Origin of the sequence: Alteromonas sp. NFXS44 (assembly GCF_040148705.1) — a bacterium.
In the GTDB taxonomy this organism is placed as follows: Bacteria; Pseudomonadota; Gammaproteobacteria; order Enterobacterales; family Alteromonadaceae; genus Alteromonas.
Genome location: NZ_JAGDEA010000012.1, coordinates 461,374 through 576,716 on the forward strand (window position 1 = coordinate 461,374; position 115,343 = coordinate 576,716).

At 49.4% G+C, this 115,343-nt stretch carries 96 protein-coding genes, 1 tRNA gene and 2 pseudogenes (2 of these 99 only partly in view); 30 read left to right on the forward strand and 69 right to left on the reverse strand.

Going from position 1 to position 115,343, the window contains the following annotated elements; all coding sequences use genetic code 11:
- The 4 genes in view from J3369_RS19170 to J3369_RS19185 are tightly spaced (at most 49 nt apart) and all read right to left on the reverse strand, a layout consistent with a single transcriptional unit that may run on beyond the window.
- Window positions 1-638: the 5' portion of a hydroxypyruvate isomerase family protein gene (locus tag J3369_RS19170; RefSeq protein WP_119502818.1), read on the reverse strand. The gene continues 250 nt to the left of window position 1, outside the view; only the first 638 of its 888 coding nucleotides appear in the window; the start codon lies at window positions 636-638; its stop codon lies beyond the left edge, outside the window.
- Window positions 631-1,848 (reverse strand): nucleoside permease, encoded by a 1,218-nt coding sequence (locus J3369_RS19175; RefSeq protein ID WP_349589960.1) that lies wholly within the window; start codon window positions 1,846-1,848, stop codon window positions 631-633. Before J3369_RS19175 ends, J3369_RS19170 begins: the two co-directional genes overlap by 8 nt.
- Before the next feature lie 49 nt (window positions 1,849-1,897).
- Window positions 1,898-2,953, reverse strand: a complete 1,056-nt coding sequence (locus J3369_RS19180) for a sugar phosphate isomerase/epimerase family protein (protein WP_349589963.1) — start codon at window positions 2,951-2,953, stop codon at window positions 1,898-1,900.
- A 31-nt stretch (window positions 2,954-2,984) separates the two neighbouring features.
- Window positions 2,985-4,142 carry a Gfo/Idh/MocA family protein gene (locus tag J3369_RS19185; protein ID WP_349589965.1) on the reverse strand — a complete coding sequence of 386 codons (1,158 nt, stop codon included), beginning with the start codon at window positions 4,140-4,142 and terminating at the stop codon, window positions 2,985-2,987.
- A gap of 296 nt (window positions 4,143-4,438) precedes the next feature.
- Between J3369_RS19185 and J3369_RS19190 the strand changes: the two genes are divergently transcribed.
- The 3 genes from J3369_RS19190 (at window position 4,439) to J3369_RS19200 (ending at window position 6,842) form a co-directional block, all read left to right on the forward strand.
- Window positions 4,439-5,443 (forward strand): LacI family DNA-binding transcriptional regulator, encoded by a 1,005-nt coding sequence (locus tag J3369_RS19190; RefSeq protein WP_349589967.1) that lies wholly within the window; start codon window positions 4,439-4,441, stop codon window positions 5,441-5,443.
- A 73-nt stretch (window positions 5,444-5,516) separates the two neighbouring features.
- Window positions 5,517-6,410, forward strand: a complete 894-nt coding sequence (locus tag J3369_RS19195; RefSeq protein ID WP_303572102.1) for a sugar phosphate isomerase/epimerase family protein — start codon at window positions 5,517-5,519, stop codon at window positions 6,408-6,410.
- A gap of 108 nt (window positions 6,411-6,518) precedes the next feature.
- Window positions 6,519-6,842 (forward strand): DUF3392 family protein, encoded by a 324-nt coding sequence (locus J3369_RS19200; RefSeq protein ID WP_119502824.1) that lies wholly within the window; start codon window positions 6,519-6,521, stop codon window positions 6,840-6,842.
- Here the strand turns inward: J3369_RS19200 and acnA are convergent.
- On the reverse strand, window positions 6,839-9,607 hold the full coding sequence (acnA, locus tag J3369_RS19205) for an aconitate hydratase AcnA (RefSeq protein ID WP_502877492.1): 2,769 nt from the start codon (window positions 9,605-9,607) through the stop codon (window positions 6,839-6,841). The genes J3369_RS19200 and acnA overlap by 4 nt on opposite strands.
- A gap of 171 nt (window positions 9,608-9,778) precedes the next feature.
- On the opposite strand from acnA, the gene J3369_RS19210 reads away from it, so the two are divergent.
- The gene (locus J3369_RS19210) at window positions 9,779-10,252 is read left to right on the forward strand and encodes a cupin domain-containing protein (protein WP_349589973.1); all 474 of its coding nucleotides are present in this window, start codon (window positions 9,779-9,781) and stop codon (window positions 10,250-10,252) included.
- 35 nt (window positions 10,253-10,287) lie between these two features.
- Here the strand turns inward: J3369_RS19210 and J3369_RS19215 are convergent, their stop codons facing one another.
- From J3369_RS19215 to J3369_RS19225, 3 genes are all read right to left on the reverse strand, one after another.
- Window positions 10,288-11,505 carry an MFS transporter gene (locus tag J3369_RS19215; protein ID WP_349589975.1) on the reverse strand — a complete coding sequence of 406 codons (1,218 nt, stop codon included), beginning with the start codon at window positions 11,503-11,505 and terminating at the stop codon, window positions 10,288-10,290.
- A gap of 131 nt (window positions 11,506-11,636) precedes the next feature.
- Window positions 11,637-13,055, reverse strand: coding sequence for a sugar porter family MFS transporter (locus tag J3369_RS19220; protein ID WP_349589978.1), 1,419 nt, complete (start codon window positions 13,053-13,055; stop codon window positions 11,637-11,639).
- 55 nt (window positions 13,056-13,110) lie between these two features.
- Window positions 13,111-14,331 (reverse strand): XylR family transcriptional regulator, encoded by a 1,221-nt coding sequence (locus J3369_RS19225; RefSeq protein ID WP_349589981.1) that lies wholly within the window; start codon window positions 14,329-14,331, stop codon window positions 13,111-13,113.
- 169 nt (window positions 14,332-14,500) lie between these two features.
- Here J3369_RS19225 and xylB point away from each other — a divergent pair, with 169 nt between their 5' ends.
- The 3 genes from xylB to J3369_RS19240 all read left to right on the forward strand — a co-directional run bounded on the left by xylB (window position 14,501) and on the right by J3369_RS19240 (window position 18,606).
- On the forward strand, window positions 14,501-15,991 hold the full coding sequence (xylB, locus tag J3369_RS19230) for a xylulokinase (protein WP_349589983.1): 1,491 nt from the start codon (window positions 14,501-14,503) through the stop codon (window positions 15,989-15,991).
- A 71-nt stretch (window positions 15,992-16,062) separates the two neighbouring features.
- Window positions 16,063-17,382, forward strand: a complete 1,320-nt coding sequence (gene xylA / locus J3369_RS19235; protein ID WP_349589985.1) for a xylose isomerase — start codon at window positions 16,063-16,065, stop codon at window positions 17,380-17,382.
- A 63-nt stretch (window positions 17,383-17,445) separates the two neighbouring features.
- Window positions 17,446-18,606, forward strand: a complete 1,161-nt coding sequence (locus J3369_RS19240) for a pyridoxal phosphate-dependent aminotransferase (RefSeq protein WP_349591083.1) — start codon at window positions 17,446-17,448, stop codon at window positions 18,604-18,606.
- Between the two features lie 87 nt (window positions 18,607-18,693).
- On the opposite strand, the gene J3369_RS19245 is transcribed toward J3369_RS19240, so the two are convergent.
- The 11 genes from J3369_RS19245 to J3369_RS19295 all read right to left on the reverse strand — a co-directional run bounded on the left by J3369_RS19245 (window position 18,694) and on the right by J3369_RS19295 (window position 34,427).
- Window positions 18,694-20,808, reverse strand: a complete 2,115-nt coding sequence (locus tag J3369_RS19245; protein WP_349589987.1) for a TonB-dependent siderophore receptor — start codon at window positions 20,806-20,808, stop codon at window positions 18,694-18,696.
- A gap of 143 nt (window positions 20,809-20,951) precedes the next feature.
- Entirely contained in the window at window positions 20,952-21,560 is a 609-nt protein-coding gene (gene cheD / locus J3369_RS19250) for a chemoreceptor glutamine deamidase CheD (protein ID WP_349589989.1), read from the reverse strand.
- 11 nt (window positions 21,561-21,571) lie between these two features.
- The gene (locus J3369_RS19255; RefSeq protein ID WP_349589992.1) at window positions 21,572-22,402 is read right to left on the reverse strand and encodes a CheR family methyltransferase; all 831 of its coding nucleotides are present in this window, start codon (window positions 22,400-22,402) and stop codon (window positions 21,572-21,574) included.
- Window positions 22,403-24,694 (reverse strand): methyl-accepting chemotaxis protein, encoded by a 2,292-nt coding sequence (locus tag J3369_RS19260; RefSeq protein WP_349589995.1) that lies wholly within the window; start codon window positions 24,692-24,694, stop codon window positions 22,403-22,405.
- Window positions 24,695-24,697: 3 nt separating this feature from the next.
- Window positions 24,698-25,201, reverse strand: coding sequence for a chemotaxis protein CheW (locus J3369_RS19265; RefSeq protein WP_349589997.1), 504 nt, complete (start codon window positions 25,199-25,201; stop codon window positions 24,698-24,700).
- On the reverse strand, window positions 25,198-27,027 hold the full coding sequence (locus J3369_RS19270; RefSeq protein WP_349589999.1) for a chemotaxis protein CheA: 1,830 nt from the start codon (window positions 27,025-27,027) through the stop codon (window positions 25,198-25,200). The genes J3369_RS19265 and J3369_RS19270 overlap by 4 nt, the downstream gene beginning before the upstream one ends.
- A 24-nt stretch (window positions 27,028-27,051) precedes the next feature.
- Window positions 27,052-27,417: a response regulator gene (locus J3369_RS19275; protein WP_119502839.1), complete on the reverse strand. Its 366-nt coding sequence runs from the start codon at window positions 27,415-27,417 to the stop codon at window positions 27,052-27,054.
- A gap of 411 nt (window positions 27,418-27,828) precedes the next feature.
- A complete protein-coding gene (locus J3369_RS19280) occupies window positions 27,829-29,184 on the reverse strand; it encodes a hypothetical protein (RefSeq protein ID WP_349590001.1) in 1,356 nt (451 codons plus the stop codon).
- 123 nt (window positions 29,185-29,307) lie between these two features.
- The gene (locus J3369_RS19285; RefSeq protein ID WP_349590003.1) at window positions 29,308-29,604 is read right to left on the reverse strand and encodes a hypothetical protein; all 297 of its coding nucleotides are present in this window, start codon (window positions 29,602-29,604) and stop codon (window positions 29,308-29,310) included.
- 92 nt (window positions 29,605-29,696) lie between these two features.
- A complete protein-coding gene (locus J3369_RS19290; protein WP_349590005.1) occupies window positions 29,697-31,052 on the reverse strand; it encodes a hypothetical protein in 1,356 nt (451 codons plus the stop codon).
- A gap of 84 nt (window positions 31,053-31,136) precedes the next feature.
- Window positions 31,137-34,427 (reverse strand): S41 family peptidase, encoded by a 3,291-nt coding sequence (locus tag J3369_RS19295; RefSeq protein ID WP_349591085.1) that lies wholly within the window; start codon window positions 34,425-34,427, stop codon window positions 31,137-31,139.
- Window positions 34,428-34,540: 113 nt separating this feature from the next.
- Between J3369_RS19295 and J3369_RS19300 the strand changes: the two genes are divergently transcribed.
- Entirely contained in the window at window positions 34,541-35,284 is a 744-nt protein-coding gene (locus tag J3369_RS19300) for a sulfite exporter TauE/SafE family protein (RefSeq protein ID WP_349590008.1), read from the forward strand.
- A 4-nt stretch (window positions 35,285-35,288) separates the two neighbouring features.
- On the opposite strand, the gene J3369_RS19305 is transcribed toward J3369_RS19300, so the two are convergent.
- Window positions 35,289-35,531, reverse strand: coding sequence for a DUF2798 domain-containing protein (locus tag J3369_RS19305; protein WP_349590010.1), 243 nt, complete (start codon window positions 35,529-35,531; stop codon window positions 35,289-35,291).
- Between J3369_RS19305 and J3369_RS19310 the strand changes: the two genes are divergently transcribed.
- The 4 genes from J3369_RS19310 (at window position 35,523) to J3369_RS19325 (ending at window position 38,593) form a co-directional block, all read left to right on the forward strand.
- Complete coding sequence (locus J3369_RS19310; protein ID WP_349590012.1) at window positions 35,523-35,783, forward strand: hypothetical protein; 261 nt, start codon at window positions 35,523-35,525, stop codon at window positions 35,781-35,783. The two genes, J3369_RS19305 and J3369_RS19310, sit on opposite strands and share 9 nt — an antisense overlap.
- Window positions 35,784-36,123: 340 nt before the next feature.
- Window positions 36,124-36,549, forward strand: coding sequence for a hypothetical protein (locus J3369_RS19315; protein WP_349590015.1), 426 nt, complete (start codon window positions 36,124-36,126; stop codon window positions 36,547-36,549).
- A gap of 1,232 nt (window positions 36,550-37,781) precedes the next feature.
- Complete coding sequence (locus J3369_RS19320) at window positions 37,782-38,045, forward strand: hypothetical protein (RefSeq protein ID WP_349590018.1); 264 nt, start codon at window positions 37,782-37,784, stop codon at window positions 38,043-38,045.
- A gap of 158 nt (window positions 38,046-38,203) precedes the next feature.
- On the forward strand, window positions 38,204-38,593 hold the full coding sequence (locus J3369_RS19325) for a DUF2787 family protein (RefSeq protein ID WP_502877493.1): 390 nt from the start codon (window positions 38,204-38,206) through the stop codon (window positions 38,591-38,593).
- Here the strand turns inward: J3369_RS19325 and J3369_RS19330 are convergent.
- Window positions 38,527-38,913: a RidA family protein gene (locus J3369_RS19330; RefSeq protein WP_349590021.1), complete on the reverse strand. Its 387-nt coding sequence runs from the start codon at window positions 38,911-38,913 to the stop codon at window positions 38,527-38,529. The genes J3369_RS19325 and J3369_RS19330 overlap by 67 nt on opposite strands.
- 59 nt (window positions 38,914-38,972) lie before the next feature.
- Window positions 38,973-40,403 carry an MFS transporter gene (locus tag J3369_RS19335; protein WP_349590024.1) on the reverse strand — a complete coding sequence of 477 codons (1,431 nt, stop codon included), beginning with the start codon at window positions 40,401-40,403 and terminating at the stop codon, window positions 38,973-38,975.
- Between the two features lie 95 nt (window positions 40,404-40,498).
- Here J3369_RS19335 and J3369_RS19340 point away from each other — a divergent pair, with 95 nt between their 5' ends.
- Window positions 40,499-40,939, forward strand: coding sequence for a helix-turn-helix domain-containing protein (locus J3369_RS19340; RefSeq protein WP_349590027.1), 441 nt, complete (start codon window positions 40,499-40,501; stop codon window positions 40,937-40,939).
- A gap of 29 nt (window positions 40,940-40,968) precedes the next feature.
- On the opposite strand, the gene J3369_RS19345 is transcribed toward J3369_RS19340, so the two are convergent.
- From J3369_RS19345 to J3369_RS19355, 3 genes and pseudogenes are all read right to left on the reverse strand, one after another.
- Window positions 40,969-41,481, reverse strand: a complete 513-nt coding sequence (locus tag J3369_RS19345) for a hypothetical protein (protein ID WP_349590029.1) — start codon at window positions 41,479-41,481, stop codon at window positions 40,969-40,971.
- A gap of 183 nt (window positions 41,482-41,664) precedes the next feature.
- Window positions 41,665-42,615 (reverse strand): annotated as a pseudogene (locus J3369_RS19350) (IS30 family transposase).
- Window positions 42,616-42,623: 8 nt separating this feature from the next.
- Window positions 42,624-43,702: pseudogene (locus J3369_RS19355) on the reverse strand (IS3 family transposase); the annotation flags it as partial.
- Between the two features lie 39 nt (window positions 43,703-43,741).
- Between J3369_RS19355 and J3369_RS19360 the strand changes: the two are divergent.
- On the forward strand, window positions 43,742-44,152 hold the full coding sequence (locus tag J3369_RS19360) for a tyrosine-type recombinase/integrase (protein WP_349590031.1): 411 nt from the start codon (window positions 43,742-43,744) through the stop codon (window positions 44,150-44,152).
- 90 nt (window positions 44,153-44,242) lie between these two features.
- Here J3369_RS19360 and J3369_RS19365 read toward each other — a convergent pair.
- The 3 genes from J3369_RS19365 to mutY all read right to left on the reverse strand — a co-directional run bounded on the left by J3369_RS19365 (window position 44,243) and on the right by mutY (window position 46,016).
- Window positions 44,243-44,318 (reverse strand) — tRNA-Phe (locus J3369_RS19365).
- A 337-nt stretch (window positions 44,319-44,655) separates the two neighbouring features.
- Complete coding sequence (locus J3369_RS19370; RefSeq protein ID WP_119502842.1) at window positions 44,656-44,928, reverse strand: oxidative damage protection protein; 273 nt, start codon at window positions 44,926-44,928, stop codon at window positions 44,656-44,658.
- Window positions 44,929-44,975: 47 nt separating this feature from the next.
- Entirely contained in the window at window positions 44,976-46,016 is a 1,041-nt protein-coding gene (gene mutY / locus J3369_RS19375) for an A/G-specific adenine glycosylase (RefSeq protein WP_349590035.1), read from the reverse strand.
- An 80-nt stretch (window positions 46,017-46,096) separates the two neighbouring features.
- Here mutY and J3369_RS19380 point away from each other — a divergent pair, with 80 nt between their 5' ends.
- The 6 genes from J3369_RS19380 to arcA all read left to right on the forward strand — a co-directional run bounded on the left by J3369_RS19380 (window position 46,097) and on the right by arcA (window position 52,865).
- A complete protein-coding gene (locus tag J3369_RS19380; RefSeq protein WP_349590038.1) occupies window positions 46,097-46,792 on the forward strand; it encodes an alpha/beta fold hydrolase in 696 nt (231 codons plus the stop codon).
- 124 nt (window positions 46,793-46,916) lie between these two features.
- A complete protein-coding gene (trmB, locus tag J3369_RS19385; RefSeq protein WP_349590040.1) occupies window positions 46,917-47,636 on the forward strand; it encodes a tRNA (guanosine(46)-N7)-methyltransferase TrmB in 720 nt (239 codons plus the stop codon).
- A gap of 21 nt (window positions 47,637-47,657) precedes the next feature.
- The gene (locus J3369_RS19390; RefSeq protein WP_349590043.1) at window positions 47,658-48,746 is read left to right on the forward strand and encodes a methyltransferase; all 1,089 of its coding nucleotides are present in this window, start codon (window positions 47,658-47,660) and stop codon (window positions 48,744-48,746) included.
- Window positions 48,747-48,853: 107 nt separating this feature from the next.
- Window positions 48,854-50,278: a glycogen synthase GlgA gene (gene glgA / locus J3369_RS19395; protein ID WP_349590046.1), complete on the forward strand. Its 1,425-nt coding sequence runs from the start codon at window positions 48,854-48,856 to the stop codon at window positions 50,276-50,278.
- An 88-nt stretch (window positions 50,279-50,366) separates the two neighbouring features.
- The gene (locus J3369_RS19400; RefSeq protein ID WP_119502848.1) at window positions 50,367-52,028 is read left to right on the forward strand and encodes a sensor histidine kinase; all 1,662 of its coding nucleotides are present in this window, start codon (window positions 50,367-50,369) and stop codon (window positions 52,026-52,028) included.
- A 129-nt stretch (window positions 52,029-52,157) separates the two neighbouring features.
- On the forward strand, window positions 52,158-52,865 hold the full coding sequence (gene arcA, locus J3369_RS19405) for a two-component system response regulator ArcA (protein WP_119502849.1): 708 nt from the start codon (window positions 52,158-52,160) through the stop codon (window positions 52,863-52,865).
- Window positions 52,866-52,974: 109 nt separating this feature from the next.
- On the opposite strand, the gene pmbA is transcribed toward arcA, so the two are convergent.
- Window positions 52,975-54,306 (reverse strand): metalloprotease PmbA, encoded by a 1,332-nt coding sequence (gene pmbA / locus J3369_RS19410; protein ID WP_349590050.1) that lies wholly within the window; start codon window positions 54,304-54,306, stop codon window positions 52,975-52,977.
- Window positions 54,307-54,377: 71 nt separating this feature from the next.
- Between pmbA and yjgA the strand changes: the two genes are divergently transcribed.
- Window positions 54,378-54,929, forward strand: a complete 552-nt coding sequence (gene yjgA, locus J3369_RS19415) for a ribosome biogenesis factor YjgA (protein WP_119502851.1) — start codon at window positions 54,378-54,380, stop codon at window positions 54,927-54,929.
- A gap of 47 nt (window positions 54,930-54,976) precedes the next feature.
- On the opposite strand, the gene J3369_RS19420 is transcribed toward yjgA, so the two are convergent.
- The 27 genes from J3369_RS19420 to J3369_RS19550 all read right to left on the reverse strand — a co-directional run bounded on the left by J3369_RS19420 (window position 54,977) and on the right by J3369_RS19550 (window position 82,487).
- Window positions 54,977-55,588, reverse strand: coding sequence for a peptidoglycan-binding domain-containing protein (locus tag J3369_RS19420; protein ID WP_349590054.1), 612 nt, complete (start codon window positions 55,586-55,588; stop codon window positions 54,977-54,979).
- Between the two features lie 75 nt (window positions 55,589-55,663).
- The gene (locus J3369_RS19425) at window positions 55,664-56,980 is read right to left on the reverse strand and encodes a choice-of-anchor L domain-containing protein (protein WP_349590056.1); all 1,317 of its coding nucleotides are present in this window, start codon (window positions 56,978-56,980) and stop codon (window positions 55,664-55,666) included.
- Between the two features lie 332 nt (window positions 56,981-57,312).
- A complete protein-coding gene (gene tldD / locus J3369_RS19430; protein WP_349590059.1) occupies window positions 57,313-58,755 on the reverse strand; it encodes a metalloprotease TldD in 1,443 nt (480 codons plus the stop codon).
- On the reverse strand, window positions 58,748-59,572 hold the full coding sequence (locus tag J3369_RS19435; RefSeq protein ID WP_349590061.1) for a carbon-nitrogen hydrolase family protein: 825 nt from the start codon (window positions 59,570-59,572) through the stop codon (window positions 58,748-58,750). The genes tldD and J3369_RS19435 overlap by 8 nt, the downstream gene beginning before the upstream one ends.
- Window positions 59,565-63,431, reverse strand: a complete 3,867-nt coding sequence (locus J3369_RS19440) for a YhdP family protein (protein WP_349590064.1) — start codon at window positions 63,429-63,431, stop codon at window positions 59,565-59,567. Before J3369_RS19440 ends, J3369_RS19435 begins: the two co-directional genes overlap by 8 nt.
- A 15-nt stretch (window positions 63,432-63,446) precedes the next feature.
- Complete coding sequence (gene rng / locus J3369_RS19445; RefSeq protein ID WP_303572134.1) at window positions 63,447-64,913, reverse strand: ribonuclease G; 1,467 nt, start codon at window positions 64,911-64,913, stop codon at window positions 63,447-63,449.
- Window positions 64,910-65,494, reverse strand: a complete 585-nt coding sequence (locus tag J3369_RS19450) for a Maf family protein (protein ID WP_303572135.1) — start codon at window positions 65,492-65,494, stop codon at window positions 64,910-64,912. The genes rng and J3369_RS19450 overlap by 4 nt, the downstream gene beginning before the upstream one ends.
- A gap of 8 nt (window positions 65,495-65,502) precedes the next feature.
- Window positions 65,503-65,982, reverse strand: a complete 480-nt coding sequence (gene mreD, locus J3369_RS19455) for a rod shape-determining protein MreD (RefSeq protein WP_442858433.1) — start codon at window positions 65,980-65,982, stop codon at window positions 65,503-65,505.
- The gene (gene mreC, locus J3369_RS19460) at window positions 65,975-66,865 is read right to left on the reverse strand and encodes a rod shape-determining protein MreC (protein ID WP_349590067.1); all 891 of its coding nucleotides are present in this window, start codon (window positions 66,863-66,865) and stop codon (window positions 65,975-65,977) included. The genes mreD and mreC overlap by 8 nt, the downstream gene beginning before the upstream one ends.
- Window positions 66,866-66,916: 51 nt before the next feature.
- A complete protein-coding gene (locus J3369_RS19465; RefSeq protein WP_119502859.1) occupies window positions 66,917-67,960 on the reverse strand; it encodes a rod shape-determining protein in 1,044 nt (347 codons plus the stop codon).
- Between the two features lie 345 nt (window positions 67,961-68,305).
- Window positions 68,306-68,764 carry a hypothetical protein gene (locus J3369_RS19470; RefSeq protein ID WP_349590070.1) on the reverse strand — a complete coding sequence of 153 codons (459 nt, stop codon included), beginning with the start codon at window positions 68,762-68,764 and terminating at the stop codon, window positions 68,306-68,308.
- Entirely contained in the window at window positions 68,748-69,602 is an 855-nt protein-coding gene (locus tag J3369_RS19475; RefSeq protein ID WP_349590073.1) for a PulJ/GspJ family protein, read from the reverse strand. The genes J3369_RS19470 and J3369_RS19475 overlap by 17 nt, the downstream gene beginning before the upstream one ends.
- Entirely contained in the window at window positions 69,602-70,183 is a 582-nt protein-coding gene (locus J3369_RS19480; protein ID WP_303572139.1) for a type IV pilus modification PilV family protein, read from the reverse strand. Before J3369_RS19480 ends, J3369_RS19475 begins: the two co-directional genes overlap by 1 nt.
- On the reverse strand, window positions 70,173-70,745 hold the full coding sequence (locus tag J3369_RS19485; protein WP_303572140.1) for a pilus assembly FimT family protein: 573 nt from the start codon (window positions 70,743-70,745) through the stop codon (window positions 70,173-70,175). The genes J3369_RS19480 and J3369_RS19485 overlap by 11 nt, the downstream gene beginning before the upstream one ends.
- Before the next feature lie 12 nt (window positions 70,746-70,757).
- A complete protein-coding gene (locus tag J3369_RS19490) occupies window positions 70,758-71,252 on the reverse strand; it encodes a type II secretion system protein (RefSeq protein WP_303572141.1) in 495 nt (164 codons plus the stop codon).
- A 55-nt stretch (window positions 71,253-71,307) separates the two neighbouring features.
- Window positions 71,308-71,943 (reverse strand): pilus assembly FimT family protein, encoded by a 636-nt coding sequence (locus J3369_RS19495; protein WP_119503517.1) that lies wholly within the window; start codon window positions 71,941-71,943, stop codon window positions 71,308-71,310.
- A 43-nt stretch (window positions 71,944-71,986) separates the two neighbouring features.
- On the reverse strand, window positions 71,987-72,502 hold the full coding sequence (locus J3369_RS19500; protein ID WP_349590077.1) for a hypothetical protein: 516 nt from the start codon (window positions 72,500-72,502) through the stop codon (window positions 71,987-71,989).
- Window positions 72,499-73,734, reverse strand: coding sequence for a type II secretion system F family protein (locus J3369_RS19505; protein WP_349590080.1), 1,236 nt, complete (start codon window positions 73,732-73,734; stop codon window positions 72,499-72,501). The genes J3369_RS19500 and J3369_RS19505 overlap by 4 nt, the downstream gene beginning before the upstream one ends.
- A complete protein-coding gene (locus J3369_RS19510) occupies window positions 73,721-75,469 on the reverse strand; it encodes a GspE/PulE family protein (protein WP_303572581.1) in 1,749 nt (582 codons plus the stop codon). The genes J3369_RS19505 and J3369_RS19510 overlap by 14 nt, the downstream gene beginning before the upstream one ends.
- On the reverse strand, window positions 75,469-76,668 hold the full coding sequence (locus tag J3369_RS19515) for a tetratricopeptide repeat protein (protein WP_349590083.1): 1,200 nt from the start codon (window positions 76,666-76,668) through the stop codon (window positions 75,469-75,471). Before J3369_RS19515 ends, J3369_RS19510 begins: the two co-directional genes overlap by 1 nt.
- A complete protein-coding gene (locus J3369_RS19520) occupies window positions 76,665-77,582 on the reverse strand; it encodes an ExeA family protein (protein ID WP_303572145.1) in 918 nt (305 codons plus the stop codon). Before J3369_RS19520 ends, J3369_RS19515 begins: the two co-directional genes overlap by 4 nt.
- Before the next feature lie 3 nt (window positions 77,583-77,585).
- Window positions 77,586-79,256 carry a pilus (MSHA type) biogenesis protein MshL gene (gene mshL, locus J3369_RS19525; RefSeq protein WP_303572146.1) on the reverse strand — a complete coding sequence of 557 codons (1,671 nt, stop codon included), beginning with the start codon at window positions 79,254-79,256 and terminating at the stop codon, window positions 77,586-77,588.
- 10 nt (window positions 79,257-79,266) lie between these two features.
- The gene (locus J3369_RS19530) at window positions 79,267-79,629 is read right to left on the reverse strand and encodes a hypothetical protein (RefSeq protein ID WP_303572147.1); all 363 of its coding nucleotides are present in this window, start codon (window positions 79,627-79,629) and stop codon (window positions 79,267-79,269) included.
- Complete coding sequence (locus J3369_RS19535) at window positions 79,622-80,266, reverse strand: hypothetical protein (protein ID WP_303572148.1); 645 nt, start codon at window positions 80,264-80,266, stop codon at window positions 79,622-79,624. The genes J3369_RS19530 and J3369_RS19535 overlap by 8 nt, the downstream gene beginning before the upstream one ends.
- Window positions 80,263-80,916: a PilN family protein gene (locus J3369_RS19540; protein ID WP_349590087.1), complete on the reverse strand. Its 654-nt coding sequence runs from the start codon at window positions 80,914-80,916 to the stop codon at window positions 80,263-80,265. The genes J3369_RS19535 and J3369_RS19540 overlap by 4 nt, the downstream gene beginning before the upstream one ends.
- Window positions 80,906-81,862, reverse strand: coding sequence for an MSHA biogenesis protein MshI (locus tag J3369_RS19545; protein ID WP_303572150.1), 957 nt, complete (start codon window positions 81,860-81,862; stop codon window positions 80,906-80,908). Before J3369_RS19545 ends, J3369_RS19540 begins: the two co-directional genes overlap by 11 nt.
- 58 nt (window positions 81,863-81,920) lie before the next feature.
- Window positions 81,921-82,487 (reverse strand): histidine phosphatase family protein, encoded by a 567-nt coding sequence (locus J3369_RS19550; RefSeq protein ID WP_349590090.1) that lies wholly within the window; start codon window positions 82,485-82,487, stop codon window positions 81,921-81,923.
- 59 nt (window positions 82,488-82,546) lie between these two features.
- On the opposite strand from J3369_RS19550, the gene J3369_RS19555 reads away from it, so the two are divergent.
- Window positions 82,547-83,077 carry a DapH/DapD/GlmU-related protein gene (locus tag J3369_RS19555; protein ID WP_349590093.1) on the forward strand — a complete coding sequence of 177 codons (531 nt, stop codon included), beginning with the start codon at window positions 82,547-82,549 and terminating at the stop codon, window positions 83,075-83,077.
- 38 nt (window positions 83,078-83,115) lie between these two features.
- On the opposite strand, the gene J3369_RS19560 is transcribed toward J3369_RS19555, so the two are convergent.
- From J3369_RS19560 to ssb, 5 genes are all read right to left on the reverse strand, one after another.
- Complete coding sequence (locus J3369_RS19560) at window positions 83,116-85,236, reverse strand: TonB-dependent receptor (RefSeq protein ID WP_349590096.1); 2,121 nt, start codon at window positions 85,234-85,236, stop codon at window positions 83,116-83,118.
- Between the two features lie 110 nt (window positions 85,237-85,346).
- On the reverse strand, window positions 85,347-86,417 hold the full coding sequence (locus tag J3369_RS19565; RefSeq protein WP_349590099.1) for a PepSY-associated TM helix domain-containing protein: 1,071 nt from the start codon (window positions 86,415-86,417) through the stop codon (window positions 85,347-85,349).
- A 117-nt stretch (window positions 86,418-86,534) separates the two neighbouring features.
- Window positions 86,535-87,419, reverse strand: coding sequence for a LysR family transcriptional regulator (locus J3369_RS19570; RefSeq protein WP_349590101.1), 885 nt, complete (start codon window positions 87,417-87,419; stop codon window positions 86,535-86,537).
- A gap of 27 nt (window positions 87,420-87,446) precedes the next feature.
- Window positions 87,447-87,947, reverse strand: coding sequence for an SRPBCC family protein (locus J3369_RS19575; protein WP_349590103.1), 501 nt, complete (start codon window positions 87,945-87,947; stop codon window positions 87,447-87,449).
- 204 nt (window positions 87,948-88,151) lie between these two features.
- On the reverse strand, window positions 88,152-88,733 hold the full coding sequence (gene ssb / locus J3369_RS19580; RefSeq protein ID WP_303572157.1) for a single-stranded DNA-binding protein: 582 nt from the start codon (window positions 88,731-88,733) through the stop codon (window positions 88,152-88,154).
- 634 nt (window positions 88,734-89,367) lie between these two features.
- On the opposite strand from ssb, the gene J3369_RS19585 reads away from it, so the two are divergent.
- From J3369_RS19585 to J3369_RS19600, 4 genes are all read left to right on the forward strand, one after another.
- Window positions 89,368-92,007, forward strand: coding sequence for a TonB-dependent receptor (locus tag J3369_RS19585; RefSeq protein WP_349590107.1), 2,640 nt, complete (start codon window positions 89,368-89,370; stop codon window positions 92,005-92,007).
- 101 nt (window positions 92,008-92,108) lie between these two features.
- On the forward strand, window positions 92,109-94,484 hold the full coding sequence (locus tag J3369_RS19590; RefSeq protein WP_349590110.1) for a glycoside hydrolase family 2 protein: 2,376 nt from the start codon (window positions 92,109-92,111) through the stop codon (window positions 94,482-94,484).
- 19 nt (window positions 94,485-94,503) lie between these two features.
- Entirely contained in the window at window positions 94,504-95,523 is a 1,020-nt protein-coding gene (gene galE / locus J3369_RS19595) for a UDP-glucose 4-epimerase GalE (protein ID WP_349590113.1), read from the forward strand.
- An 11-nt stretch (window positions 95,524-95,534) separates the two neighbouring features.
- Window positions 95,535-98,168: a hypothetical protein gene (locus J3369_RS19600; RefSeq protein WP_349590116.1), complete on the forward strand. Its 2,634-nt coding sequence runs from the start codon at window positions 95,535-95,537 to the stop codon at window positions 98,166-98,168.
- Between the two features lie 26 nt (window positions 98,169-98,194).
- Here J3369_RS19600 and J3369_RS19605 read toward each other — a convergent pair whose 3' ends face one another.
- The 6 genes from J3369_RS19605 to J3369_RS19630 form a co-directional block, all read right to left on the reverse strand.
- Entirely contained in the window at window positions 98,195-100,312 is a 2,118-nt protein-coding gene (locus tag J3369_RS19605) for a right-handed parallel beta-helix repeat-containing protein (RefSeq protein ID WP_349590119.1), read from the reverse strand.
- Window positions 100,313-100,481: 169 nt separating this feature from the next.
- Window positions 100,482-103,253 (reverse strand): TonB-dependent receptor, encoded by a 2,772-nt coding sequence (locus J3369_RS19610; RefSeq protein ID WP_349590122.1) that lies wholly within the window; start codon window positions 103,251-103,253, stop codon window positions 100,482-100,484.
- 544 nt (window positions 103,254-103,797) lie between these two features.
- Window positions 103,798-105,360 carry a sodium/sugar symporter gene (locus J3369_RS19615; protein ID WP_349590125.1) on the reverse strand — a complete coding sequence of 521 codons (1,563 nt, stop codon included), beginning with the start codon at window positions 105,358-105,360 and terminating at the stop codon, window positions 103,798-103,800.
- Between the two features lie 48 nt (window positions 105,361-105,408).
- Window positions 105,409-106,551 carry a galactokinase gene (gene galK, locus J3369_RS19620; protein ID WP_303572165.1) on the reverse strand — a complete coding sequence of 381 codons (1,143 nt, stop codon included), beginning with the start codon at window positions 106,549-106,551 and terminating at the stop codon, window positions 105,409-105,411.
- Window positions 106,544-107,596 carry a UDP-glucose--hexose-1-phosphate uridylyltransferase gene (locus J3369_RS19625; protein WP_349590127.1) on the reverse strand — a complete coding sequence of 351 codons (1,053 nt, stop codon included), beginning with the start codon at window positions 107,594-107,596 and terminating at the stop codon, window positions 106,544-106,546. The genes galK and J3369_RS19625 overlap by 8 nt, the downstream gene beginning before the upstream one ends.
- Before the next feature lie 111 nt (window positions 107,597-107,707).
- Window positions 107,708-108,763 carry an aldose epimerase family protein gene (locus tag J3369_RS19630; RefSeq protein WP_349590130.1) on the reverse strand — a complete coding sequence of 352 codons (1,056 nt, stop codon included), beginning with the start codon at window positions 108,761-108,763 and terminating at the stop codon, window positions 107,708-107,710.
- Between the two features lie 311 nt (window positions 108,764-109,074).
- On the opposite strand from J3369_RS19630, the gene J3369_RS19635 reads away from it, so the two are divergent.
- The 4 genes from J3369_RS19635 to J3369_RS19650 all read left to right on the forward strand — a co-directional run bounded on the left by J3369_RS19635 (window position 109,075) and on the right by J3369_RS19650 (window position 114,267).
- Complete coding sequence (locus J3369_RS19635) at window positions 109,075-110,085, forward strand: LacI family DNA-binding transcriptional regulator (protein ID WP_349590132.1); 1,011 nt, start codon at window positions 109,075-109,077, stop codon at window positions 110,083-110,085.
- 260 nt (window positions 110,086-110,345) lie between these two features.
- On the forward strand, window positions 110,346-110,828 hold the full coding sequence (locus tag J3369_RS19640) for an RDD family protein (RefSeq protein WP_349590134.1): 483 nt from the start codon (window positions 110,346-110,348) through the stop codon (window positions 110,826-110,828).
- A gap of 85 nt (window positions 110,829-110,913) precedes the next feature.
- On the forward strand, window positions 110,914-112,773 hold the full coding sequence (locus J3369_RS19645) for an SLC13 family permease (RefSeq protein ID WP_349590137.1): 1,860 nt from the start codon (window positions 110,914-110,916) through the stop codon (window positions 112,771-112,773).
- A gap of 99 nt (window positions 112,774-112,872) precedes the next feature.
- A complete protein-coding gene (locus tag J3369_RS19650; protein WP_349590139.1) occupies window positions 112,873-114,267 on the forward strand; it encodes a M28 family peptidase in 1,395 nt (464 codons plus the stop codon).
- 56 nt (window positions 114,268-114,323) lie between these two features.
- Here the strand turns inward: J3369_RS19650 and J3369_RS19655 are convergent, their stop codons facing one another.
- Both J3369_RS19655 and J3369_RS19660 read right to left on the reverse strand, forming a co-directional pair.
- Window positions 114,324-115,193 carry an alpha/beta hydrolase gene (locus J3369_RS19655; RefSeq protein WP_349590141.1) on the reverse strand — a complete coding sequence of 290 codons (870 nt, stop codon included), beginning with the start codon at window positions 115,191-115,193 and terminating at the stop codon, window positions 114,324-114,326.
- A 128-nt stretch (window positions 115,194-115,321) separates the two neighbouring features.
- Window positions 115,322-115,343 carry the final stretch of an MFS transporter gene (locus tag J3369_RS19660; RefSeq protein WP_349590144.1) on the reverse strand. It continues 1,322 nt past the right edge of the window, so 22 of the gene's 1,344 nt are visible here — the last part of the coding sequence; its start codon lies beyond the right edge, outside the window; the stop codon is at window positions 115,322-115,324.

Below are 115,343 nucleotides of genomic sequence, written 5' to 3' on the forward strand. Positions count from 1 at the left end.
TGCATATGGTAGATGTCGTACAGCAATTTAAAATGCGCTGATCCCAGCCGGCGACACAGCTCGATACCCCAGGCTGAATTGTCGGCCATGTAATCAGGATGATTGACCTTGCTGTTAAACAGTTCCATTTGCAGCACTACCCCGTGCTTTTCAGCATGAGGCAGAATTTGTGATAGCCCTTTAACGGCATTTTTCAGTCCGGTTTCGTTGTCCATACCCCGTTTGTTACCACTAAAACAAATGAGGTTGGTGTAACCGGCTGCCGCCACTTTCTCTATATGCGGAATGTAACGTTCGATGAGAGCCTCATGAAAACGGTCGTCACACCAGCCGTCTTCAAGATTCAGTTCAGCACCATTACACATAGAGCAATGCACACCATGTTTCTTAAGAATATGCCACTCATCAGGACCCACTAAGTCGATCGCTGAAAAGCCCATATCTTTAATGGCAAGGCAAAGCTCCTCTAAAGAAAGATCCGGAAATGTCCAACGCGCCACTGCATGTTTGATATTTCCTTTGAGGGCGGCATGCTGGCTTGTGCCAGCATGCGCATGAAGAGATAAAGCACTGGTCGCTGTCAGCCCAACCCCTGACAGCGCCAGCCCTTTAAGCACCGCTCTACGCGAATTACGCATCGGTGGAAACCTTCTCGTCTTTGAACAGGATGAAGAAAAGTACCAGTACGACAGCCGCGAACCCTGCAGGGAACAACCAGATGCTGCTCCAGTCCGCTCCGGCTTCTGATGTGTAGGTGTCGGTGATCTTACCTGCAACCCAGAAACCAATCAGCATACCCACACCATAGGTGGCTAATGTGATAAGGCCCTGCGCCGCACTTTTGATTTTTTCACCGGCTTTAGCATCGGTATAAATCTGTCCGGATACGAAGAAGAAATCGTAACAAATACCGTGCAGTGCAATACCGATTAATAATAAGAACATACCGTCTTCAGCATCACCGTAGGCGAACATCACATAACGCAGTACCCACGCCAGCATACCCAGCAATAACGTTGCCTTGATGCCGAAACGGTTCAGGAATACAGGCAGTGCCAGAATGAACAATGCTTCTGAAACCTGACCCAGCGCCATTTTACCCGTCGGATTTTCCACGCCGATGCCGGCCAGGAACGGATTCGCATTCTGATAATAGAACGCAAGCGGAATACAAATCAGTACCGAAGACAGGAAGAACACAAGGAAGCTGCGGCTTTTTAGCAGTGTCAGTGCATCAAGACCCAGCATTTCACCCAGACTTGCCGATGCTGTACCTTTCGCTTTAGGTGGTGTAGCAGGCAGTGTAAAGCTGAAGATACCCAGAATTAATGAGCCAATGGCAGAAAGTGCAAAGGTGTTACGCAGTGCGCCTTCAGTAATGCCGCTGGCGGAATCCCATGAGAACACATAGCTGATCACCAGACCGGCTAAAATCCAACCTATGGTTCCCCAAACACGTACTTTACCGAATTGTTTTGACGGATCAGTCATCTGGCCGAATGATACCGAGTTAACCAGCGCCAGTGTTGGCATGTAGGCAATCATATAGCCCAGTACATAAGGGTAGAATGAAGCAAAATCTGTGGAGGTGTACATCATGTACATCAGCGCTGCGCCAATCAGGTGAAGCACACCCAGAATACGTTCTGCATTGAAGAAACGGTCAGCGATTAAGCCAACGATGAAAGGCGCAATAATCGCCCCCCAGGACTGGGTAGAAAACGCCATACCGATTTCACTACCGGAAGCGCCCAGTGTTTGCCCCATGAAGGTACCTAAGGTCACAAACCAGCCACCCCAGATAAAAAACTGGAGAAACATCATAATGCTCAGGCGGGTCATTATCATTGTTATATCCTCTTACTACTTCGGGGCCTTTTGGCCCCGGGCATTATTATTATTTGTCCAGACCCAGGATCCGGCGGTTTCTTTCTGTGCTGCTGCCAGCACCGGCAAAGTCATCGAACGCAACTTTAGTTGGCTCAATAATATGAGATGCGATAAATGGCGCACCTTCAGCTGCACCCTGCGCAGAATCTTTCAAACAGCATTCCCACTCAAGCACTGCCCAGCCTTCAAAACCGTACTGGGTAAGCTTAGTAAAGATGCTCTTAAAATCTACCTGGCCGTCGCCCAGTGAACGGAAGCGTCCCGGACGGTCTACCCAACCCTGGTAACCACCGTATACGCCGCTTCTGCCATTTGGCAGGAACTCAGCATCTTTTACATGGAACATTTTGATGCGGTCGTGGTAACGGTCGATAAAGTCCAGGTAATCCAGTTGTTGCAGCACGAAGTGGCTGGGATCGAACAGAATGTTTGCGCGGGGGTGATCGCCAACTTCCTGCAGGAAACGCTCAAATGTTGCACCGTCGTGTAAGTCTTCACCCGGGTGGATTTCGTAGCACAAATCAACACCAGCTTCTTCGAATGCATCCAGAATAGGTCTCCAGCGGTTACCCAGTTCTTTGAAGCCTTCGTCAACAAGACCGGCAGGACGTTGCGGCCACGGATAAACAAGATGCCACATCAATGCACCGGAGAAAGTCACGTGCGCTTTCAAGCCAAGACGCTTACTGGCTTTTGCCGCCAGCATCAGCTGATTAATTGCCCACTCAGTACGCTCTTTCGGCTTACCGTGTAAATGCTCAGGCGCGAAGTTATCGAATAACTCATCGTAAGCAGGGTGAACAGCCACCAGCTGTCCCTGCAAATGTGTAGACAGCTCGGTAATTTCAACACCGGCTTCAGCACACATGGCTTTTACTTTGTCGCAGTATTCCTGACTTTCTGCGGCAATTTCTAAATCAAATAATTTGGGGTCAGTAGGCACCTGAATGCCCTTGTAGCCCAGTGAAGCGGCCCACTTTGCCATCCCTTCCAGGGTATCGAACGGCGCTTTGTCACCTGCAAATTGTGCTAAAAAAATCGCAGGGCCTTTAATTGCTGCCATGGTAATCTCCTAAATTCTGTAAACGGGTCTGTTACTCGGTATCCGGGATCGGATGCCACTTCACGTCGCTGGCGCCGGAGGCAACCATTGCTTCAATAAATGCCATTCCGCGTAAACCGGACTTCAGACCGGGCACGCCTTCAGCTTTACCTGTCTGACCTTCGCGTACAGCGATGGCAAAGTAACGGTAGAGGTTAGCAAAAGCTTCAAGATAGCCTTCAGGATGACCTGACGGAGTACGGCAGCGATCGGACGCTTCAGGGTACAAACCCGGCTGGCCGGAACCGGCACGGTATACGCAGTAAGGTGCATCCAGTGTGCGGAAAATAACGGAGTTAGGCTCCATCTGATGCCATTCCAGTCCGCCTTTATCACCGTACACTTTAATTTTCAGCGCGTTCTCTTCACCGGCACACACCTGGCTGGCGATGAGCACGCCCTTAGCGCCTTCGGCAGTGCGGAAGAATGCTGCACCGTCATCGTCTAAACGGCGGTTCGGTACAATAATGTTCATGTCTGCACACAGTTCAGTTACCGTGTGGCCGCTGATAAATTCCGCCAGACCAAAGGCATGGGTACCGATATCGCCCATACAGCCTGCACCGCCGGACAATGCCGGATCTGTGCGCCATGCAGCCTGTTTGTTATCAGGATCGTCTTCGCCGCTTAACCAGCCCTGCGGGTACTCAACGAGAATTTTACGGATGTTGCCCAGTTTGCCATCTTCAACCATGGCTTTAGCCTGCCACACCATGGGATATCCCAGGTAGGTATGTGCCAGACCATACAGGCGGTCTGAACTGTTAACGACTTTCGCCAGCTCTTTGGTTTCTGCCAGATTCAGACCGGCAGGTTTTTCGCAGAATACATGATAGCCAGCTTCCAGCGCTGCAATGGTAACCGGTACGTGGAGATGGTTTGGCGTGACTACCACAACCACTTCCATTCGCTCGTCAGCAGGTAATTTATTTTCTGCTTCCAGCATTTCCTGCCACGACGCATAAACGCGGTCGCTGCTTAAACCCAAACTGTCTCCGGTACGCTGATTATTACCAGAATCGCGGCTGAATGCCCCGCAAACCAAATCGTACTGACCGTCCAGGCCTGCTGCGTGACGATGGACGGCGCCGATAAAAGCACCTTCACCACCACCGACCATACCCATGCGAACCCGCTGCAACTTCGCCATGTATTTCCCCCAATTATGCGCATCGTTGTTACAAATATGTAATTACTGTAAAAATGTAACGGATTACATAAATTGATGTCAACGAATTTTCTACCATCGTCGTAGTTTTAACGTTCAAATGTAATGAATACACGGAATTTTTGTATATTTTTTGTTTATATTTCACATTTAAAACTGGATTTATAGTTTCATTTGGGTAATCCTGTCGCCATAAAATGTAATGCGTTACATATGCACAGAAGCGAATACCTCGCTTCGCACTGCTAAGAATAAAGAAGTGGTTTGAGAAAAAGGTAATGCCAAATATCCGAGATGTCGCTGATTTAGCCGGAGTTTCCGTGGCAACTGTGTCGCGGGCCCTGCAGCAGCCTGAACGTGTTTCGCCTAAGACACGGGCTAAGGTCATGTCAGCAGTGAGTGAAGTAGGATATAAGCCAAATCTGATGGCGGTAAAATTCCGCTCCGGTAAAACCCACAGCCTGGTGGTACTGGTTCCTACGGTGGCAAACGTATTTTTTGCCCGCGTGATCAGTGGCATGCAGGAAGCTGCAGCCGAATCCGGCTATTCTCTGTTACTGGGCAATACGCTTGGCAATGCAGACATCGAGGCGAATTACGCCAGGATGGTACAAACATCGCAAGCTGACGGACTCATCCAGCTTCGCGCACACAACCCGTTTTCAGAAGATACCGGCAAAAACGACAGTATGCTGCCCATGGTGAATGCCTGTGAGGTGCTCAGTTCGAATATTTGCCCGACCGTGACGCTGGATAACCGCGCCGCGGCCAGAGCCATGACGGAGCATCTGCTCTCTCTTGGTCACAAACGTATTGCGCTTTTTAAGGGGCCTGCAGACAGTCCCCTCACACAGGAGCGGCTTGCCGGTTACCGTGATGCGTTACAGGCCGCCGATATTCCTTACGATCAATCTTTGCTTTTCGCCGGCGATTTTACGTTGCAGGCGGGATATGAAGCTGCCGGCCGGATGCTGGCACTGGATAACCGTCCCACTGCGGTATTTTGTGAGAACGATGAAACCGCTCTGGGTGCACTTCAGGGCTTTAAAAACGCAGGTTTGCGGGTACCTCAGGATATCTCGGTTGCCGGCTTTGATAATATCGACTTTGCCGCCTATTGCGATCCCCCTCTGACCACCATTGCACAGCCGGCAGAAGCCTTCGGCCGCACTGCTGTAAACTTGTTAGTGGACGTACTGGAAGGCAAACTGACAACGGCACCAAAGGTAATTATGCCGTTCGAACTCATTTTACGGGGCAGCACCGGACAGGCTCCGGATTAAACAGAACGATGACTTTTACTTGCTGCGTATGCTGTAACTTCGTGAGCAAGTGCAAATGACGAAGGAGAATAACATGTCAGGCAGAAACAATAAGGCAAGTCATATTGCCAGCAAGATCGGCCAGTCCTCACTGGACCGTCGTCAATTCGTAAAACTGGGCGCAGCCGGAGCAGGCCTGCTGATGGCACCGGGATTTGCATTTGGTCAGGCTAAAGCGGAAACCCGCGTAGGATTACAGCTGTATACACTGCGCGATATGATGGCCGTCAGTGTGCCCGCCGTGCTGAAACTGGTTTCAGCGGTAGGCTATAAAGAACTGGAATTCGCCGGTTATTTTGGTCACAGCCCGAAAGAAATCCGCAAAATTGTTGATGGTGAAGGCCTTTCAGCACCTTCTGCGCATATTCCTCTGGATATGTTCCGCAAGGAAGGCATTAATAAAGTTATCGAAACCGCCCTCGAAGTAGGCCACAAGTATGTGGTTATCCCTTATCTGACTGAAGAACAGCGCGGTACCACCATCGATGTGTATAAAAAGCTGGCAGAAGAATGCAATAAGTGGGGCGATGCCTGTAACCGTCAGGGACTGAAACTGGCCTACCACAATCATGACTTCGAATTCCACGTTACTGACGGTGTCGAGCCATACGATGTGTTACTGAACGAAGTGGACGCTGACAAAATGGCGATGGAAATGGATTTGTTCTGGATGTTCAAAGCCAATAAAGATCCGCTGGCCTACTTTGCCAAACATCCCGGCCGCTTCAAGCTGTGGCACGTCAAAGACATGGACAAGCAGGGCCAGTTCGCTGACGTAGGTACCGGTACAATTAACTTTGCCAAAATCTTTGCTGCGTCGAAGCAGGCGGGCGTAGAGCACCGTTTCGTTGAACGCGACCAGACACCGGATAAACTGCAAACTATTCAGCAAGGCTACAAAGCCGTATCCACCTTGCTGGCCGGTTAATACCTGAGTGGTCAGGTACATACGCTGACCCTTAATTCAGACGTAGGTTTTCTTTGCCACAAAACGTAAAATGCCCGCTATCAAAGCGGGCATTTTTGCAGTGAATTTATGACAGAACTATTTGGCCAGTTAAGCCAGTGGCTATCTCCCTATTACACCCAACTGAGTATCATGCTGATGGCCACCATTCTGGTGGTGTACGGCGATATCATCAATAAACATATCAAACGGATGCTGGCGCCATATCATTTTCTTATCCGCACCACACTGTTCGTGTTGCTGTGTGCTTTCGGATACGGGCTGCTCACTATTCACGGTGCGCCGTTCCTGCTCTACCTGATAAAATACCTGCCCTGGTATTTACAGGGCGCGGGCTTTATCAGTGCATTCATCATTCTGGGCGTACTTGCCGAAAGACGGCGCTATATTTAAGCGCCTTTCTTCAGATACTCGCGGATAACATAGTGCAGGATGCCGCCGTTTTCGAAGTAGGTAAACTCATTGGCGGTATCAATCCGTACGTCCATCATAAATTGACGGGCCTCACCATCGTCCGGAGTAACAGTTACCTGCACTTCCTTCTGGCCACGTTCAACCGGCGCAATGCTGTAGGTTTCGTCACCACGCAACGACAGTGATGACGCGCTGTCGCCCTGTTTAAACTGCAACGGCAGAATGCCCATACCGATGAGGTTAGAACGGTGAATACGCTCATAACTCTCTACCATTACGGCTTTGACACCTAATAATGACGGCCCTTTGGCTGCCCAGTCCCGGCTTGAGCCTGTACCATACTCTTTGCCTCCGATAACCACAGCCGGCACACCGTCTTCACGGTAGCGCATGGCCGCATGGAAGATAGACATGGCATCACCGCTGGGATAATGGGTGGTTGCGCTGCCGGTGGTGCCGGGTGCTAACTGATTTTTCAGTCTCACATTGGCAAACGTACCCCGCATCATCACCTCGTGGTTACCACGGCGTGATCCCAGAGAGTTAAAGTCTTCCGGCTTAATACCCTGCTCCTGCAGATATTGTCCCGCGGGGCTGTCCGGGGCAATGGCGCCGGCAGGAGAAATATGGTCGGTGGTAATGGAGTCGCCCACCTTCACCAGACAACGCGCACCTTCAATGGCACTCAGTGCCGCAGGTTTACTGCCCATGTCAGCAAAGAAAGGCGGATGTTTGATGTAAGAGGAGTCCGGCCAGTCATACACAGAGCTTGAAGACACATTCAGTTCGTTCCAGATGTCATTGCCTTTAAATACATCCGCGTATTTCTGCTTAAACAAATCGCCCGATACATAGTCGTTAATTTTCGCCTGAATTTCCTGTTCTGATGGCCACAGATCTTTCAGATACACCGGTTTTCCGTTCTTATCTGTACCGATTGGCTCACGGGTAATATCCACTTTCATATTACCAGCCAGCGCGTATGCCACCACCAGCGGTGGAGAAGCCAGGTAGTTAGCCGCTACATCCGGATGGATACGACCTTCAAAGTTTCGGTTACCGGACAATACCGAGGTGACGGTGAGTTTCGCATCGTTAATTGCACGGGAAATTTCTTCGGGCAGCGGACCTGAGTTTCCGATACAGGTTGTACAGCCGTATCCCACAAGGTTAAAGCCAAGTTGCTCAAGCGGCTCCATCAGTCCTGCATCTTCCAGATACTGTGTGACCACTTGTGAACCCGGCGCCAGTGAAGTTTTCACCCACGGCTTACGGGTCAGACCCAGTTCCACCGCTTTCTTCGCCAGCAAACCGGCACCGATAAGCACTGACGGGTTAGACGTATTCGTACAGCTGGTAATGGCGGCAATAACTATTGCACCGTCTTCCAGATTAAATTTCTCACCATTGAAGTCGACGAAAGAATCCTGTTCTTCGTCCACCTCTGCCATGTCGCCGCCTTCGGCAACAAATTTAGCTTCTTCACCTTCGACTTTTATATCAATCTGAGACTGATACCAGTCAGTGAAGGCACTCGCGGCAGTATCAAGAGCAATACGGTCCTGCGGACGTTTGGGTCCTGCAATAGAAGGCACCACATCAGCCAGGTCCAATTCCAGCGTTTCGTGATAAATGGCATCTTTGGTGTGATCGTCGTGCCACAGACCGGCTGATTTTGCGTAGGCTTCTACCAGTTCAATCTGTTCGTCAGGACGACCGGTCAGCTTCAGGTAATCCAGTGCCACGCTGTCTACCGGGAAGATACCGCAGGTGGCACCGTATTCAGGCGCCATGTTCGCAATGGTCGCGCGGTCTGCAGTGGTAAGGTATTTGATGCCCGGGCCGTAGAATTCAACGAACTTGCCCACCACACCATGCTCACGCAATTGTTCAGTGATCGTCAGAACCATGTCAGTAGCAGTTACGCCGGGATTTAACTTACCGGTCAAACGGAAGCCCACCACATCCGGGCGCAGCATGGTAACGGGTTGTCCCAGCATGGCCGCTTCGGCTTCAATACCACCTACGCCCCAGCCAAGCACGCCAAGACCGTTAATCATCGTGGTATGAGAATCTGTGCCTACCAGCGTATCCGGATACACCAGTGTGTCGTCTCCTTCCTGTTTGGTAAATGCACAACGTGCGAGATATTCCAGGTTCACCTGGTGCACGATACCCCGGCCCGGCGGCACCACTTTGAAGTTGTCGAAAGAAGACTGCCCCCATTTCAGAAACTGATAGCGCTCACGGTTTCGCTGAACTTCCACACCGGTATTTTTCTCGAAGGCATCCTCTGAGGCAAAATAATCCACCATAACAGAGTGGTCGATAACCAGCTCAACAGGGTTCAGAGGGTTAATGGTTTGTGCATCTCCCCCTAAATTATTTACCGCATCACGCATGGCGGCGAGGTCAACAATGGCGGGCACGCCGGTAAAGTCCTGCAGAATTACCCTGGCCGGCACAAAGGAAATTTCATGCTGACTGTCATCTTTAATATCCCACTTTGCCACTTTCTCAATATCTTCGCTGCTTACGAATTCCTTGTCTTCGTGGCGGATTAAGTTTTCCAGCAGGATCTTTATGCAGAAAGGCAGACGGTCGAGGTCGAATTGCTGCCCAATGGAATCGAAACTGATTGCTTTGAATGCATTATCGCCAACATTAACGGTCGTAAACTTCTGATATTTCACGTTTTCACCTTTCAAATTGAATGAGTGCGCGGTTCTGTATGGCCTGAACAGACAAAAAGCGCCGGGGAATTTCTCATTCATACGGTGATGTTGTGAAAAAAAGTTCACCCGTTCGCCACATCGGATTTGTTTAGAATTAGTTAATAAAGATGATGTTTTCGATTAACGGGCGCGGTATGCTATTTGTACAGGGTAAACACACAAAAGAAGAATTATAAAAACATGGGCAAAACGCGACATCACGAATTAATCGACCAACTGCAACTGGAACCCCACCCGGAAGGCGGATTTTACAGGCAGATATTCAAGTCTGATAAACAGGTTAATTCACCTGCACACGGTCTGGGCCGCCCCGCCATGACGCATATCTACTTTCTGTTGCTTGAAGGTCAGGTAAGCCGCTTCCACCGCGTTTTACACGATGAAGTCTGGAACCATTACGAGGGAGCAGCATTACGTCTGTACCATATCCATCAACAACAGTTGAGGGAACAGCGGATTGGTGGCAGGGAACATGGCTATGCAGCTGTCATTCCGGCCGGCAACTTTCAGGCCGCTGAAACCACCGGCGAATACACTCTGGTGGGCTGCAGCGTAGCGCCGGGCTTTGACTTCGCCGACTTCAGTTTCATTGAAGAACCGTCATTGAAACAATGGATTGAGATAGCCCACCCGGATATGTCACGTTTTATCTGAATCAACAGACAGGCGTGACATCACGCCCGTCTTCACTATGCCTGTGCCGTTCGCAATCTTAAAACCGGGCGCTCATCAATGAAAATGTGGATCAGCGCAGTGATACCGGCAATTACGCAGGCACTCCACCAGACTACATCGTAAGAACCGGTGGTATCGTACAGATAACCACCCAGCCAGACTCCGCTGAATGAACCCAACTGATGGCTTAAAAACACAATGCCGTACAGCAGCCCCATGTGCGGCAGACCGAATAACTGCACCACCAGCCCGGATGTGGGCGGCACCGTGGCCAGCCACAACAAACCAGTCACAATAGAGAATATGTAGACCGATGTTGATGACATAGGAAAATACATAAAGCCGGCAATGGCAACAGCCCGCAATGCGTAAATGAGGGTGAGCAGATTTTTCTTGGAATATTTACCCGCCCATGAGCCGGACAACAGGCATCCAAAGATGTTAAACAACCCGATAAGTGCCAGGCTCATGACCGCGATGTCAGCGGTAAAGCCCCTGTCAGCAAGAAATGCAGGCATATGCACGGTAATGAATGCCAGTTGGAAACCGCACACATAAAACCCCACCACAATCAGCCAGTAATGGGGGTAGGTACAAGCCTCTTTCAGCGCCTCTTTCACAGTCTGACGCACCTGTGTATTGCCCTGCGCCGCCTGCTGCCCGCCGCTGCCGGTTAATGAACCGGCCATCAGGCTCATCATCAGCGCACTTCCCGCCATCAGTAACAACGCATTGCTCCAGCCATAAGCGGCAATAAAATGCTGTGCAACGGGTACTACCAGCAACTGTCCGGCGGAGCCGGCTGCACTGCCAAGACCTAAGGCAAATGAGCGTTTTTCCGGAGACACCATTCTTGCCATCGCAGGCAATACCACACCCAGACCGGAGGCGGCGATGCCCATCCCCATCAGCAAGCCGGCTCCCGCGTTCAGGCTGCCGGCGCTGTCACTGAAGGCAGTAACCGCTAAACCACCGGCATACAGGAAGGCGCCCAGAATAACGGTTTTTACGGTACCGAAACGGTCTGCCATCGCCCCGGCAACAGGCTGAAAGAGTCCCCACCATAAATTTTGCATCGCCAGCGCAAAAGCAAACACCTCACGGCCGTAACCAAACTCTGAAGAAACAGGCTCCATGAAGAAGCCCATGGAAGAGCGCAATCCGAAGTTGAGCGATAACAATATGCAGGCAAAAGCGATGGAAAAACTGAGGAGTCTGACCGGCTGTGACATGAGGCATCCTTGAGATGCAGCCCTTTACACTCCGGTATCTGCTTGCGGTAAAAGGCTGAAACGTAAAAAGGCATACTACCGCTTTTCGTATGCCATTAATACTCAGTGGATGTAAGGTTTTTACCGCCGCCTCAGCCTTTCATATCTTCCAGTTCACGACCACGGGTTTCATACACGTACTTACTGACAAAAATCACTGACAGCACTGCACACAATGCATAGAAGCCGTACGCGCCTGCCAGACCAATACCGGCCAACATCATCGGGAAAGTCCATGTGATGGCGAAGTTTGTCAGCCACTGGATCAATCCGCTCACCGCCAGACCGGAGCCACGGATTTGATTGGGGAACATTTCCCCCAGCATCACCCACATGACCGGTCCCCACGAGAAGTTGAAGCAAAACACATACAGATTGGCAGCAATCAGTGCTACTGGTCCCCAGGCACCCATTATCAGTTTTCCGTCCATCCCCTGCTCTGCGTTGCCAAACGCGACAACCAGCGCGATAAGCGTGACAGACATACCGGCAGACCCCCACTTCAACAGCGGTTTACGGCCCACTTTATCGATGATTGCCAGGGTAACAAGGCAGGCAGCAATACTGATAGCTCCGCTTATCACGTTGATCAGAAGGGCATCACTTTCTGAGAAGCCGACGGCCTGCCATAACACCGCGCCGTAATAGAACACCACGTTAATACCCACCAGTTGCTGCAAGGTGGCAAGGCCCAGACCAATCCACACGATGGGTCTGACCTTTCCGGTATCCGGTTTTTTCAGGTCGCTCAGGCGCGGCTGATGATCATTTGCCAGTGTGGATTCAATTTCAGTCAGCTTGCCCGCTCCTGCATCACCGTAAAGCTTACCCAGAACTTGCAGCGCTTTGACTTTATCTCCTTTAACGACAAGGAAACGGGGACTTTCAGGTATAAATAGCAGCATCACTAAGAACAACGACGCCGGGATCAGCTCCATCCAGAACATCCAGCGCCAGGCTGCATAATCCATCCACAGAGCCTGCGTAGAACCCGAGGCGAAATCGGCAAGAATGTAGTTACTGAGAAAAGCGGCAAATAACCCGCTGATAATAGCGATTTGCTGGATCGACGTGAGCATGCCACGGTATCTGGCAGGCGAGACTTCGGCAATATAAGCCGGAGCCATAACAGAGGCAGCGCCTACCGCAAGCCCACCCAGGATACGATAAAAAACAAACTCACCACCGCTGGTAGAAACGCCGGAGCCCCAGGCACTGATGATAAAGAACACTGCTGCCACCAGCAGCAATGCTCTTCTGCCGTACTTATCTGCCAGCCGCCCGGCAAAAAAAGCACCGACGGCACACCCTAAAAGCATACTGGAAACATTAAATCCGGTCCCCACACTTTCTGACTGAAAGGCGGCCTGTAAACCGTCAACAGTCCCGTTGATAACGCCACTGTCGAACCCGAATAAGAAACCACCTATAGTGGCAACAACACTGATGAAGAGTATAAAACTCCTGTTTTCAGAGGGCTTGTCTGTACTTGCTGATAACACGGTGTCCATAGGGTACTGATTCTCCGGTATTAATAATTCTGCGTTATTTAAGTTCTACTGCTCTCTAGATGGCGGCAAATTTTGATAAGCCTTCCACGGGCAATTCATCCAGACTTTGGGGCCGGTGAGCCTGACGGTACTCCACCGGAGTCTGATCAAAGTGCTTGCGGAAAATGGCGTACATATACTGAATAGAGGGGTATCCGCAAACACCGGCAATTTCCACGGCGGCTTCGTCGGTTTCCTTCAGCATTTTGCAGGCCCTGCTCAGTTTTTCGTTATGAATTTCGGTGTGAATACTGTGTCCCCGCTCCTCTTTAAAGCGGCCCTCCAGGTTTGAGCGGGATATACCTACGTAGTCCAGCACCTGGTCAACCTTAATACCGCGACAGGCGTTATGCCGTATGAAATGCATGGCCTGCATTACCAGTGGATCTTTAATCGCTTTGTAATCGGTAGACTGCCGCTCAGCTACGCGCTCGGGTGGTACCAGTACCGGCGCTTTACTGACAGGCATGCCCTGCAACTGACGGTGCAGCATTCTGGCGGCCTGAAATCCCATATCAAAACAGCCCTGCTTCACTGATGTCAGGCTGACACGGCTTAAATAACGGGCCAGTTCATCATCATCGATACCGATGACCGAGAAACGTTCAGGGATGAGTAATCCGAGATGATCACAGGCTTGCAGAAGGTGACGGGCGCGGGCATCGGTGACTGCCACAATACCTGCCGGGGCGGGTAGACTTTTCAGCCAGTCAGTGAGCCGTTTTAAAGAATATTGCCAGGTTTCCGGGCGCACAGCATGTCCGCGGTAAACATAACACTCGTACCCTTCCCGCCGTGTCAGTTCCAGCATAGCCCGCTCACGTTCCTGCGCCCAGCGGTGTTGCGGGTTAAGTGGCGCACCGTAGAAAGCAAAGCGCTCTATCCCCTTTTGCTTTAAATGTTCAAAAGCGGCTTCAACCAGCGCGAAATTGTCTGTGGCGACGTAGGGCACTTGGGGATAATCAGCCTGATTTTGATAAGAGCCGCCCACTGCCACCACCGGTACTCTGGCCTTTGTCAGCGCCTTCTCGATGGCCGGATTATCAAAATCCGCAATAATCCCGTTGCCGCTCCACTCGTCCAGATGCTCCAGACGGGTCATAAAGTCTTCTTCAAGATACAAATCCCAGTCGGCCCCGGAAGTTTGTAAATAGCGGCCAATCCCTTCAATGATCTGGCGGTCGTACACCTTACTGGCATTAAACAGCAGCGTGATACTGTGCGATTTTTCAAACATAGCTGGCCCTGACTAATTAAATTCCGTAAAGCGGTTTATGAATATTGTTTTTACCCATCCTAAACCAGTGCACTGCAATTAACAAAAAGATTACAAAATTTCATAATTGCTCTGATCGCTTTTGATAATCAACATAGAGAAATAGCGGATTATCAGAAGTGGAAACAACATGTACTTAGGCATTGATTTAGGCACCTCAGGGGTAAAAGTGGTGTTAACAGATGAACAGGGCGCGGTGGTAAGAACCACTCATGCGTCTCTGAATGTGTCGATGCCAAGGGCTTTATGGTCAGAGCAGGATCCGGCAGACTGGTGGGAAGCGACCTGTCAGTGTCTGGATGCGCTGAAAGCATCGCAGGACTTAAGTACCGTGAAGGCTATCGGACTGAGCGGACAAATGCACGGCGCAACCTTGCTGGATGAAAACGGTGACGTATTGCGCCCTGCCATTTTGTGGAACGACGGCCGCTGCGACGATGAATGTCATGAAATTGAAGCGGCTGTGAGCGACGCACGTCAGCGCAGCGGCAATATTGTGATGGCAGGCTTTACCGCGCCTAAAATCCTGTGGGTCAAGCACCATGAACCTGACGTCTACGGACGCATTCACAAAGTACTGCTGCCCAAAGATTACCTGCGTTACAAACTTACCGGTGAGTTTGCCAGTGAAATGTCAGATGCAGCCGGCACTATCTGGCTGAATACGGAATCCCGTAAATGGGACAGCATATTGCTGGCTGCCACAGGGCTGAATGAATCTCATATGCCGGCACTTTTCGAAGGGAATGCGGTCACCGGAGAGCTGACGGCCAGTCTTGCCGAACGCTGGGGCATGAAATCCGTCCCTGTTGCCGGCGGCGGTGGCGATAACGCTGCCGGCGCTATTGGCTGCGGTATTGTTGATCCGGGTCAGGCCATGCTGTCACTGGGCACATCCGGGGTTTACTTTGCCGTCACCGATACCTTTCGCATTAACACAGAGCAGGCTGTACACAGCTTCTGTCATGCTCTGCCTTCCCGCTGGCATATGATGTCGGTAATGCTGAGTGCTGCGAGCTGTTTACAATGGTACGCAGGTCAAAGTGGTTACGAGGATGTAGGGGCGATGCTTGATGATGTTGAGCAGTCAGTCTCTTATTCTGATGAAGCTACGCCGTTGTTTTTGCCTTACCTGACCGGTGAGCGGACACCGCATAATAATCCTTATGCGAAAGCAGCCTTTTTCGGGGTCACAGCCAGCACTACCCGCGCACACATGGCCAGAGCTGTTATTGAAGGTGTTTCCATGGCGCTGGCAGACGGCATGGACGCAGTGCATCAAAGTGGCGTCAGTGTATCGTCAATCAGTCTGATAGGCGGCGGAGCGAAAAGTCCTTTCTGGCGACAATTGCTCAGCGATATCAGCGGTCAGAACTTAACTTACCGCAAAGGCGGAGATGTTGGCCCTGCGCTCGGAGCGGCAAGGCTTGCGCAACTGGCGGTGAATCCCGACAAATCCTTATCTGATATTTGTTTCCAGCCCGAAGCAGAAGCGGAATATAAACCAGACCCCAAAGTTAACGAAGCCTATTTAGCAAAACGTCAGCAGTTCCGTGAGCTTTACTACGCCATAGAACCTTTCTGGTCGTCACCGAAAAAACAGAAAACTTTCACGAATTAACATAATTGTTGAACTGCGCAGGGTCTTTCACACTGTCTTCACCATAACCCTGCCTGAACAGGAAAAAGAATATGAGCAACTATTTCGACGCAATTCCAAAGATCAAATATGAAGGCGCGGACTCAACCAATCCGCTGGCATTTAAACACTACAACCCGGAAGAAGTGATCATGGGTAAAACCATGGAAGCGCACCTGCGCTTTGCTGCCTGCTACTGGCACAACTTCTGCTGGGACGGAGCTGATGTATTCGGTGCCGGCACGTTTAATCGTCCCTGGCTGACTCAGGGTGATGCCATGACGCAAGCCAAAGCGAAAGCGGATGCCGCATTTTCGTTTCTGGAAAAACTCGGCGCGCCCTACTACTGCTTTCACGATGTTGATGTGGCACCGGAAGGTCAGTCTCTGAAGGAATACGTGCACAACTTTTCCACCATGACTGAAGTGCTGGCGCACAAGCAGGAAGAAACCGGCATGAAACTGCTGTGGGGCACTGCAAATGTATTCAGCCACCCGCGATACATGTCCGGCGCAGCGACCAATCCGGATCCGGCCGTGTTTGCACGCGCAGCCACTCAGGTGTTTCATGCCATGAACGCAACAAAGCAACTTGGCGGTGAAAACTACGTGCTGTGGGGCGGCCGTGAAGGTTACGAAACCCTGCTGAACACCGATTTAAAACGTGAACGTCAGCAACTGGGGCGCTTCATGAACATGGTGGTTGAGCACAAGCACAAAATCGGCTTCGACGGCCTGCTGCTGATTGAACCTAAGCCACAGGAGCCGACGAAGCATCAGTACGATTACGACACAGCAACTGTACACGGCTTCCTGTCTGAATTTGGTTTAGAGAAAGAGTTTGCCGTCAACATTGAAGCCAACCACGCCACATTGTCCGGCCACTCTTTCCATCACGAAATTGCCACTGCATTTGCACTGGGGATCTTCGGCTCTATTGATGCCAACCGCGGTGACCCGCAATTAGGCTGGGATACTGACCAGTTCCCTAATTCAGTAGAAGAAATGACACTGATTTGTTACGAAATACTGAAAAATGGAGGCTACACGTCTGGTGGCTTTAACTTTGACACCAAATTACGCCGTCAGAGCACCGAGCCGGAGGACTTATTCCTGGGCCACATCGGCGGCATGGATACCTGTGCGCTGGGCCTGAAGAAAGCCGCTGCACTGCTGGAGTCAGAAGCACTGGGTAACGCCGTTGAGAAACGCTATGCTGGCTGGTCAGAAGATTTCGGTCAACAGGTATTAAACGGTAAAATGTCGCTGGAAGACGTAGCTAAGTTCGCCAGCGATAATGCACTGGATCCTAAGCCGGTATCCGGCAAACAGGAAGGCCTGGAAAACATCGTAAACCAGGTGATCTACAAGTAAGCTGGCTGGCGCTGACCGGTTTGCGGTATCATGGCTCCTCGTTTTTACGGGGAGCCTGTTTTGTTGAAGTTTTCAGATCGTGCCAACGCCATTACACCCTTCTATGCCATGGCTTTTTCAGAGAAAGCCAGTGCCCTTGAAGCAAAAGGGCATCATGTCGTCAGACTCAATATTGGCGAACCGGATTTCGGTGCTCCTGGTCCGGTTGTGCAGGCCATGCAGGATGTCATGGAAAAGGCAGAACTGCCCTACACGTCAGCCTTAGGTTTACCGGCCCTGCGGGAAGCCATCGCCGGTTTCTATCGTCAGCGACACGGTGTTGCTGTCAATCCGAACAATGTTGTGGTGACTGCCGGGGCATCAGCCGCGCTGCTTCTGGTATGTGCTGCGCTAGTTAACCACGGCGATAAAGTGATGCTGGCGGACCCTGCCTACCCGTGCAACCGTCAGTTTATCAGAAGCTTTGGCGGGCAGTTGCAAAGCATTCCCGCCGGCGCTGAACAGCGCTTTCAGCTGACACCACACAACGTGCAGGCAAACTGGCAGAGCGATACCAGAGGTGTGATGCTGGCATCACCGTCTAATCCCACGGGCACATCGGTGCCTGAAAGTGATCTGGCGGCAATATGCGATTTTGTAAAATCCCGCGGTGGCTGGCGTATTGTTGACGAAATTTACCTGAATCTCAGCCATCATGGTCACGCTCAGACCGTACTGGCTTTTGACCCCGACGCCATTGTGATCAACAGCTTTTCAAAGTACTTCGGTATGACCGGCTGGCGTTTAGGCTGGTGTGTAGTGCCGGATGACATGGTGCCGGTGATGGAGCGTCTGGCGCAGAACTTATACATTTGCCCGTCGACCCCCGCGCAATATGCGGCGCTGGCCTGTTTCACCCCGGAAACCCTGAACGTTTGCGAAGGACGCAGAGATATTCTGCTGCACCGGCGTCAGCGGGTTCTTGATGGCTTAAAGCAGGCTGGATTATCCGTGGATGTGGAGCCGGACGGCGCGTTTTATGTATATATCAACGTCACCTCTACCGGTCTGAACGCCATGACATTCTGTGAGCGGTTACTGGAAGAACAGCACGTTGCCCTGACACCGGGTAATGATTTTGGCGAAGTCACTGGCGATGACTATGTGCGTTTGTCCTTCGCAGCTTCAGAAACTGCACTGGATGAAGGTATAAAGCGTATCGGTACTTTCCTGGCGTCACTGTGATTTATCAGGACTGGTAGCGGCTTAAATATAGAAAAGCCGGTCAGCGGCCCCTGAAGGCAGCGCGACCGGCTTTATGAGCATATTTAGTTAAAACTGATATTTCACGCTGGCAGTGTAATTCACCGGTGAGCCCGGCATTACCCAAAGCTTGTGGTATGAGTTTTCAAAGTAGATTTCATCAAACAGGTTGTTGACGTCGAACTTCACACTCAGCTTCTCATTTAATGCCAGCGAAGCCGACAGGTTCACCAGCGTATAAGACGGCAGTATAAATCCTGCGTCAGTGGTTTCCCCCAACCGGTCGCCCACGTAACGCACCGTAGCGCCGAAGAAGGCCTCTTTTTCCATCAGTTGCGTGTAGTGATTCAGCGAGATAAAACCTGCATGTTTCGCCACATTGATCAGGCGGGACCCTTTCGGAATGGTCACGCCCCAATCGAGGTTGTTCACTTCATTGGCGGTTTGCGCATCCGTGTAAGCATACGAGAAATCCAGACGGGTATTGGCTGTTAAGTCTGTGGTCAACTGAAACTCAATGCCCTGACTCTCCACTGTACCTAATGTCGCCGACAACCCGGTGTTGGGCTCTGCTGTCAGCATATTGGTTTTTTCAGCGTCAAAGATGGCAATGCTACCGGAGAACCGCTCAGCCAGATTTTCCCACTTAGCACCCACCTCAAACGAGGTAGTTTCTTCCGGGTCAAACGCATTGCGGTCGGAGTCAAGCCTGGGGTTGGGTCTGAACCCTTCAGCATAGCTGGTATACAGGCTGACTTTTTCGTTTACAGCATAAGTCAGACCGAGACGGGGTGTGACCACTGTTTGATCCCGGCTCTGACCTGCACCTGCCAGATGGTCATAAATTTCCTGCTCAAATTTGTCTACACGGAAACCCAGCAGAAGTTTGGTGGCTTCATTCAGCTCGATAAGATCCTGCGCATAAAAACCCAGACCCTGTTGCTTTTCTGCAGTAAGGGTAACAGGGGAGACATCAGGACGGGCTATGGTGTAATCAGGATTCGCCGGTTCGATACTGTAAGTGGTGTCACCGGCGCCCCGGGCTGTACGCCAGCGACGATAGTCCGTATCGATATGATAATTGTAGTAATCCAGACCAATCAGCAGGTTATTGGTTAAACCGGTAACCTCTGCTTCACCGCTTAGTTCTGCACGTAAGGATAAATCCTGCGCTTCATAATCACGGGTTCTTCGCTGGCGCGAAAGAATGTCCGGATCAGCCAGCAATAACTGACGACCTGCCGACAGCTCAGTATCTGAAGATTGTCCTTTCATGGATGAATCGCGGTACGCCATGCCTGTAAGCAGATGCCAGCTGTGAGTCAGTTCGTGGTTCAGCACCAGTTGATGACCGAAGGTTTTCACCTCATGCGCACCGTCCCGGATATCACCGTAGAAGTCTTCCGGATTCACCGTATCAAAATCGTTGTCCAGTACGTAAACACCGCGGTCCAGCGGCTTTTCCTGATCAAGGATTTCCATCTGATAACTCACACTGGTTACGTCAGACAGGTTCCAGATAAACGAAGGATTGATATTCAGGTTTTTGAAGAAAACGGTATCTCTGTAAGTGTCTGAGTCTTCATATGAACCATTGAGCCGGTAAGCCATGTCATCATTCAGACCATTCGTGTAATCGAATTCAACCTGTTTCTTACTGTAATTACCCAGCGTGCCCTGAACGTAGCCCTGTTCTTCAAACTGTGGATTTTTAGTAATGATGTTGATGGTACCGCCGGGTTCTCCCTGACCGTACAAGGCCGAGCCCGGGCCCTTCATCACTTCAACGGACTGAATATTTACGGTGCCGCGGTTCCCGCTGTAACCGCGAACATTAAAGCCGTTAATGAGGTAGCCAGTGGCGTTGTTTTCATCGCCTGAGAAACCACGGATAGCAAAACTGTCGAACATGCCGCCGGAATTATTCTGTCTGACTACAGCAGGCGAAAAATCCAGCGCATCAATGAAACGGGTAATACCTTCATTGGTTAACTGATCTGCACTGATGCGATCAACTGCCTGCGGCGTTTGAATTAACGGAACATTGCCACGGTAAGGCTGGAAATGTCGCTTCACTTCAATGTGTTCCACGTCATCCTTCTTTTCCTGCGCGGCAATAACACTCTCTTGTGCTGCTGCGCTGGTGGATAGTGCGAGTAATGAATATAAAAACTGCTTTTTCATAAAATCTTTTGTGCCGGGAATTTACCGACGCAAAATGTTATAACATCACAAAAACTACCGCAAACAGATTTTTTAAAAAACTTTTTTGACACACGGAAAACGTTTCAGGAATCGATTTTTATGACTTACAGGCCTTTTCCGGCTTAATTCCCAAACATATCAATGGAACCGGTCGCTTTCGTTTCCTCGTTAACTCGCATGGCGAGTTCCGCTTCACGGTCATGAATAGTGTTGTTGTTCATGTCGTAAATGCGCTTCATCAGCACCGAACCGGTAGATGGCGTGAAGTAAATTTTGCGGGCGTAATTAGCCATCAGATCGCTGGCCAGGATGGGAATATTTTCGGTTCTTAAGAATTCGATGGCAAATTCAGAATTGGTTGCGCCAATATCATTTTGCACGTATCCGGGCAACACTCTGGCACCGCCGAATACCTTGGCAACCAGACGTTTCTTTTCACCGCCAAGATGCAGACAATCATTTAACAGCACTTCCATGGCATGCACACCGTAACGGTTCGCTTCGAATGACATTTTGTCGATTTGCTTATTATTTGGCAGCATGAAATGGTTCATGCCGCCAACTTCAGTGATGGGGTCATACAGGCATACTGCCACGCAGGATCCCAGTACCGTCACAATGAGTTTGTCTGCCGCAGTGACGTAGTATTGGCCGGGTAAAATTTTTACCGCATCACGGCCAAAACGACTGTCATAGTAGGAAGGAGGCTGACTAAAATCATGGGCAGTCACGTTTTGTGTAACTACCTGACTGGTGCATAAATTGTTTTACCGACCGGTCTGAGGATATCCGACGCATCAGCAAAATGCTCAGAGTGTCCGGCGATGTACAAGCTGTCATGCTTGAGGTGCCCGACCAGCCTGTTCAGGATCTGATATTGAGTCGGTTTATCAAAGTAAATCATTACGTTACGGCAAAAAATGACATCCATTTTCTCTTTGAAGCCATAATCTTTATGTAACAGATTGATTTGCCTGAATTCCACCATCTCCCGCACTTCATCGACCACCCGCACCATGCCGGATTTCGAGCCTTTGCCCCGGTAGAAAAACTGCTTTTGTCTTTCCGGCGACATTTTCTCGATAGACGACGCTTTGTATACACCATTTTTTGCGGTTGCCAGCACCTTGCTGTCAATGTCCGATGCGTAGATTTTGATACCCGGCCGGAATGAGCCAAAGGTTTCAGCTACCGTCATAGCAATAGAGTAAGGTTCTTCTCCTGTACTGCTCGCCGCGCACCAAATCGCGGTCACATTGGAATGATTACGAAGGTATTTTTCCAGCGCGGAGAAATGATGAGGCTCACGGAAAAATGACGTTAAGTTAGTAGTCAGCGCATTAACAAATTCCTGTTGTTCAATGTCACTGCGCTCTACCACTTTTAAATAGTCACTAAAGGTTTTCAGCCCCAGCGCCCTAAGGCGCCGGGATAACCGGCTGTACACCATGGTGACTTTAGAGTCTGCCAGACGAATGCCTGCAATTTTAAACACGGTGGCGCGCACCCGTTCGAAGTCGTCCTGACTATAAGCATATTCTCTGTCGACTTGTTCAGCGGTTGCGGCGGTCATTTAGAATGTCTCCCACTCACTTTCGCTTGGCGAGCCTGGCTTCAGAGCTTTAGGCGTACTCACGGCTGTCATACGCGCGGCCGGCTTTGCAGAGCCGTTCATTCTCTTAGCCGGCGGTGGCGCAAGCAAACTGCCGCCATCCAGTTTAAACATCGCAACCCGTTCTGTCAGGCCAATGGCTTGTTGTTGCAAGCTGTCAGCCGCAGCAGCAGCCTCTTCAACCAGTGCCGCGTTTTGTTGCGTCATTTCGTCCATGCTGTTCACGGCTTTGCCCACTTCTTCGATACTGGTAGCCTGCTCAGAAGACGCTGCAGAGATTTCAGACATGATGTCGTTCACGCGCTGAATCGCATTAACCACTTCAGCCATGGTATCGCCGGATTTGTTAACCAGCTGGTTACCGCCGTTGATTTTGCCCACAGAGTCAGAAATTAATTCTTTAATTTCCTTCGCGGCTTCCGCTGAACGTTGTGCCAGCGTACGCACTTCCGATGCTACCACGGCAAAGCCGCGGCCCTGCTCACCGGCTCTGGCTGCCTCTACAGCCGCATTCAGGGCAAGGATGTTAGTCTGGAAGGCAATACCGTCAATGACGCCGATGATGTCTGAGATTTCCTGAGCTGACGCATTAATATCGCCCATGGTATCGACCACCTGACGAATAAGGTCCCCGCCTTCATTTGCAACTTTTGAAGCCTGTGAAGCCAGCATGTTTGCCTGCTCTGCGTTCTCTGCATTCAGACGCACGGTGCCGGTCAGTTCTTCCATAGCGGAAGCCGTTTCTTCCAGACTGGACGCCTGCTGCTCAGTCCGGCTGGATAAATCGGCGTTACCTGTGGCAATTTCCGACGAAGCCGTATTAATGGTGTCTACCGCCTCGTTAATCGAACGGATAGTGCCTGAGATTTCTTCGGCAAATGAGTTGATGGCATTGGCCAGCACCTGGAATTCGCCCTGGAAGTCATCATCAACCCGGCTTGTTAAGTCACCGGCCGACATTGAAGACATAACATCGCTGATGGTGCCGATGATGCGTTTATTATCCTGAACGAACTGGTTAATTGAGGTACCCAGCTCAGCGAAATCACCATCAAGTCGTAACGGGTCGGTATCCAGATCGCCCACCACCAGACGCTGCATAGTGGCGCGGATAGCCTGAACCGCCTTAACCCGCGCAGTAATATCCACGGCGTATTTAACCACACGGTAGGGTTTACCATTCTGGTCAAAAATCGGATTGTAGGAAGCCTGGATCCACACATCGTCACCGGCTTTATTGATGCGTCTAAATTCATCGGCGAAGTAAATACCTTTACCCAGTTGCTCCCAGAAAGACCGGTATTCCGGACTTTTCTTATATTCCGCATCCACAAACATGCTGTGATGTTTGCCCTGAATTTCTTCCAGTGAATAACCCATAGCACCCAGGAAGTTCTCATTGGCGTTGATAATCGTGCCGTCCAGATTAAACTCGATAACCGCCTGAGCACGGTTCAATGCTTCAATCTGACCACCGTAATAAGCATTTTTGATTTTCTCGTCAGTAATGTCTGTGGCAAATTTAACAACACGAATTACTTTACCGTTTTCATCGTATACCGGATTGTAAGATGCATTGATCCAGATCTCACTGCCATCTTTACGAATGCGGCAGAACTCACCTGAGGACACCTGCCCCCGCGCCAGATTACGCCAGAAATCTTTATATTCCTGACTGGAAGCATAGTCACCTTTGCAAAACATACGGTGGTGTTGACCCTGAATTTCCTCCAGGTCATAACCCACTGCGCCACAAAAGTTTTCATTAGCCGTAATGATAGTACCGTCCGGATAGAACTGAATAACTGCCTGAACGCGATTCAGTGCGTCAGTAATAGCATTGGTTAAAATGGCGTCCTGATTATCAATCAGTTCGACACTGTAGGCGGTTGTCTCGCCACGCACGTTTTTGAGCCCGGCCACCGTAACCTTAATATTCCGGTCCTTCAGTTCCAGTAACACCTCGCCACCGCCCGGCGACTGCGCCGCTGCCTGCTGAAGACTGCTGGCCTGCAGGCCCAGGGCACTGATATTACTGCCAATAAGGGTCATGACCGAAAAACCACCATTGCGGGCTTTAATACTACCTTCCAGTTGCCCCAGCAGCGCTTTTGCCGCTTTGTTTGCGACCACTATGTTGCACTGGCCATCCAGAATCAGAAGACTTGCAGACGATGCTTCAAGGGCCTGGATGCTTTCCAGCGATCCTACTACGGCATTGTCCTCACCACTTAACCATTTAAAAACACCCATCGATTACTCTCCTACACTCGCCTGACCGACTTCCACCAGCCCAAGTTCATTGCTGTTAATTAAACTTTCAATATTGACAAGAATGACCATGGTTTCGTCCACATCCGCCAAGCCATGTAAATACCGACTATCAAACGCCACGCCAAACTCCGGAGGTGGCAACATTTCTTCTTCACTTAAACGGATAACATCAGATACACCGTCAACCACAACACCCACTATGCGCTCATCCACATTCAACATAATGACAATGGTGAATTCGTTGTAAGTGGCTTCGCCCACATTGAACTTAATGCGCAGGTCAACCACAGGCACAATATCGCCCCGCAGGTTCATGACCCCTTTTATAAAGTCAGGAGCATTAGCGATTTTCGTTACCTGCTCGTAACCTCTGATTTCCTTCACGGTGGTGATGTCCAGCGCGTAGTGCTCCTCACCTAAAACAAAACTGAGAAATTCACGATCATCTCCGGCCATCACCGACTGTTGTACGGCGGCTTCGCTCATACACATAACTCCTCTTCTGCGGGCAGTTGACAATGTTCTGCCACGGCATCTGCATCCAGTATCATAGCCACGGTGCCATCCCCCATAATTGTTGCTCCTGCCAGACCGGGGATTTTCCGGTAATGGCGTTCCAGACTCTTAATCACCACCTGCTGCTGACCTAAAATGGAGTCAACCTGAATGCCGTAGCGTTTTTTGCTACTTTCCACCAGTACAACAATGCCTTGAGTAGCCGACGTGACGGCATCATCGATATCCATCATTTGGTGCAGTGCCACCATTGGCCAGTACTGTTCTCTGATCCACAGCAGTTTTTCATTCCGGATATTTTTCAGTTCGTTAGGTTTTGGTTGGAATGACTCAATTATATTTAGTAGAGGAATCACAAAAATGCGACTTCCAACTTTCACACACATGCCATCAAGAATGGCTAAAGTAAGGGGTAACTGGATGTAAAACCCTGATCCTTCTCCAGTTTTTGAAATTATCTCAATTCTTCCGCCAATCGACTCAATATTTCGTCTGACTACGTCCATACCGACTCCCCGGCCACTGACATCAGTCACTTCCGCAGCTGTAGAAAAACCGGGTTCGAAAATCAGATTCCACACATCACTGTCTGGCATGTCGTCACTGAATGGCAGACCATTTTGTCGTGCTTTGTCCAGAATGCGCTCACGGTTAAGACCGGCACCGTCGTCTGTAATACCGATGACGATATTGCCGCCTTTTTGCTCCGCACTCAGAGTCACCGTACCCGCCTCTGGTTTACCGGCTGCCTTGCGGACCTCCGGGGATTCCACACCGTGATCAATACTGTTGCGCACTAAGTGGGTAAGCGGATCCACCAGCTTTTCAATCAAACTCTTGTCAATTTCGGTATGCTCACCTTCCATCACCAGATTGACCTGCTTACCTAACTTTTTAGACAAGTCACGAACAACCCGGGGGAAGCGGCTGAAGGTCATATTTACAGGCAACATCCGCATGGACATCACCGATTCCTGAATTTCCCGTGTATTGCGTTGCAACTCGGTGATTACATGTTGCAACCGGTCGCTTGCCTGTCCGTCCACTTCACTGCCCACCATCGAGAGCATTGACTGGGTGATCACAAGCTCTCCCACCAGATTCACTAATCCATCGATCTTGGTAGTATCTACGCGGATAGAAGCGTTCTCTTTGGCCGGTGAGGCTTTCGCCGGTACTTTCGGTTTCACTGCGACGGCCGCCGGAACAGGGTCTGGCTGCCCGGACGCTTTGGCATCTGCCGCAACGTCTGTGGTGTTGGCAGAAGGGGTTTCATCTGCGCTTTCTGCAACAACAGGTAATTCATCTTCATCATCAAAAAAGCCGAAATCGAACCCTTCACCGTCATCACCGGATTCAGAGGATGCCGCCGGCTGGCTGGCCTGACTGCTATTTTCTCCCTGACTCCCGCTCCCAAGGACGGTTTCCAGTTCAGCAATACGGGCAGAAATATTGTCGTCGGGAGTATCAGTTCCTGCTTTGTAAGCTTCGAGGGTTTCCTTCAGTACATCTGTGGAGGAAAGCAGTAAGTCCACGGATTCTGTAGTGAGTGGCATAAGGTGTTTGCGGGCCTGGTCGAGCAGGTTTTCCATGACATGGGTCAGACGGGTAAGTGCGTCGAAACCAAAAATACCGCTGCCGCCTTTAATGGAGTGGGCAGCGCGGAATATGCTGTTCAGTTCTTCATCATCAGGGGCAGACACATCAATTTCCAGTAAGATGCGTTCCATTTCCTGCAAGTGTTCGTCGCTTTCGTCGAAAAAGACAGTATGAAACTGCCCAACATCAATGGACATTTTACGCTCCCGTGAAGCATAGAATCAGCTGGCCAACTTATTAATAACTGTCACGAGTTTATTGGGGTCAAAGGGCTTAACCATCCAGCCGGTAGCACCGGCTGCACGCCCTTTTGCTTTCATGTCATCACCGGCTTCGGTGGTTAACATGACGATAGGAACGCGTTGGAATGCCGGTTTGCCTCTGAGCGCTTTAATCAGTGTCAGTCCGTCCATGCGTGGCATGTTCTGGTCTGTAAGCACAACATCAAATGCGGAACCGGAACACATATCCAGTGCATGCTGACCGTCTTCGGCTAATGTCACTTCGAAGTTAGCCGCACGCAATGTCATTTCCACCATTTGTCTGATCGAAACGGAATCATCTACAACTAAAACCCGTGTACTCACCTGATTACTCCTCACTATTCGGTGTTGGCATTAAACCGGACAGAAAGTGATCGGTGATGCCAATAAACGTAGTACACAGTATGAACAAGATCCAAATTCGCGAAATTATACTTTCGGTTATTTGGCGACAATAAGCACTTTTAACGACATTTGCGACACTGATAGTACAAGCATTAAATTTTGACTATAAATTAATCACTTAACATTGAAACAAGAATGAGTCGCAGGCGAGAAGTTACTGAAATTGTCAGTGAAATCAGCAGCAAACATACATAGTTATACATTTATATAACTGAAAAGTAAGTAGATGCCACTGAATATTGAAGGCGTATACAACCAGCTGATGTCACGCCTGTGTGTTCAACTGCGTCCTGAGTAGAGGACGCAGAGCGTTGTTCGGGCGTGGGTACGTTAAAAAATACGCATTTCCATGCTGTACACCTGCTCTTTGCCGTTTATTTCTGACATAAAGACTTTATACAGATAATCAGGCGCTTCCACTTCGATAACATCATTCATTACGAAACTGTCTTCGCCCACCGCAGATAAGGCATCGTTTTTTGATTGCCCTTTGAAGAACTGCGCAAAGCGCCAGTGATGAGTTTGGGTGTATTTATTCTGAATAAAGTCAGGGCTGACATTCACCTTACTGACATTCCGGCCAATGACTTCTACCAGCGTCCAGGGGTTTATTAACACATACCCTTTGCCAAATCGCCGGTTCGTCCAGCCAATTTTTTCACCGGGCAGTGCGGAGATATCCAGACTTTCCCCGTTGTCGTCCCGATTTGTAAAGTCATCCAGAAATGCCACAGCCTCATTGTTTTCCTGCCAGGTAAATTCAGGTAACGACGCCATCACTTTTTCATTGCGCAATACAAAACCGGTAGCTTCCCGCTCTACGTCTTTCTGATCGTTCACCAGATAGGTTTCGCCGATGAGCGTAAGGGTAATATCTCCCTGTCTGAAAGACATTTGCTGTTTGCCTGAATAACTCTCTCCCTTCCCGATGCCATTAATTGACCACTTACGGTAGTCGAAGCGATCATCAAAAAAGAAAAAATTGGTCAGTTCATTACCAAAGAATGCTGAGCCGAACCGGGCTTCTGCCACGATACCGTCTTTCAGGGTAATCCAGTGCGAGCGTCCATAGGCAAGCATTGTCCAGTGCTCATCCTGCCTGAACGTAAAAGAAGGCGTTCCGAACAACGCTTCTACTTTTTCCTGCTTATCACCGGGTTTGATGCCATACATGCCCTGCCCGATACTGATTTCAGTGTTTTGAGGCAATGGCGGGGTTTTATCATCGGAGGCGTCAAACGCCGGCGCTGAGATCGTTTGTCTGGCGCGGATGACATTCATGCCGAATTGTTTGAATCCGTCCGGAGTAAACGGGGTCAGATCACCATCAACATATTCACTGCCATCTTTGCATTCAGATAACAACTGGGCCGTTACCCTTAACATGCCACGGTCATAGCTGGTTTGCTGAAATTTTGTCCGTAATACCGCCACACCCTGTGCATCGACATCAAGGGCTTCGTAAAACAAATCGTCCCTTGCCTCGGCCATCATTTCTTTATGCGCGGCATCGCTGATTTTGTCACCACGCACATAAGACATCACACTTACCACAGTGGTATCGAGTACATCGTAATCACATGTCGGGTAATACTTGAGGAATTCCGGCTCCTTGCCGGTAGCATTGGCAGACAAACTCCCTGTCAGTAAGGCCAGAAATGTTGCTACGAAAGTATTTGTTTTCATGACACACTCCATGTTTGTACGACAATTATAACAACACTAACTGGCCAAAAAGCAAACTAAAGTATAAAGCTGATGTCACGCCCGTGTATTCAACCGCGTCCTGAGTAGCTGCCGCAGCGCGTTTTACAGCCGTTCGATTGTAGGGATGTCGTAGTAAATATCCGGAGACAGCTCTTTTAGCTCAGTGAGGGATTTTTTTCGTGCGGTCCGCTCGCTGACTGTTTCACCAAAAACAGCCAAATGCTCTTCTTCGATGATTTGCGAAATATCAGAATGGCTGGCAATTCCTAGCAGTTTTGCTGCCTGAATAAGGCCTTCGGTCCGGTGCTTTTGCACGTCGTCCGGCTTGCCTGACAAAGTATTGCGGAAACTCAGAATAAGTTGCTCCCGGCAATACCCCAAAAATTCGTCGTGTCTCATCAGCGTACCTTTTTCATCGTTTGCGATTAAGCACGATAATGGATCTGCAAAAAGAACTCAAAAGCCACTACACCAATCAAGCAGGGCATACGTTAAAAAATACGCATTTCCATACTGTACACCTGCTCTCTGCCGTTTATTTCTGACATATAGACTTTATACAGATAATCAGGCGCTTCCACTTCGATAACATCATATATAACGAAGCTGTTTTCACCGGCGGCGGACAGAGCGTCAGCTTTCGGTTGCCCTTTGTAAAATTGTGCGAAATGCCAGTTGTGAGAGTCTGTATATTCACTTTGAATGAAATCAGGGCTGACGTTGACCTTGCTGACATTCTGTCCTACGACTTCCACCAGCGTCCAGGGGTTTATCAGCACATATCCTTTTCCGGATTGCCGGCTCGTCCAGCCAATCTTCTCGCCGGGCAGTGCAGAAATATCTAAACTCCCGGTTTCTCTGTCCTGCGCTGTGTATTCATTCAGATATTCAACGGCCTCATTGCTTTTCTGCCAGGTAAACTCAGGTAACGCTGCCATCAGTTCTTCATCGCGCAATACAAAACCGGTAGCTTCCTGCTCTTCGTCCTGTTGATTGTTCACCAGATAAGTTTCGCCGGTGAGCGTAAGCGTTATACTTCCCTGCCTGAAAATCTGTTGTTTTTTGCCGGTGTAAATGTCTCCCTTCCCGATGCTATTAATTGACCACTTACGGTAGTCGAAGCGATCATCAAAGAAGAAAAAGTTGGTCAGTTCATTCCCAAAGAATGGTGAGCCGAATCGGGCCTCTGCCACGATGCCGTCTTTCAGGGTAATCCAGTGTGAGCGGCCATAGGCAAGCATTGTCCAGTGCTCATCCTGTCTGAACGTAAAGGAAGGAGTACCAAAAATGTCTTTCACCTTTTCTGACGAGTCACCGGGTTTGATGCCGTACATGCCCTCAGCGATACTCACGACGGTATTTTCTGGCAGTGCAGGCGTTATTACTTCGCCGGCACCGAACGCATCGAGGGTAATGGTTCGTTCAGAGCGTATAACTTTCATGCTGAACTGTTTGTGTCCGTTTGGTGTGAGTGGAGTCACATCACCTTCATTATAATCGCTGCCGTCCTTGCACCCGGATAACAGCTCTGCGGTCACCCTCATTTTGCCGCGATTATTATTGATCTGATTAAATTTGGCTTTTAGTAACACGATCCCCCGGGCATCGACCTCCAGCGCCTTGTTAAACAAATCATCACGGGCATCCGCCATCATGTCGTTGTGCGCAGCCTCGCTGACCACATTGCCATGCACAAATGACATAACAACAGCCACACCGGTATCAATAATTTCGTAATCACACGTCGGGTAATACTTGAGGAATTCCGGCTCATTGCCAGTGGCATCGACAGACAAACTCCCTGTCAGTAAGGCCAGAAATGTTGCTACGAAAATATTTGTTTTCATGACACACTCCATGTTTGTACGACAATTATAACAACACTAACTGACCAAAAAGCAAACTGAAAATATAAACCTGATGTAGCCCCGTTACGGCCGGATATCATGCGCCGGCGTGCGGACATCCGGGAGTGTCTCCCCTTCCAGCGGGTTTACCGGATTCAGTTTTATCTGCTCTTTTAAATAGCGGATTGCAGCGTCCAGTTGAGCGTCTTTTCCATTGAATGTTGCATAAGGAAGATTATCGACTTCCCTGTCCGGACTGATCCCCCGCCCTTCAGTTATCCAGCGCCCGTCTGCAGCAAATACAGGAAATTCAGCCACCCGCGCCATACCATTATCGGCAACGCAGTTGCGTCCGGTAAGCCACACACCGGCACCTGCAGTCTGCTTGCCGATAACCGGAGCCAGGCGCATTGCTTTTACTCCGGCAGTGAAAGTTTCGCCATCTGAATAGGTAAACTGATCGGCCAGTACCACAAGGTGACCACGGAAGGTTTGCTGCATGTTTGTGCCCACGCTACCGGTAGGATACTGCCAGAACATCCATACCCGCCGGAGCAGTTTCTCTAGGATCATGCTGTCTACGTTACCACCGCGATTACGCCTGACATCAATGATTAAGCCATCCTTTTTATACTGGGCATAGAACTCCCGTGCAAACGACGCCACATCATTCCCCCCCATTGCATAGAGGTGCAGATAGCCGATGTCAGCATCTTCCTGATTCACTTTTTCGCTGTTCGCCATTACCCAGTCACGGTAGCGCTGTGCAAAATCTGTATTCACATCTGTCGGGGTAACAACGGTTCTCACTACTTCCCCACCCCGTTTCAGTGTCAGCAACACTTGCTTACCGGCGGTGTTCATGAGCGCCCGTACTACGTCTGCGCGGGTTTGTGTTTCACGGCCATTTACCGCAAGGACTATGTCGCCTTCTTTCGCATCGGTACCCGGCTTTGCCAGAGGTGGAGCTTCTGCCGGAATTTCACTGTCGTAACGGTAAATGTGGGAAAGCAGTACACCATCAGCGGTGTCTTCAAGGATACCGCCCGGCATGGCCGCTTTGGCTGCATTTTTATCAGCCGGCATTTCACCGCCCCGCACCTGACTGTGTAACGCATTGAGCTCTCCCATCATCTGGGCAAAAACGTCATTCAGTTCACTCCGGTGTGTTACACGTGCAAGCAGCGGAGCGTATTTCTTTTCTACCTGTTTCCAGTCGAGCCCCCGCATCGCCGGATCGAACAGTGACTCCCTGTGCATCAGCCAGGCATCATGGAACATCTGCGCCCATTCCTGCTGCGGCGTAATGCGCATTTGCCAGCCTGCTGTATCGAGTTGCTTACCTGACAAGTCTTTCGGAAAACTGGTACTGGCAGGCACGATATACATGTGCTTATTGCCCTTACCCTGTTTGTGCACAAACAGGGACTTTCCGTCTGCGGATAAAGCGTAACCTGCCACACCGGAGGTCACCGCCTTCAGCTTACTGTCGTGCTTAATTGCCATCCCTTTCAGCACGGCTGCGCTGCCACTTTGTTCCGTTACAAATAAGGTTGAGTCAGTCATAGTCAGATGACCATAGTTAGCCGGACTGACTGGCACCTGCCAGAGTCTCGAAGTCAGGCCATCCCATGTCACAACGGAGCCGTACTGCTCACCTTCCAACTCTGTCCCCGATTCATCTTTTTCTGAGCCTTTAACTTTACGGTTCAGCTCGGTTGGCGCGGCAAAACTGAAATCACCGTTACCGGTAAGATCAAGAGCAAAAATTTGTGTCGGTTTGTCAAAGGCGGTCCCCATGGCACGGTCGCCCCAGGGATTCGACGGTGAAGCAACAAAATGCCGGTCAGACAGAAAATAAAGCCACTGACTGTCTGCACTGAACGCCGGAGAGTAAGACTGGTATTTATCCGATGTCACTTCCATCCCCCGTTTTTCAGCCATGGCATACAGATAAATACTGTTGCGCTCGTTGCCTAAAATATTACGGCTGACTGCAAGCAGTTTACTGTCTGCAGACCACACCAGGTCCGGGGTGGCAAACAATCCGTCACTGTCGTCCAGTACCGTGGACACCGTGCTATCGGAAGTATTGAGAACCTGAACCTTTCCCTCATTGTCGTCGAAGGCAAGCCACTTACCGTCAGGTGAAAGGGATAACTGCCAGCGAAATGCATCACCATTTTTTGTGAGTTGCTCAGCCTGGTCAGAACCGTCCGCAGCAAAACGCCAGATCTCCGTTTCACCGCTGGTATCGTTTAATGCATAAACCCACTTCCCGTCATGACTGAGCAGGGCTTTCCGGCTGCGTGAATCTTCCGGCGTATCCACTTCAACCAGTCTTGAACCATCTGTTCTGGCAATAGCAATGCGGCCTCTGGCCGTCAGCACAACGGCATCACCGGATTGCGCGAAGGCCGTATTGGTAAGGAACTCAAGAGGCGCATTGTCCCAGTACTCCCGCAGGTAGGGAAAATCTGAAATCAGCTGAACCGGCACAATATCGCTGCTGCCTGATGACAAGTCTTTGAGCACTAAATCCGCACCCTGCTGGTACACAATCCGGTTGCTGTCAGCACTGGCACCGCGTACCGTCCAGTCTGCCGTTGCGGATTCTTTTCGCAGAGATTTACCGTCGGGAGTCATCGACCAGAGGCTGTCCGGGCCATCCTGGTTACTGATAAAATAAATGCGGTTGTCTGCCAGCATTGGGGTGCGTACAGAACCGTTATGGTCTGCTGTTAACCGCTCAGCCTCCTGCCCGGAATGCAGTTTCCAGCGCCAGAGTTCACCTTTCGCGCCCCCCTGGTAATAGTTTGCATTGTCGCCGGAAACCTGTAAGCCAAAACGAACAAAGTAGAGCCACTCACCTTTGTCATCAATGACCCCCTCTACTGCATCAGCGAGAGGTAAAATAGTGACCTTGCCTGAATCCGGCTCCAGCAGTTTAAGAACATAACTATTGGCTGGTCCCGTATGGCTGTTAGTGCTGTAAAGAAGCGCGCCGGATGTCGTCCACTGGTGTAATTTAACTGCCGCATTTTCGAAGGTGGCACGCTTTGCTACACCACCACTCACAGGTTTAATATAAACTTCTGTCGTGCCTTCATAGTTAGCAATAAACGCCAGTTGTGTACCATCAGGAGAAATAACCGGCTGGGTTTCTTCTGCCCGTTGGGTAGTTAACCGTGTCGCTCCGAACTGACCGCCATTCTTAGTGTTCAAATCTACAGACCAGAGATCGCCTTCAGCGTTGAATATCAGCTGGTCATTATGCAAAACCGGTTCACGGTAATACCCCGGAGCCGCCATGGCCTGCGATACAGAGAGGGCAAGCAGCACTGCTATGCCGCACGCGAGTCGTTTGCTCTTCATTCGTTTCATGGTTTGTTCCCTGTTGTAAGTGCTTTATAATTTATTTTTTCATCCCCGCCTCAACGCTGACGCTTTTATTCTTCGTCAGAGAAGTCAATCTGAGGAGCTTCTTTTTGTTTATCGAACAACTTTCGTTTACAGACATCAGTATCGTGCTGGCAATTGGCTTTATGGTCGGTCTGGCCAAGGCCGGCATCCATGGTACATCTCTGCTGTCAGTTCCCTTACTTGCCATACTGTTCGGCGGAAAAGGTTCTTCCGGTATCATGCTGCCAATGCTGATTGCCGCTGATATTTTTGCAGTCTATCACTATCACAGACACGCAAACTGGCAGTTTCTGATGAAACTGTTTCCTCCTGCGATCGCCGGAGTATTGCTTGGCACGTGGCTGGGCGACCACATCGACGACGGTATGTTCATGCGGATCATGGCGGTGATTATTTTCGTCAGTGTGGCGTTAATGCTATGGCTGGAAAAGCGAAAAGCCGAGGTGCCTGATAATACAACGTTTGCTGTGCTGACCGGTGTCATGGGGGGATTCACCACTATGGTAGGTAATCTGGCCGGTTCCGTGATGGCTGTTTACCTGCTGAGTATGCGGTTACCTAAAAATGTATTTATTGGCACTGCTGCCTGGTTTTTCCTTGTCATCAACCTGTTTAAGGTCCCTTTTCATGTTTTTGTGTGGGAGACCATCAATTGGGAAAGCCTGAAATTGAATTTGCTCGCTCTGCCACTCATCATTGCAGGGGTGTATTGCGGGATCTGGCTGGTAAAACGTATCAGTGAAGCTCACTACCGCTGGCTGGTTATCATCATGACCTTACTCGCGGCGCTGGCGTTACTGCCGGGTTAACCCTTCACCTCTGCGCAGCCACCTCTGTTGCCACAAGGCGCATAACGATGCGCCTGACTACCGGCGACACCACCATAATCACAGGAAAAGCGATGGCAAACGTCAGCGGCCAGGAATTCAGCCAGCTAATAATCAACCCGTCTGTAAAACCGATATTAATTGTTGTTACTACCAGCGACATAATGCCGGACATAAAAAAAGCCATGAATAATGCAAAAACCACCGGTGCATAGCGGGGATGAATCATAGAAGAACCTTTGAAATAAAAAACGAAGAGATGCGTGAAGCAATGCACACTATAGCACAGAGGCTGTCGCGATATTACTTTGTGATTAAAAAGCATGCTAACTTAAAAATAATGACACCACCGGAGACGGAAATGAAAACCTGGGAAGATCATAAAAAGCAAATGGCAGCTGATGAAAGACGGGAGTGGATTCTGGCTCTGGCAGTCACCGCAATTATTTTTCCATTCATTGCCGTGCTTTTCATTTTTTAGGTAAGGCACCGGAACGGATGGTATTTTCAGGTTCCGGAATCAAAAAAGCCCCGCTTACGCGAGGCTTCTAAGAATGGTGGCCAGAGGCAACACACAACCAAAATCATAAACAACTGATTTACCTAACATAAATAAAAAATAAAAAAATAAATGTTACTTTTAGTGTTACAAAAATCGCTTGTGTAAGAGTTTATGTATCATTTTTTTTGAGGAAAAAAGTGTAAAATGGGGGTGCTCTTTGAACGAAAAAAGTTCTGCCCTACCGCAGTAAGCTCGTCTTCTGAGCTACGAAGGACCTTATCAAGCGGAGACGATGCAATTTTTATACGGACATATATTTATGAGAGAAAAAGAAGAGGTTACCAAGAAGCACATTTGGAGCAGTGCACTATCTTCTCAGAAAGAAGAGTTTAGAAAGATATTAAGAATTCCGACTAACAAAGAAAAGATCTTCAATGAAGATTTCATAAAGGAAATCTCCAAGAAAAAAGAATTATATACAGCGAAATATATTAAGTCATTATCATTTTATGCATTTCCAATACTATTACTTTATTTCTCACAGTCACTCCAAAACACAGAACTAAGTTTATTTGGCCTGAAATTAAAGAACCTCTCCAACTTTAAAGAAATCATAGTTTTAGCCTTATCTTTCACTTCCCTACCAATATTTTTCTACTATTCTTACTCAAAAAAGTTAGAGATGATGATAGAGGTTTGGATAGAAGAGAATCATGAAAAAACATTAGAGCATTCGTATCAGTAAGATGACTAGATTCTCTATCATTGATATTTGAACGTCACTTTGATAACAATGAACACTTTGAACTGAATATATTTTCAAAATTCCGGCTAGGAGTAATGCTTAGCCTTATTTTTATAATTTCAATAACTCTTCTTTCTCAGTATTACTTTCTATTCTATATTTATTACGATATCTATAACCACCAAAATTATGACAAGACAGTAAGTTACTCAATTTTTTTAGTTTCTTTTTTAGCACTATTTTTCACATGGTTATTGAACATACTACAGCTGCCTACACTTTCAAGAAATTATAGGTATGATAAGAACCTAATCAATTTAAAGAAAAAACACCCAGAAAAGTATCAAGAAATCCTTGAAAGCACTTCAGAAATAAAAATTAAGCGTGAGAAAATATTTTACCGATTCCTATGTCTATTTTTTATAAACATTGCAGCCTTTTTTAGTAAAGACCTTTTCATCCGATTAGAAGATAGCAGCTCCTTAACATTTACATTTTACTTCACAACACACACAGTATTGATGATAATAACCTGTGATTACTTGAAGGAAATCAGCATATTAAATTACCTTAAACTCTATTCAAGGAAGTACAATACTGATGAAGAAAAGGGAAAAGAAGAGCTTTTAATTAAGTATATAAGATTCAAAAAATCCATTAACGTAGCAATTCCTTTCGTAATATCAGTAGGCTATTATTTGATGCTTACCTTCAGATAACTATGATATAAGGCTTTATATAATGGAAGATAATTTTTTTGAAAGCATAGCCAAAGCAGCTATGCTTCTCTAGGACTTATTTATTTAATCTCAGCTCAAAATAGTCAGCCATCTTGTTCACAAGATTTCTTGATATATAAAAATTCCGATGCTTCCCGAAAATTCTTCTGTGAAGATTTTTACTCAGGTAGTCAGCTAAACCAACATCAATCGGAACAGGCTCAAGCCTTCTGTCATCTATTGCAGGCCGTTTATAAGACGTAGTAATTGTTACGATTATACAAACAGGTACTTGGCTTAACTTCGGCCAAACGAGCCGAGCAACAGGCGTTAGCTGAACTAAAAACCTTAACGCCCGGCGATTTCGCCATCATTGCAAGACGAAAACTGTTCAGCCCAAAACAGAATCACAGACTTTCTGCTATCACACTGTTGACAGAAGAAAACCAACGCAAACAATCCAAACCCCACATGGGCTTCATTCGCCCTAACTAACCCAACGAGGTAAACAACATGACTATATCAGTATTGAGTTCGCTCAAGGGTAAGCAATGGGATGGACTCCTCCTCAACTTGAATCGTAGACCTTTTTTTGGTCAATATGGTGATGATGAGTTACCAATTTTCAAATTAGGAGAAGCCAGTAAAATTCCAGAAACTATCGCAACAGTGATTAAGGCCCTTGAAAACGGAGAACTGGACTCGTATCTACTGTCTCCGGCCAAGTCCTCGAAAAAGCCAGCAGTCGCTAAAGCTTCTCAAAAAGCGAAAGCCTAAACACTTCAACTTGCCCAAACCCTTGCAGCAACTTTCTTTACTTAAATTAGCAAATAACGCTGCGAGGGCCTTTTTAAATAGCCCGAAGGAACACATATGATTATCAGGAACTGGCGCTGCCTGTATCCAAGCAATTTGTCGACGCGCTTGAACAAGAAATAGGTGATACACCAGCGTCTACTTGCGCAGTCACGCTCAACTTTCGTGACCCTGATTACTCCGCTGAAACAGGTGGTTTTCATCCAGTAGAAATACGGTTAGAGAAACACGGTGGAACTTGGCATTTCTCCTATATCACTGATTTTACCTATGTTGGCATTGGCCCGTATGCCGAACTGGCCAAAGACCTCGACTTTGACTTTCAAGCAGGTGTGTTTCAAAACCTCCACGGCATGTATCCAATAGAAGTTGCATTGGATATTTACCAGATATGGGAAAGTAACTTTCTACCCTATTGGGAAGCGTTAAACATTTTTACCATTCAATCTTTAACCGCGGTAGCAACAATTTTAACTTTCCCATTAAATGGTAGTTTTGCGGCCTCGTAAATTGTGCGGGCAGGCCTTTTTCCTTCCGGGAATAAAGTCATGTACAACGCATCGACTGCGCTTAATTCCGTCAGGTCTGAAAACGCGATATCGATGTAAGCTATTTCACTTTTATCAAATCCAGCAGATGCTAGTGCGGCAAATACGTTGTTAAACGCCAGTGTTGCTTCTTCAGTGATTGTTCCTTTTACATAAACGCCCTCTTCGTTAATCGAAAGTTGGCCGCTGACAAAGCACATTTTTCCCACTACAACCGCATGACTTATTGGGTTGGCCCAATGAGGTAAACCGGGTCCTGATTCTATAAATGTTCGAGACATATTAAACTTCCGCGTTGTATTTTCTTAACAGTGATTTATGGCATATATGGGCCTAGTATTTAATGAAATTCAGAAGCTTTATTACTAAATAGATAAATACTGAGCAGCGAAGCACCGATAGCAACACCAGCTAATAAAAATGTTGAAGTAAAAGCGGCGCCTAACTCTTGTTGAGTTGCAATTGCTGCATTTGCATTTTTTAGTTGTGAGGCAAACACGCCAACCATCATTGAAGCTCCTGTCATCAGACCTAAATTTTTAACCAGATTAAGCACACCAGCAGCTAATCCCTTTTCCCTCTTAGTCGCACTGCTCATAACAAAAGTATGGTTCGACGCTAGAAACAGCTGGCGTCCAGGTGCCAATATGAAAAGTGCGGCTATGTAGCCATATTCACCCCATCGCACTGGTAAAAAGGCAAAACAAATCACACCAATAAACATTTGTGAAAGCCCTAACAACATAACACGCTTCACACCAATGACATCGACAAGTTTTCCTGAGGGATAGCCAGAACATGCAGCCAAGACAGGACCAACTGCCATCAGCATGCCAGCCTTTGTTACAGAAAGTCCCAAGCCATAAGTCAAATAGTAAGGCCCAACAACTAAGGTTGACATTGCTACGGCGTCAACCAAAAAGTTTGACGCTAATGTGACATTACGCAATGTGTGATGAAAAAAGGCCAGGTTGATTAATGGAAATTGCCCCTTACGCTGACTAATCAGAAAAACCATAAAAACTAAAATTGCAGATATAAATAGTACAGCGCTCGATAAGGGGGCAATAGTAGCGTGTACGGTCATTGATAACGCATACAGCAAACAAGATAACCCAAGCAACAACGTTCCGATGACATCGTACTGTTTCACCGTGCCGGTATACTTGAACCGCTCAATGGGAATCAGCGTTGAAGAAAGCGCAAGGTTAATGCCGCCCAGTGTAAACAACACCCAAAATATCGAGTGCCAGCCAAATGCATCAAGCAAGAAGCCCCCAACCACAGGCCCGAGCGCAGTTCCTATAGCGGCAGTCGAGCTCAACAATCCCATTACTGTTCCGGTTTTTGATTTTGGAAATGAGGCGCTAGCTATCGCTAATGTTTGTGACAATATAAATGTAGCGCCTAAGCCCTGTATGAATCTTGCAGTAACCAACATCCAAAAATTGAGCGACAAGGCACACATTAATGAGGCAAATGAAAAGATCCCAACGCCCAGCAACAGCAAAGGTTTCTTGCCTAAAATGTCACCCAGTACGCCTGCGCCGACAATAAAAGTCGTCACAGACACTAGGTATGCAATTACCACCCAGCTCACTGCCGAAATAGTTGTATCAAAACTGCTTGCTAATGCCGGCAACGCTATATTCGTGATACTCACCGCCAATGTTGACATGAGCATTGTAGAGATAAGGCTGGATAAAGCAGCCTTTGAAGAGCCTTCACGTTCATTACTGTGTTCATTTGAATTAACGCCGTTTTCAGACATTCCCAACTCCAGAGCAATCAGTGAGTTTGATTGCACAAACGATGTGTTTTTTGTAATGTAATACTTCAAGTTAACATTAAGTCAAGGTCGGGCTGATGTACTCAATAGACATTTCAAAACTATCAAAAAAAACAGGACTTCCAGCTTCCACCATTAGGTTTTACGAAGAGAAAAATCTTTTAAAGTCCATTGGAAGGAGTGGTTTGAAGCGGGTTTTCAATGCGAATGTTTTCGAACAACTTGAGTTTATTGCGTTAGGGCAAAGGGCTGGCTTTTCTCTTGAAGAAATACGGTCGATGTTAACAACGAAAGGTCGATTCGAAGTAAACCGGGAAAGTTTAACCGCACGAGCAAACGAAATTGCCCAACGGGTTAAGCAACTCATCGCTATACAGAGATGCCTCGAACATGCAGCAAAATGTAACGCAGAAAAACACAGCGAATGCGCCACGTTTCAAAAACTTTTAAGAATCGCTGGAAAGGACCAGGCACGAAAACATAAAACGGTTTCTTCCGCCGCAGTCAAACGTCGTTGAAGCCCGCTGACCGTGTAAACATAACTAGTTTAGGGATCAAACTTAATCATCCGGCCTTCTTGAATTTCTTTCTTAAAATCAGAACTAGTAAGGCGAAACTGAACAAACCCTTCGGTCATACAATGGGTGTCATGAATATCACCCGGCAAAAATACTCGACACTGTTTACCAGCGATTACATCCGAGCCTCTCGAAACCAGAGCCGTTTTACCGCGACTAGAGGTAATTTGCTTATACGTTGTCATGGCTATTTCTCCGGAATAAACAGCATAAAAGACCCAGCCAGCACCGTGGTTATGTGGTTGTCGATACAAGCCTTTTTCTTCGCTATGAGCCAGTAGAATAAATCCATGTTGAGGATCTCGGTATAACTCTTTTGCGGCAGGTCTTTCGTGGACTATTTCATTTAACCACGCCTCATCAGATGGTGTTGTAGTAAGATCGACTAATAGCTGCCTAACCGCCACTACGGTTTCAGTGTTTAGCCCAGACCAATGTTTAGTCACATTAGTAACGAAAGTTTCTAGCCCATTCATTTTCATATCACCACATTCATTGTAATTTCCAAATGAGCGTACAATTTAAAGCTAACTTGAGGTCAAGAGGAAAATACAATGAAGTGACTGGCCGATGTGGAAAAGCCTGACAACTTTTTTGGTTCATGATGATTAATCCCCATAAATGACACTACGCGAATTCAACTCCGAAGCGCACCACTCGCTAATTTAGGCAGCCCTGCGTAATTCATTGAATACCGTAACAGGTTGCCTGAAGCCGAGGCACTTTCTCGGTCTGGCATTTAATGCCCGCTCTATTTCACTAATTTGCCTCTCCGATACCGTCCGTAAATCGGTGCCTTTCCGGATGTACTGGCGCAGCAAACCGTTGAAGTTTTCATTCAATCCGCGTTCCCAGGATTAATACGGGTTCGCAAAGTAGATATTGGTTTTGAGCTTCTCAGCGACCAGCTCATGGTCACAGAATTCACTGCCGTTGTCCGCTGTGATTGTTCGGACATGACCTCGATATTTCCACAGCATGCCAATCATGGCTCGGGCCACGTCTGCTGCGCTTTTCGCTGGCACTTTGCGTATCAGGTACAGCTTACTTGTGCGCTCGACCAGGCTAACAATCGCGCCCGTTCCTTGCTTGCCCAGAACCGTGTCAGCTTCCCAGTCACCGAACCGTTTTTTCTTGTTCACTATAGCGGGACGGTGCTCAATGCCAACGCGATTCGGAATAATTACCCGCTTCGCACGGTCACCTTTACGATACCTTCGGTGACTCTGGCGCAGCTGTTTGTACAACCTACCGCCACGTAATTTATCACGCTGGACGTAGCGATAAATCCATTCGTGACTGACATGATGACCGATGATTTTACCTACACCAGCAATTTGCTCAGGGCTCCATTTCTCGTTCAGCCCGAACTCTACAAAGGTAATCGTCAGTTCAGATATCCTGAACTTTACGGCCTGGCTGCGGCGCTTCAGTGCCTTTGCCTGAGCGACTTCCGGCAAATAGTGGTTATCCCGTATTCTATTGCGATTTACTTCCCGGCTGATTGTGCTGTGACTCACGCTCAGACGTTTTCCGATCTCCCGGTAACTGAAACCCTCGCGTAAGTAGGCCTCAATCTGGTATCGTTGTCCCTCGATCAACTGCTTGTAACTCATTGTAGTGGTCAAGTAATTTTGGCCACATCGTTGTAGCTATTCCAATAACGTTTCTCCGATTCATTCGGTGTTAGACCACCGTTGTATGAATGCGGTCTCAGTCGGCTGTAATAGCCATGAATGTAATCACCAATCTTCTGCTTTGCTTCAGCAAAATTCCGGTAACCAGTAGTTGGAACCCATTCGGTTTTGAGACTTCTGAAAAAGCGTTCCATCGGGCTGTTATCCCAACAATTTCCCCTGCGACTCATACTTTGTGTTAAGCGATACCGCCAAATTAGCTGACGGAATTTTCGGCTCGTGTAATGACATCCCTGGTCGCTATGGAACATCACGTTTTTAGGCTTTCCCCGATACTCGAATGCCATTGTCAGAGCCTGGCAGGTCAGGTTGCTGTCCGGTGAATGACTCATTGCCCAACCTATTGGCTTGCGGGCAAACAGGTCGATAACCACAGCCAGATAAGCCCAGCGATTCCCCGTCCATATAAAGCTCACATCGCCGCACCAGACCTGATTTGGTGCTGTAACGGCGAACTGTCTATCGAGCAAATTCGGGATAGCAACGTGCTCCTGCGTCCCTTTCTTGTAAGCGTGTTTCGGTAACTGACAACTGAACAAGCTAAGCGCTTTCATGAACTTGCCGGCACGGTAACGACTTAGCGTAACGTCGTGAGACTCATCGTTCGTAATGATGTCTGATATAGTTCTCGCTCCGGCAGAACCACCGCTTAGTCGGTACGCTTCGCGTACCAGGCTGCGTAGCCGGATAGCTTCCGGCGATGGCCGCTTATCGCGCTGTTGCCAGTATTTAAATGTGCTGCGGTGGACATCCAGTACCGCACACAGATTATTTACCGAATATCGGTGCTTATTGCTCTGACTCAGTTTCTCGATTAACGAGAGTGTTTCATGGAGTCCGACATTAACAGAGCAGAAGCCTTTTTTAATATTTCCTTTTCTAATTCAAGGCGTTCAACTTGTTTCTTCAACTCGCGGATTTCTCGTTGTTCCGGCGTCATTGGCGTGGCCTGAGGCGATTTGCCATCGCGTTCTTCACGAAGCTGCCGCACCCACTTACCCAATGTATAGAGCGACAATTAACTTGAACGGTTCGCCAAACAGATATGTTGTCGCTTCGTTTCGACTCGTTTGTTGAAGATGGATTGCTCACAGGCATGAGTAAAACTCAAAAACGTACTGGGAAAAAGTACTTATTTGAATGGTCTGATCAACTTAGACTAACGCTTGAGCGGATCCAGAAGCTACCAGGAAAGGTGAAAAGTCTCTACTTGTTCAGTAACAGGAAGGGACAACCATACACCGCAGGAGGTTTTCGTGGCATTTGGCGTACTTGGATGATTAAAGCACTAGAGAAAGAGGTTTTAACCGAAAGGTTTCAAGAACGTGATATTCGTAAGAAAACGGCGAGTGACGTCGAGCTTGAGCATGCACAATTGCTCTTGGGCCATGAAAGTGTTAAAACAACTATCCGAAACTATAGATTGCTACCCATTAAGGTAAAGCCTTCTAAATAGTTTTTGGAAAAACCGGATTTATTTGGAAACTTGGGACTGGCTGGCAGATACAAAAAACCCCGCAATGTCTTGCAGGGCTTGATGTAATAATGGTGCCTCGACCCGGGATCGAACCAGGGACACGCGGATTTTCAATCCGCTGCTCTACCAACTGAGCTATCGAGGCACATAAAACTGTGCTTATTAAGCTTTGAATTTCTTTGCAAAACTTTGCAAGCAAATTCCAAGTGCTTAGCGACTTACTTCTCAATATAACTCAATGAGTTAGCAAATTGAAGAAGCGAAAAGCTTCGTATTTTCAATCCGCTGCTCTACCAACTGAGCTATCTGGGCGAAACTTGGTAGCTAGAAGACTTTTTAAAGCCTGTCCTGCTGTGGGTGCGTATTAAACGGATTTCCGTGCTTCAAGTCAACCGTTTTTCTGCATATTTTTTTCAACTGCGCATTAGTTGCGCAATTCAGAGAAAAAAACAGCAACCCGTGCATTTTTCAGCCGTTTAACACTACTTCTTCGGGGGGACGTAGCCTTCGATGGTCGGCTCAATCCCTTCGAACAAAAAGGCCTCCATCTTTTCTTCCAGGAACTTTCTGTCTGTGGGTTCCATCATATTCAGCTTTTGTTCGTTGATCAGCATGGTTTGCTTTTTCTGCCATGCGGCAAAGGCTTCTTTAGAAATATTGTCAAAAATACGCTTTCCCAGTTCGCCGGGATAAAGCTGAAAATCCAGTCCGTCTGCGTCTTTATTCAGATGCTGGCAAAATACTTGTCTGCTCATGGTGTCTCCTTAAGGCGGGCTGACAAACCCGCGAATGTGGGCATAGTCTAAAGGAATTGTTTTATTTGCGAGATAATTTTTTGCGTGGGTGCTGCCGTACCCACGCCCAGAGGCTCATCAAGATTAAACCAGCGCTGATTATTTTCCTCAACCCGCTGCGGCTCAATGCCGTCAGCCAGAATCAACCAGGGCTGAATATCCAGATGAAAATGACTGAAGGTATGCCTGAAAGGCTCAAGCGCTTTCATTTCGCCCACACTCACCGGTAACTCACCTGTCAGTTCTGTGACCGCTTTATCTGTTTCTATAAATCCGTACAATCCGCCCCAGAGACCGGCAGGAGGACGCTGCGCCATTAACACACTGCCGTGATAAAGCACTGCTACCATAGACGTGGTACGCACAGGCAATACTTTCTTTGGCTTTTTACCTGGAAACTCTCCTTGCCGCCCCTGCGCATAGGCCAGGCAATCTGTTTGCAACGGACACGCATCACAACGGGGCTTTGAACGGGTACATATCATGGCTCCCAAGTCCATCATGGCCTGAGTGTAGTGATTACACCGTTGCTCAGGGGTATTCGCAGCGGCATATTCCCATAGTTGATTCTCTACCGGCTTTTGTCCCGGCCATCCTTCCACGGCATAGCACCGGGCCAGTACCCGTTTAACATTGCCATCAAGGATTGGATGATTCTGACCGCAAGCGATAGACAGTACAGCGCCGGCAGTAGAACGGCCGATGCCGGGTAAAGCGACAACCTCATCAAGGGTCGCCGGAAACTGACCTTTATACTGCCCGGCGATAATACCTGCCGCTTTATGAAGATTACGGGCTCTGGCGTAGTACCCCAACCCCGTCCAGTGATCCAGAACAGCATCCTGCGATGCATCTGCCAGGTCATTTACCGTAGGAAAACTGTCCATAAAGCGCTGGTAATAAGGGATGACAGTTGAAACCTGCGTTTGCTGAAGCATGATTTCCGACACCCAAACCCCGTAGGGCGTAATATTCTGCTGCCAGGGAAGATGTTTACGGCCATGCACATCGAACCAGTCCAGTACACGTTCTGAGAATTGCTTTGTCATTTAGGCTATTTATTCACTCTTTCTGCTACCCCGCTATGATAACATGCCGCGCTGAATACCAAAGTTAAGCAGGTGTAAGCGTGTCACTTCCTACATTATTTCTTCCGGGCACATTGTGTGATGAAAGAGTCTGGTTGCCGGTATGGCAGAAACTGCAGGTTCATCAGCGTCGATACGTACCTCTGCAGTGGGCCTCTTCCATGGATGAGATGCTGGCTTTGACCACCGACCGTGTTCTGGCAGGTGAAAAAGTGCACCTTGCCGGCTTTTCCATGGGCGGTTATATTGCTGCGCGCTGGGCAATTGACAACCCTGACAGCGTGGCATCACTGACGATGATCGCCAGCTCTCCTTACGGTTTAACTGCAGAAGAAGAAAAACGCCGTGCCCAATTGGTCACTATGTTGAAAAAAGGCAGTTTCAAACCTGACAGCCCGGCCTACATTACCCGCTTTGTTCACCCTGACCACCAGAAAAACCCCGCTGTAGCCGGTGTAGTGCAGGACATGGGAAAAGATCTCGGTGCGGCCACCTTACTGGCTCACACACAAGCGACCACGCCAAGACCAGCGCTGACAGACAAACTGAAAGCCTGCTCCTTCCCTGTTCATATCATTGCCGCCGCTGACGATCAGGTAGTCACAGCCGGTGTACTTAAAGACGCCGCAGAAACGATTCCTTCAGCCACATACACGCCGGTTCCCGGCGCCGGCCACATGTGTCTTTTAGAGCAACCGGACACTGTGAGCCGTATTTTACAGTCGATTGTGGACTAATCCGGCGGATTTCACAGCAGTACCACAGTAATTGCAGTAAAATTAACCACTCTATATTGCAATCACCCGGGCAGCGGGCATAATGCCGCCCCTGTTTAACCGGTAATAGTGCGGACACGAAAAAATGGGTCAATACAAAAATCAGGAAGAGGCGGAAGCCGCCGGCGTTTACATCAGCAAGGTACGCAGCTTTGTTAAACGTGAAGGCAGATTAACCAAAGGACAGGCTAAAGCGCTGGAATCTTTCTGGCCAACCATGGGCATTGAGTCTAAAGATGAAATGCTGTCTTTACAGGATCTTTACGGTCGCGATGCGCCGGTGGTGCTGGAAATAGGTTTCGGAATGGGCAAATCTCTGGTAGAAATGGCAGAGAACGACCCACAATCAAACTTTTTTGGTATTGAAGTACATCGTCCCGGAGTAGGCGCATGTTTATCGGAAGCCGGTGAACGAGGCTTGACGAACTTACGTGTCATGGAATACGACGCGGTAGAAGTGTTTAAGAAAATGATCCCTGACGGCAGCCTCGCCCGGGTTCAACTCTACTTTCCTGATCCATGGCATAAAAAGCGTCACCATAAACGTCGTATCGTACAACCTGAATTTGTACAAATGGTGCGTGAAAAGCTTGCTGTCGGCGGTAAATTCCATATGGCGACTGACTGGGAACCTTACGCTGAGTATATGGCGGAAGTGATGAATGCGGCTCCCGGCTATGAGAATACCGCGACAGACGGAGACTATGTGCCCCGTCCGGACTACCGGCCAATTACGAAGTTTGAAGTCCGCGGACAAAAGCTTGGCCACGGTGTGTGGGATCTCATATACCAACGTACAGAATAATAAAATAACCGGAAAACACACATGCTCAGCCCGCAAAGCCAGTTAATGGAAAGAAACCTGGCACTTTTTGAAGAAGGTAACTGGTTGATTATCAACCCTGCCGACGCGTATTTTGCCGATCAGATAGATCACCGACCTGTGACCTTTCTTCACCAGTACTTCGACATTTTCAGTGAAAGTGTGCGGGTGATCCCCTGCTGTGAATTCGACAGCCGCGATGTCAGTCATTCTGAGGCTGGCTTTTGCATTGAACAAAAGACCGGCGCTCTCCGCCATCTGTTTGCCCCGTTCATTCCGGCGGAAACCCGTTTTTCTGACATTCTGATTTACATGCCTAAATCAAAAGCGCATATGCAGATGTTGCTGGCCATGGCTGTCTCTGCGTTGCAGGAAGGCGGTCGCATTCACATTGTGGGCGAAAATAAAGGTGGCATTAAGAGTATCGGCAAGCTGATTGAAAAGACCGGTCCGTCACAGAAAGTAGACTCTGCAAGGCATTGTAGTCTGGTTACGGTGATACCTGATAAAGCAGGAACAGCGTTTAACCCCGGGGACTGGATTGACGAAGCGGAATACGAGGTTCAGGGGATCCGGTGGGAAGTCGTTTCCATGCCCGGCGTATTCAGTCACGGTGAACTGGATGACGGTACCCGTATGCTGCTGGACAAAGGATCTGACCGTTTACGGGGTAAAGTACTGGATTTTGCCTGTGGTGCCGGTGTTATCGGTGCACATTTGCTGCGTCGTTTTCCCCATCTGGATATAACATTGCTGGATGTCAGTGCCCTTGCGATTTATTGCAGTGCCAGAACACTGGCCGCAAACCAGCAGTCAGCAACACTGGTTGCATCAGACGGCTTGCATGGCGTGAACAAATCTTTCTCACACATTGTCACCAACCCGCCGTTTCATACCGGCGTGAAAACAGATTACACAGTGACCCGCCGGTTTATTGAAGACAGCCGCCGCTGCCTGAACTCAAAAGGCACATTACAAATGGTTGCCAACCGGTTCTTACCCTACCCCGGACTGCTTGGTGATATTTTTCCGCAAACCCACACGGTGGCGCAGGATTCCCGCTTTTCATTGTATTTGAGTATTTGCGGATAGGCAGATTTTGAACTGTGTGGTAACGTTTACCACACATAACCGGTGTTGATTTAACTGTTTGGAAAACAAAGCAGCGCCATTGCTTTGAGGTTGTCGGGAGTCTTGTTGTGAATATCGTTTTCGCCATTTCAGAAGTGGAAGATTTAGTCAAAACAGGAGGACTTGCCGACGTAGGAAAGGCATTGCCTCTGGCTTTACTGGATGCCGGTGAACAAATCAGCATCATCATGCCCTATTACAAGGCGATTACGGACGAATATAAACTCGCCGATGCCTGTGCACAGCAGACATTATTTGCCGAAGGTAAGGTATACCACTACAACATCAAACAGTTGTCCTGGCAGGGGCTAAATATCTACTTTATTGACTATCCTGAATATTTCGCCCGCGACGGTTTGTACAGCAGCACCTATGAAGCCTACCAGGACAATGCTGAACGCTTCAGCTTCTTTTGCGGAGCAGCGTTGAATGCATTGCAGGCACTGAGTATTCAGCCTGATATTATCCATTGTCACGACTGGCACACGGCCATGCTGCCCTTTCTGTTGCGCTTTGATCAGTCCGGCTACTTCAATCAGACGAAGACGGTTTTTACGATTCACAATGCAGCCTTTCAGGGCGTGCACAAACTGGACGACATTCCTTATCTTCGCCATCACCCTGCGATTTTGTCTCAGATCCACGGCGGCTACATCAATATGTTGCAGTCGGGCATCGAATTCGCCACGAAGGTAACAACCGTCAGTCCGAATTACGCAAAAGAGCTGCTTACAGACTTAGGATCACACGGCCTGCACGGCCGTCTGGTCATGCGCCAGCAAGATTTGTCGGGTATTCTGAACGGTTGTGATTATGGGCAATGGAATCCGCAGGACGATGCTTATCTGCCGCAACATTATTCCGTCGACACCTTACACGATAAGAAAACCTGCAAACTCGCGTTACAGGAACTCAGCCATTTACCTCAGAATCCCGATGTGCCGCTGCTGGGCATGGTGTGCCGTTTAACGGAACAGAAAGGCTTCGGTTACCTTGTTCCTATTTTGCAGGATTTGATGCACCACAACGTACAGATGGTCATTGTCGGCACCGGTGATCCCACGGTTTGTATGGATCTGGATGAGTTTGCCCAGAACCATCCTCAACAATTTGCCTTTATAAACGGTTTCAGTACCCACCACGCCCACCTTGTGGAAGCCGGCGCAGATTTCTTCCTGATGCCATCCCAGTTCGAGCCTTGTGGCCTGAATCAGATGTACAGCCTTGCCTACGGAACATTACCCATAGTACGTTCAGTAGGTGGCCTGAAAGACACTGTCATTGACCAGTGTCAGGATAAAGAGCACGCAACAGGCTTTGTTTTTGATGCCCCGACACCGGAGGCGCTGCTGGCGTGTATCCGCCGTGCCCTGTTGTTCTACTATGAACACCCGGTGCTGTTCAGAGAAATGCAAATCCGTGGCATGCAAACCCGTTTCACCTGGGAAGCGTCAGCAGAATCTTACCTCTCACTCTACAGGACGATGATTTAAAGGAATAAATCACGGATGTTGCTTTATTTTTACGCAACTATAAGCCACTATTGAGTGAAGGGACGCGCTTAGAATAAGACACTGTTTAATGAGTCAGCACGCTGTGCAGCTATCAATACGTAGTTTGTTTTTGTGGATGGTTATGGCCATCGCCACAGCGTCTTTGCTTGTATCTGCGGGTTTGTCAGGCTACAACCAGGTGAATCATTACCGCGAAGCACAGCGCGAAGATGTCACTATCTTTATTGACTTACTCGCCGCCCTGTTTAAAGACGACCTTCTTAAAGTACAATCAGACAGAGATAAACGGTTACTGGGTAATAAACTTAAAAACCTGGCGGTTTCTCCTGATTTGCTCAACGTGCATATTTACCAGCAGGATATATCCGGTCAGCTCAGAATGGTGGCAAACTATACCAAAGAAGGCGAAACCCGTACCAGTTCGAAAGAGTCCTCTGTCAGTAATTATTTTCGTCCGGTTTACTCAAACGAAATCGTTGAAATTGCACGTGCCATCGAGAATGAAGATGCCTCAACGGCGGGGTACATTTATATTCAGGTGTCCACACATCGTCTGAATGAAAAAATCCAACAGTCCATATTGACGTCTGTCACCGTCATTATTCTGATGCTGGTGATCTGCTTTATTGTTTCTCTCAAAATGCAAAAGCTCATTACTGCGCCTATCCAACGTCTGGGAGATTTTCTCAGTAAAACGTCTCGGCAAAGGGATTACTCCGCCCGTGCTGAACCCGGCAATATCAGAGAGCTGGCGTATTTATCTGAATCGATTAACGTAATGCTGAGTCGTATCCAGGAATACATGCAAAAACAGAAAATGGCGGAAGAGCAGCACCGTAAACTGAATGCCAGCCTGGAAGATATGGTGAGTCAGCGCACGAACGCGCTGAAAGATGCCAACCAGGAGTTAATCCAGACACTGGAGAAGTTACACCAGTTTCAACGACAAATCGTTCAGAACGAAAAAATGGCGTCACTTGGAGATATGGTTGCCGGTGTGGCCCACGAAGTTAACACGCCAATCGGTCTTGGTGTCACGGCTTCCACCATGATGCTGGACAGATTGCACATCATTCAAAAAGAATTCGAGAGTAAAACGCTAAAAGCCAGTACAATGGCCAGGTTCTTAAATGAGAGTCAGGAAAACCTGAATATCATCTACCGGAACCTTAACCGTGCAGCAGAGCTGATTTCCAGCTTTAAACAGGTTGCGGTAGACCAGTCTTCAGAAAGTAACCGCAGATTTTGCTTTGCACAGCTGGTTAATGAGATACTGTTATCCTTACGTCCCAGATTAAAAAAGCTCCATCATGATATTCGCGTAGACTGCGATCCGACGTTATCAGTGGAGACCAAAGCCGGCCCTATCAATCAGATAATAATAAATCTGATCATGAATTCTGTCATACACGGCTTTGAGCATATAGAACACGGTGAAATAGACATCATTGCGGAAATGATGACACCGACAAAAATGAAATTAATTTACAAAGATAACGGAAAAGGCATATCGAATGATATCCGCAAACGTATCTTTGACCCGTTTGTTACAACTAAGCGGGGGCAAGGTGGCTCCGGACTGGGTATGCATCTGGTCTACAACCTGGTAACACAGGCACTGAACGGCACCATCTCAATTACCAGTGAAGAAGGAAACGGCGTGGAATTTATTATCATTTTCCCTGTCGAAAGCTCTGAAACAGGAAATTTACCGTTAAAAGGTGAATAAGCCCTTGTAAATTTTGTACAAATCCTTATACCGTTGACAAGTTATCCGATAAACGCTTTTAAAATAGTCACCCGGATATTAGAATTGTCAGAAGCTAGCTTAATCGATTGTAGAAGAGTGTAAAACACCATGCAGACGCCAAATATATTAATTGTTGAAGACGAAGTGGTAACGCGTACCACACTAAAGAGCTTGTTCGAAGCTGAAGGCTACAATGTGTTTGAGGCCGAGAATGGCGATCAGATGCATGATTTCTTCGAAAATCACTCTATTAACCTGGTTATCATGGATATTAACCTGCCGGGCAAAAATGGTCTGATTCTGGCGCGTGAAGTACGCGACCGTAAGAATGTAGGTCTGATTTTCCTGACTGGCCGTGACAACGATGTAGACCGTATTCTGGGTCTGGAAATCGGTGCAGATGATTATCTGACTAAACCTTTCAATCCACGTGAACTGACTATCCGTGCCCGCAACCTGCTTGCACGCACTACCAGTTCTGCAGAAGACGACGACTTACCAAGCCGCGTCAGCTTCAACGGCTGGATTCTGGATGGCGACAGCCGCTCACTGATTTCACCAAGCAGCACGGAATTCCGTCTGCCACGCTCTGAATTCCGTGCACTGCACCTGTTCCTGAGCAACCCTGGCAAAATTCTTACCCGTGAACAGCTAATTATGGAAATGACAGGCCGTGAACTGCGCCCGAACGACCGTACTGTTGACGTAACCATCCGCCGGATCCGTAAACACTTCGAATCCGAGCCGAGCGATGAAGAGTTGATTGTAACCATCCACGGTGAAGGTTACCGTTTCTGCGGTTCTGTAGACAGCTGATAGCCCGCCGGGCATTAGCTTTCACATTCCACAGATGAAAAAAATGCAGCCTCTGGCTGCATTTTTTGTGTCTGATGTTTCTGATACGGCTATTTGATTGAAGCCGGCATCAGCTGCCGGCTATACGCATTTCACCAATCAGAACTGAGCCGGTTTGAACACCGCCGCGAAGCTCGCGTTCGGCGCCGATGGCAGCAATGTTCATAAACATATCTTTCAGATTACCGGCAATGGTCACTTCGTGAACCGGATACTGGATAATACCGTTTTCAACCCAGAAGCCGGCAGCACCACGGGAATAATCGCCTGTTACGGTGTTTACACCCTGCCCCATTAACTCTGTAACCAGTAAACCGGTGCCCATTTCTTTGAGCATTTCAGCATCAGACTGCCCGGTATTACCCACTATCCAGTTGTGGATACCGCCAGCGTGACCGTTTGAAATAACACCCAGTTTGCGTGCTGAATAGGTCGTGTAGAGATAGTGAGATAAACAACCGTTCTCCACAATCGTCATGTCTTGTGTTGCCACCCCTTCAGCATCAAAGCTGGAACTGGCCAGCCCTGATTTCAAATGAGGCATCTCTTCAATGTTCAGCCATTGAGGGAAAACCTGTTCGCCCAGCTTATCCAGCAGGAATGAAGAACGGCGGTACAGGCTGCCACCGCTGATAGCACTGACATAATGGCCGAATAATGAACTGGCAACGTCCTTATGCAACATGACCGGTACTTTGCCTGTGGCAATCTTACGGGCTCCCAGACGGGCGACTGTTGCCTCAGCGGCTTCGCGGCCCACTTCTGCAGGAGGTTTAAGCAAATGCGCCTGACGGTTCACTGTATAGGCATAATCCCGCTGCATATCACCATTTTCAGAGCCAATCATCATGCAGCTCACGCTGTAACGACTGCTCGGATAGCCGGCGTTGATACCATAGGTATTACCATACACCCGCATCCCCAGGTTTGCGTTATAAGATGCGCCGTCTGAGTTGGTAATGCGTTTGTCGTATGCCATGGCGGCCCGCTCAGCTTCAATGGCAATTTCAATGCCCTTTTGCGGGTCCAGTTCAATGGGGTGATACAATTCTAAATCAGGAAATTCAGTGGCAATCAGTTCTTTGTCTGCCAGGCCAGTGCACGGGTCTTCACTGGTATAACGGGCAATATCCACCGCTTTTTCTACCGTCAGTGCCAGCGCTTCCTTACTCAGATCCGCTGTAGACGCACTGCCCTTATGCTTACCGACATAAACGCTGATCCCCAGACCACCGTCGTTATTAAATTCCACATTTTCTACATCGCACATGCGGGATGACACTGCAATCCCCTGCACTTTCGACATACTGGCCTCGGCCTGCGTCGCACCTTTTTTCAGCGCCATTTTGAGAACGTCGTCTACGACATTCTGAATTTCCGCAATTTGCTTTTCAATTTGCATAGTGAGTTTCGCTATTTCCGTCTGTATGTCACAATAACCGAATACTGCAGTGTAACATTTATGAGTGCCAAATGAGCGATAACAACCACCATTCTGATGAAGAAAACTTATTTAATGAAATTGATCAGGATGATGAGAGTGAATTAATCAGTAAATCCGAACTGAAGCGTCTGTCTGCTGAACGTCAGAAGCTCGGAGAAGACCTGGTTAACTTAACGCCGGCCCACCTTGCCACCATTCCAATGGACGAAGAACTGGAAGACGCAGTGATGCTGGCGCGGAATATTAACCGCAAAAAAGATGGTTTCAGACGTCAGCTTCAGTTTATCGGCAAATTAATGCGCAGCCGGGATACCAGCGATATTGAAGCTGCGCTGGCAAAATTGACGCACGCACACCAGGCCAGCAATGCCGCGTTTCACGCGCTGGAAAAAGCCAGAGAAGCGGTAATTAATGAAGGTGATGACGCCATACAACGCCTGATGGAAGAGCATCCAGCCCTGGATCGCCAGAAACTGCGGCAGTTCCACCGTCAAATCAGAAAAGAGCGGGAGAACAACGCACCGCCAAAAGCGTTCCGCGAGTTATTTCAGTACTTAAAAGAAGTGATTCACGAAGGGTAACAGTCATGCTGTTACAGTACCGCCAAGGATCTGTAACAGCACTCAATTTATTGAGCTGAAGTGTTTTGAGACGGAATCAGCAACAGATTAACCAGCGTTTGCTGATCAGGAAAACCGGATTGGGTTAGCCCTTTGCTTTTCTGATATGACAAAATAGCTTTAACCAGTTTTTCATCAAAACTTGTTTCACCCACATCCACATCATAGCCCTGACCATGCAAAGCCTCCCGCACTGCTAACAGTGTTTCAGCGTAGAAATAGCTCTTGCTGTTCTTCAGGTTAACTTCAACTAAGTCTGACTCTTTAGTTAAGCGTGTTGAGGCAAATGAACTTAGCATCGTATTCACAGCAGTCAATATGCGGGTTTCCGGCTGTTTTTCACAATGTTTTGAAATAAAAAACATCATCAGCTCGGTAGTTTGCCAGGGCGTAATATCGTAGGTTTCTTTCTGGAAACTGTTGAAAGCCGACACGTAGCCTTCAATCCAACCACCGTAAAGATAGTATTCGTTACTCTTTGCCTGATATGCCTGATTAAAAGCTTCGCATGATTTTCTGCCTGCGCCTTTGGCAGCAAATTTTCCTTCACCATCGGCTGCTGATACACCGAAAGACAATAAAACTGCCGGCAAGATGGCGGGTACAAATCGAATTCCCATGATAATTCCGTTTACTGAAAATTAAACGGGCGGTAAAACCGCCCGTGAACTTTAAAACAATATCAGATTTTCAGATTACTTTCTTCTGAACTGGCGGAAACCGAACAGGCTCATCGCCAGCATGGCCAGAGTCGCTGGTTCTGGTACGTTTATACCACCGCCAACTGTGGTTGTAACAGGGGTTTGAACCACACCGTAACTCCCTCCGGCACTGAAGGAAACACCCGTTACGAATGCAGCAGGGTCTGTGGGGTCCAGCATCAGGTTTTCATCGATTCCCTGAATTGTGAAGCTGCTTACCGGAAAGTCGAATGTGAATGTTTGTCCGGCAAGCAATGCCACCGTTTCTTCAAGGCCGAACTCATTGATGAACACGACTTCGTAACCGTCACCATCATTAACGCTGAGTAAGGTAGGTGCAGTTACGCTGGCAAACAAACCGCCGCCTGTTGCCGTGTAGGTATAGCCGGTTGACACATCAGGATCGATCCAGATTGTTTCGTTCGCTTCAACTTCTGGCAGCACAAAAACAAATCCGCCATTAGCGTCTGTAGGGTTGCTGGGATCAGGCATTAACGGAGTGAATTCAGAGCTGCCACTTTCACTTTCGAAGTTACCGAAGCTACTCAGGTAAATTGTTGTATCGTAAGCACTGTCACTGGCATCTGCCAGCAGCATCGTAAAGGTATTTCCAGTACTCCCCGGTGTTACCGGGATATCGAAGCGAAGTAAAGGGATACCATTTGGCGCCAGCATACCATCCAGCTCAGTACCGCTGATATTCGCAAAATCAGGGTGGTTGATAGTGATAGGATAGAGCGGGTCACCGGCAACCGCGCCGGAAAGCTGTGCACCGGCTACGTTTTCATCGTTCAGTAACAATGCAAAACCGTCAACGAATGATGAGCTCACATACTCAGGATATTCTTCAGAACCAAAAGCAGCAACAAAGGAAATGGTATCAACACTACTGTCTACATCGAATGTAATATTCAATTCCACAGGATCACGATGCACCGACTGCCCTGTGATTTCACTTAAAATTGCGTTTTGTGCGCTGCTGGCACTCGTTCCCCATCCGGTGGAAAAATTATTTCTGGTATTCGGACCGGATTCATAATCAGCTACATTACCGGTACTGAACACCAGGCCACCCTCACCGGCCAATCCGTAAGTGCCATCTGAGTTGGTAAACGTACCTGACTGACCAGATACGCCGGTTAAGCTGGAGCTGGTTACTGTCAAACCCGAATTTGGAATGATAAGCGCGTCTGTAAGTACAGATGCATCGTTTTCTACAGAGATTGCAATTGCATTAGCCGCAGAAGATAAGAGTGCAGTGCTAACTGCTAAAGCAAGTACGCTTGTTTTAATGAATTTTGTAGAGTCCATAATCTGGCCTTAAGTTGTTCCATAACACACTGAATCGTCAGCAATTCGAAAATCAATTCAGTTTTAGCAAAATAAATATCATTTCATAACTCATTGAAATAACTAAAATTAATGAATTAAGTGGAAATTAATGTAAAGAATGCAAACAGTAAAAAAGTACTAGTTCTTCACTGTAGTCAATCCGTTACTTAAAATCTTGCTGGTATGAAATGCAGGCTATTGCAGAGAGGCCGTATATCAGAACAGTTGGTCAGCTAATATGGAAAAGCAGGGGAAAAAGAGGATAACGGGCAAAGCTCACGGCTTTACCCGCATCAATGTGGATTTTGAGGTTATGCAGTACCACCTACGGTGAGTTCATCCACCTTCAGCGTTGGCTGACCAACGCCAACCGGCACAGACTGGCCGTCTTTACCGCACACACCTACACCACGATCCAGCGCCACATCATTGCCGATCATGGAAATTTTCTGCATGACTTCCGGGCCATTGCCAATAAGGGTAGCGCCTTTTACCGGCGCAGTAATTTTACCGTTCTCAATCAGATAAGCCTCTGCGCTGGAAAATACAAACTTACCGGATGTGATATCTACCTGACCACCGGCGAAGTTCGGTGCGTAAATACCTTTGTCGATTGACGCAATAATCTCCTGCGGGTCGTGCTCACCGGCCATCATGTAAGTATTGGTCATACGAGGCATGGGTAAGTGTGCGAAGGACTCACGGCGTCCGTTTCCGGTTGGGCTCACCCCCATCAGACGGGCGTTCATTTTATCCTGCATGTAACCTTTCAGGATGCCGTCTTCAATCAGTACATTATGTGCTGACGGCGTGCCCTCATCATCTACAGACAGAGAACCACGGCGGTCAGCCATTGTGCCGTCATCTACCACTGTGACCCCTTTAGCAGCTACACGCTCGCCTATACGGCCGCTGAAAGTAGATGCACCTTTACGGTTGAAGTCACCTTCCAGACCATGGCCTACTGCTTCATGCAGCAGCACACCCGGCCAGCCGTTACCTAACACCACCGGCATGGTCCCGGCAGGGCTGGCTATCGCTTCCATATTAACCCGTGCCATGTGCAGTGCTTCATCGGCCAGGGTCTCGTAAAAAGGCCGGCCGTCTTTATCTGTGGTGAAGAAGTCGTATGAGTGGCGCCCGCCTGCACCGGCACTGCCACGCTCCCTGCGATCGCCTTTTTCCATCAGTACCGAGCAGTTCAGACGCACCAGCGGACGAATATCTGCCGCCAGGGTGCCATCAGTCGCAGCCACCAGTACTTCTTCATACACGCCGCTTAAGCTCACTACCACCTGATTAATACCGGGTTCTTTTTGACGGATATAAGCATCCACCGATTTTAACAGCGCAATTTTTTCAGCGTCCTGCATGGCAAGCAAGGGATTGTTGTCTTTGTAACGGGTGATATAGCTGCCGGTTTCCAGTGACTGAACATGATGTTTACCACCGGAAGGAGCAATCGTGCGGGCTGCACGGCAGGCGTCCAGCAGAGCCGTTTCATTGATGTCGTCAGAGTATGCAAAACCTGTTTTTTCACCACTGACTGCTCGCACACCCACACCGCGCTCGATGTTGTAGCTGCCGTCTTTGATGATGCCGTCTTCCAGCACCCAGCTTTCATGCTGGCTGGACTGAAAATACAGGTCAGCATAGTCATTGTCATGGTGATAAATTTCACCCAGCGCTTTTTCCAGCGATGACAAATCAAGGCCTGAGTCTGTAAGCAGATGCGTTTTTACGTTATTAAACAAGTTGGCTCCTGAACCGGTTATGTTGGCTGACAGGCATATTCGCCTTCAACTTCACCCGATCGTTAATGTCTATTTTAGCACTTACCAGCCCGGTCTGTTCAGGCTCGCAGGCCAGAACATCCCCCCAGGGAGAAATCACCATACTGTGACCGTAGGTTTCGCGCTGATTGGCATGAATGCCGGTTTGATTTGCGCCAGCCACAAAACACTGTTTTTCAATTGCACGGCTTCGCAAAAGCACTTCCCAGTGAGCTTCGCCGGTACGCTGCGTAAAAGCAGCAGGCAACACCAGAATATCGATGTCTCCCATTGCAGTAAATAAGCCGGGAAAGCGCACATCATAACATACTGCCAGGCCAATACGCCCGACCTCAGTATCTGTAACCACCACCCGGCCGCCGGGTTTCGTGTATTTAGATTCCAGATAGGTACCGGTGCGGTCATTTACCGCCACATCGAAAAGGTGAATCTTCTGGTATTCGGTTATCAGTTCGCCATCCGGCGAATAAAACAGGCAGGAAGCTGTAAACAGGTTTTCCTCAGAGGTTTTGAGCGGAATAGTGCCACCCGCCAGATAGCACCGGTATTTTGCCGCCATAGCACTGAGTGCCTGTTGAATTTTGCCTTCACCTTTCGCTTCTGCGATAGTCAGTAATGTACCGTCACGGGTGCCGAAACAGGCGAAACACTCAGGCAATACAACCAGACTGGTCACTTCGTCCGGGTCTGGCAGTAACGCAAGTTGAGATTCAACAAACTGTAAGTTCGCTTCGACATCCGGCCCGGATGTCATCTGTATTGCGACGACATTAACCATTGTTTACCTCCAGTTTGATGCGCTCCATGTCCTGGTCTGTGATGGGATCATCCGGCGATGTTGCCGGCCGGGTTTTCGCCGGCAGTGCAACTTCTTTGCTGTCCCTGCCCACCTCTTCAAATACCGGTTCACTTAAGCTGCCGGTAACATGGTAGTTCACATTTGATATGACTTTCGCTGATGTTAACACCTGGTCCAGAGCCAGTGCAGCCAGTGCGGTTGGCGGCGTGGCAAGGAAGTACACCAGGATAGGCAGGTTGCCGGTGACGTTAGGCGAAAACACCACGTTGTAATTCAGCTGGTTTTCCACCAGATCCGTATAACCTTTGATGTTGATCTCACCGGCACCGCCATCAATTACGGTATCGCCTGTATACGCCTTGCCGTCAGCGATGGACAAGGTACCGCTCATATCATCATAAAAGAAGCCCTTCGCGAACACATCACGGAAATCCAGGCTCAGTTTACGCACCAGTGAATTCAGGCTGAAAAGGGTAAAAATACGGGAGCCTTTATCACTGACTTCGCTGAGATAACCGTCTGACAAAGACCACTTTACATCGCCTGTCACGGTTTCTACACTAAAATCCATGGGGGATTTTGCCCAGCTTAAATCAAAATTCATTCTGGCGCCTGAGTCTTTAATGCCACTGTCGACGCCCCAGTTTTTCAACATCATGCCCACATCATCACTTTCCAGCGAACCGCCCAGTAAAGTGTTGTTGTCGTCGCCGTCAAAGACCCATTTTCCTTTTGCCGAAAACTTGCCATGCCTACTCACTGCACTGAGTTGCCTGATATCCAGACCAGACGTCGCTTTCGTCACATCCAGTGTTACCTCGCCTAAATCTTTGTCGAGGAATATGCATTGTTTGCAGTGGAAGTAGACCGGCGGTAACGTATTCGCATCCCAGTTATGGGCCACGCCTTCATCTTCTGATTCCCAACTTTCAAAACGAATATAGTCAGCTTCAACGGTAACGCCCCGCGCCAGCCAGTCATCATACAAATTCACCGTCGCTCTGGCTTCCGTGGCGTTAATATCTAGCATCCAGTTATTGTTTTGCTGCTTGGTGGTAATTTTAGCGTTGTGCAGATTCTGACCGGCAATCACCAGGTTACCGGCATTAACAAAAATACGTTCCGGCACAGAAAACAACGCGTTTTTCTGCATACCGGGTTCGCCGCCACTGCCCATGCCGTTTACCAGTAACTCGATGGTTTTGTACCAGTCCGTCACATTCACGACATCCATGGCGGCAGAGATGCTGAAACCAATGCCCATGCCTACAAAGTCGCTGTCACCCAAAGCCAGGTGGGCGCGGGAAAACTGCATTTCCTGATGAGGCAGTACACCTTCAAAGCGCACATCATCCCCTAAGCTGGCTTTCACCGTTGAGGCTTGCTCATTCCCTTCACTGATCACATTGAACAGCAAATCACTGTCTGCTGTTTTAGCAAAAGGAGCTGGCAACTTTGAACTAAGGCCGGTTAACGGCGTAGTGATATTCGCACGGTAGCTGAATCCTTCCGGCGGAATACGCAGTGCGACAACGGCCTGCCAGTGGGCATCACCGGATAAATAAGTGTCGAAGTCAGAGTTAAATTCAGCCAGCAGAGGATTAATATTCCAGGTACCATCCAGCGACAGGTCCACCAGATAATCTTCGTCTTCCTGCTTGCCGTCAAAAGATAACCTCACCGGCTGCCCGAGCAACGATGCCTCTAAATCAGTGAACTGCACCTTTTCGTTTTCAAAGCTGACTTTACCGGTAGCGCCGGCAAAATCCATTTTTACGCTGCTCACGTGAACATCGTTCCCGGGCAGGGTCACTTCTCCCCGGGCAATAACCTGGTTACTGTCGAAAGGAATTTCAAGATGTAAGCCGGCAGAAAGGTCTCCCTTTATCTGCACATCTTTTTCCAGTAATCGTCCCAGCGAACCGGATAAACTGCTCTGCAGCATAAGCGAAGTGACATCCGCACCTCTGGCATTACCCGTGGCATCGATAATCACTTTTGAGTCGCCCCGTAAGGCAGGGATCACAGCAGTCATATCACTTACAGCAACACCACCAAGTGTGCCGCCCGGACTGTGCATAGTCAGGCTGTCGTTCTCGAACAATAAAGTAAGGTCCAGCCCTTCCAGTGGCAGCCAGTCATCAGAGAAGCGGAAGGTGCTGCCGTTTACCTGTACTTTGGCCTGAAAAACCCCTTCATTACCGCTGAAAGGAAACTCTGCCGGCTTACCCTGCCAGAGTATAGTGGCCCCTTCTATTTGCCCCGGCCCGACGAAAGCCCGGTTGAGAAAAGCCGTTGTGTTCTTGCCAATTACCGGACCAGGCAACAGGTGCTGTATATCTTTTACCGGACGGGACGCGATGTCAGCACTTACCGACAACTCCCGTGATGTGGTATCAAAGCGGAATGCCGGTTGAAACGATAATTTATCCGACTGCACATCCAGTTTGTGGCTCTGGACAACCCAGTGATTGCCGTCATCGGGGGACTGCCGGTAAACAAACACTTTCCCTCTCAGCTTGCTTACCTTCACTGATTCCGGTAGCAAATTATCGATGTCCAGGGTGCTGTCATCTGCAGATAACAACACCACACCTTGTTTCTTATGCCAGAAAATATCCATGTCGAGGTGAGAAAGCCCGGGTACATAGCTATCCTGATCCCAACTCACGTCAATGAGTTTTGCTGCCAGGTCGAACCCTTTCGGCTGCAGTTTTACCTGTAGTGTAGCCAGTTGACCACCCGGGTTGATATCGCGAATATTGTCATCGGCGGTATCGTCTGTGAACAGGGGTAATAACACCAGAAAAGGGTTAACCGGTGCAGGCTTCACCGTATTCACCAGTAATTCATTATCCGATACGGTCCCTACCAGGTCTGTTACCAGGCTCTGATCGTTGGCATCAAAAATGAGCTGATCAACACGGAAATGCCATTTGTCTTTAACCGGTTGCGCCTGAATGCTGCCGCCACGGATCCCCGAGTTAAACACCAGCGCATCGTCGCCACCCCACGCCAGCTTACTTTCGTGGAATTCGGTATAAAACGCACTGAAGTGACTTTCTTTTACTTCCGCCCAGACTTCAAAATTCGCCCGGCTTTCACGCAACGGACGACGTGTTGCCAGCAAGCCGCTAACCCAGGGAGAAATATCCAAATCTTCTGCACGGGCGTACATCACGCCATCCAGTGAATCAGGGGTACCGGTGAGATCGAGAATAAAAGAAGCCGAGTTATTTGCCAGTTCCTGCACCCGCACTGCGCCGGTGCCCTGGTGACGCCGGTCTTTGTTGATCCAGCTCAGTGACTCCAGTTGCAGTACTTCCCGCTCGTTGTTGCGGGTAATCGCAACCTCACCATCAGTTAGTGAGAAACGCTGTAATTGCTCAAGAAAAAGGCTTTTGAGGGCATCGACGACAGGAAAATCACTCTCGCCGGCACCGTCCAGACGATCGGCATCGATTTCGAGTGTCAGTGCATCCAGAGTAAAGGCATTGGAAGACAACATCCGTAAGCGCAGGCTTTCCCAGAAGTCGATTTCCATGTGGACTTGTTTAATACCAAGTGCCACCGGAGAAGAGTCGCCATTGGCGAGCACCACATCATTCAATACGATACCGGGGCCTGATTTTCCCCAGTCAGCCTGAACGCTGCCGATTTTGAGATCGACACCGTATTTTTCACTGACATAGTCTTCGAGCAGGTATTTTTTATGGTCGATATGAGGCAATGCGTAGCGCATAACGCTCAGCATGACAGCAAACAACACTAAAAAGACTGCCAGCAGCATCCACAGCTTTTTTACCAGCCAGGTGGCTACCTTACCTGCTTTACTCACTTAACGGGCACCGCCTTACATCATGACTACGTCGTATTTATCCTGGTTGTAAAGCGGCTCTGTCTGCACTTTAATCTGCTTAGACACAAACACTTCCAGCTCAGCCAGAACATGGGATTCTTCACCCAGCAGCGCATCGGCCACATTTGGCGAAGCATAAATAACAAATAATTCTGCGTCATAGGCACGGTTAACACGCACCACTTCACGCATAATTTCAAAGCAAATCGTCTCGATAGTTTTTACCGAGCCCCGGCCTTTACATACCGGGCACAGTCCGCACAGGGTATGCTCAAGACTTTCGCGGGTGCGCTTACGGGTCATTTCAATCAAACCCAGTGAGGTAAACCCGTGAATATTAATCTTTGCCCGGTCCTTCACCGTTGCCGCTTCCAGACTATTTAAGACACGCCGTTTATGATCCGGTTCCGACATATCAATAAAGTCGATGAGGATCATACCACCCAGATTGCGCAGCCTGAGTTGCCTTGCGATAGCCAGCGTGGCTTCAATGTTAGTATTGAAGATGGTCTCTTCCAGATTGCGGTGACCGACAAACGCACCGGTATTAATATCGATGGTGGTCATCGCTTCTGTCTGATCGATTATGAGATAACCGCCGGATTTAAGATCGACCCTGCGATCTAACGCCCGCTGTATTTCATTTTCAACATCATACAGGTCAAAAATGGGCCGGTCGCCACGGTAATACTCCAGTTTGCTTTGCAGTTCGGGAACATATTCGGCGGTAAATTCCCCTAATTCCCTGAAAGATAAATTGGAGTCGATACGGATACGGTCCAGATCAGTGCCAACAAAGTCCCGCAGCACCCGGCGGGCCAGTGGCAAATCCTCATACATGATGTGCTGCTTCTTGCGACCCATCCGTTGTTTAATTTTATTCCACAACCGGCGCAGAAAAGCCGCGTCGGAAGAGAGCTCCTGTTGCGATACACCCTCTGCGGCGGTTCGCAAAATAAAGCCGCCTTCATCGTCACAGTATTCCTGTACCAGATTCTTCAGCCGCTCCCGCTCCGCTTCGTCTTCAATGCGCTGGCTGACGCCGACATGGGTGACGCTGGGCATGAAGACCAGATAGCGTGACGGGATTGTGATGTCAGTAGTCAGCCGCGCGCCTTTCGTACCGATGGGATCTTTCACCACCTGCACAATAATGTCCTGACCGTCACGCACCAGCTCGCGGATATCCCGCTTTTGCAGCTGACTGCTGGATACCTCATCAACAATTTCATTGTGGACAACGATGTCTGATGCATGCAAAAAAGCGGCTTTATCCAGACCGATATCCACAAACGCTGCCTGCATGCCAGGTAGCACACGGCTCACTTTCCCGCGGTAAATATTCCCCACCAGCCCTTTCTTGGTGTGCCGCTCTACGTGCACTTCCTGAAGGATACCGTTTTCGATTAATGCGACCCTGGATTCAGAGGGCGTTACGTTAATTAGCAGTTCTGCACTCACGATGAAATTCCAAATTCTTTCAACAAACAACGGGTCTCGTACAATGGCAGACCAATCACTGAACTCACACTGCCGGATACCGATCTGACGAACTGACCGCCAATACCCTGAATGGCATAACTTCCGGCTTTATCTGCAGGTTCTCCTGTCTCCCAGTATGCGGCAATATCGTCGTCGGTGACAGGGGCGAAAAGTACCTTTGTGCATACGCACAGTGTTTTTGATTTACCGCCGCAATAAATACTCACGGCAGTAAGCACGTCGTGTTCCTTATCAGACAACGCTCTGAGTGTGGCAAAACAATCATCACGGTCTGCCGGCTTACCTAACGGCCGGCCCTGAAAAGCGATGAGCGTATCTGAAGCCAGCACCACGCAAGACGAATCAGCTTCCGCGTTCAGACGCTCACTGGCAACCCTTGCCTTCTCAGCCGCCAACCGCGTCACCATAGTTTCAGGAGATTCTCCGTCGAGAGGAGACTCATCGATATCGACAGGAAACTGGCGATGGGCAAACCCCATCTGGTCAAGTAATGCAGTGCGGCGGGGAGAAGCTGATGCCAGAATAAGTTGCGCTGACATAACGCCTCCTAATTAATGTTGAGTTGTCTGCGTGCTTTACGGAGCAGCCAGAATATCCAAGGCCATAAAATCATCGTACTGAGGACTGGCCATAAATAGCTGAGCTGAAAAGGAATGCCGGTGAGAAGATGCTGAAGCCAGAATAAAACGGTGTGATAGAGCGCACTGATCAAGCCGATGATAATAGCCTGTTGCCACACCGAGTAATTGCGCAAACGCTGATAATTAGCCGCCAGTGTAAATACCGATAAACTCAGGGAAAAACTGTGAATCCCCAGCGATGTCCCCAACAAAATATCCATGGCAATTCCTGCCATGAAGGCCACGCCTACATTCACGCGGTGAGGCAATGCCATGGTCCAGTAAGCCAGCACAATGAGCACCCAGTCCGGCCGGTAAATATCGACCTGGATTGGCAGAGGCACAATTTGTAAAACCAGTGCAATGAGTAAAGTGGCAATAATGGCAGAGTGGCGGGTCTTAATCATTCTCACCCTCCGGGCTTTCATCACCGGCGGTACTGACACGATCAAATTCCGGGTCTCCGTCATGATTTTCCGGCCACAACAACAGTAAATACTTCAGTCTGTCCAGCCGTGCAAGAGGCGTAGCAGCGACAATAGCAAACGGACGGCTTTCGTCACGGGTCACACGGCTGACCTGTGCCACCGGATAACCCTCCGGAAATACCTGTCCTAAACCTGATGTCACCAGAATATCCCCGACTTCCACGTCCACACTATGAGGGACATGTTCCAGCAGAAGCTCATCGAGAGAGCCGGTACCGCTGGCAATAAAGCGGATATTATTACGTACTGAGCGTACCGGCACAGCATGAGTCACATCAGTGATCAGCACCACACGGCTATTCGTCGTACCCACTTCCATCACCTGGCCCACTACGCCACGATCATCCAGCACCGATTGCGACAGGAACACATCGTCCAGGGCTCCTTTGTTGATCACAATTTGCTGGCTGAAAGGACTGTTTTCAACGGCCATCAGCTCTGCCACCTTTTTACGCACGTCCGGCTTTGCCGGCGTATCCAGTAAGGCACGGAGTTGATCGTTTTCAGACTGTAAAACATCAAATCGCTGTAGGCGTTCGCTCATCAACAAAACCTGATTGGTCAGCCGCTGGTTTTCTTCAACGAGATCTTCATGGGAGGTAAGACGTTGCGCGCTGGCGCTGAGCAGTACGCTGGGAAGGTTCGCAAGATATTGCAATGGACTCATCAGTGAGTTCATGTACACGCGCGAAGACTGAAACGCATCAAATTTCGAATCTGCGATTATCAGCGCCACCGACATTACCAGCGCAAGAATGAGGCGGCTAATCAGTGAAGGTCCGCGTGTGAAAATCGTATCCATATTACCCGTGATACGCAGTAAGGCTACCTTGCGGTAGCCTTTCTGGTTTGATTATTCGTAGCTGAACAGGTCGCCGCCATGTATATCAATCATGTCGAACGCTTTACCGCCACCGCGGGCTACACAGGTAAGCGGATCATCTGCCACCACTACCGGGATACCGGTTTCTTCCATCAGTAAGCGGTCCAGATCTTTCAGTAACGCACCACCACCGGTAAGTACCATGCCGCGTTCAGAAATATCTGAAGCCAGTTCCGGCGGAGACTGCTCGAGGGCAACCATGACCGCAGACACGATACCGGTTAACGGTTCCTGTAAGGCTTCTAAAATTTCATTGGAATTCAGCACGAAGCCACGGGGCACACCTTCCGCCAGATTACGGCCGCGCACTTCAATTTCACGTACTTCATCACCCGGGTAAGCAGCACCGATTTCGTGCTTAATACGCTCTGCGGTAGCTTCACCGATGAGTGAACCGAAGTTACGACGCACATAGTTGATGATCGCTTCGTCAAACTTATCACCACCAATGCGTACGGAAGAGGAATACACCACACCGTTCAGTGAAATAATTGCGACTTCTGTGGTACCACCACCGATATCGACCACCATGGAACCGGTAGCTTCTGATACCGGTAAACCCGCACCAATAGCAGCCGCCATCGGCTCGTCTATCAGATACACTTCGCGGGCACCTGCTCCCAGTGCAGATTCTTTAATAGCGCGGCGTTCTACCTGAGTAGAACCACAAGGTACGCATACCAGCACTCGCGGGCTGGGACGCAGGAAATTGTTGTCGTGAACCTGTTTAATAAAATGCTGCAGCATTTTTTCAGTCACATAGAAGTCAGCGATAACGCCGTCTTTCATTGGACGGATAGCACGGATATTACCCGGCGTACGGCCAAGCATACGCTTAGCTTCAGAACCCACAGCGGCGACACTTTTTGGTCCTGATGCCCGTTCCTGACGGATTGCTACCACTGATGGTTCGTTAAGTACGATGCCCTGATCTTTTACATAGATGAGCGTGTTAGCCGTTCCGAGGTCGATGGACAAATCGTTGGAAAACATGCCTCGAAGCTTTTTAAACATGAAATGCCAGTTCCTGTTATTGCGCCTGCATACCTTTCTTCGGGCATGGCTTGCGGCGTGACTGCGAAATGAAGATATATATCCGCACACTTTAACAACGGGTACTACTTTGGGCAAGCAAATAGCCCCCTAAGGCGCACAAAATACCGCTTCGCTGGTCAGCTTAAATGATTGATCAGAATTTTAGTTCAAAAATCAGCCAGCAGAGGAATTGTTTCGTCATGTAAAAGTGTGCAAAAAGAGTGACAATCACCACTCTGAACAGTCGTTAGACTGAGAAGACGGCATTCCGTTCAGGAAAAGTTCAGGAAAATCCGGAAGCAAAGGAAAACACACCAGGCAGGACTAATAGTTGAAGGGTTTAGTCATGTTGTATGTGTTGGATTTCGTCGCCACCATATCACCGGCAGCGCAGGTGCCGGTGGATTTAATTTCATAATGGTACTCTGTCTGGTTACCGCTGACAGGAATTGAACGGGTGGTACACCGCACCACGATTGTACAGCCTTCAAACCCTTGAGTATTCACCACCAGACTGTCCAGATTGAAAGACGTCTCGCAAATATGCAGACCGCCGTTAACCGGCTTAATCGCGTGGACCAGTATTTCTACTCCCACCAGCGATGCCTGCTCAGCCCGCTCGCCCATGACTTCATACACAATGGTTTTCTCTGATGACTGCACCATTGAAGCCATTGAAATACCAATGAGTGACAGCACAACGATAGCAAACATCGCCAGTACCAGCATGCTGCCGCGTTGTGATGCGGGTAAAGTGCATGTTGTTTCAGGGTTTGAACGCAACGTGCACCTCCTGAAAATGATTAACCTGCTCACCATTATCATTAAACTGAAGGTTTATCCTGACGAAATTGCTTTTTCCGGCAGGGCCGGCAAATACCATTAACGGATCGTTAGCGGCATAGGAAGACGCCGGATTACCTGACAAGGAATTTGTAACATGCTCAGCCACAATTACAGCACCAGACAACGACAAAGATTGCGAGGTATTCATATTTTCCTCTTTGCGATATACGTTGCCATTCGCCACACAGTAGCTGATTGTCCGGTTAACAAAATAGGCATAGTGATGAGGTGATGCCTGCTGAAATGCACGGTCTACCTGTACCTGAATAACATCATCACTGTCATCACGGGTGAGGCAATGCCCGTCTCCGTCATCTGAGCATCCTGTTACCCGCGCTTTTCTGTTACGTGACTGATCGTATACGTCAGCGGGTTGCAGGGGATAAATGACGATGTGCTGATCATTAGCGACAATATGGTAATTACCATCCGGGTCGTGTGGCCAGAACATATTTACCGTGCGGTTGGACGTTGAACCAAAAGGTGCGGTGGCATAGCTGGCAGGCCAGACGACCGGGGTAAATTCAACGCAGTGCACTCCACTGTTTCCGGCGATGCGAAAACTGTTTGGCACAGCACGGGCCATTTCCCGCTGCATCCGCATTACGGCGAAGCGGCCCTCGTTCATCAGTTGCTCTCTCTCAACACTGCCGGCAAACAGCAACATGGTATTCCCCATAAAGCTGCTTATTCCCAAACCCACAACACCCAGGATCACAATCACTGTGACAAGTTCAATCAGGGTAAAGCCCTTGTGTACACTGAACTTCGCCATCAGATATTCCACTTGTATGCAGAGAACACCACCGTATCGCCACCCGGTGTGGTAATAAAGACGACAATGCGTTTTATATTCCCGGTATAGGTACCGGTATCGTATACGCCATCCTGATTAGTATCGTCATCGTCTATGCCATCGGTATTATCATCGTAGTGCACGCGGACAAACAGCGAAAACCCCTGATAAAGTGGTGAGCCGTCAGGCGCGATAAGTGCAACGCCACGGCTGTCAGTAATACCGGCCCCGGACTGGCTGAGCAGGTGATAATCATCCACATCATCCCAGTTTGCTCTGACTTCACCGCTACCCGGTCCGAATTCATTGGTATAAGAACAGCGATTACCCTCATTACACCGGGGGTCGTCGGGATTGGAACTGGAACGCACATCAAATTTTTTACTGTTAATTTCCGATAGCAATGCCCGTCCGAGTTCCGCTGCACGGGTTTGCCAGATGGGTTCCAGGCTTTTCTTTGATTGTTCAGCAATGAGCTGCACAGACGTGGCCAGCACGATAGCAAATATCACCATCCCGATAACCGTTTCCAGTAATGTAAACCCCCGGTTAGCATTCATAGATGAAACCCTGGCTGTTTACGCACACGCTGGCGGTTGATTTGCCGGCAAATGAAATACGGCAACCGGAACCTGAAGCGCACAGAGCGCCGGGGGTCAATGGTTTACCCACATTGTTAAAACCGATATAGACCGGCGCAGAGGCATTGCCATCGTAGCCCGACATCGTGACTTCCATGGCACTAATTTCACCGTTATCCGTACGGAGGTGGCTGGCTGCGCTGAAATCAATGCCGCTCTGACAGGACGCGGATGCACTGGCAGATGCCAGAGTGGCCACTGGCGGGCCGAAATTGAGCGAAGACGGGGAATAATTGAAGTTCAGCCGGTGACAATATCCATCACGGGTGTCCTGCATGGCCTGCATCTGAACATGCCTTAGTGCGCTAAGCAGGCGCTTCTGCAGCAGGAACTCGTTGTACCCCTTGCCATCATCGAAGCGTGAAATCGCTACCACCGATAACACACCCAGTAAAACTATGATGATGACAAGTTCAACAAGGGTAAAGCCCGACTGAACTCTCAAGGTTGCAGGACACAGATGCCCTACGCGCTTTTTCATTGATACTTCCGGTTAGCAGCCCTGGTCCTGTACGACAATAACAGGTGCTGTATTAGCATTCGCGGCCTCAGTGTAAATAAGCTGACAAGCATCAGCTTCTGTCGCGTTATATGCAGTGCCTTCCGGCGTAATTGTAAATTGACCGGCTGCCGGAGAACCCACAGTGATTGTCCAGTCAGCATCGCTGAATTCTACCCAGTAGTTCAGGTTCGTGATGGAAGCCACTTCGGCATCCGGATAGCCAAAATCTGTATCTACTGTATTGCCGTTGATAGTTATCTGAGTGGTTGCATCACCGGCATAGGCCGTGCGTTGCTCACCGGCAATGGCAGATTTTGCATAAACCAGTTGCATGCCGCTGGTCAGTGCCGCTTTAGCACCTTGCAGGGTAGATGCACGGGCATCACCTTGTAAGTCGATGAAACGGGGGGCTGCCGTCACGGCAAGAATACCTAAAATCACGATCACAATGACCAGTTCGATAAGTGTAAAACCACGTTGTTGCATGTTCAGTACCTCTAAATAGGAAATTAACTATATATATTATGGCTTAAAATCTTGCTCAGTTAGTTATGGATTGATCGCTATTGTTAGTGAACACAATAACCTGACCTATCCTTGAGTCGTATATGAATCCATTTCCCTGTGTGTTATCGACCGGCGCAGTGTTTAAGTTCTTGATGGTTTGACTTAAATAATAGTAGCACTGGTCATTTCCGCCAGATCCTGTACCACTGCTTACTGCGGTATAGTAACGAAATCGTTCCGTGGGAATATTTTGCCAGTTAGCAGTAATGGTCGGTGCACTCTGCATGATCAGACTGAAAATGCTCTGGCAATCTGCATTACTCATACTGGTATCTTCCGAACTGCCATCATTCGCCAGTTGCCCGGTAGGGTAGCCGGTGTCACTGTCGACCCCTACACGCACGCCATCCAATGTGACAAAGGTTTGATTCGTGCTGTCGTTGTCCTGCGGACGGGCCTCAAGTTCCCATTGCGCCCGTACCAGCCCCACGCCGGTGGCAAAGCCGCCTGCCACACCTTCAACGGTGGCATTTTCTGCATCTTCGGTCACGTCCAGAAACCGGGGAATGGCCACTGCAGCCAGCAGGCCAAGCAATACCACAACAATGGTCAGTTCAATCAGCGTAAAGCCGGCCTGACTCTGTGTTGCCCGATAACGCTGTATATCCATGTTTCTGTTCTCCCGTTTTTCTGCATGCTGGCGATGTACCGGATCACTCATCTTCATAGGTCACATCTCCGCGATAAATTGCATAATCAAAATAGTCACCGCTGCTCAGTCCGAACCGGCAATAAGCATTAACCGGCTCACCCGACTCTGTATCACCTTCGTAAAAATCGCCGCGGACTCTGAAACCATCCACTTCCATAGGCTGATTCAGTAACATCTGCCACAGCTTCCGGCAGCCGTCATCTGTATGTTTAACGCCGGGCCAGCCCGTTGCTCCCATCACCACCGGACGGCGATCGGTCTCTTTACCTTCACTATTATAGTGCACCAGCAAAATACGCTCCGGACGGCCCTCGGCCTGCCACTGCCAGTGTGCGCTGACAGCACTGTCTTCGAGTTTATCGCCGAAGCGGAACAGGATCTGGCCTTTCAAATTCGGCTCCGATTCGTAGAAGTAGACGATAAAACTGCCCATTAAAATGGCAAACACCAGGGTTGAAATGATGCCAAGGAACATCTTGCGCTGTTCATTCACTGCGGCGGCGTTACTTTTCCTCACCGGCCCCCCTTTATCGCACTCATCATGTCCCACATCGGGGAGAAAATACCCAGAGCTAGAATCAGTACCATGCCGGCTACAATCACAATCAGGAACGGCTCAATTTTCGCAGTCAGGCTTTTCAGGTCGTAATCCACTTCCCGTTCATAGAATCCGGCAACCTCGGCAAGCAGCTCATCTACCCGCCCCGTTTCTTCCCCCACGTTAATCATTTGCATGATCATCGGGGTGAAGAGTCCGCTGGCACGGCTGACCCGGGTTAAATTCTCGCCCTTCTCGATGCGCTGGCGCATTTCAATAACAGAAGCAGACACATAAGCGTTATCGACCGCATCCGCCACAAGATTAAGGGCATTAGTAAGGGGCACACCGGAATGAAGCATCATAGAAAAACTGCGGCTGAAACGGGCCAGCAATGAGCGGCGGATGATGTCTCCCACCACGGGAAGACGAAGCTTGAGACGATCCCATTTATACCGGCCATTTTCGGTACTCACATAGCGGTAAATGCCGTAGCTGATTAAGGCGATAATGCCGATAAGAATATAACTGCGGTTAAGCATGAAATCAGAAATGGCCAGCAGCACTTTGGTCATGGCGGGCAGTTCTGCACCGAATTTGGCAAACATGGTGGCAAATTTAGGGATAACGAACACGTTGAGCACCACAAAGGCCAGTGCCAGAGCGATCAGCACGAAAACAGGATACCGTGTGGCGGCTTTAATTTGCTTACGGGTTTCCTGCTCCCGTTCAAGGTACTCAGCCAGCTGTAAAAACGCATCATCCAGACGACCGGTATTCTCGCCTACGTGAATAATGCTCACAAAAAGCTGGTTGAAAATGTCGCTGTGTAAATGCAGCGCCGAGGACAAACTGCGCCCCCTTTCTAACTGGGCGATAACATCAAGCAGGGCTACACGCATTCGCACCGAGTTACTGGACTCAGCCAAACCGCTGACGGCCCGCAATATAGGAATACCGGCACGGGTCAGTGAAAACATCTGACGACAAAAGATAACCAGTTCGTCCAGCGACACATTCGGCGTGTACCAGTGGACATCCATGGATTTTTCAGAGCCGGAAGCCGGCTCATCTTTGCTCGCAACAATTTTGATGGGGATGACATTGCGGGCCAGCAGCAGCTTTGCCACGGCGCTCTCGTCCGTAGCTTCCATAATTCCTTCGGTTAACTCACCCGTTCTTTCACGGGCAGTATAACTAAACCTGGCCATCACCCGTGTCCTCTGCTTTTTCCACGTCTGTATCTGAGGTATCGGCGACCATTTCAGACAACTTGAGCACTTCCTCAACGGTGGTCATGCCCATTTTCGCGTAGGTTAATGCGGCGTAAGCCAGCGGCCGGTAACGGTTGCTTTCTCTGGCATGTTGCGCGAAGCCCACGGTATCCCCAACCTTCAGCGCATCCATCATGGCGTCATTCAGTTCCAGCAGTTCGAACACACCAATCCGGCCTTTGTAGCCGGTCTGATTACATTTCTGGCAACCGCGACCTTTTTTAAATACCACTTCACCCAGGGATTCATCGACATGTTTAAGCCAGAACACCTCTTCCGGGGTGGGGGTGTAAACACTTTCACAACTGTCACAAATTTTACGGACCAGACGCTGGGCAACAACGCCCCGTAATGCACTGGCCGCCAGATAGCCGGGCGCTCCCATGTCAAGCAGGCGGATAGCACTGGAAACAGCGTCGTTGGTGTGTAACGTTGACAATACCAGGTGACCGGTTAATGCTCCGCGCAGACCAATTTCCACTGTTTCCTGGTCCCGCATTTCCCCCACCATGATAATGTCCGGATCCTGACGCAATGTGGTACGCAGTACACTGGAGAAAGTCAGGTCGATTTTGCTGTTAACCTGCACCTGGTTTACCCTGGGTAAACGGTATTCCACAGGATCTTCAACAGTGATGATTTTTCTTTCCGGTTTATTCAGCTCACTCAGCGCGCCGTAAAGGGTCGTTGTTTTCCCTGAACCGGTAGGACCGGTAACCAGAATCATGCCGTGCGGGCGTTGTAACAAAGTGCGGAAACGTTTCAACAGCGGCGCGGGCATCCCGGTCTGTTCCAGTGTTAATACTCCGGCTGACTGATCCAGCAAACGCATTACCACCGCTTCACCGGACTGAACCGGCATGGTTGATAAACGCACGTCAATGCGGTGTCCCCGTACTTTTACCTGGGTACGGCCATCCTGAGGTAACCGCTTTTCAGAGATATCCAGACCGGCCATCAGCTTCAGGCGTAATACCAGTGCTGCAGCAATGTTTCCCTGCGGAATAACAGTTTCCTGTAACACACCGTCGACACGCTGACGTATTCGCAGCTTGCTTTCATCCGGCTCAATGTGAATATCTGAGGCTTTGGCAATGACCGCATCATCGAAGATTGACTGAAGTAACCGGGAAACAGCGGTGTCCTGCTCTTCTTCCACACCGGCACTTAACGAAAAGTTATCTGATTCCTGATATTCCTCTGCCAGCTCATGAGCGAAAGAGGCGATTTCATCGGTTTTACGATAATGGGTATCGTAGGCGTTATACAGTTGCGCTTCGCTGACCACTGCCATATCGAATGGTTTGGGCAACAGATCCGACAGGTTATCCTGCGCGTTGAGGTCAGCCGGGTCGCTCATCGCCACCAGCAACCGGTCACCTTTGTCTTCAATAACCAGCGCTCTGTACCGGCGGGCCTGAATTTCCGGTAATAGCTTTACGGCACTGGCATTAACCTGATACTGGTCGAGGTTGATGAGCGCGACCTTAAGGTGGCGGGAGAGTAACGTTAATAACTCCTGCTCTGTCACCAACCCCATGGAAATAAGTGTGGCACCCAGCTTACGGCCAGTTTTACGCTGTTCCCCCAGCGCCTGTACCAGCTGCTCATCGGTAATTAAACCATCCTGTACCAGCAGATCTCCTAAGCGGATTTTCGTCTGACTCATAATTACTCCGAGAGATCCTTAATCCGTTTCCGGACGAATATTTCAACATCGCCTTCAAGCCCTTGTCTGTTAAGAGCCTTCTGGTATGCCTGCACCGCCAGATGTCGTTGATCAAGCTTGTCTGCAGCAATACCTAAACCTAACCACCAGCGCGCTGTGGCAGGCTGCAGTTCTGTCAGCGCCCGGTAATCATTGATCGCTGTGTCGTATTTTTGCTGCTGATTGGCGTAACCTGCGCGAAATCCCAAAAAGTCCGTGTCGGTAGTGACGACCGGTTGACTGATCACTTCCCAGGCCAGTTCGCCCAAGTTCTGCTGAGTGTAAAGACGCCCCAGCATCAACCGGATACTGGTATTCGCCGGTGCTTTCACGAGTGCCTGTTCCAGTATTTGCTGCGCCTGCTCTACTTGTCCTTCTGCGAAATACACCGATGCCAGTTTCTTGCGGACATCAAGGTTATCCGGCTCCCGTTGCGATAACAGTATCAGCAGACGGGTGGCTTCACGCATATTGCCTTTTTTCATCTCACCGGCAATCTGATCGCGCAGTGTAGCTTCCACAGCGGCAGGCTGCGACTTAGTGACTTTCATCACCCCTGTATCAGCGGTTTTACTATGTGCTTTTTCCGGTTTTGTTACCGGTACACGGTTGCCTGCAGATTCCGGAGCCGTTATTTGTACAGCCTCTTCCTGCCGGGATTGTGATTCTGTTTGAACTTGATTAAAAACAATGACCGGACCATTATCACCGGCTTGTGACGCTGTCCGGACTCCGGCCTGCGGTATATTCTCCGGCGTTACCGGGGCTGGCTCTGAGCTATTTGTAACGGCAACTGATGTATTATCAGGCGGTGCTATTGCGGTGAGGCTGCTATCTCCTGATGCGGTAAGACGCGGCTCCGGCTCAGATTCATCAGAGACCGGAGATGACGAGGTATTCAATGATAACGGCGCAGGTCCGGCTTGGTTATCCGATGAAGTTACGACTTTGACCGGTGGGGCGGTTCTGTCCCCGCTGTCTTTGGCATCTACCAGAAAAGTAAACGCACTCCATGCAATTGCGGCAAGCAGCAACACGCCGAGAATAATCAACCGGCTCTTTCTGCCATCGTCTTCCGATGAGGACGGTTTATAGTTTTTTGTGTTGCCGCCCTGATTATTCTGCCCTTCAAGGTCACGGAGCATTTTATTAATGACACTCATGCCGCGCCTCCGCTGAACCACATGCCAGCGATGACAGTAACCGCGATAACCACTCCCGCCGAAGCGAGGCCAACAGCTTGAAGAGACATACCGGCTATCCGCCGTTGTGTGGCTTCGGTATCTTTCACGGCATATTTAATATGCTCCAATGTCACTTCATGTTTTCCTTCACCATAGGCCAGCATTAAAGCCTTATGAGAGACAACGTTAATCAGCCTTGCGGTTCCGCGGCAGGCAGACACCATCATCTGACAGGCGCGGTGGCCGAACACCGGCGCTCCTTTGTATCCGGCGACCTGCAATCGATGCTGCACATACTGCTCAACCTGATCCACATTCATCAATGCCAGCCGGTAGCTGAAAGTAATGCGCTGCTTCAGCTGCCGCAATCTGGGTGTAGCCAGCTTCTGATCGAGCTCCGGCTGACCAAACAGCACCACCTGAAGTAACTTTTTGGATTCTGTTTCCAGATTGGTCATAAGTCTGAGCGCTTCCAGCGTTTCCTCAGGCATGGCCTGGGCTTCGTCGACGATCAGCACCACCGACAACCCTTCTTTGGCTTTTTCAATCAGTTTGGCTTCAATCTGACGGGTAAATTGCTGCTGATCGCCTCCCACATCCAGCACCACACCAATTTCAGCGGCTACCGCACGACGAAACTCTTCCGGTGACAGCATGGGGTTGGGAATATAAGCGGAGGGAAAGTTATCCGGCAATTCGTTAAGCAATTTCCGGCACAGCAGGGTTTTGCCCGTACCCACCTCGCCGGTCACTTTGATAAAGCCTTCACCTGCGTCCAGCGCCGTTTTCAGTACTTCCATTGCCTCATTATGGCTGGGCAATCCGAAGTAGAACTGGGTATTCGGCGTCAACGTGAAGGGCGGCTCCTGAAGGCCAAAGTGACTCAGATACATGACTTATTCCACGTACAGCCATTCAGCCATCTGCGAACGGCTCATTTCGATTTGCTTACTCCACGTGCCGGGCTCTACCACAGTGGGCTTAAGCAGTATGATCAGTTCTTTTTTGGTTTCCTGCTGACGTTTATTTCTGAACAGGTTCCCCACCACCGGAATATCCCCCAGCAACGGCGTTTTACTTTCATTATCGGTAATGGTGGTTTGCATCAGGCCGCCAATAACAACAATTTCTCCCGAAGAGGCACGGATGACCGTGTCAGATTCCCGGATAGTGCTTTGTGCAAGCGGCAGCACAATTTCTTCTTCGTTGAGGGTAACAACTTTAGTCTGCTCTTCGGTTTCAATAACAGAAGGATGCACGTGCAACAGCACACTGCCTTTATCGTCAATCTGGGGAGTAACATCCAGCGCAATACCCGAGAAGAACGGCGTCAGTTCAATATCCGGGACCACTGAAGTTGATGTTGCTGTAATCGTATTCTGGCTGGATACGTCGGTAACAAAATACTCATCGTCACCCACTTTAATCACCGCCTTCTGATTATTTGTTGCAGTAACACGGGGGCTGGACAGCACCTGAACATTCCCCTGCGTGGACAACAGATTCAACACACCGGAGAAATCCTGATTGAGGAAAGACAAACTGGTAATACCGCCCAAATCCGGAGTCAGTGCGTTGCCAAACGTGCCGGCAGTGGTAGCGAATGAGAAGTTCGTGCTGCCCACATTAGCGATAATTTCATTCCAGTTGATCCCTTGCTGATAGCCGTCACTCAGCACCACTTCAAGAATACGGGCTTCCAGCACTACCTGACGTTGCAGGTGGGTTTCAGATATCTGCAAAAAGCGCTTTATTGCACGGATTTCAGACGGTAATGCACGGACGGTAACCAGACCAGCCTGAGGCGTAACAAACACCGCACGCCCCCCTTCGGTGCCAAGCATAGACGCCAGGCTGGTTTGTAAATCTTCCCAGAAGTTAGTTTCTGTGCGGGTGCTGATCATTGTGCCATTATTGTTACCGGACATACTGCTGTACTGGCCATTGCCGCCCATTTCACTACCGGTAAAATTACTGAAGTTACCGCTGCCGGACTGACTGCCGTTTCCGCCATTGGCATTTTGCGATACCCCGCCGGAAATGATACTGGTTTGAGTCGCCCCGTTACGCTTCATCAGCAGGTAGTTCACGGCGAAAGTTTCGGTACGCATACCCGCGGGTAACACGCGAAATACGTTGCCCTGTCTCTGGATATCGAATCCGTATAAATCAGAGAGTAATGACATGACCCCGTCCAGTGACACCTGCTTCAGATCGAGGGTAACCGAACCGGTCACATCCGGGTGCACTGCCACACTGTATGGCGTGTCATAAACCAGCCCGGACAAAAACTGGCGCACATCCACGCTTTGGGCATTTATGTCGTATTTTTCAGGGCCAAGCAGTGCCGCCGGCGTAGCTGCAGGTCCGGGCGCGGTCATCAGCGCAGAATTCACAGCATCCGGTACTTCATCCAATTTTTCAGAAGTGGCCTTATTCGCCTTTTCAGCATCCAGCTGTGCCTGCAACTCGTCTTTCAACGAACGCTCAACAACAGATTCTTTTGGCGCTGACTGACAGGCGCTCAAAACGAAAGCTGCAAGTAAGGTGATGGTGGCTTTACGCATTGCCTGATCCCTAATATGAGTCCGCAGTGCGGATACTAAACTTATCTGATGATGCCGGATTCACTGACAGCGTCACCGGTTGCCAGCGGCCGTCGCGCTGCTGACTGATAATCACTTTATCTTTTAAAATTGTTTTCACGGTTGCGTCACTGAACTGATATCCCTCAGCCACCAGCTTGCCGTTAATGATGGCCTGAGGACGCATGCCATGATTAAAAATCGCTGTTACCTGATAACCGGTCTGCGTTTTTACCGCAGAAGACTGACCTTTATAGCCCCGTCCCGGTCTGGTCGGGTCGCCGGCATGCACAAGCTGGCTCATCATGAGCAGAATGCCGGTAAACACCAAATATTTGCCGCATCTGTTAAACACCGATAAACGCCTTATCTGTACTGAGGGTATACACTTCCACGGTGACATCTGCCGCCGGCCATGCCGTCACCTCATAATCAATTGACCGCCAGTAGAGCTGCCTTGAGCGGGTTTCCAGCACTTCGATGAAATTCTTAACGTCGAAATAATTGCCCCTGAATGTCATTGTCACGCCATGCTGATAAAGCTCTACATCCTGCATGGATTCGTTATCTGCAAAAACAGAGACGGGCTCAGCCGACGACATTTCAGTCAACGTCAGAGCGTGGGTATGGGAAAACACTTCTTCCACCAGCAACACCATTTCATCCGGCGACACCAGCTCGTCGAGTTGTGTTGAAAAGCTGACGGACAAATCATTCTTCTTAGCCACCAGCTCATCATATTCAGCATGCTTTTCCGCATCCGGGTCTACCGACAGCGCTTCCACGAACAGGGCCTGTTGCGCCTGTAACGTCTGCTTTTTCATTTCTTCGGCAGCCAGTTCTTTTCTGTACTCGCTTAAGTCATTCATGGCAGGCTCAATAAAGAAGGTGAAGCCTGTAAGCAGCACCAGTGCGATACCGGATACCAGTGTCATCATCTTTTCCCGCCGGGATAACGCTTCAAATTTAACGTGTAATGAAGGCTTGCTCACTGAGCACCTCCCGGCAGCGTTAAACCCGGCGCATTTTGCTGTGCCGGCGCAGCAGCCGTTGCTGATGCCGTTCTGCGGGTGGACAGCTCGAATTTCAGGGCGTCATCTTCGTCCATATACACCCGCGCAGCAGCAAAACTACGTCCTCTAAAACTGCTGGTTTCACTTAAACGCTGTAACCAGCGGGGAAAAGCCTGGGGTGAAGACACCTGCCCGTTAAACGTCATGTTCGTTTCTGACACCGCCATAGACTCGATCCAGAGATCAGACTCATGTTTGTCAGCCAGGTCGTCCAGCAGAATACTGAAACCTTTGAACCGCAGCGGGGCGCGGGCAGCAAGTTCTTCCAGTACACGACGTTGCTTACTGAGATCCAGTTTGATGTCTTCTACCTTTTTGATCAGCGCAGGGTCAGCTTTCCAGTTTGTTACTTCGGCCTGCAATTCATCAATCTGGCTCTGATGGGTGCGGTTGCGTTCCAGCAGCTTCACGTATTCAGCTTCTGCGCTGCTGGCCAGATAATGATAAATACTGCCTGTTACCAGTACGATGAGAGCCACAACGCCAATGGCAAGACTGACGCTGGACAATGACAGGTAATCAATGCGTGGTTCAAAGCGGGACTGGTAGAGGTTGATATTACTTTTCATCAGCCACCACCGGTTTTGCAGACAGCGTTCTGTTCCGTGCAGGCGTCAGCGCCATGCCCAGACTGCTCAGATTAGAGATAACTTCCGACGGGTCGTTGACCACGCCGCCAAGATCCAACTCAGTCACCTCAGCCGAAACTGCCTGTGATATCTGTTCCAAAATGATTGCAGTTTGTGCTGCGTTGATACGAATCATCACCTTACGTACTGGTGCCTGACGTAGCTGGCTTTCGAAAAAGTCCATAGAACGTTGAATTTGAATACATAATGAATCAAGCACGCCCATTCTCAGTTCTTCTGCAGAAAAACTCCCCAGGTTTTCGAAGCCTTTCAGTCTGCGGCTGAGATACAAGTGACCGTCTTTGATGACGTTCAGAATAATTTCTTCTCCGGCTTCCTGCGTCAGCGTGATAACCGGTTCCTGCATGACCGGCAGTAGCGCGCAGTGTGCCAGCTCTTCAACAGAAATACTTTCCAGCCGTACATTTGCTTCGATACAACCGGCGACAATCTCTTTTATGGTGTCTTCAGGCATAGCAACGACATTGACCTTTTTATTGCCGGCCAATGGCACAGGCAGGTCAAAGTAGTCCAGCACCATGGGTTTGTCGAAGCCCATAAGCTCTTTCACCGGCCACACCAGAGAGTCATTGATTTCGTCATCTTTGACGTCGGGCCGGTCAATCTGCAGTAATTGATACCAGTTTTGCGCCAGCGCAACATGGCACTCTGCACCGGACAGCTTTTGCTTTGCTACCCATTTACTGAGTTGCGCCTGCCACTGGGAATAAAGCACAGAAACTTCAGAGACAACAAAGAATTCACCGCCTTTACTGCGCAAAGCCGTGAAGGTAGCAGTTTCGGCAGACAACGACACACCGACAGCCATGCCGGCACGCTTCGACTGAAAACGTTGTTTGAGATAAGTTGTCCAACCAATGTACATAGTGATTAATTCGCTTAGTTATTATTCAGCGCCGGCAGAAAAAAGTGTCAGCGTACTGTCAGCCGTTTAAGTGTAGACGATTAACGCCCCAATAGCCGTTATCCTTCTCTGCAACTGTCCAGCCCCGCTGTTGCAACCTTTTGCGAATTTCCCTGTTCATCATTCCATGGCCAAACATGACTATTTTTTTATGGGTCTTTGCCCGCACTTCCAATAAGTTAACGGCCATTTCTGCCCGGGCTTTAGCGTCTTTATAACTTTCAAACCTGCCGCCCGCCCCGGCCATCCACAGGGCACGACTGAAATAAACCCAGGTCCACGCTCTGAGCCGGAACGGTAACCGGTAATAAGGGATATCCATCTCTCTGAATAAACTGCTGTACTCACAGGCACTATGGCCGCAGCAATATCGGGCCGTTGAACGGGCCCGGCGCAAATCGCTGCTCATGACAAAGTAGTTGTTAAGACTCAGTAATTTAGCGGGTTTACTTTTGGGGTCAAGGTCGGCGGCATTATACTTTCGAATCCAGTTCGCGTAACCTGATGCTGTACAACGGATATTATCTGCTGAGCGGGGTCTGCCATGCCGGATCAATATAATTTCAGTCTTCACACCTGTGCTCATATGTGCAATTTAATTCCGGAATCCGATAATAAACAAACCCTTATAAAAGAGAAAGCACTTTGACCCCGTTACCATTTTCAGATCGGAGCCTGCCTTCGTTACGCGCGGCACTTCCCCGCCGCGATGAAAAAGGGCCTTACATCGATGTACTTAACAAAGCAGACGCGCCGGCTAAAAGCAAAAAACAGGCAATGAAAGCTCTCTTCACATGCCGCGGTCCCTGCTGGATTGAGCCGGTATTTTGTTTGTCAGGTAACGCTACCGTGGAACTGGGCCGGTTCGTTTTTCTCAATCACAATGTGACATTAATTGCTGAGCAAAACATCCGTCTTGGTGAAGGGGTATTTGTCGGGCCGGGCGCCATCATCAGTACCGTGCCATTAGACACAGGAGAAATTCATTCCCCCGTCAATATGAATAATGCGCCGGTGACCATTGGCGACAATGTGTGGATTGGTGCTAATGCGGTTATTCAACCCGGCGTCAATATTGGCAATCAGGCCATTGTCGGTGCGGGGGCAGTGGTGTTTGAAGATGTACCGGCGAACACCACAGTCGCGGGTTCGCCGGCCATCATCCGGAAAAAATGATAATGCCTCATCATCTTTTCAGACGGGCAAGACCCGTCTTAAAATGACCAGGTCACGCCCAGGGTTGCTGTCGTACCCAGACCTTTAATATTGTAGCCACCGTAGGTGTATGACTGAGCCCGCGCCGGGTAATAATCACTGTTAAACAGGTTCTCGATTCCCATAAACGCATTCCAGTTGTCTGCAAACTGATATTTTCCGCTTACATTGAAAATGTTGTAGCTGGAGACCGGACCCTGATCTCCCACATATTCCCCGTCTGCATCGGGCGCAAAGCGCTTACGGTCGCCAACGTGCAAATAGCTTACTGTTAATGACATACTATCAAGGGGACGCCAGTTTACATTTACCGTGGCCTTCGGCGGACTGATTTGGCGCGAGCCTAAATAGATATCGGCTTCAGTATTCTTACCTTCAACGTAACTGTATGTCGCAACGACACCCAGGGTGTCAGAAATACGGTAGTCAACCAATCCTTCATATCCCCAGATTTCCTGCGGTGCACGCACCGGCTCATACACACCGGTAACGGCATTAAACTGGTTTGTGGTGCCCAGTTCAGAAGTGCTGCGGTAAGCAGCCACTTCAATACGAACATTATCAAACAGGGAGGTGAAACCCGCTTCATAGTTATCGATAATGGACGCTTCTGTCTGAATCAGACCGATATCGTCTACTGTTGCTGCGCGGAGTAAACGGCCAATATCGGCGATATCTGAACCCTGTGAATAGTTAATAAACGGACTGAATACATCCTTCCAGTTGTACTTGATAGCTATGTTGTACGTCGTGGCATCATAATCAATGGTATCTCCCTTTACCTGTAACGGTACAGAGCATTGTGTTGCAGTACGGCAAAGCTTGAGTGTTTCATAATCATCGACAGTTAAGTCAATGCTTTCTCTTCTGACGCCCGCTTTCACAATAATATCGTCCTGAATTACCCACTTGGTCTGCAGGAAGCCGGCAATGCTGTCCATGTCCATTTCAGGTACCCACACCCGGCCATCCACCAGAGGCTGTGAAGTGGTGTCCTGCAAGGCATCAACACCATAGATAAATGTTGCTTCCACGCCATCGAAGTCGACAATGGTGTTGAATGTGGCTCTGGCACCACGTTTCTCAGAACGGATAATCGACTGGCCCCCGTCGTAACCCTCGTCAGGATTTGCAAGGTTCGGCGAGAAGAAAAACACATTTTCTATGTCCTGCGAATACACATCGAGGGTCATTTCGGTGTTGGTGAAAATATTGCTGTCGGTGTATTTAACAGTAATGTTTTCATTTCCGTCAGGCCCCTGGGGCTTACCCTGTTTCTGAAGGGCTTCCGGAACGTGAATTGCGTAGGTTTTCTCACCCTGATTAATGTCGCCGGCCACATCCCCTAAATCTGTTTTTTGCTGAGAGCTGAAATAGTTGTAACTGAATTGCAGGCGCTTTTCGTCATCAAATTCATAACCCAGTTTAGTGAAGTAGTTCTGCGTTTCCGCGTCTGAAAGCCCGTACTGCAAGCCAAGAATATCGCCCTCTGCATCCCGCTGCACGCCGTTTTCTTCGTAACTGGCAGTCAGCAGATAATCAAAGTTACCGGCTTTCCCGTTAACCGCTGCGGATACCCTGGCGCCGGCGGACTCTTCTGTTTTTACCGCACTGAACCGTGATGACAGACTGATCTGCCCTTTATGGCTGTCCTGTGTTGTAGCTTGCTTCGTAATGTAGTTAATGATGCCGCCTGATGCACCGTTTCCGTATACTGACGTGGCACCTTTAATCACCTCGATACGTGCAAGAGCACTGGGATCGATAGTTTTAATCCCCAGTGAACCATTCCTCAGCGGCGTTGACTGCGGCACACCGTCAATCATGACCAGAGGCGCCCGGCCCCGCAACGACTGACCGGTATTGCTTGAGCTGCCTGTATCAGGAGCAAGTCCCGGGACCATTTGTGCCAGCAAGCTCTGAAGCTCGGGATTAACCTTAAGATGTTCTTCAATCTGGCGCTGAGAGATGACTGTAATGGATGCCGGCACTTCATCGATACTTTCGATAACACGGCTTCCGGAAACAATAATACGTTCAATATCGTCTGTTTGCGTTTCGACAGCCATTGAAGAGGTGCTGACAGCCAACGCCACGAGAGAAAGGGAAAATTTAGACATGAAAACTCTTTTAAGAAATATAACAAGAAGAAAGGCGCGTTATACTAAAGGTGTAGGAAGGCAATGTAAAGATAATGAAAATTATTCTCATTATCTTGTCGGGATATGACTTATTTGTCGTGTCGCTTGTACCAGAACCAGATCCCTGAGCCGGTAAAAAAAGCAGGCAACAGAGCAACAAAGAACCATAAGAACTGAACCAAAGGGCCGGCAAAATCGCCGGTATGAAACTTATATTTGAAATTCCAGACCTGCGTGGCAACGTTTGCCGAAGAGGCATCGTAACGTCCGGTTTCCTGCCCCGTCACCGGGTGAGCCCATACCCAGCTGTAAGCATGAGACTCGCCGGGGTTTTGCATTCTGAAACCAATATGTTCACCGGCTTTCAGAGGGAAATAGATGCGGAATAACCCGGCATCAGGGAATATTGTTGTTGCCCGGCCATAAGCGATATCGATGGCGGCAGGCAATAACGATTCAGACGCTGTTAGCCGCGCGGGTACGGGCCGGGTTTCCACCTCTGAAAAAGTGATGGTTTCGACGACCTGCTGCGTTGGCTTTTTCCAGTTGAAGGCCATGCCGGTAAACGCAATTAAGAGAAGCGGTACCAACAAGTAGACACCCAGCACTGTATGAAGCTGATACATCAGGATGCGTAACTTTGCGCGGCGTTTGATTACCAGCCGCTTTAACCTGTTTTTCGGTTTCACCCACAGGTAAAAACCCAGTAAAAGCTCGAAGATAAGTACCAGTGCGCTTATCGAGACCCAGTTACGTAACGGCTTGCCCTTCTCTCCGTCCTCATACAATAGCCAGCGATGCAAAGCCATCGTGAAGCCGTAGATAGTGGTGTAGTAGTCATACCGGTACACAACACCACCGGTATAAGGATTGACACTGACATACTCATCGTTCGCCAGCTTTCCCTGCCAGGCAAGCTGTGGATCCGTTTCCGGCATCAACATGGCAAAGGGTTGTCCGGTTTCTGTTTCAACGGCGGACATCAGACGTGAAAGAGGAAGTACTTCATCCTGTGATGACACCTGCCATTTATCAGGTTGTGAAAGAATCTGGATATCTTTGGCGTAAACCAGCAGCGCTCCGGTCACACTCAGACAGGTAATAAACAGTCCTGAAATCAGCGCCAGCACAAGGTGTAGTCTTCTGAGCCAAAGTTTCAAATGAGCAATCCAGGGTGTCCGTTCAACAGTAAAGTTCCGGTGCCGGCTACTTCATCCAGGCACGGTAAGCCGGCAATACTAACAGGAAAAACCCTTCCCGGAACACTCTCTTTCAGGCTACAACCTGAAAGCTTGCCGGATCCATCCGTGCACAGGGCTGTGGTGGGTACGCCCGTGCCATACAAGATGCTTGGCAAAACCGGGCACATCCACTGGCAACGGCAGCACTTTGAGATCCGGTACCTGACGGGCAATTCTGGCAGGAACCACGGCAAAAAGATCGCTGGTCCTGACCATATCCAGAAGTACAAAGAAGCCGGGTACCGACAGTACAACGTTGCGGGAAAGTCCAAGTTCACGCAGTTTTTCATCAGTGATACCGGAAAACGCACCACCGTTGTACGACACGATGGCATGGCCGGCCTGACAAAAGGTCGTCACGTCCGGAGCTGTTTCTGCAAGCGGATGTGCTTGTCTCATCACCCACACATAGTGTTCTTCAAAAAGCAGGCGGGATTTCAAATCCAGCGGCGTGGTTTCAGGTGTCACCAGAGCTAAATCTAATTCTCCCCGCTCCATCTTTTCTGCCAGCGTGGATTCATTTAACCAGTGACAGGCAATTTTAAGTTCAGGTGCCAGCTCTCTGAAGCGCGGTATCAAAGGCGTTATCACGGTGTTCAACGAATAATCCGTCACCGCTACGTTCAATGTCATAGACACTTTTTGAGGGTCAAGATCATCCGGTTGCAGTGCGGTATCCAGTTCGTCCAGGATACGTCTTACAGGACCGGCTAACGCCTGCGCCCTGACCGTGGGAACGATGCCTCTCTGGCTGCGGACAAAAAGCGGGTCATTCAGGTTCTGACGCAAACGGTTCAGCATGCCACTGACTGCCGGCTGACTCACCGACAAGACCTCTGCGGCCCGCGACACGTTCTGTTCTTCCATCAGGGTGAGAAACACCTTGAGCAGATTCAAATCGATATTTTTAAGCCCTGACATGCAGAATCCGTTTAACTGTAATTAAAATTACTGGCGGGCAGCAGACACTAACCCGTCCAGCCATTCCTGATGACCATTGATCATAGGATTAGGTTTGGCAACCGCCAGCGCTTTGGCAGGCTCACCAACCTGAGTTTCCTGGGTCAGAATGCGCAGTCTGTCACCGGGTAATTCTTCAATTAGCCAGGCATGATGTACATCCAGCCTGTCTTCACCTTCTCCGCTCCAGCCGTGCCAGGCTATACGACCGGGCTGTTCATTCTCCGGAGCCTGATATTCCACCACTTCACATTCAACGGGAAAACCGAAGGTTTCAAAGTAAAAGGTATCGCCGGCTTTGAGCGCCTCACGGTTGCTGTTATGAATTACCGGATTGGCAGAATTGGCATAGTACTGTGGCCAGCATGAAGGCTGTGCCAGCAGGGACCATACTTTGTGAATATCCAGTGCCTTAACGATTACCTCATTGGAACAAAAATTATCGGTATACCCCGGCTGATATTGCTGTGGCCATTTGATTGCATGCATAAAAACTCCTGAAATAGTAAGTCGTCAGTTGACGAACTACATCATTGAGCTTTGCCAGATATAAATCCAATCGCCATTTACCATTGCACCTATCAGGTATAATTATAACTGGAATTTTCCGGAGAACAAAAACAACAAACCCTGCAAAAAGCAGGGTTTGTGAGTATGAATATTTTTGTGTTCTTGTTCAGAACGATGACTTTCCTAGAACGGAATATCGTCATCAAAGTCAAAATCAGGCTCGGCCATAGGCGGCTTGTTACCGCCGCCTTGCTGGTTTCCACCCTGATTGCCACCGCCGTAGCCGCCGCCCTGATTGTTACCCTGTGGACGTTGCTGATAGCCTCCGCCCTGGTTGTTGTTGTAACCACCCTGGTTGCCGTCCTGGTTTCCACCTTGAGGACGTTGCTGGTAGCCACCGCCACCCTGACCGCCCTGACCACCGCCATCGCGGCTGCCAAGCATTTGCATCTGGTCAACAATGATCTCCGTTGTGTAACGGTCCTGACCTTGTTGATCCTGCCATTTACGGGTCTGCAATTTACCTTCAACGTAAATTTGTGAGCCTTTTTTCAGATATTCACCGGCGATTTCCGCCAGACGACGGTACATAGTTAACCGATGCCATTCTGTACGTTCCTGCATCTGGCCTTGTTGATCCTTCCAGCTTTCACTGGTAGCAAGACTCAGGTTTGCTACGGCGTTTCCATTTGGCATGTAACGAACTTCAGGATCATTCCCGAGGTTACCGACCAATATGACTTTGTTGACGCCTTTCGTTGCCATCGATGTCTCCTGTTAACTCTGTCTTTGTCTGTGACTTATGAATTCACAGCCACCCGCCCCGCACACTTTTTGCGGATTTCTGGCGGATTTAACGTTGCTGCTCAACGTTGTTCCCTGCCCGTGCAGTCGCTGTAAATTTTGTGATAGTGGGCCAGTATACCTGATTTTCTTCTCTGGCTAAGGGAATATTTTCGTTAAATAAAAGCTGTGGCAGCCAGTTAATTGTCGTACAAGGTTTTTTCCGGATTTATACACCCGCGGCCCCAACCTGTTTCAATTCTGAGTCAGAATTTATCACACGCTGAAACGCTGTCGAGCTGTACTGACGGTCCGTTTTGTTAACCTGACCGGACGGATGTCCGCGAATTAAGTTATTAACATCTAAAGTTAATAATTTTCGCTTTAATGTAATCGTTTTCTCTCCAATAACGGCTATTTTACAGGCACAAATGGCTTTTTTAGAAAAATTTCACAAGATCTATGGTAAACGTTTACCCATTCATGTTATAAAGTTGTTATTGTGAAATGATAGCAGTCTGTGCCCTACAGTGTCTCGCCTGATTTCTCACAGTACCTACGTGCTCCAACGCATTATTAGGACACGATGAGTAAACGTTTACCCTGAGAGTTACGTATGAATAATAAATTTAAATTAAGCCTGACTGCAGCGGCACTCGCACAATGCCTTACGCTGACAACTGCTGTTGCACAGGAAAACACTGACACAGATACAGCCGTTCCTGCAGACGAAACCGAAGTTATTACGGTACGTGGTTTCGGAAGCACGCTGACAAAATCCCTTCAGCACAAAAAACTTGCTGATTCGACGGTAGAGATCATTTCTACTGACGATCTGGGACAACTTCCTGACGTTACTATTACCGATGCACTGGCCCGTTTACCCGGGATCGCCGCTGATCGTGACCGTGGTAATGCCAGCATCATCTCTATTCGTGGCTTGGGCCCGCGCCTGAACCTGGCAACCATGAACGGTCGTGAAATCGTTAGCGGCGAGCCAAGCCGCAGCGTACGTTACGAGCAGTTCCCTGCCGAATTAATCAGCTCAGTAGAAGTATTCAAAAGCCCGATGGCGAACCAGACAGAAGGGGGTATCTCAGGTCTGGTGAACATGAACTTCGTTGAGCCACTGTCAAAAGACGAGCGTCAACTGACCATCTCAGGCCATCTGATGGACTACCCGTTAGCCGACGACATTCCTACTGCAGATGCACAGGGCAAGCGCGGCAGTTTCAGCATTGTTGAACCGGTGTCTGACACCCTGGGTTTCGCTTTTGGTATTGCCTATCAGGATCAACCTTCCGTTCAACGTGAAACTACCTCTTATTCCTACAACAAAGTTGCCGCAGAACAAGGCGACGTGAATGACAATGGTATTACTGAAGCCGCTCCCTGGGGTGGTAAGTCAGGCACTAAAGGCGGAAGCACTGAGCGTGTAGGCACCATGGGTGTTGTACAGTGGATCCCCACTGACTCTCTGGAAGTGAAATACAACCTGTTCTACTCAAAATTTGATATTGAAGAGCGTGAAGACCAGTTATGGTTTGATGGTTGGGGTAACTGGGCAAACGGCAGCGTATGGAACTACCAGAACTCTGCTACCACACCGGAAGTCATCACAAAAGCAGACGGTTCAGAGCAACTGGTTGCCGGTGGCATGCTGTGGGGCGCACATTCGGTCAATAACGCTACATGGTTCCAGGAAAATGAGCTTATCAGTACAGGTCTGAATCTGGACTGGCAAGGTGACGTGTGGACAGTGAATGCGGATATCGGTTTCTCAACAGCATCAATTACTTCACGATGGGTAAACCTGACGTCTGACTATACAGGTCCCACGCCTGTTGATATTGGCTGGGATGTTACCGGCGACAGTCTGGCCATCACCTCCGATGTAGATATCAGCAACCCGGACTACTACACCTTAAATGGTATGACGGTAGATAAAGATCGTGAGCTTGAAGATGACATGCTGACGATCAAACTGGACTTTTCCCGTTATATTGACTGGGGTCATGCGACGAAGTTCAGCTACGGCGTACGCTGGTCAGATCGGGAAAAAGACAACAGTGTAATCAGCTGGTGGCAAGGTGTCACCGGAACGGCTGACTCAGGCTACGCCAGCAGCTATGCATTAGGTGGCGGTCTGGTCTCCCCTGACATTTACACTATCAACGACTGGCAAGGCACAGTCGATCAGGCCTTCGGTGGCATTGACGACCGTAGTAATCACGAGCCCACAAACGACGATTTATTTGCCAGCTGGAATCTGCAGGAAACCAATAAAGCCGCTTACTTCATGTTCAACCTTGAAGGTGAAATGTTTGGTGTGCCTTATACGGGTAACGCAGGTGTACGCTACGTACATACGAGTTCTACCTCATCGGGTGTTCAGCAAAATGAAGAAGGTTTTGCTCCGGTATCGGTAGATCACAGTTATACTGAAATCCTGCCGTCTCTGAACCTGCGGGTGAGTATCACAGAAGACTCGCAAATCCGTTTGGGCCTTGCCCGCACCATGTCCCGTCCGCCATTGATTGAAATGCGTACCGGCTTCCAGTTAAACACGCAGTCTGAAGTGAAAACGGCATCAGGCGGTAATCCTTCGCTGGACCCCTTCGTGGCTGACCAGATTGACTTAGGCTACGAGCATTTCTTCTCTGAAGATACGGCTTTCACATTCTCAGTGTTCTTCAAAGATCTGAAGACCCATGTGGGCACATCGACTGATGTACTGACACTGGATGGCGTGGACTATCAGTTCAGCGGCCCGGTAAATGGCGACGGTGGTCAAATCCGCGGTTTCGAAGTGATGTATCAGCAGGCATTCTCTATGCTGCCGTCTCCTTTCGATGGCCTGGGTATTTATACCAACTACAGCTTCACCGACAGCAACGTGACAGAATTTACCCCTGCGGAAAATCCGTTACCAATGGGCGGTTTATCTGAACACGTAGGCAGCCTGACATTGTGGTATTACAAAGCCGGTGTTGATGCGAAAGTATCGTACAACTACCGCAGTGAATATACCCGTGTAGGCAGCTGGGAACCCACTGAAATCTACACCATTGACGACGAAGCGACCGTTGATGCCAGCATTTCCTATGAAGTGACAGAAAACTTCAAGCTGATGCTGCAAGGTCAGAACCTGACAAATCAGGTTTCACACACATACTTCGATAACGATCCAAGTCGTGTGGGTAGCTATGTCGAGTGGGGCCGTCGCTACTTAGTCGGCTTCCAGTACTCAATGTAAGGTAAAAACTCGCCGGACTCTCTCAAAGGGTCCGGCGATATTTCCTTTTTCTGCTTTCACACAAATCCGAATACCTAACCACCCGTCAGAGGCTAATTAACGTGATCAACGCTATTCGTCTTACCTGTATTTTAGGGGGGTTGTGGACGCTCACAGCCTGCCAACCTGCTGATCAACCTGAATCATCATCTTCACCGGCTGTGCTGCAGACTACTGAAAAACAGCAACCTGTAAGCCAGACTATTGGTTTTAACAAAGCCTGGCAGTTTAAAAAATCAAAAGATGACGTATTGCCCGAAGACATTAAAGGTGACTGGGAAAATGTAAGCCTGCCTCACACTCCTCAACTTGAGCCTGAGGTGGTCAACGATCAATGGCAGGGCACGGCGTGGTACCAGAAGTCTTTCACCATGCCGGAGGACTGGATTGACAAAGAAGTCCTCATTCGCTTTGAAGCAGCCATGAACAGTGCACAAATTTGGCTGAACGAACAGAAAGTGGGAGAACATACTGGTGGCTATCTGCCATTCACCCTTGATCTGACCCCATTTTTAACACCCGGTGAAAACCTGCTCCGGGTAAAACTGGATAACCGCGATAACCCGGTTACCGGCCCTAAACCGCTTCACCTGCTGGACTTCAACACATACGGCGGCCTGTACCGCGATGTTAACCTGCTGGTAAAAGACAAGCTGATGATTACCGATGAAATGCTGGCACAGGAAGTGGCTGGCGGCGGCGTATTTGTCACCTATCCAAAGGTAAGCGAAGACGAAGCACTGGTAAACGTTAAGACGCAAATTGCGAATCACTATAATGAAGCAAAGACTTTCCGGCTTACTCAGTCTTTATCTTTCAATGGTAAAACACTGGCTACAGAGACAGAGAGTTACCAGTTATCGGCCGGCAGTGATAAGCACTTTGAGCAGACTCTCAGCGTTAATGCGCCTGCACTGTGGTCACCGGATTCGCCAAGCTTATATACCTTAACGACAACCCTTTCCCGTGAAGGGCAAGTAACAGAAACCCAAACCCGTAAAATCGGCATCAGGGAATTTGCCTTTAACGATAAGCATGAGTTACTGATTAACGGCAAAAAAACCTTCCTCCGTGGCGTTAACCGACACCAGGAATACCCGTTTACGGGCTACGCAACCTCTGCACAGGCCGACTACCGCGATGCGGTGAAAATTAAGTCCGCCGGTTTCGACTATGTCAGGTTATCCCATTACCCTCATTCGCAGGCCTTCATGGAAGCAGCCGACGAGCTTGGACTGGTGCTTTTAGACGCGGTGCTGGGCTGGCAGTACTACAACAGCGATCCTGCGTTTGAGGCGCACATTGTGCAGTCTTGCGAAGACTTAATCCGCCGGGACCGTAATTACGCCAGTGTTATTGCCTGGGAATGTTCGCTGAACGAATCGGACATGCCGGACGCATTCATTGCCACCTTGTCAGACACTGTGCATCGGCACTTTCCCGGGGCTTTCTCCGCAGGCTGGGAATATGGTTATGATATTTTTGTTCAGGCCCGCCAGCACCGCTTGCAGCATTATGAAACACCCGGGCAACCGTATATCGTTTCAGAATACGGCGACTGGGAATACTATGCGCAAAACGCCGGGTTAAACCAGGACTCCTGGCAGAACCTGAAAGAAGACGAACGGACCAGCCGGCAGCTACTGAACAGCGGAGAACAACGTTTGCTGCAGCAAGCGTTAAACCTGCAGGAAGCCCATAACGACAACTTTACTGTGCCCGCGTTTGCCGACGGATACTGGGTCATGTTCGACTACAACCGGGGTTACTCTGACGACATCGAATCCTCGGGCATCATGAGTATCTACCGCCAGCCTAAGTACAGCTATTACTTTTACCGCAGCCAGCGGGACGCCGACCAGCTGGACGCCCGGTACGACAGTGGCCCGATGGTTTATGTCGCCAGTGACTGGCAACCTGACTCAAGTACACAGGTACGCGTATTTTCTAACGCTCAGGAAGTCGCGTTGTACCTGAACGACAAGTTAGTAGCAAAACAACAGCCGGACAATACTCCGCTCACAGCGCATCTGGCTCACCCGCCATTCACTTTTGATGTTGGTCAGTTTGAAGCCGGCACCCTGCGCGCAGAAGCCATCATCGATAATGCCGTCGTTGCGGATCACAGTGTCACAACCGCTTTAAACGCGACAGGCATCCGGTTAAACATCGACGAGTCAGGCGTTGCGCCGGCAACCGGAGTGAATGACAAGGTGTTTGTTTATGCGCAACTCGTGGACGATAAAGGTAATCCCGTATTTGCAAATAACATCACCCTGTCAGCAACAGTTGAAGGCGACATCAAACTGCTCAACCAAAGCCCTGTTGTTACAGCAAGGGGCGAAGGTGCGTTATTGCTGGAAATCGGGGATACGCTTAAAGGCGCAACAGTCACGGTTTCAGGTAAAAATCTGAAGCCGGCAACGCTGACTTTCTAACAGAACAGGACTCTACAGAATGCATATTCTTGTTACAGGCGGCGCAGGTTACATAGGTACTCATACCTGCATCGCCCTTATTGAAGCGGGCCACTCTGTGGTGGTGTTAGACAACTTCTCAAACAGTCACCCTGAAGCGCTGAAGCGTGTTGAACAAATTTGCCAGCGCCCCGTCCCTTTCTATGAAGGTGATGCGGGTGACGCAGACACGTTGAAGCACATTTTCAGCCAGCACCACATTGACGGCGTTATTCATTTCGCGGGTTCAAAAGCAGTGGGCGAGTCGGTAGAAAAGCCAATGCTGTATTATCGCAACAACGTGACAGCCAGTCAGACGCTCATTGAAACAATGAACGATGCGGGCGTACACACGCTGGTATTCAGTTCATCTGCCACGGTTTACGGCGATCCGCAGTCAGTGCCGATTTTTGAAGATTTTCCATTAGGGCCAACAAATCCTTATGGCAGAAGTAAGCTGATGGTGGAACAAATCATTCAGGACTTCTGTCAGGCCAGCGGCGCATTCAGTGGCATTATCCTGCGCTACTTTAATCCTGTCGGCGCCCACGATAGCGGCAAAATTGGCGAAGATCCTAACGGCATCCCCAATAATCTCATGCCTTTTATCGCCCAGGTAGCCGTTGGAAAGCGTGAGACATTGTCGGTATTTGGCAGCGATTACCCTACTGCTGACGGCACCGGTGTCCGCGACTATATTCACGTGTGTGATTTAGCTGATGGCCACGTGAAAGCCCTTGAAACCCTGCATGGTCAGCCCGGTAGTCATATATTCAATTTGGGTACGGGCAACGGTATTTCAGTGTTGGAAATGGTGAATGCTTATGCCAGCGCCAGCGAACAGCCCGTCCCTTACCAGCTTGTAGCCCGCCGTCCCGGGGACGTTGCCTGCTGCTATGCCAATTCAGACCATGCTAAGAAGGTACTAGGATGGGAAGCAAAGCACGATTTGCACAGCATGGTATCAAGCAGCTGGCACTGGCAGTCAGGCAACCCTGACGGATACCAGAGCGGGAAATAAAACAGACTGTTATGTCTGTTGATCCGGCGACTATTTGTAACGAATTCAGAGAAAGAGTGATGATGTTTTCACGATTGATACCTAAACAGCGATTTTCTACCACGTTTCTGGCTACCACGTTGTTAGCCGCAATGGTTTCCCAACCTGCTGCCGCTTCTCCGGAAGTGAAACACCCTACCCCGGTTTCTGTATCAGACGGCAAACTACTGTGGGCCGGTGGTGAGCCGGTGTATCTGTTCGGCGTTAACTACAGCGCGCCGTTTGCCTACGGCTATCGCGCCATTTCCCGCCGGGGAATTGACCATAAAGCGGCCATCGATATGGATGTGGACCATATTGCCCGTCTGAAACTGGATGCATACCGGATCCACGTCTGGGACAAACTTATCACAGATAAACAGGGCAACATGCTTGATAACGAATATGTGGAACTGTTCGATTATCTGATGATGCGCTTGCAGGAAAGGGGTATCAAAGCCATTTTGACGCCAATCGCCTGGTGGGGAGCCGGTTATCCGGAACCCGATCCTTCCGAGCCGGGGTTTGCAGTGGGTTTCAGCAAAAACGATATGAACGAAAAGCCTGAGCTGATAAAAGCCCAGCAACGCTACCTGACTCAGTTTATGGCTCACAAAAACCGTTTTACCGGTAAAGTAATTGGCAGTGACCCTGATATCATCGCTTTTGAGCTTTTCAATGAACCTAAGCACCACCAGGCCCCTGAAAAAAGCGCTGCCTACGTTAATACTCTGCTGGCGACTGTCAGAGATACCGGTGTAACCAAGCCACTTTTCTATAACCTGTCAGAACAGGGAAATCAGCCGGATTTTGCTGAAGCGATTTGTAACAGCAATGTGGATGGTGTTGCATTTCAGTGGTATCCCACAGGCCTGCTGAAATACAGTGCACTGAATACCAATGTACTGCCTTCTGTGGCGACCTACACCAATCCTTTTGCAGATATTGATGCTTGTGCATCCAAAGCAAAAATGATTTATGAGTTTGATGCTGCTGATGTGACCCGCAGTGTAATGTATCCGGCAATGGCCCGTAGCTTCCGTGATGGCGGATTCCAGTGGGCGACCCAGTTTGCTTACGACCCTGCTGCAATAGCCGGCACAAACTCTGACTACAACACCCACTTTTTGAACTTGCTGTACACACCCTCCAAGGCCATCAGTCTGATGATAGCCGGTGAAGCATTCCGTTCATTGCCGGACGATTATCAGGCGCCTGCCTATCCTGAAAGCAACCAGTTTGGCGATGTCACACTGTCATACGACCAGGACCTGAGTCAGTACGACGACGGACAGCAATATTATTATTCTAACTCTACCACGCAGGCACCTGAAGACGCTGAACGTCTTACTCATGTTGCCGGTGTGGGCAGCTCGCCGGTGGTGAGCTACAACGGTTCGGGGGCGTATTTCCTCGATAAGCTGAGTAACGACCAGTGGCGACTGGAGGTGTATCCGGATGTCCTCACATTGCAAGATCCCCATCAAAATTCAAGCTTACAACGTGAAGTAGCCCGACTTTACTCCCATTCGCGTGAGTTTGATGTGTCCCTGGAGGGCCTCGGGAACACCTTTTTCGTCCACGGTCAAAACGAAGACAATACCGTCAGTATTCAGGCTGATGATGGCAAATTCGCCGTTTCGCCCGGCATCTATTTGCTGTCGGTAAACAAAGATACGCAACCGGTTGAGGATGCGCAGTTCTTATTACCTGCGCTCACCGCCAAAACGGCCATGGTGGTGCATCACCCTGAGCGTAAGCGCAACGTAAACGAACCGCTGACCATTACTGCAAGCGTAGAGGCCATCAGTGCATCGCCTTCGGTTACCCTTCAGCTTCGTTACGAGGGTTATAACGCCTGGGAATCCATCCCGATGACTTCAACAGACGGCGTTACCTGGCAAGCCAGTTTGCCTGATGACAAAGCATGGCAAAAACCCGGTAAACTTGAATACGCCATTACCGTGGAAGACAGCGGCGATGTGTGGACATTCCCCGGCAAGCAAAAAGGCAAGCCGCAGAACTGGGATTTTCTGAATACCGCGTTTTACCATACCTTACTGCAGCCGGAAAATACGCCGGTCACACTGTTAGACCCGGCCAGAGACCGCTCAACATTTATCGCGCCTCAGGACACCGTCAGCTGGCCTGCCAGTTCGGCAACACAAGAGGGCGCTACGGTGGTCCTCAACGTGTTTGATGAAATGATTCAGCAGGGCGGTCCGCTACTGCGTACCGATCTGGCTGTGGGCAACCGGCTGACTGACAGAAAGCTGGATGACTACGATGCCGTTGCACTTCGCGTACGTGCTTCAGGCGGAAGTGACCGCTTGCAACTGGGCTTTATCGCCAACGATGGTCTGGCTTACGGCACAGACTTCCCGGTCAGCAAAGAATGGAAAACACTGGTGATACCGCTGTCTGCCTTTAAACCGGTTCCGCTGTTATTCACCCGTGCCTATCCCACATTTATGCCTGTCACAGCTGGCCCGTTCGACCAGGCACCGCTGTCCCTGGATGCCATAACCGGTCTGCAGTTCTCGTTGCCGCCTTTAAAGCGGGCGCCAAAATCCGGTTACCGTGGTATTGAGTTGGGAGAGGTTGCCCTGATTAACACGGACAACTAACAGGATATGACCCGGCAGTCGCCGGGTCATATTTCATCCCCGCCCTGGATCAGCGCTATGTGTCTGAAGTGGATTTTACCGGCTTGCGGCGTGGCATCATTATCGAGAATAAATGTCAGATATTGATAATTACCGGCTTTGAGATACTGACCTACCGGTATAACCAAACGTTGCCAGCCGTCCTGTTCACCCAGATCATCAACAAGATGACCGTATGATTGCGAACCACCGAAGCTTAATATCACGCCGGGTCCCTGCTTTAAATTGGTATCCAGGCCTAACGCGGCGATTTCCGCCGGACCTTCAATTTTAACTGTCGCTACCAGCCGGCTGCCGGCGTCGACAGTGAACTGCCCTGCGATTTGTTTCCATGCGTTACCGGATAACGTTAATGTTGAACCATCATCGCTTATAGTCATTCCGCCATTGACGGTGTCATCCTGTTTCGCATCGTAGCTTGCCGGTGCAAACTTATTGAAATTGAGCATTTCCTCAAGTAACACATGGCTGAAAGACAAGTAAGGAGCTGCGCCGGTCACCGGGCGGGTTTTACCGGTGATCAGTCCGCCTGCGAACTTCGAAAAATTAGCAACGGTGAGACCATCAGCTATGTTCATGGTTTTCGGCGCTGCCTGTTCAGCCAGTGACTGAGCAAAGGCGGTGTTGAGCTTAGTTGAGTCGGCAAAAGGCACTGTTATATCAGCCTGAAACCGCTCGCTGGCGGTATCCAGATTAAACAGGTAATTACCTGTGAAGAGACTGCGGGCATCGAACTGCTTATCAAGAATGCTGAAGCCGGATACGTCTGTCGCCGGACCGGTGATAATCACATTGTTCACCGCATTTACCCAGAACCCGTCATCACCCTGGACATAGGATGCGGTGATACCGTTTCCTGAAGAATAAACGTAGTTGTTGAACAGGTTAACCTGCCCTTCAGGATTAGATGACACGCCGCCTGCCTTAATAGCTGCCCACATCATACCGCGCTCGTCGCCCATGCTATGAACGGTGTTGTGAAAAATATAAGACGGCCCGCGACGCACCGGCGCAACACTTATTCCGCCATAACCGTGGGAAAAATCATTGTTGTAAACCAGTACGTTGTGCTGACCACCATCCAGTTCGATAATGTCGTCGTTGGCGTAAGCAAACGTGTTGTTATACACCGCCGAGTCGCGGATGAAACCGCCATCGCTATTGAGGTTAAACCGGCTTTCCACCACATCATTAAAGCGCACCTCATCAGTACCGGTGAAGGTATTGTTGCGTAATATGATTTGCCCCTGAAAGGCTTCCTCCGGATGGTTAGCGAAAGCAAGGAAGGCATTGGTGCCTTTGGGGTGGCCGTTACCCCAGTGATTTGCGCCAAATACCGGGTCGTGCACATAACAGTTTTCTACGGTGATCACGCCACTGCGACGCATGAAGAAGGCGGAATCGTAGTTAATCTGCCGGCCCCGGTCGTCATAAGCGATGCCTTTGCGGTACTCTGCCGGGCGTCTTCCCCACTGAGAGATGTCACATCCGTTGACCCAGATGTGGTGTGCTTCTTCTGCAAAGAAACCGAGCTGCCCCCCCTGCGCTATGGTGATGTCTTCAAAATATACATAACTTTGCGCACCGATGCGGATGGCCGAAAGAGCATCCTCCGGGGCTACAATGGGTGTATTAAGATCGCCTTTAATCATGGCCCATGCACCTGGCGCACCTTCGATACCCAGCGCTTCTACATCCAGCGTGCCGCCCTGATAAATATCTTTCAGATGATATATCTTCTGAGGGTCCACCGGCGGCTTGTCAGCCCCGGTATAGAAGGAATCTGTATACAAACGGGTTCCGGCATCATCTGTCACACTCAGTTCAATGTCATAGTGTGAAGACGGCTTCAGGTACACTACGGCACCGGATAACGAGCCATTAACAGGGTCAAAGTAAAGCGGGTTAGCATCCTGCCACTGCGTAGTACCGGCTTCACGGAAACGAAGTGTATTGTCACCACCTGCGGACTGTCCGGGCAGTTCTATCCCTGCAGATTCTATTAATGGCGTGATTGTGAGTTGTTCAGGCAGTGGCTCGTCAGCACCGGCGCGGGCACTCAGTACAAAGCCGGTCAGAAAACATAACGTCAGGATACGACACATAATTGCCTCGCAAGTAAGAATAGTCAGGGGAAAACAGAACGTACGAACAGTACCGGTGACTATGCTACCAGCGGAAAGAGTTATTTACACATTAAATTGTTTGATAAACACACAATAAAGAGAAGAAGAGGCTGCCGAAAGCCAGCCTCTCTGCCTGATTGACCGGATATCAGAAACTGGTTCTGACACCGAGAGTGTAGCGGGCTCCGTCATCGATTAACTGTACAAACTGCTCTTCATAGCGGCCATGACGGGACAAGGTCTCCCCGGTCACGTTGATGCCTTCAAAGAACACCGTGAACGACTCGTTGATGTCGTAGCTGGCTGACACGTCAACCTGTCCGTAGGTTTTAGTGAACCGGGGCTCGGTTCCACCCAGCGGGCTTACCAGATCCTGCATGAACGCTTCACGGTTGTTATACGCCACACGCGCCTGCAACGGCCCCTGCTCATAAAACAGGATCAGGTTCTGGGAGTCGCCGAGACCTTCAAGGGCAAATACCTGGGTGGTGTCGCTGGCATCCAGAGACGCATCACTGTTTACAACCGTGGCATTCGCCTGAATACCAAAGCCGTTTTCAAACGTATGCAGCCACGCCAGTTCCAGCCCGTTTACGTCAGCCGTTTCGCCGTTTCCGGGTAAGCGCACGTTGAAGTCATACTGACCGCTTTGCAGGTTCAGCGTTTGTGTTTCCACTGTCGCAACAATGAAATCTTCCACTTCCTTGGTGAATGCTGCCACTGCCAGATAGCTGGTATCGGCGTAGTACCACTCCAGAGAGAGATCCATGTTGGTGGATAAAAAGGGCTTAAGACGGGCATTTCCTGATTCTGCCTGAAGGTTACCCGGACGGGTTACGGTAACATTAAACGCCGGCACCATGTCGCTCATGGTAGGCCGCGTAAGGGTTTCAGAAAAGCCGACCCGTAACATCAGGTCGTCTGTCAGCTCCATGCGAGCATTGATATTCGGCAGAATGTTCGAGTAACTGTTCGACTCGCTGATGGGTACACCTTCGTCGGTCGCGTACACATCGCTGTAGTCTGACGGATCATTAGGAATGGGCAACACATCCAGCAATTCACGGCCATAACCGCCCACCGACGTATCTGTCTGACTGAACCGTAAGCCGAAGTTAATATCCACCGGCATATCTGAAATCAACATGCTGAAATAGAGCTGGGAATACACACTCAGCACTTCTTCCTGCACACTGAAGGAGTTACTGCCTAAGGCAGGATTATTGATGCTCTCGGCATCAATAAGCGCCCGCACTTCTTCCGGCGTTTGTCCCGACGCTTCCGATATCTGCTGTACCGCTTCGTCAGAAATAGCGTACTCGAAATAGGCCTCCGGATCGTAAGTTATCCACTGCTGACTGGCCTGCGGGAAAAAATTCTCTGCGGTAAAAATGCTCAGCAGAGAATCCGGAATATCATACTGGTAGCCGCAATAGATGCTGCACAAACTGGATGAAACACTGTTATTTTGCTTCTGCCGGTCCTGGTAATACACGCCAAATTCCATTTTTGCGAAGGCATTGTTGGAGTCCGGCAGCCAGGTAAAATCAGCCCGCATTTCATCAATGGTATCTTCTACGTCAAAACCTTCGCGGTTAGCAACGTGCAGACGTCCCGCAGCGAAGTCCTGCAAAGCGGCATCGCCGCCGTCAATAGTGATGACAGGTACGCTGCCGGAGTAGTCAATGCTGTAAGCGTTGTTGTAACCCACCACGTTAAAGTTATTGGCACCACCGCTGGCATTTTCGGCTTTTGACGTCGAAATGTCGAAATTTGCCGTAAGGTAATCGGTTACATTCCAGTCCAGATTAATGCCGTATGCTTTGATTTCAACATTTCTCGAGAAGCTGCTGCTGATAAAATCTGTGGCACCGCCAACACCGTCAACCAGAGTGCTGTCGAGAGAAACCACACTGCCATTTTCACTAAATACCAGGTTGTCCAGGTTACTGTCAGACAACCAGTGCCCCACACTCGTGGCGCTGGAATCCACTTCAAACTTGGAATACAGGCCGTCAACTTTCAGGATCATATTGTCCTGCAGTGCATACTGCATCACCAGGTTTCCGCTGGTACGCTGACGGTGAGCAAAGTCCACCCGCTGATCATAATTCTGCGGTATATAGACACCATTAAATTGTGCTGAATCTGCATAGGCCGGATTATCCCGTTCCGAACGGTTGGTCAGACTCACATTGGGACGCCAGTAATTAGACTGCAATGTATTGTTCTGTGCTTTACGTTCCTGATAAGAAGCAGCAAATAAAAGTCCGAGGCGGTCATCAAGGAAACGGTTAGTCACCAGTCCGGATACCTGCGGCGTGATCTCCTCAGACAATTCTTCATACATGCCTTTGGCGCTGGCGGCACCGGCAAAGCCTTCGAAGTCAAACGGCTTCGCGGTTGTTACATTCACAGTAGCTCCAATACCGCCTTCCTGCATGGAAGCGACAGGGCTTTTATACACATCAGCTCCGCTGATCAATTCGGCAGGCAGTGTGTCAAAGCTGAATTCCCTGCCCTGATTTTCTGTCGCGATCTGACGGCCATTCACCAGGACGGTATTAAATTGCGGCCCGAAACCCCGGACCGTGATGAACTGGCCTTCACCGCCACTGCGGTCAATAGCCACACCGGTAATACGTTGCAGAGATTCCGCCACGTTCTGGTCAGGAAACTTCCCCAGGTCTTCTGCTGAAATACCATCAGAAACCACATCTGCGGCTTTCTTATTCAGCATGGATTCTTTCAGTGAGTTTTTAAAACCTCTCACTTCAATCACCTCAACCCCTTCTGCTTCCTGAGCGAATGATGGTGTGAGGTGCAGAGCAGCAAAGACCGCGAGCCCGGTTTTAGATAACTGTCGCAAAGGATTTAAATAAAATGTGTGTGAATTCGATGGTGAAGATGTGCGCGTCAAAATTCGCTCTCCTTATAGTATTACCCTCGTAAAACCGAATCACGAATACAAAAAGCAACAGGAGAAGCCTGAACATCTATGCGAAACCACTTTTGAAACATCGCAACATCCATACTGCGGACGACCAGCCTTTCCTCCCCTCTTCGTGATACTACGTACAATTTCAGCGGGCGGAATCTGTCACATCGGGTGCCCGGTAATTGCCGCACCGCGCTGTGACTTTCTGAATCAATTTTCAAAAAGCAAAAAAAGGTAAAACGTTAACCAGAAAGCCGTGCTCTCTGTACCTCAGCATGGTTTACCTGTTGATATACCAGCCGGAATACAGGAATAACGTTCACCCTGTCTCGCCGGGATCCTCTTATACGGGAAAGCAAGTTCAGTGTAAATAAATTGTAAAACTTAATTATTTAAGTTTCACTTATGAAACTTTACTTAACTTTAAATAAACATTAAATTTAAGTGGCTTTTGGCCCGAATCATTTCTGATAGCACAAAAAAACCGCCCGGAGGCGGTTTTCAATTCATACTCACCGGCGATTTATTACCACCAGGTAATGTAGAACGCTGCTGTCACCAGTGTGATTGCAATGGCTGCGATATTGAAGCCGGAGGACGTAGCAAAGCTGACTTCACCCAGTTCAATCGCATTGTCGTGGTTGCCCTTTTTCTCAGACAGAGAAATCAGCACGGCCAGACCCACACACATCAAAAATACAATGCCTACACGGTCAATGAAGGGAACGTCAGGGAAGAACATACGGCCCGCAAGGCTGAAGAAGAACGACCCCAGCGCAGCAACCAGACCACCATTTGCAGTGGTTTTCTTCCAGAACATACCCAGCGCGAACAGGGCAACAATGCCCGGCGTGAAGAAGCCGGTAAACTCCTGAATGTACTGGAACGCCTGATCAAAGTTGCCCAACAGTGGTTTTGCTACCAGCATGGCAATAATTAATGATACCAGGCTCACAATCCGGCCCACTTTCACATAGTGGTTTTGCGATTTATCAGGGTTTTTAGGCTTGTAGAAATCCATGGTAAAGATGGTAGACACACTGTTGGTCATTGATGCCAGTGAAGACACGATGGCCGCGACCAGTGCAGCAAAGATCAAACCTTTCAGACCAACCGGCATTAATGTCATCAAAGACGGGTAAGCCTCATCAGCACGGTTCAGATCCGGCACCAGTATGACCGCAGCAATACCCGGTAACACCACAATCAAAGGCATCAGCAGCTTAAGGAATGCCGCAAACGCGATCCCTTTCTGCGCTTCTTTAACGCTTTTAGCAGCCAGAGTACGCTGGATGATGTATTGGTTAAAGCCCCAGTAAGACAGGTTCATGATCCACATACCGCCAATCAATACAGAGATACCCGGCAGGCTCTTATAATGCGGATTATCTTCAGAAAGAATCATATCGAATTTTTCCGGCAGACGGTTTGTGATATCAACAAATCCCTGAATCACACCGTTACCGTCACTGATCAGGTTCAGCGCAGTGTATGACAGGAATAGACCGCCCAGCACTAACAACACTACCTGGATGATATCGGTCATGGCCACAGCCTTCAGGCCGCCGTACAGTGAATAGGCCAGTGAAAACACGCCAAGGAACAACATACCGTACATCATGTCCACGCCGGCGATGGTATTAATAGCCAGCGCACCCAGCCACAATACAGCCGTGAGGTTCACAAATACGTACACTGCCAGCCAGAATACCGCCATTACGACACGCACACGGTGATCATAGCGCTGTTCCAGGAACTGGGGCATGGTGTAAATTTTATGCTTCAGGAAGATTGGCAGGAAGAACTTACCAACAATCAGCAACGTTATGGCTGCCATCCACTCATAAGAAGCTATGGCTAAACCGATGGTATAACCAGAGCCGGACATTCCGATGATTTGTTCAGCGGAAATGTTAGCAGCGATCAATGATGCCCCAATCGCCCACCAGGGCAGGCTTGAGCCAGCAAGGAAGTAATCATTGGTATCCTTCTCATGGCCTTTCTCCTCGCGGGAGACCCACCATGCGATTCCAATAAGCGCGATGACATATATCACAAAGACTGTGATATCCAACGTCTCAATGTTCATATTATTTCCCAACAGAATGTTATTTTTATCAGTATGTTATTGTGACAGTCAGGCAAACGCCCCCTGTTCAGCCGAGCAAATGTAAATGTTTTGTTTATACCCGGTCCGCGCATGATAATGTTTATTAACGGCTTCTTCTACCTGACTCAGCAGATTTTTTGGCACCAGTGCCACGACGCAACCACCGAAGCCACCGCCGGTCATCCGCACCCCCCCCTGCTGACCAATAACGTCACCGACAATTTCTACCAGCGTATCGATAGGTTTTACCGTGATTTCAAAGTCATCCCGCATGGAGGCATGTGAGGCAGCCATCAACTCACTGACGTCGGCGGTGCGATCTTCATTGAGCGCATCAAACATCGCCAGAGTACGGATATTTTCTGTGATGATATGCCGTGCACGGCGATATACCACTTCTGTCATTTTATCTTTCGCGGCGTCCAGCATGGCCATACCGGCTTCCCGCAGGCTTTTCACACCCAGCGCTTCTGCAGCCGCTTCACACTGCTGACGACGCACATTGTATTCGCTGTCTACCAGTCCGCGTTTCACATTAGAGTTAATGATGACAATGCTGTACTTGTCGGGGATTGGCGTATGTTGAATAGCCAGAGAACGGCAATCCAGCAACATGGCAGAATCTTTCTTACCCATGGCTGAAATTAACTGGTCCATGATGCCGCATGAGCAACCGACAAAGGTATTTTCCGCCTTCTGGCCGAGTAACGCAGCTTCGACCCCGTTTACGTCGAGGTTGTAAAGTGCCTTGAACATTTTCACAATCGCGACTTCAAATGACGCCGACGAACTTAATCCGGCGCCTTGCGGTACGTTACCTGTCACCACCACATCAGCCCCTTTTAAATCAGGGTAACGGGTCAGCAGCACCTTACACACACCGCGAATATAGTTCGACCAGGTCGCCTCTTTGACATGCTCAATGTTATCCAGAGAGAAAGTATTACGCTGACCGTCATAATCCAGCGCGACCACATCAATAACACGGTCATTTCTGGGCGACGCGGTGATCCAGGTACCAAAGTTAATTGCTGCCGGAAATACAAAGCCTTCATTGTAGTCGGTATGTTCGCCTATCAGGTTTACACGGCCGGGGGCCTGCACAGTGACCGCTGGGCTGCTGCCGAAAGCCGCTTCAAAAGCGGAAATAAGTTGTGCGTTATCAGTCATGGCTTCGTGCCTTCTTATAGTGAACTTCCGGTAAGTCTTTTAATCGTTGCGCTGCCTGCTCCGGGGTCAGATCCCGCTGGGCTTCTGCCATCATTTCATATCCCACCATGAATTTGCGTACCGATGCAGAACGCAATAGCGGCGGGAAGAAATGCGCATGCAGTCCCCATTCGCCATGGGCTTTATTATCGAATGGCGCACTGTGCCAGCCCATAGAGTAAGGAAAAGAAGTCTCGAACAGGTTGTCGTAACGGGTAGTAATGTTGCCAATGATTTCAGCCAGGCTCTGTTGCTGGCCGGCGGTTAAAGCAAGCAGTGAACTGGCTTCAAAACGGGGTAACAGCAGTGTTTCAAACGGCCACGCTGCCCAGTACGGTACCACAACAGCCCAGTCATCATTTTTGCAAACAACCCGTTCATCAGCCTCTGTTTCGCGCTGCACGTAATCAAGCAATAAACTGGTGCCGTATTTTTCGGTATACGCCGTAAAGCGGGCTTGTTTCTTTTCCGCCAGCGTAGGTAAATGATGCTGTGCCCACACCTGACCATGGGGATGGGGGTTTGAACACCCCATCAGTGCACCTTTGTTTTCAAATACCTGTACCCAGGTGTAATCTGCACCCAGTTCTTCAGTTTGTTTAACCCAGCATTTCACCACGTCAAGACGCTCTGCGTCGCTGAGCTCAGGCAGGGTTTTGCTGTGGTCGGGTGAGAAACAAATAACCCGGCTGCAGCCCTGTTCAGCCTGAAAAGTGAAAAGGGGATCATCGGATGATGCATCCGGCGTATCCTGTTGCAGGGCAGCAAAATCGTTCGTGAATACATAAGTACCGGTATAGGCCGGGTTCAATTCACCGTTCACGCGGGTATTGCCGGGACACAGATAGCAGGTTTCGTCGTATTGCGGACGCTCTTCATTTGAAGGCGGTTCATTCTGGCCCTGCCACGGACGCTTTGCACGGTGGGGAGACACTAACACCCACTCTCCCGTCAGCGGATTAAACCGGCGGTGAGGATGGTCGGTCGGGTCAAATGCTGTTTTCATTGCTTCTCTCATTACTCTGCTACCCTCTTGTGCCTTAAGCCCGCACAAATCAGGTAAACGTTTAACCTTTTAAAATAAATCTTTCCTGTGAAATCACAGGAAAGTGGGTAATTATTGCGTTGAAAAACCGTATTTTATGCGCGTTACATGGGCTTCCCCCGGCTCAACCCAGCCCAGAGGAAACGACGGCTGATTAGGCGTATCAGGAAATGCCTGCGGTTCCAGACACAGTGCACCGTCATCGGTAAACGTTGCAGTATCACCGGATGCGCCACTCAATCCGTTGGCGCTGTAAAACTGAATGCCCGGCGTGTTAGTCCATACCGTCATCACACGGCCGCTGGTTTCATCGACAACCTGCGCTGCAGGCTCATCTTCATCCGCAGGAAAAGTATCGAGCACAAAATTATGGTCGTACCCGCTGCCCGCGCGTATTTGCGCATCATCTGCGCCGATATCCTGACCAACAGGTTTTAATTTCCTGAAATCAAAAGGTGTACCGCTGACTTCCTGTAATTCTCCGGTTGGCACAAATTCAGGTCCCACCGGGGTAAATCTGCCGGCATTAATCATCACTTTATGGGCAAGCACATCACCGCGTCCGGCAAGATTAAAGTAGCTGTGAGTGGTAAGACTTAACGGCGATTTCGCCGTACTGTTTACTGTCATTGTCAGCAGCAGTTCGTTGTCATTATTCAGCGCATAGACAGCTTCAATGTGCCGTGTGCCCGGAAAACCACCTTCCCCGTCAGCGCAATCCAGCGACAGGATTAACGTAGCAACCTTATCACTACTGTCAGTGGCGGCCTGCCAGCACTTTTTGTTAATACCGGCGCTGGCGCTGTGTAAATTATTTGTGCCTGAATTCTGCTCCAGTTCGTACATTGTGTCGCCAATAGCAAAACGTCCGTTTGCAATGCGGTTAGCGTAAGGCCCCACAAGTGCCCCTAAAAAAGCGCCATCTTTAACGTAGTCGTCAATGCTTTCAAAACCGGCGACAACATTCGCGAAGTTACCGTCTCTGTCCGGTACCAGAATAGCCGTGACAATGCCGCCATAGTTGGTGATCTTCACGGTCATTCCGTTGTCATTTGTCAGGGTAAACAAGCTGACGGGCTTGTCATTTACTTGTCCGAACGGGGCTTGAGTTATCTTTGGCAAAATCACATTCTCTGAAAATCGTTTCTGTAAGCCCTACTGTGCCTGAAATCCGGTCATTCACACAACGCTTACGTTAAACATTAACACATACGCAACAAATAGGGTATACGTTTTCCCTCTTTTTGAAAAGGCTCTGTTAAAGGATTTTTGCCTTTGTGAAAGCATTCGTCAGGATTTTTTTAATGCAATCGGTTGAAATATTCATAAGATAGACGGCAAATAAATGAAAACATTTACCCTTAGTCCGGTGAGCCAAGCGAGATTTCTTAAAACAATTCCGCTGAGCAAACCTGTACAAGGGCCGCACTGGCTACACAATGGCAACAATAAAAGATATCGCTACCGCCGCGGGCGTGTCACTGGCAACTGTGTCACGGGTTATCAATAACGGCCCCAAAGTAGGCGACGCCACACGGGAACGTGTGAAAAAAATCATGGAAGAAATGGGCTACCGGCCGAATGCCAATGCCCGCGCACTGGTAACAAAGCGCAGTGCATCTTTGGGTGTTGTGATCCCCGAATTCCATGATCCCTTCTTCGCCACCCTGGCCCATGGTATAGAAACCGTTACCCGTAAACAGGAAGTCCAGATCCTGCTCAGTGCCGGTTCCATTGAGCAGGCGACAGAACGCAGGGCAATTGAAACTTTGCTGGAACACCGGGTTGAAGCCATGGTAGTGCACAGCAAAGCGTTACCGGACGAAGAGATTATTCAGTTTGCGTCTCAGATCCCCGGGTTCATGCTGATAAACCGGTATATTCCTGAAATCGCCAACCGCTGTGTCTGGCTGGATAACGAAGCCGGCGGGCAAATCATGGCTGAACACATGATAAAACAGGGTCATAGCAAACTGGCAGTGATTTCAAGCCGTTATCAAATTGCTGACCCCGCCATGCGGTTACAGGGAATACGCAATGCGATGGCAGAGTTCGGCCTTTCTGTTCCTGACAGTCATATTGAATATGGTACGCCGGATCAGGAAGGAGGCGAGCAGGCTGTGCAGAATTTGCTGGCAAGGGGGATCGAGTTTACCGGCATAATGGCCTACAACGACGCCATGGCTTCCGGCGCGATGTCTATGTTGCAGGATCACAACCTGGAGATTCCCGGGCAGGTGTCTGTGATCGGATATGATGACGTTCTGCTGGCAAAATACTGTCGCCCGAAACTTACCACTCTGCGCTACCCGATAGAAATGATGGCAGCCCGCGCCGCCGGACTGGCTTTGAGCTATGCCAGCGGGAATACAACAACATCAGAAGACACTTACAAGTACACCCCGACCATTGTTAAACGGGAATCAGTGGGACGCCCGCCTTCAAGGTAAAGATCAGTCAAGATAGGTAAAGTCGCTCGAAAGCTGCTGAAAAGGGTGAAATGATAGCTCCGGCAGTCACCGGATTGTGGCTGTCAGGGAAAACCTGAAGCCCTGTAACCCCATTACCAGCGTTTTCATGGTTTCCTGCTCTCTTTTGCGAGAATACCTAGGGCGCTTCATGCGCCCTTTTTTTGTGGCCTTTTGTTTTTTCTCCGATTCCCTGACATTATGTGCTCCTGGCATCACGCAGGAAAACATAAGGAGCATTCATGGCAGAATTTGAGGAAGTCACACAGGCAGCAACAGAAGAACGTCTGGCATCACGGGGAGAAAGGTTTGCTGCGGCTGTCATTGATGTAGTGATTTCGATACTCGCATCCCTTCCGTTTTTCTTCTACACAGGCCTTGAAGCCCTCGAAAACCCCGATATGACCTTAGTGGTCACCGGCCTTGTTTACAGTATTCTGATTTATATCTTGATTAACGGATACCTGTTGTTTCATTTCGGTCAAACGGTAGGAAAGCGTTTTTTGAATATCCGGATAGAAGATTTACAGGACCGTCAGGCTGGTTTAGGCCGTATTCTGCTGATGCGGTTCCTGCCGGTTCAGGTTGTCACCAACATGCCTTTTATTGGCGGCATACTTGGCCTTATCAACATTGCATTTATCTTCAGGAAGGACCATCGCTGTGTTCATGATCATATTGCCGGCACCCGTGTATGCCGTGTACCGGATGAACTCAGGGTTTAACTGATCCTGCGCATATCAGGGTCTGTTCAGACAGGCACAGGCAGAGTAAGCTGAGAATTCTTTCATTCTCACACGGAATAAGCCTGTGTTTGCACTGGACGCATCCCTTCATGCCTGGTTTGTATTCGGGCTGATAGCCCTGGCTGCAGCAGCCATGCTCAGCAATAAAGTGCGCTACGATTTTATTGCCATCGGGGTCATTTCAGCCCTCACCCTAAGCGGCATCATGTCTGCCCGCGAGGCGGTATCCGGCTTCGGCAACAGCGTGGTTGTACTGATTGCCGGTCTGCTGGTCATCGGTGAAATGCTGGATAAAACCGGCGTAGCCAGTATCACTGGCGACATCATTCAGTCTGCCGGCAAGAAGAGCAAACACGGCCTGCTGGCCATTATTATGCTTGCCAGCGCCTTTCTGAGTGCCATCATGAGCTCCACTGCGGTGGTGGCGATTTTCATTCCTGTCATTCTCGGTATTGCAAAACGCAATCAGCTGCCTGCGTCGTCACTGTTGCTTCCCATGTCATTCGCCGCACTGGTGTCAGGAATGCTCACACTGATTGCCACGCCGCCAAATCTGGTGATCAGCGCCAGGCTTAGTGAGTCCGGCTACGCACCTTTAGGGTTCTTTTCCTTCTCGTTACCAGGCTTGCTTATTCTTGCTGCCACCATTATTTTTGTTGTCTTTGCAGGCCGCAAATTACTGCCACAGAACGATGCTGCGCAGGTTCCGGATATCTATCACCGGAAACTGGCGCATTTGATGGAAGATTACCGCAGCGACCGCGAAATCACTGATGTAATGATAAGCGCCAAAAGTGCATTGAACGACGTGACTGTCGGGATGAGCGAACTCTATACCGGTTACGGCATCCGCATTATCGGCATTGCCCGCCATCAAAACGGACAACATCAGTATTTCACGGCGCCCCACGCCGGTTTTGTGTTATCGGAAAAAGATATTCTTCATCTTTCAGGCGATCCGGAGCAACTTCACACGGCCTGTACTTCGCTTCAGCTACAGCCGGTAACACTGTCGGCAACGCAGAAACAACAGGAAAACTGGGAGCTTGGTGCAACAGCAGTGCTTATTCACCCGAATTCCCGGCTGGCAGGTAAGACAATTAAGGATGTACGGTTCCGCGACCGGTATCACCTGGATGTCATTGGCCTTCGCCGCAATCAGCAGGCCATTCCGGCTGCAGAAGACGTGCGGCTGGCCCCGTCTGACAGCCTGCTGGTAACCGGCGCCTGGAAAAACATTAAAGCGTTGGAAGATCAGAACCACGACTTCGTTGTCCTTGAACGGGCCTCAGAAGGGGATGACGTTGCACCGGCTTATAAAAAAATGCCGCTGGCACTCATTATTGTTGCCGCGATGGTGTTGATTTCGTTGTTCAATGTCATGCCACTGGTCATCGCCGTTCTGATGCTGGTAGCGGTGGCAGTAACAGGTCGGTGCTTATCTGCTGAAGAGGCTTACAGGGCGATACACTGGCAGTCACTGGTACTGATTGCCGGCATGCTTCCCCTTGCCACGGCCCTGGACACCAGCGGCGGGACGCAAATAATCGTCGGTATGTTGATGACACTGGCGGGAGGAAAAGATCCGCAAGTACTACTGGTGCTGCTGTTTTTTATTACCGTAGTACTCACCAACTTTCTTTCTAATACCGCATCAGCGGTACTGATGGCCCCGATTGCCATCACCGCTGCAGAACAGGCGGGAGTATCTCCCTATCCGCTGGCAGTGACTGTGTTGTTTGCTGCCTCTGCGGCATTTCTAACCCCTGTGGCCTCGCCGGTGGTCACGCTGGTGGTAGAGCCGGGCCGGTACCGTTTCATCGATTTCATTAAGCTGGGCACACCGCTCCTTTTGATAGTATTCGCAGTTACATACTGGTTTGTTCCTCTGGTGTTTCCCTGGCAGGGCAACGCCCCCCTTTAATCCTTTGCATTGCTGTAACGGTCGTAAAAACCGTGAATTGCGAACACAACAGGCGTTAAAGTAGGGTTCTAAACCCGCTTCCGCTACACAGGAACAACAATGAAAAATAAAACCCTGCTGGCACTGCTCACCGGTGCCTGTTTCGCGCTTCCTCTGCAAAGTCAGGCAGTCACTGACGATCAGAAAGTCATTCTGGATTTATTACAAACCAACGCAAGACAGGACAATCTGTCTTATCAGATCATCGAATCTCTGACCACAGAAGTCGGCCCCAGGCTTGCCGGGACACCCGGTTCTGAAAAGGCTGTCGTGTGGGCTCAGGACACCATGAAGCGCCTGGGTTTCGATAAGATATGGATTGAAGAAAGTAAGGTTCCGCTGTGGACCCGCGGCGATTTAACCGCGTCGATATCTGCCCCTTACCCGCATAAAGTCACAGCGCTGGCACTTGGCGGCAGTGTGGGAACAGACGGTAAACCGCTCGAAGCTGAAGTTGTCCGGTTTGCTACGCTGGACGCACTGAAAGCCGCCAAACCCGGTTCTCTTGATGGCAAAATAGCCTATGTGGCTTACCGCATGGAACGCCACAAAGACGGACACGGCTACGGTAAAGCCGTTGGCGCCAGAGTAGCCGGTGCATCCATTGCTGCTGAAAAAGGCGCTCTAGCATTTCTGTTACGCTCAGTAGGCACCGATGACAACCGTCTTGCTCACACCGGGGTGATGCAATACGAAGAAAACATCAAACGCATTCCTGCTGTGGCGATTTCAAATCCCGACGCAGATCTACTGGATAACATGCTGTCCCGTGATGAACCGGTCATGTTTTCACTCAATACGTCTGCCAGCGGGCCTACGGGCCGCGTAGCGAGCATCGCTAATGTTATCGGCGATGTGACCGGCAGTGAACACCCTGAAGAAGTTGTCACGCTGGGTGCGCACCTGGACAGCTGGGATGTGGGCACCGGCGCCATTGATGACGGTATCGGCATTGGCATTACGCTGGCAACAGGCCATTACATTGCTGAATTACCACAGCGTCCGGCCCGCACTGTACGGGTAATTCTGTTTGCTGCTGAAGAAATCGGACTCTACGGAGCTAAAGACTATGTTGTACAGCATAAGAATGATATGGATAAGCACATCATTGGCGCAGAGTGGGATTTTGGTAACGGCGCTATTTACGAACTGGCTCCGGGCGTGGGCACACAGGCACTGTCTGAAGTGCGCGACTTTGCTGAATACCTTGCACCTTACGGTGTAGGAATGTCAGACAAAAACGACGCTAAGGGCCAGTCAGACATGAGCGCACTGGGCGAAGCCGGTCAGCCGGCGATTAACTTCTCTCCGGACGGCAATGATTATTTCGATTACCACCACACTGAGAACGATACGCTGGATAAAGTTGAGCCGGAAGCACTGAAGGTAAATACCGGGATCTTCAGCGCCTTCGCATTCTGGGCTGCAACCTCAGAAACTAACTTCAGAAAATAGCCTGAAACGAAAAAGAGCGGCCATGCCGCCCTTTTGCCTGTTGCGCCGCGTAGTCTTTATCTGACGGATTTCAGCGAGCGCACGAACATCCGGTACTGCCCTTTCACATCGGGATATGTCATAGACTTGTTGTGCTTACCGCCCGGTACAACGTAAATCCACTTATCCATACTGGGTGACACTTCATACAACTCCCGGCTGAACGTGATCGGCGTAGTCCGGTCTTTGTCTCCTACCACCAGGAAAAGCGGCTTATCAAACTGACGGATAAAATCATCGTTTTCGATAATTGCCAGTTCCGGAGACACTTTCAGAAAAGTGAATGTTTTAGTCCAGTCCGGCACCATGTTCTGCACAACATCATTCACTTTGTTAATTGCACTGTCGAGTACCAGACCATCGATGTCCCGCTTCACCGCTACATAGCTGGCGAAGATAGTCCCCATGGAAATGCCGTGTACCACCGTAGGTAAATCATTAGCAAACACTTCTTTGGCATAATCGTAAACCAGCAGAGAATCCCGTTTGAGATTGTACATTCTTGCTCTTTTGGCCTTATCGCTGGCCCCCGTGCCCTGATAATCCACCCACAAGACATTCGCCGGCAGCTTTCCGAACTCGTGCAACAGCGCTGAATTTTTACTGATGGTCATGCCATTATCGGCAAATAACACAACGTTAACGATAGGGTCCGGATACGCCACAGCCACACCTTTAAGTGTCAGCTCTTCACCATTCACGATTTCTACCGTGGTAATGGTCATCGCCGCTTCATCTTTATTCACAGCCTGACTCAGTGCAGTGGTATCAAGGCCGGACGTGGAGGCATCCTGATGCAGGAAACTGGAAGAACTGACATCAATAGCACAGCCCGAAAGCTGAAAGACACATGCCAGCAAAAGAAAATTACGAACCAATCTGAACACTTAACTCTACGCTCATTTAACTATCAGGGACATTACAGCAGGATACATTACAGTAATCCGCTGCCGCCGCAAAGTAATCAGGATACGGCAGCAACGGAAATCAGGATTAATACCGTACAGATGAGACATCAGGCGTATTTTGCCAGCAGC

Bases quoted from the DNA above. Each gene is read 5' to 3' on its own strand.
- J3369_RS19175 (WP_349589960.1), bottom strand. From the start codon at position 1,848: ATGATAATGACCCGCCTGAGCATTATGATGTTTCTCCAGTTTTTTATC.
- J3369_RS19180 (WP_349589963.1), bottom strand. From the start codon at position 2,953: ATGGCAGCAATTAAAGGCCCTGCGATTTTTTTAGCACAATTTGCAGGT.
- J3369_RS19185 (WP_349589965.1), bottom strand. From the start codon at position 4,142: ATGGCGAAGTTGCAGCGGGTTCGCATGGGTATGGTCGGTGGTGGTGAA.
- J3369_RS19190 (WP_349589967.1), top strand. From the start codon at position 4,439: ATGCCAAATATCCGAGATGTCGCTGATTTAGCCGGAGTTTCCGTGGCA.
- J3369_RS19195 (WP_303572102.1), top strand. From the start codon at position 5,517: ATGTCAGGCAGAAACAATAAGGCAAGTCATATTGCCAGCAAGATCGGC.
- J3369_RS19200 (WP_119502824.1), top strand. From the start codon at position 6,519: ATGACAGAACTATTTGGCCAGTTAAGCCAGTGGCTATCTCCCTATTAC.
- J3369_RS19210 (WP_349589973.1), top strand. From the start codon at position 9,779: ATGGGCAAAACGCGACATCACGAATTAATCGACCAACTGCAACTGGAA.
- J3369_RS19215 (WP_349589975.1), bottom strand. From the start codon at position 11,505: ATGTCACAGCCGGTCAGACTCCTCAGTTTTTCCATCGCTTTTGCCTGC.
- J3369_RS19220 (WP_349589978.1), bottom strand. From the start codon at position 13,055: ATGGACACCGTGTTATCAGCAAGTACAGACAAGCCCTCTGAAAACAGG.
- J3369_RS19225 (WP_349589981.1), bottom strand. From the start codon at position 14,331: ATGTTTGAAAAATCGCACAGTATCACGCTGCTGTTTAATGCCAGTAAG.
- xylB (WP_349589983.1), top strand. From the start codon at position 14,501: ATGTACTTAGGCATTGATTTAGGCACCTCAGGGGTAAAAGTGGTGTTA.
- xylA (WP_349589985.1), top strand. From the start codon at position 16,063: ATGAGCAACTATTTCGACGCAATTCCAAAGATCAAATATGAAGGCGCG.
- J3369_RS19245 (WP_349589987.1), bottom strand. From the start codon at position 20,808: ATGAAAAAGCAGTTTTTATATTCATTACTCGCACTATCCACCAGCGCA.
- J3369_RS19255 (WP_349589992.1), bottom strand. From the start codon at position 22,402: ATGACCGCCGCAACCGCTGAACAAGTCGACAGAGAATATGCTTATAGT.
- J3369_RS19260 (WP_349589995.1), bottom strand. From the start codon at position 24,694: ATGGGTGTTTTTAAATGGTTAAGTGGTGAGGACAATGCCGTAGTAGGA.
- J3369_RS19265 (WP_349589997.1), bottom strand. From the start codon at position 25,201: ATGAGCGAAGCCGCCGTACAACAGTCGGTGATGGCCGGAGATGATCGT.
- J3369_RS19270 (WP_349589999.1), bottom strand. From the start codon at position 27,027: ATGTCCATTGATGTTGGGCAGTTTCATACTGTCTTTTTCGACGAAAGC.
- J3369_RS19280 (WP_349590001.1), bottom strand. From the start codon at position 29,184: ATGAAAACAAATACTTTCGTAGCAACATTTCTGGCCTTACTGACAGGG.
- J3369_RS19285 (WP_349590003.1), bottom strand. From the start codon at position 29,604: ATGAGACACGACGAATTTTTGGGGTATTGCCGGGAGCAACTTATTCTG.
- J3369_RS19290 (WP_349590005.1), bottom strand. From the start codon at position 31,052: ATGAAAACAAATATTTTCGTAGCAACATTTCTGGCCTTACTGACAGGG.
- J3369_RS19295 (WP_349591085.1), bottom strand. From the start codon at position 34,427: ATGAAGAGCAAACGACTCGCGTGCGGCATAGCAGTGCTGCTTGCCCTC.
- J3369_RS19310 (WP_349590012.1), top strand. From the start codon at position 35,523: ATGAATCATAGAAGAACCTTTGAAATAAAAAACGAAGAGATGCGTGAA.
- J3369_RS19305 (WP_349590010.1), bottom strand. From the start codon at position 35,531: ATGATTCATCCCCGCTATGCACCGGTGGTTTTTGCATTATTCATGGCT.
- J3369_RS19315 (WP_349590015.1), top strand. From the start codon at position 36,124: ATGAGAGAAAAAGAAGAGGTTACCAAGAAGCACATTTGGAGCAGTGCA.
- J3369_RS19320 (WP_349590018.1), top strand. From the start codon at position 37,782: ATGACTATATCAGTATTGAGTTCGCTCAAGGGTAAGCAATGGGATGGA.
- J3369_RS19330 (WP_349590021.1), bottom strand. From the start codon at position 38,913: ATGTCTCGAACATTTATAGAATCAGGACCCGGTTTACCTCATTGGGCC.
- J3369_RS19335 (WP_349590024.1), bottom strand. From the start codon at position 40,403: ATGTCTGAAAACGGCGTTAATTCAAATGAACACAGTAATGAACGTGAA.
- J3369_RS19340 (WP_349590027.1), top strand. From the start codon at position 40,499: ATGTACTCAATAGACATTTCAAAACTATCAAAAAAAACAGGACTTCCA.
- J3369_RS19345 (WP_349590029.1), bottom strand. From the start codon at position 41,481: ATGAAAATGAATGGGCTAGAAACTTTCGTTACTAATGTGACTAAACAT.
- J3369_RS19360 (WP_349590031.1), top strand. From the start codon at position 43,742: ATGTTGTCGCTTCGTTTCGACTCGTTTGTTGAAGATGGATTGCTCACA.
- J3369_RS19370 (WP_119502842.1), bottom strand. From the start codon at position 44,928: ATGAGCAGACAAGTATTTTGCCAGCATCTGAATAAAGACGCAGACGGA.
- mutY (WP_349590035.1), bottom strand. From the start codon at position 46,016: ATGACAAAGCAATTCTCAGAACGTGTACTGGACTGGTTCGATGTGCAT.
- trmB (WP_349590040.1), top strand. From the start codon at position 46,917: ATGGGTCAATACAAAAATCAGGAAGAGGCGGAAGCCGCCGGCGTTTAC.
- J3369_RS19390 (WP_349590043.1), top strand. From the start codon at position 47,658: ATGCTCAGCCCGCAAAGCCAGTTAATGGAAAGAAACCTGGCACTTTTT.
- J3369_RS19400 (WP_119502848.1), top strand. From the start codon at position 50,367: ATGAGTCAGCACGCTGTGCAGCTATCAATACGTAGTTTGTTTTTGTGG.
- arcA (WP_119502849.1), top strand. From the start codon at position 52,158: ATGCAGACGCCAAATATATTAATTGTTGAAGACGAAGTGGTAACGCGT.
- pmbA (WP_349590050.1), bottom strand. From the start codon at position 54,306: ATGCAAATTGAAAAGCAAATTGCGGAAATTCAGAATGTCGTAGACGAC.
- yjgA (WP_119502851.1), top strand. From the start codon at position 54,378: ATGAGCGATAACAACCACCATTCTGATGAAGAAAACTTATTTAATGAA.
- J3369_RS19420 (WP_349590054.1), bottom strand. From the start codon at position 55,588: ATGGGAATTCGATTTGTACCCGCCATCTTGCCGGCAGTTTTATTGTCT.
- J3369_RS19425 (WP_349590056.1), bottom strand. From the start codon at position 56,980: ATGGACTCTACAAAATTCATTAAAACAAGCGTACTTGCTTTAGCAGTT.
- J3369_RS19435 (WP_349590061.1), bottom strand. From the start codon at position 59,572: ATGGTTAATGTCGTCGCAATACAGATGACATCCGGGCCGGATGTCGAA.
- J3369_RS19450 (WP_303572135.1), bottom strand. From the start codon at position 65,494: ATGTCAGCGCAACTTATTCTGGCATCAGCTTCTCCCCGCCGCACTGCA.
- mreD (WP_442858433.1), bottom strand. From the start codon at position 65,982: ATGATTAAGACCCGCCACTCTGCCATTATTGCCACTTTACTCATTGCA.
- mreC (WP_349590067.1), bottom strand. From the start codon at position 66,865: ATGGATACGATTTTCACACGCGGACCTTCACTGATTAGCCGCCTCATT.
- J3369_RS19465 (WP_119502859.1), bottom strand. From the start codon at position 67,960: ATGTTTAAAAAGCTTCGAGGCATGTTTTCCAACGATTTGTCCATCGAC.
- J3369_RS19475 (WP_349590073.1), bottom strand. From the start codon at position 69,602: ATGGCGAAGTTCAGTGTACACAAGGGCTTTACCCTGATTGAACTTGTC.
- J3369_RS19480 (WP_303572139.1), bottom strand. From the start codon at position 70,183: ATGAATGCTAACCGGGGGTTTACATTACTGGAAACGGTTATCGGGATG.
- J3369_RS19485 (WP_303572140.1), bottom strand. From the start codon at position 70,745: ATGAAAAAGCGCGTAGGGCATCTGTGTCCTGCAACCTTGAGAGTTCAG.
- J3369_RS19490 (WP_303572141.1), bottom strand. From the start codon at position 71,252: ATGCAACAACGTGGTTTTACACTTATCGAACTGGTCATTGTGATCGTG.
- J3369_RS19495 (WP_119503517.1), bottom strand. From the start codon at position 71,943: ATGGATATACAGCGTTATCGGGCAACACAGAGTCAGGCCGGCTTTACG.
- J3369_RS19505 (WP_349590080.1), bottom strand. From the start codon at position 73,734: ATGGCCAGGTTTAGTTATACTGCCCGTGAAAGAACGGGTGAGTTAACC.
- J3369_RS19515 (WP_349590083.1), bottom strand. From the start codon at position 76,668: ATGAGTGTCATTAATAAAATGCTCCGTGACCTTGAAGGGCAGAATAAT.
- J3369_RS19520 (WP_303572145.1), bottom strand. From the start codon at position 77,582: ATGTATCTGAGTCACTTTGGCCTTCAGGAGCCGCCCTTCACGTTGACG.
- mshL (WP_303572146.1), bottom strand. From the start codon at position 79,256: ATGCGTAAAGCCACCATCACCTTACTTGCAGCTTTCGTTTTGAGCGCC.
- J3369_RS19540 (WP_349590087.1), bottom strand. From the start codon at position 80,916: ATGAAAAGTAATATCAACCTCTACCAGTCCCGCTTTGAACCACGCATT.
- J3369_RS19545 (WP_303572150.1), bottom strand. From the start codon at position 81,862: ATGTACATTGGTTGGACAACTTATCTCAAACAACGTTTTCAGTCGAAG.
- J3369_RS19550 (WP_349590090.1), bottom strand. From the start codon at position 82,487: ATGAGCACAGGTGTGAAGACTGAAATTATATTGATCCGGCATGGCAGA.
- J3369_RS19560 (WP_349590096.1), bottom strand. From the start codon at position 85,236: ATGTCTAAATTTTCCCTTTCTCTCGTGGCGTTGGCTGTCAGCACCTCT.
- J3369_RS19570 (WP_349590101.1), bottom strand. From the start codon at position 87,419: ATGTCAGGGCTTAAAAATATCGATTTGAATCTGCTCAAGGTGTTTCTC.
- J3369_RS19575 (WP_349590103.1), bottom strand. From the start codon at position 87,947: ATGCATGCAATCAAATGGCCACAGCAATATCAGCCGGGGTATACCGAT.
- ssb (WP_303572157.1), bottom strand. From the start codon at position 88,733: ATGGCAACGAAAGGCGTCAACAAAGTCATATTGGTCGGTAACCTCGGG.
- J3369_RS19585 (WP_349590107.1), top strand. From the start codon at position 89,368: ATGAATAATAAATTTAAATTAAGCCTGACTGCAGCGGCACTCGCACAA.
- galE (WP_349590113.1), top strand. From the start codon at position 94,504: ATGCATATTCTTGTTACAGGCGGCGCAGGTTACATAGGTACTCATACC.
- J3369_RS19600 (WP_349590116.1), top strand. From the start codon at position 95,535: ATGTCTGTTGATCCGGCGACTATTTGTAACGAATTCAGAGAAAGAGTG.
- J3369_RS19605 (WP_349590119.1), bottom strand. From the start codon at position 100,312: ATGTGTCGTATCCTGACGTTATGTTTTCTGACCGGCTTTGTACTGAGT.
- J3369_RS19615 (WP_349590125.1), bottom strand. From the start codon at position 105,360: ATGAACATTGAGACGTTGGATATCACAGTCTTTGTGATATATGTCATC.
- galK (WP_303572165.1), bottom strand. From the start codon at position 106,551: ATGACTGATAACGCACAACTTATTTCCGCTTTTGAAGCGGCTTTCGGC.
- J3369_RS19625 (WP_349590127.1), bottom strand. From the start codon at position 107,596: ATGAAAACAGCATTTGACCCGACCGACCATCCTCACCGCCGGTTTAAT.
- J3369_RS19635 (WP_349590132.1), top strand. From the start codon at position 109,075: ATGGCAACAATAAAAGATATCGCTACCGCCGCGGGCGTGTCACTGGCA.
- J3369_RS19640 (WP_349590134.1), top strand. From the start codon at position 110,346: ATGGCAGAATTTGAGGAAGTCACACAGGCAGCAACAGAAGAACGTCTG.
- J3369_RS19650 (WP_349590139.1), top strand. From the start codon at position 112,873: ATGAAAAATAAAACCCTGCTGGCACTGCTCACCGGTGCCTGTTTCGCG.